Raw genomic sequence first — 115343 nt, 5'->3', positions numbered from 1 at the left:
GCACAAGGTCGTGTAATATTCGGCGTTTACGGCCGTGTAGTCGTTGGTATTGAGCAAAGCGGGCCGTTTCTCTAAATAATACCTGAACTCTTGTTTGGCGGCCGAATAATTTGATTTTTCGAATAGCTCTACGCCATTACGATAATGTACGTCGGCCTCGGTGTATCCGAGGGTATTTTGGGCATTTACCCGGATAAATAAAAAGAAACAAATGGAGAGTGGAAGAACGCTGCGTCTTAAAAGCATGATGAGGGAATTAGGTTTCTTCAGTTACGCAATACTAATAAGTTATTCTGATAATTTTGCCAAAGAACGAAAAACCACGCGTAAAACGTATACAATAGCCTTTTTATATACCAGCGTTGGGGGCAAAAAAAAACCTAGTTTGGGTCGAAAATGAGTCGTTTTTCACCCACGTAGCGCAGGGGCAATTTCTCCGTCTTGATTTACAAGAAAAGACCCTACTCACCACTATTTAATGCTCACGAAAAATCCGCCACCAACCAATTAGTGTTACATAAATCAACCTTCCTAAGGACGTCAACTCTAGCGGGGAGGAATCCCTTCTGCTTCATAAAATGCGTGAAATGAATTTCAGGCCACAAATTTCAATAAAAACTTGTTTTTTTAGATGAGAGGCTGTATTTTTGCGCTCCTTTTGTAGAAATCAAGACAATATATATTTTACAATAAACCAATGGCAAATCATAAGTCAGCATTAAAGAGAATTCGGGCCAACGAAACAAAACGCCTTAGAAACCGTTACCAACACAAAACAACCCGTACCATGGTTCGCAAACTGCGCGATACTAAAGACCAGGTTGTGGCATCAGAACTTTACAAAACGGTGTCATCTATGTTGGATAAATTAGCGAAGAAAAACATCATTCATAAAAACAAAGCAGGTAACCTCAAATCGAAGTTAGCAAGATACGTAAATGGTCTTGCAGCCACTGCTTAGTTCTTTTTTGTTTTATAAAAACCTTCAAAGCGAGTAGTTTTGAAGGTTTTTTTGTATTTATGCAAAATTAACTATTGAATCAAATCGTTGTATAACCTGAAACCACTGTAAAATTCCATGAAAAACTTGAGTGCAACATTGGGTATGGCATTGTTGAGTGTAACAACTGCCTTGGCCCAAAAACCCACCATTGAGTTTAATGCCCGCGGTATTGTAGCCCTATCTGATGGCGACATGGCCGCCTCGGCAAGTGTAGACGGCAAATTATTAAAACAAGTTGGCGTAAAAGATGCATTGACCGTTTATCCTCTCCCAATTAAACAGGGTCAGGAAGTGGGCTCATCGCCCGTTCCTAACTCCGCTTTTGGATGGACCCGCAACGCCACCATTACTTCGGATGGTCGATATGCGTACGTGATTGAATCTAGGGCCCAGACGACCGACAGTTTAAAAAGCGTAAAAAGTATTGCTGAGTTGCCCGCTGGTAGTACCATGTACATCGTAGACATCTCAAACTTGGCCAAACCTACGGCCCGTAAAGTACCCGTGGGTAAAAACCCAACGGCCGTTGATATGCTGGGCAGCAACCTGCTGATTACTTCGGAAGAAACCGGCAAAGAATTACGATTATTTGAAATCGGTGCGGGTGGTCTTCCTACCCGGAACGTGCCCATCGCGTTGAACCTCCAAAATGCCCGGGCAACGGACGTTACGTGGCACCCCGACGGCGAATTTGTGGCCATTACGGTAGAAGAGACCAAAGAAATCTGGCTTTTCAAAGCCAAGCGTAACGCGCAAAACAAAATTGCTACGTTTGAGCCCTTTGGTACCCCCGCAAAAATTACGGGAAAACCTGGCCCAGGCGCGTTTACGCCCGATGGTACCTTATTTATTGTTTCAGATTTGAAGGATGGCTCAGCTGCCAGCGAGTTGACAGCCATTCAGTTCAATACAACCGCCGAAGATCCAAAAACCGCTGAACATAAAGTTCTCGGTTCAACGGCCGTAGGAATCGGCGCTGAAAGCTTTAGCATCAGCCCCGACGGAACCACCATCGTAACAGCCAACAAGAATGCTTCGGCTCAACCTTGGGAAGGCAACGTTGGCAAAGCAACCCTTTCGTTGTTAACCTTGGCAAAAGACGGAAAAATGGCAAAAGTAGCCGATTACGACTTGGATGGCATTGCCCCTGAAAGTGTCATTTTTGATAAAACAGGCGACAATGTGGCCGTTTCGTTATACGAATATTTTGACTATGGCAATCGTAATGGTGGAATTGAGTTTTTTAAAGTCACCAAAGGTGGAACCCCAGCCCTGACCAAACAACTCGCCAAAATCAGCGCCCCTAAAGGTTGCTATACCGTAAAAATCATTCCTTAATTAAGGATATTACAACCCTAAAAGGGAAGTCGTTTCTTGATGAAGCGGCTTCCCTTTCTTATTTTTGCCCATTCTCATCCCCTTTTTCCATGACATTACAACAAATACAAGAAGCGACCGAATTTCTTCAGCAACAAACGCAACACTTTACGCCAACCACCGGAATCATCTTGGGTACGGGTTTGGGGGCTTTGGTACAAGATATTGACATTGAGTACAGTATTGACTACGAAAACATTCCCCATTTTCCCATCTCAACCGTCGAATCACACAAAGGGCGCTTACTCTTTGGAACGCTGGTTGGTAAAAAAGTAATTTGTATGCAGGGGCGCTTTCACTATTACGAAGGCTATTCAATGCAGCAAGTGACGTTTCCCATCAGGGTCATGAAATTTTTAGGAATCCAGCAATTAATCGTTTCAAATGCAGCGGGTGGACTCAATGAAAACTATCAGGTGAGCGACTTGATGATCATCAACGACCATATCAGCCTCTTCTTGCCTGAAAATCCGCTCATTGGCCCCAACCTTTCTACCCTCGGTGACCGCTTTCCCGACATGAGCGAACCTTACGAAACGACGTTGGTTGAGAAAGCACTCCAAATTGCCCAAGCCAACGGAATTCGGGCCCACGCAGGCGTGTATGCAAGTGTAACCGGTCCACAACTAGAAACCAAAGCCGAGTACCGGATGCTGCGATTATTGGGTGCAGATGCCGTGGGGATGAGCACCGTCCCAGAAGTGATTGTGGCCCGCCACATGGATTTGCCAGTGGTTGGTATTTCGGTCATTACGGATATGTGCATTCCTGAACAACTTGAAAAAGCTGAAATTCAGAAGATACTGGCCGCCGCTTACAAAGCAGAACCCCACATGACCTTCATCATCAAAGAATTGATTCACACCTGATATTTTACTATTTAAAAAACATATTTGTATTAAAAACGCCCAACCCGTTTTGACTTAAAAAACCTTTAAAGTCTCATTTTGAGACAATCAAAAGACATTGGTTTAATTTTTACGAATTTTTATCGTTTTTTTTGGTCACTTCTTGCATTTTTAAAAAATATCATTTTATCTTTACACCCAAGTTCGATATAAAAGGGACAAAAGAAAATTTAACAATACGTAATATTGAGAGAACGTTTTACTACAGTCATGAATTTAAGTGTGTCGAGATTTAGTACAGTAGTTATACTTATAGTAGTAGCTGCACTTTCTCGGATAGTACCCCATCCGTTCAATTTCACTCCTATTGGAGCGATTGCCCTATTTGGTGCTGCACAATTTAATCGCAAATTATTTGCATTCATGATTCCGGCAGCGGCTATGCTTTTAAGCGATGCCCTCCTTGGTAACCCATCTCTCCCTACCTACCTTTCTTTTGCACTTATTACCGTTTTTGGTTTAGTTTACTTGAAAAAAGTGACCATGAGCCGCCTGTTTGTTTCAAGTTTGGTGGCGTCCATCTCGTTCTTTTTAATTACAAACTTTTTTGTGTGGTTTGGAGGTAGCATGTATCCACAAACAGGACTGGGATTAATCGCCTGCTACTCCGCGGGATTGGCCTTTTACCAACAAACATTATTTGGTAACTTATTTTTGAACACAATCATGGGAGACTTATTTTATACTTCCTTGCTCTTTGGTTCATTTTATCAAATTAATAAAATTGCTTTCAAGCCCACCGTGGCATAAAAATATTTGTTTTCATGGCTGTTAATAGGTAGACAAATAGCTCCGATCTTCGGAGCTATTTTCTTTTACCTTGTAGCCCTCCCGAATGTAAAACTACAACGACATCTCCCTGGTTAAAAAAACCTTTTCGTACCAAGTCCACCACCCCATACATCATCTTTCCCGTATAAACCTGTTCTAAGGGTATGGTGGTTTTCTGCTCAAAGTCGTCGATGAACTGGTTAAGTTCTTCGGTTTCTTTTCCGTACCCCCCAAAATGATAGTCCGTAAAAATCTCCCACGTTTTGTTATGCAGCGGAACAAATGCCGCTAGGTGCGCTTCTACTTCGCGCTTTTTAATTTTCAAACTTGAAAAAACCAGTACTTTAGCCGATACGGCGGCCGATAGCAATCCAGCCGAAGTGCCGCCTGTACCAAAAGCCGAACAAAAATAATCAACGGGAGCAGCAAGTTGGGACTGAATCTCTTCTACCGCTTCACGTACTCCTTTTATTGCCAATTGATTGGAGCCGCCTTCGGGAAGAAAGTATGAATTGTCGCCAAATTGACTAATCAACAATTCTTTGTCACGGTACGCGGTCCGGCTGACAAATTGCAGGTGCATTCCGCAATGAGACGCAAATTGCAAGGTTTGGTTTGAGTCGGCATGAAGTTCATCGCCCCTGATAATTCCTAGCGTTTCGAAGCCCATGGCCTGACCCGCCGCCGCAACCGCCGCAATATGATTGGAATAGGCCCCACCAAAAGTTACAAGCCGCTTAAAGCCCAGTCTTTCTGCTTCCCGAAGGTTGTATTTTAGTTTACGCCACTTATTCCCCGATACGAATGGGTGCAGCAAATCATCCCTTTTCATGTAGACCCTAACCCCATGCTCGGTGAATAAAGGCAGTTGAACGATTTGAAGGGGAGATTGGGCGGCATTTTCCCAAAATCTATCTACTCTACTCACAATAACATTTGGTTTTATGTACATTTGTTTGTTTCAAACGCAAGTTTTAACACTTTTCACTCATCCTAATACAATCATGAAAAAAATATTTTCAACCCTGTTATTTTTTGGGGTCATGCTCAATGTTTCGGCACAGGATACCCCTACCGCCGACGCCATCATTGATAAGTACCTTTCGGCCATTGGCGGCAAAGATGCCATCGCTAAAATCGAGGACCTGACCATCGGAACCGCCGCCGAAACCCAACGCGGCACCATGGAAGCTGAAATCAAGGTAAAGAAACCCAACAAATTCTCATCGGTCAGGTACATGATGGGTAACGAAATAATGCGTTCTACCAGCGATGGGGCAAAGGTCGAAACCGTGTCGGGATTTGGCGGCAATACAAACAATCGGGTAGCCGAGGGCAAAGATGCCATCGCCCAGATTTTACAAAATGTTCCATTTCCTGAATTGCTTTATGCAGAATACGGCATTATAAAAACAGTTGCTGGCAAAGAAGCCGTAAATGGCAAAGACGCGTGGAAAGTAGACTTTGAAATTCCTGAAGGAAGAAAATGGAGCGAATTCTTTGACGTTGAAAGTGGCTTAAAAGTAAAAAGAATGGCCAATATGGAAGGAATGAGAGGCGGTGGCCAACGCCCGCAAGGACAACCAGGCGGCGGGCCAGGAACTGGACAGGGACAAGCGCCTGGCGGTCAAGACGGGCAACGACCTGGGGGCGGGCAGCGCGGTATGGGCGGCGGCATGATGAATGTTACATTCAGTAATTACAAAGAAATTAAGGATGGCAACGGGGTAAAAATTCCGTACACCCGCGAACAAGGCAACGGGCAATTCTCGTCAAAAGAGGAAGTGCAATCCGTGAAAATCAACAAAGGCATCAAAGAAAGCAATTTTGTAATCAAATAAGCCTTATCAAAAACGAAAGGGCGCTGGATTCAGGAAAATACATTCCGAATTCCAGCGCCCTCTTTTTATTTTCGATTTCCTACTCTTTCTTAAAATGCAGGGTATTGATTCGGTAGTCTTTTTTGGTAACTCTCATCAGAATATATACCTGAAATTTATTCCCATTGACGGCTTGATAAGTTGCGGTGCAATAACGCACTGTTGAAGCCGTACCTTGAAAACCATACTTAAAGTCCTTTGGGGGATATTTTTTAAAGAAATTTTTCAGAATTAGCTCCGCCTGAGCCTCACCAACTCGACGGAAATCCACTCGTTCGGCATCAATCACTAATTCTAGGTTATGCTCGAAGTGATCCGCCAACGTATGAGCATTCCCCGTTTTGATGGAACCTTTGATCAACTCGGCAATTTCGGCCTCTCGGTTCCCGATTGACGTAAATCCACACATTGCACCTCCAATTAGTAGTACCAAAAATATATTTCTGAAAATTTTCATAATGAATGAGCCATTTGAGTTTGATTTCAAGTAGTAGTTGGCTAAAATTGTGCCAAACTCAAATTCAATCTCAAAAAAAGCATCAACGCAAAATGTCCATGCATAAAACAATCCTTTCGTCCGACCAAACGCTCCAAAAAATCAAACGCATTGCTTTTGAGATTTATGAAAAAAATTTCGAGGAAGAAAGCGTAGTATTAGCAGGGATTAAGGGAGAAGGATACGAAATGGCGCGGTTGTTGGAAATTTTCTTAAAAGAAATATCCCAATTGAAGGTTCATCTTATGCAAATCGACCTCAACAAAGACGATCCGCACACCAGCCCCGTTCAGTTTGATTTAGATAAACAACTCCTGAGCAGAAAAGTCATCATTGTGGTCGACGATGTACTGAATACAGGGCGCACACTGGCTTACAGCCTTTCGCCCTTTCTTGGGGTATCTTTAAAACGCTTGCAAGTAGCCGTGATGGTCAATCGCGCGCATCATTCATTCCCGATTTTTGCCGATTACGTGGGCTATGCACTGAGTACCACCCTAAACGAACACATACAGGTTAAGCTCACCGGCGATGAAATCGGGGTTTATTTGAGCTAACTTTCCATTCACTTTCGGGCATTTTTTCCATTACCCGAAAGTGATGATACATTTTTAATGCCTGAATTTTAGACCATTCGCACCTATTCACAGACAATGGCCGTGCCATTGGCGCTGACCATAAGCATAGAACCGTTGCCGCCAATGGTCTGAAAATCAAGGTCTACCCCGATGATGGCATTGGCCCCCAGCCGTTGCGCCTGGTCAATCATTTCTTTGAGGGCAATGCTTTTGGCTTCACGCAGGCCTTGCTCATAAGCACCCGAGCGCCCCCCCACAATGTCACTTATTCCTGCAAAAAAATCTTTAACAAGATTCGCGCCAATTATGGCTTCTCCGTTGACCAAACCAATGTACTTGGTGATTGTTTTTCCTTCAATGTTGTTGGTAGTAGTAATGAGCATCGATGTAACGTAGAATGGTTATTTGTTGATGCAATATACGTCATATTGAAAGACTGTTACGATAGAAAACAGGAACAACGGTCTTTGTACCTTACTAGCGCATTAAATTATCCATGAACATGCATGGATAATACCCTTATTCGGCCGATTTGATAAACGACTGCACCAATTGAAGGTACTCATCGATTTGCTTTTGTTTATGAGCTTGCGTCCAACCCAATTCCTGCGCCATCAGGTTTGCCACTACGGGCACGGCCTCTTGGGTTGCTTCCCAATCCATGATTTCGAGACGCATCCGCCGCGCCAGTACATCGCGTAGCGTACAAGCCATTTCTTCCCGAACCTGATAAATCACTTCGGCCTGAATGAAAGGGAATTTTTCTACCAAACGCTGCGACCATACGATATTTTCCTGCGTCAGTCGGGCTACTTTGTGGGCCCGGCTACCATATTTTCGGATCAAATGTTTGGCAATGTCTTTGGCCAAGCGGTAGACTGTTTGAATAATCTTCCAGTCCTCAAAAGCAAAGTCCTCTCCACCCACCAGAACGTGGTCGGCCGTTAGACACGGACGCTGGGCCCCGAGCAATTCACCAGCCTTATCGATGGTTTCTTTGGCCATGTACCGATAGGTCGTCCATTTACCACCCAACAGACTCAGCAGATTGGAAGATTCGTCGTATTCTACTTCATGGTCGCGTACGAGTTTTTTGGTAGAATCGGATTCCGACGCCGCCAACAACGGACGCAAACCGCCGAAACCCGCTTTAACCTGACTCTTATCGGGGCGCTTGGCCAAATATGGTGCCAATGTATCCAACAAAAATTCTACTTCTTTTTCTTCCAACACGGGTTCGTTCTCCAATTGAGTATAGTCGGTATCGGTTGTTCCCAGCAATAATTGACCTTCAAATGGAATGGCAAACACCACCCGACCATCGCTGGTCTTGGGAATCAGCATAGCATCGTCACTTTTCAAGACTTCATACGGCAACACAACGTGGACGCCCTTACTGGGACGAATCCGACGAGAAAGCGTAGGATTGGCTTTCAGACGAATATGGTCCGCCATGGCCCCCGTACAATTGATAAAAAGTTTGGCTTTAATCGAAAAGGACGGCTCAACGCCATTCTCTAGTGTTGAAGATACCACGGCTCCTTCCAATTTACCGCTATTATCTTTCTCAAAATCAATCAATTGCAAATGATTAGCAACCGCAACACCCGCCTCCGCCGCCGCGTGGGCAAGGCCCAGGCAATAACGGGCATCATCAAGCTGACCGTCGAAGTAAAGAACCGCACTGTGGAGTTTTTTGGCGTCCAACGAAGGCATCCGCAGCATGGTTTCTTTTTTGCTCAACCACCTGCTTTTGGGCAAGGAATCGCCTTTGGCAAAAAAATCATACATCCGCAAACCAATGCTAAAATAGAGTCCTTCCCACCAACTAAACACGGGCGTCAACAAAGGCAGAGGTCGGGCAAGATGCGGGGCATTTTGTAACACAATCTGCCGCTCTTCCAACCCGTGACGCACTTGCTTCAACTGGGCAAAGTCAAGGTTTTTAAAGGCTTGCTCCAAATACCGCACGCCGCCGTGAATCAATTTCGTTGATTTTGAGGAAGTTTCCGCCGCAAAATCGTTTTTTTCAATCAAGGCAACTTTGAATCCCCGCAGAGCAGCATCCAGCGCACAACCCGCTCCACTGGCCCCTCCACCAATGATACAAATATCAAACGTTTCTTTTTGCAGTCGTTGAAGGTCTTGGGTACGGTTCATGGAATTGGTAGTAAATAATGGAAAGCCAAATGATAATGTAAATAAGTATATGCGATAAAACTAAGCGACAACCCCTACGCCATCGGTAATGGTAACGACGTAGGTGCCCAAACTTCGTTGGTATTGGTTGGCATAAGCGAGCGACATTGATTCGATAAAACGGTCTACGGCTTCGGTTTTTACGATTGAAATCGTACAACCGCCAAAACCACCACCCATCAATCGTGACCCAAGCACATCTTCAACGGGCAATTGATGTGCCTGTTGTACCAAGAAATCCAATTCGTCACAACTCACCTCGTAGTCTTTGCTTAGGCCTTCGTGGGTAGCGTACATTTTTTGACCAAAGGCCGCCAAATCACCCTTTTGTAGGTCTTCACAGGCCGCCACCACCCGCTCTATCTCAGCCGTGACGTAGCGGCAGCGGCGGTAAACATTGTCGGGCATCACGGCCCGATGGTTTTCGACCTGCGCCAAGGTTACATCGCGGAGGCTTTCAATGGTGGGGTAAAATTCTTTTAAAATCGCCACGCCTTCTTCACATTCAAGGCGGCGGGTATTGTAGGCTGACTCGGCCAAGGTGTGTTTTACGCCCGAATTACAGAGTACTATTTTGTAATGAGACAAATCGAACGGAAAATATTCAAAACTCAAATCACGGCAATCGAGACGGATAACCGCATTTTCTTGACCGTGAATTGAGGCAAACATATCCATAATGCCGCATTGTAGCCCCGCAAAATTGTGCTCTGCACGTTGGGCAGTCAGCGCCAACTCCAAACTCGGAACATTAAGCGCAAACATTTTACTCAACGCAAAGCCCATCCCACTCTCCACCGCTGCCGATGATGAAAGCCCCGCCCCGTTGGGCACATCGCCGCCAAAGGCCACTTCAAAGCCTTTGTCAATGACGTGGCCGTTTGCGCCTAGCTCGCTGACCATTCCAATCAGATAGTTGGCCCAGCTTTTCGAAGATTTAAGCGGTTTATCGACCGCGAACTCGTACGCATCATCCAAATCGGCCGCGTAGAGTTTGCACAGGCGGTCGGTACGGGGAGCAATGGCAAAATAAATGGCCTTGTCAATCGCTGCGGGCAGTACAAACCCGTTGTTGTAATCGGTATGTTCGCCAATCAAATTGATACGGCCAGGGGCACGAACAATAAACGAGGGCTTTTTACCAAAAACGTGCACAAATGCGTCGGCAATCTTATCGGGGTAGGTATTCACGGGCACAACGATGATTTATGGGAGACAGTTGAGGCCACAAAAATAGAAAGTTTGACGGGGGTTTTACAATTTTTTACAGGATTGTTGCCAAAAACCCATAAAAGGCTTACTTTTGCGGTCAGATTTAAAAACGGTCCCATAGCTCAGTTGGATAGAGCAACAGATTTCTAATCTGTCGGTCTTTGGTTCGAGTCCAAATGGGATCACTTATCTGACTCGATACGATTCATTACGATTTAAAAAGTGCCTTTAATTGACTTTAAAGGCACTTTTTGTATATTTACGTATCGCCACGCGTCGCCACGAATCGGAAAATGTTACAGAGAATGTTACAGAGATTGTTACAAAAATTCCACCGATATGGATAAAGTAACCTTTCACTACACCCTTGACAGCTACGTAAAAGCAGACGGAACCCAAAGCATTCTTCTGCGTATTACTCAAAACAGGAAACATAAGTATATTGATATCGGCTATTCGGTTAAAGCCGCCGAATGGAATAAAGAAAAAAAAGAGGTCAGAAAAAGCCACCGGCTTTCCGCAGAAATTACCATGGTCATGGAGGCTAAACTCATTGAAGCCAGGCAAACCTACCTTAAATCCAAAACTCAGGATCTTCCCATTACCTCAAAAGAAATCAAGCGAACACTGAAGCGTGAGCTCGTGGGTGACAGTTTCCTGGACTATGCGGACAACTATATTAAGAATCTGGCAAACGGCGGCACCATTCTCAGCCGCGAGAGCATGCTCAATAAACTAAAGGAGCATCTGGGCAAAAGCCGCGACGGCCGTCAGAATGATCTGTTGTTTCCGGAGATTACCTATAAGTTTCTGAAGAACTACGAACGGTACCTGAAAAAAATCGGCAACGGGGTTAATACCATCAACGGCAACATTAAGTTTTTAAAAACCGTGTATAAGGATGCCATTAATTCCAAGCATTACCGCACCATGGACAACCCTTGGCTCGAATACAATCCCCTGCCAAAGGAAAAATCACAACGTACCAGGCTGAAGGCTTTTCAGATCGAAGACATTGAAAACTACGAAACGAAGCCTGGCTCAAGGAGGCATGATGCCAAAAACATGTTTCTGTTTGCGTTTTACCTTCAGGGAATGCGGGTAAAGGATGTTCTGCAACTGAAATGGAAACAAATCAACAAAAACTACCTTTATTATAAGGCCTCAAAAAGTAAAAAAGCGCGTCCCCGTAAAATCATTTCAAAAGCCCTGGCTATTCTGGAGTATTATCGGCAGGAACGTACCCCTTCCGATGATCATGTTTTTCCTTTCATGAAAGGCATTGACGAAAAAGCCTATCCTCCTACGAAGTTTGTCAAAATCATAGACACCAAGAATTCTCAGATCAGAAACGAGCTGATGTTTATAGCCGGCGACTTGGGAATGGAGAAACTGTCTATGCACGTGGCACGGCATACCTGGGCAAACATTGCCCGCAAAATCACGGGTGATGTGCATGTGGTTTCCGATTCACTGGATCACAGTTCCATCTCTGTGACAGAAGGGTATTTCGGAGCAGCTGAACCAGAGGAAAATGATGATTTAGTATTTAAGGTTTTTGGAGAATAAATTCTATAAATACAAAAACTCAGAATCAGGCCCTCTAGTGTTTATAGACTATTTGGAGCTATAAATTTCTGACAGATCTTTAATTAATTCAGCTTTTATAATATATCCTAAATTATTAGGAATTTTAATCGTTACTGGTGGATTCAAACCTCTTAAATTAAAGGAGCCATTTACACTTGCCATTGGCCCTGAATGAAGTATTCCTCCAAGATATAATCTTTGCGCACCTACAATTAATTGACCAGTTTCTTTGTTCAAGTATGGCTTGGTTATATATATAAAAACGGGGGATCCACTTGACCCATGAAAACAAGCTGCGTCAATTAAGAACTCTTTCTTACCCTTATAATTAATCTTTGGGTCTGATGCCGTTATACCTTTTCTTATGATGGGTCGGTTATTGACATCATCCCTGATAGAAGAGGGATATCCGATCATTATTATCTCTTCCATTGCGTCAAACTCTTTTATAGTTTCTCCAGTAGGGACTATATCATCTGTCAAATAACTAAAAAAAGGAGGAGCTAATAATTTCGATATTGCCTGTCTGGAATCAATAGCGCATAAATCAACATTTGGATCAGGATGATAAATTATTTTATCTTTTAAATCTGTTATGGTAACATCTACCGAATGAGTATCAATAGCATTTCCTTCATCATCTTCAGCCCTCAAAACAAACTGTAACAAAGCAGCATTTGCAACCGCATGTTTATTAGTGATAAGAAAAATTGACTTTTCCCGATCTTCATTGTCGAGCGCAAAAAAGAATCCTGTCGATGCACTTTTTTGGCCACCATGCTGGGTTGTAATGATCTGTGCAGTAGAATAGATGATTTGTTCAATTGAAGAGAGTTTTTTCATTGGTAAGTGTTTGTTTTAAAGATAATGTTTCTTAACTACTTTAATTTTCATAAAATTTATTCGTGATCCATCCAAACGTAAGTTCCTCCTGTTCTCCGTGGCTGTACAAACAAACGAGTGTTTCATTGTACAGAAAATGTATACTCATCCATGTAAAAAAAAGTACACCTAAAAGCCCGTATTTTGTACAGAAAACCTGTATACCAATCTAAGTCAAAAAAAACTGTACAGATAGACCAATAAAACTGTACTTTTCTACAATCTCCAAAGCAGTTCACCAGGGTTAAAGATTGTGGCGAAGTTTTGGTTTTGGTCGTAGCGTTTGCGAAGGCGAAGGTATTTTTTGCGAAGGCGCTCGTCGGGGAATTCTTTCTCGAAAATGTCGTACTTAGATCTGAAATCTACAATGCAATCCTGAATCATATCTTCTGCCCGAAAACCGTGGTGATAGACGATGTTCATCATCAACTCGGCATACATCAGGTTAAGCACAAAACGATTGAAGTAGACCATTTTTTGCACAGGAATATAAGTGCCCATTTGGCTTACGTACCAAATGGGCATTCCAAATCGAAACTCATAGGTAAGCACTTCGGCACGCTCCTTAAACCAAACCGTTTCAATGTCTACGCGGTTGGTGGTGTTTTTGGGAGCAAGGGCATTTACGATCCACGAGCCCAGCGGGTGTTTTACGTTTACAACGTATTGGCCCGGATGGGTATGCGTTAGGTATTTGCCTACAGCCGGCTCTACCATCAGGCTAAGCTGAACGGTTGGCGGGTTACTCTTTTTCAAAAAGGTCAGGTTTAATTTTAGCCTGTTATGGCTCTAAATCAATTGGTAATTCGGGCAATTCAATATTGTTACCTTCCTGTTTAAGTCGATCTTCGTAGACCTGAAATGATTGCCTAGCTTTGGCATCAATCACATCTTTTATTTTTTGCAATTCTTCAATTTTCCGCGCAAGCTTATGAGACTGCAAACAGGCCACAGTAAAATCGTAAAGAATTTCCTCCTTTGTCTTCATTGTATATAACGTAGTTTTACCTACAATAATACAAAAAAATTAGGCCTTCGTGCTGTTACGGGCATAATCTAGTAATTCCTGTGCATCTTCCAGTCGTCGGGTGCTCCATGGTTTTTCGGCAAATTTCTCAACGGCTGCGGTGTTGCGCTGAGTCTCGGCAATGAGCACGCTTATTAGCTCAAAGAGCACGTCATTCCCTGCGGATCCCTGGGCGTTTTTCATGTCTGCGTTTTTTGAAAAATCAAACCCACTGGTCCTGAGGGTTTCGGCCATGGCGGCGAAGTTGGCAAAGACGGGGTTTTGAAGCATGGCGTTGCTGAATACATACTCACGCTTTTTCTTTTCGCCACCTACCCAAGATCGGGGGCCGAGGTTAAAAAGCGTCGGCCGATCCACATACCCCTGAGGGGTTCCGCTATTATCAAGGTACAGGCTCAGCAAGTCTGTAGATCCCCCCGACTCACGACCAGGCATTCGTTGTATGTTAGGTTTCTCTAGGTTATCCGATTTAGTAAGTACTTGTTTTGCTTTGGCAATATTAGCCAAAACCACCCCGATACCAGCCGTAATTTTGAGTGCAGCATCGAGGGGCGTGGCACTGGTCAGTGCTCCCTTGGCCACCATGCTACTGATAGCTGAAGCTGTATCAGCGCCAATCTGAATCAGGGTGGCAATTTTCTTAAACTCGGCAAATTCGGTTTCGTTGGAAGCGGCTATTTCAAAGAAGCTTGCATAGATATTGCCGATGTTTTCCATCAACTGGCCTTGCTGCTCAATTTCATTAAGGCGTTTCTTGTTGGCTTTATCGTTGGCCTCGGTATAATACTTGTCTTCGATGGCGGCTCGTGCCTGCCAATACGCCTCCCAAAGTGGCAATGTTTCCTGAGCAGTAAGACCTACCTCCTCAGCTTGAGCCAGCAGGGTTTGGAATCTTTTGTCGGCCGCTCCCAATTCGCGTTGCTGTTCGGTAGCGGCATACTCATCCACGGCCATGATGGCCGCGCTCCGTTTTTCGGCCAATTCCGTGGCTTTCTTATCAGCTTCAGCAATTTGCTCCTGGTATTTCTCATTGGATTTTTTCAGCTGCTCTTCGTACTTCTTGGCTTGGTCGCCACCCACCCGCAGTAGTTCAGCGTCTTCGAGTTTGTTGAGCTCAGTTATGTACTCCATGTTGCCCTTAGCCATTTCCCTCAGGCGGTCGTACTTGAATTTTACCGTTTGGAGCTCGCGCTCGTTTGCCGTTTTGGCATCCAGTACTACATCCTCTCTAAGCTTGCGCAACTCTTCCTTGAGTTGTTTGAACTCATCAACTTCTTTCTTTTCTTTGGGAGTTCCGCCATCCCCTTCAAAAGAGCCACCAACCGCAGGGGTCACCACGGGAGCATTGGCCGTAGGTGATGTTTTCTTACCAGTATAGTATTTGTCATAGCCCGAAAGACCGTTGATGGTTCGGTTGATTTCAACCCGTTCCTTCTTTATTTTTTCAAGTTTTTGGAGCAATCGTTTTTGGTCGGCATCGGTTTTTTCAACAACGGCGGTAATTTCCTGGCCATAACTGTTAATGCCAAAAGTCCGCGTAACCTTGGAAGAGTTTAGGTCTTTTATGGTTTGATAGTAGGCCTGAGTATTGTTGTTACGCTGTTGTTCAAGTTCATTAATGCCCTCTTTGTTGAGATAGCGCATCATGGCCTTATGGTCTTCGATGGCATTACGGGCCTTAATGTTATTGATGTCAATGGCTCGACCGTAAGAATCCCAAGCCGTCACGGCCGACGGCATAATCTGCGCCACCTGCTGCACTACCTGATTGAGCTCTCCCTGAACATCTTTTCCTGAAGCTGCTTGCAAAGCCAGGCTTTCGTACTTGTTTAGGAGCGGAGTTAGGTTTTTGTCAAGGCTGTTTACTTTGCTTTTTTGAGCTTCAATTTTTTCACTTAGCTTATCAAATTCCGAAGTAACGCCCAACAAATCCCCCGAAATCCGGATGATCATTTCGCCCAATGGTTTGAAGGCGCTAGAAACAAACCCTTCCACCTTTCGGGTTACTTTCTCCCAAATGGCGGCACTGTTGTTGTTCTTGATGTTATATTCGGTAAGAATACTTTGCCCATTTTCAAACTCACGATTGGCAATAGCCTGCTGCTCCCTCACGCGGGTGATGTTATTGGCCAGCGCTCCGATCACCGCCGCCCCTTCCGTTCCGTCGATGCCGAGCGTTTTGAAGGTCTTGGCCAGGTTACCCAATCCACCTTCTGATTGTTTGGCTCTTTCCACTACACGAAGCAAGGCCTCGTTGGCGTTGGTGTTAAGCAGATGGGTAAAGTCTTTCACGCTCATACCCGCTACTTTCGAGAAATAAGGAATATCCTTACCCAACGAAATAAGCATTTTGCCGATGTTGGTGGCGGCGAGTTCGGTACTCTGGCCTTGCTCGTCCATCACGGCGGCCAAGCCCATCACTTCAGAAATGCTGATTCTGGCGGCGGGGGCAATACCAGCTAGGCGCGTCGTGAAATTGACAATGTATTCTTCAGAAGCGGCACTGTTTCCGCCCAATTCGTTGATTACTGAACCTACTTTGATGAAACTATCTTCAATCCCAAACTGACGCTTGAGGTCAAAAATCGTAATAAGCTTCCCTAATTTGTTGATTGCCTCCTCAGCGCTCCCGCCCAAGTCCTCCTTGAGTGCAACGTTGATTACATCAGCACCCCGAACAAACCCCTCTGCTCCTTTCTCGGTATCTTCACCCAATTTCCCTGCCATTGCTGCAAGGTCACGGAGTTCTTGGGTACTGGATCGGGTATCAATATCTTTTATTTCATCAAACAACTCCTCTACCTGCTGCTCGGCCAACTTGGTAGTTTTCTGAACATTGGCCACGGTATCCGAGTATTCGGCCGCTTTCTGCGTGAATTTCGGCAACGCTGTCGCAATCATGGTACCGATGGCCGTGAAGATATTACCGCCCAATGTACCGAGGGCAATCTGTCCCATGTTGGATTTGAACTTTCCCCACCAGCCATCATTTACCTTCAGCTCGGCGTTGAATTCCGACATTACACCTCGGAGCTTAATCAATTCTTTCTGAAGCTTGGCGTACTCCTCAGGGTTGGCCGCCTTCGACATATTGCGCAGCAGCTTCTCCGTTTCAAAAGTTGCCTTCTGAATATCTTTGATTGATTTCTCGGCGGCGCGGCCATTGATAACTAGATCTACAATGGCCTGTTCTTTTCTTACTGCCATAATTAAACTATAGGTTAATTCCCACGGTAAACGTGAGCTGATTTTCTATGAATTGCACCATTCCCATACCGTATCTTTTTACCAGTACTTCACTCAATCGGTGCTGATTGAAGCCTTTGGTTTTGGAATACCAGCGCGTCGGCTTCCGCGCAGGAGCATCGCCAATGCGTCGGCCATAACGACTACGGCCATACTGCTGGTCTGTGAAGTCTGTCCCCTTTCCTACACCCATATCATTGAAACGACCGTGAAGCGGGAATTTAAAACGGGCCACGCTCAAGCCCGAAACATTTTGAATTAAGCTTGTTTCCCATTCTTTTTTTAGGGCGTACGTGCGAAGCCGAATCCTTGATGCTTCATAAAATTCGGAGGTCAAAATTCGAGTGCCTCGGGTACGATACACTTTTGCATTAATCTGCCTTTGCCAATCTTTCACGGCGTATTTCTGAAAGAATTGAAGCGTGGCTTTAAGATTAATTCGTTGATTGATATCTAGGTCTTTGTATTCCATAGCATTGTTATATGATTCGATACCCTGCCCCTGGCAATAACTGAAAGCTGCTACGCACGATGTAGTATTCGTCAGGATAAGCCACCCAAAACTGTGGATCATCGCTCTTCCAAAATGCCTGTGGAATATCCAACGTCGTTTCAAACTGCCCTGCTGGCACTACCACCGAGCCAAAGGCTTCCTTTTCTGCCCTTGCATCCAGAGCATCATCGTATCCAGTTGTTTTGTACTGATAAAACAGTGTAAGCGGAATGTTGCTCGTAGCCACCAATACCGCTTCTCGGGAGGTGAAAAGCTGAAATTTCACAACAAACAGCCCAACCGTAGCAGGGTATAAGCCCTCGGCATCAATCGGCACAAAAACGATTCTCACCCAAACCGCCCCGGTCGGAATCTTGGGCACATAATCGGCCGATGGGGGTAGGAGCGGATACAAAACCGCTTCGGCCAGTACCTTGCCTTCGATGCTGGGGAGTTGATAGGTAATGCGTGAAATCAGGTACGGCAAATGCACCATTGAGGCGCTGCCTACGCCAATTTTTTGCCATAGCCTGAGTCGGGAAACAACCCCCAACTTTAGGAAGAATTTGAGCGTGATACGCTTAGAAAAAACCTTAAACTCATGAAACGGCCTCACAAAACGGTGGAACAAGCTATCGGGTTCGTCGGGCTGGAGGCTCATGGCGCCGCATCGTGCCTGGTTCATGTTGCGGCTCAAGCTGCTACCGAAGGGGTACAAAGTGCCCGACGAATCGGGCTGCATTCCATAATAGCTAAGCAGCTTGGGCGTGCCCGCCTTGGGTGGAAAAGACACATCGTACATACCCATCTCTGCGTAGGCCGAATTGAGCGACACGCCCCGACGCCGCGCAATCGGCACCAACCAACGGCTACCTTTTGAGCCGAGGGCTTCCAGTACTGCTCCGAGTGGTGAGGGCCTTTTTACGGCCGTCATGGGCAGGGTGCCGAGGGTGAGGCTGATGGAATCTTCAGCGGTACCGATTTCAAAATCGGGTATGGGTGGCAATTCTTTCTCGTAACCATCGCCCGTATCGCGCGGAAATTGGATGGCCACGCCCGTCTGGCTGATGGGGTCCGATACGTAGCCTTTCAAGAGGTTGGGCGAAAAATCAAAAGATTCGGCCGCAGCGGATTGATCTACAAAAGCATGAAAATTAACTACGCCGCGCGTTTGGTCAAAATACACACCCACGCCCATATCGTCGCGCAAAAGCTTGAAAAAATCACTGATTTTCATTGGCCACACATGAAAACGCGCAAAAGCCGTGAAGCTCGCCCAAAGTCCTGAAGTATCCATGGCCACTTCGTTGTACATCACCAAAGATTTCACCTCAGGCAGTTCCAGCCAAGGGCCTTCGGCCGTGAAGCCCAGGTACGAACATACCTCCCTGATTACCCACGTGAGGTAAAAAAACGGCACAATCGGCCTTCCAATGGTGCTGACGGTATCGGGCACAAACTTGCTCACAAACAAGGTTTCCCAGCTGTTAATGTATTTCTGGTGGTTATAGGCGGGGTTTTCATAAGTTGGATCACAAAACTCCTCGTTGAGTACGGGAAAAAACACGAATGGCCATGGATTTGTCAGTGGATCTACGGTGCGGAGCATGGCATCGGGTAGGTCGGCATGGGTGCCACACAGCACATAGCTGCTATTGTAGACTGCATCGTAGATGAATTTTGATTTGAGCTTGGCGGCTACCTCGCCACCATCAAAAAACAAAATGCCATCGCCGTCCTGGTTATTGACCCGAAAACGCAGTACTGCCGCGCCCATCGGCAGGCCATTCACGCTGAGCGTAACCGAAATTCCCGAAAAACCACCCGCTTCAGGGCGGTGCTTATGCCCCAAAAAAGATTCGTTGCCAGTAATGGGAAACCGAAAAGGCAGCGTGTAGCTACCCGGCAAAGAATCATCTTCGCTCAGGAGCCATGAATTGATTTCGTTTTCGATGGTGGTATCTTTATACAGATTAAGCAGCTGGCCACGCTCGTTTTGAATTTCGATCATTGTCCCTTTTTTCAACGAAGAAAATGCACAAACGGCCACGACGAAGGGACACGATAACGCCCAACTTGACGTTATTTAGTCTGTTGTATTACCCAAACCTAAGTTTAACCCAAACCTTAACACTTAATGAAAAAGTTATTAAGCATTGCCTTGGGCATTTTCTGCCTATGCGCTACTCTCACGGCCGAAGCACAATTCCGAAATCGCAACGACCTAAAATTTCTCAACGCCGTAACGGGCAAAGACACCAACACGATCTACACCACGGCCGTCGACAATGCCGACCTTAGTCTGGGTGGAATTTACGTCGATGGTATTACCGTTACTGGCACCACCGACCGCACCAGCGGCACGCTAGCGGCAGCGGTCAAATTCCAAAAGCGCCTAAATAGCTCGGCAGGTTGGACCGACATTCCCTCTGCTACCTACTCCGTCACCAACGCCGCCACCCAATCCTTCACCATTGAATTACCTGCGGGGTATTACACCGACATTCGAGCGGTGATTACGGGCACAACGGGCCTAAGTACGACTAAAATTTGGGCAGGGCCTTACGTCATACGACGATGACAGAATTTTAGACAACGAAAAACCCGCAGGGCAAGGCTCTGCGGGTTTCTTTTTAGTTCACAAAAAAATAATTAATGTCCAATGAGCAGCATGGCCGCCGCCGCAGCTGCGGCACCGAGCGCGGCACATACCCAGCCCGCCACTCCCTGATTTTTTTCGTAATCCTGCACCTTGGTCTGAAGACCCTGATTGGTGCTCTCCAGGGCGCTGATGCGCTCACCGCGCTGATCAACCCGAAATTCCAACAACGATATATCTTGAAGGGCTTTTCCGTATCGGTCCTCCAGATCATCGACGTACATTTTGGCGGCCAATATCTGCGCTTTCGATAGGCAGGTATCGGGCAAAGCCGCCGCGTGCCTATCAATCATCTGCCTTCCTGCCCGATCGATCTCAGCCCTTACGCTGAAGCTCTGCGCCTGGCTACTTAAGAAAATCAGGCTTAACAGGCCTGCGAGTATCATTTTCATAGGTATGGTTTCGGTTAAGTGCTTTTTCAATTCTTTTTTCGCATTCGATTGCAGCCTGATTGCGCAGGCTATCCACAATCCTACCCCTAAATTCATACTGGGTTTTGTAGTCGAGGTAGCGGCCTTTATTGTGGCTGCACTCATTCACCGCCACCAACAGGAGCCCGCCCAAAACGATATTAATACACAAGGAAATCAGGGTAGCTTTCATTTTTCGTGTTGGATTTTAAGGGTTACTTTCTCGCCTCGTTCTAAGGCAGGGAAAACCAAATTTTCAATTATTTCGCAGGCCTTCCCACTTCTCCAACCCGTTTCGGTGCCGTCGAGCGTGGTCACTGGAGCAATGCACCCACGAAGCTGACGCACATAATTAGCCTCATGGATTAGACACAGTTCGCGCGGGTAAGTGCCTTTAAGAATGAGGTGCCAACCATGTTTTTTCGAATAGCGTTTGGCAAGTTCATACTCAGCCTCAGGCAAGCACGAAATGCCTTCTTGGTTGTCTTTCCAAGGCAACTCCAACGAAAACGAAAGTTGCTTTCCTTCATACAGGATTTTGCCCGTCGTGGAGTTAGGGTGGTAGGTTCGGTTAAGGATGAGTTGCATTTTCAATGTATTTTTCGATTCGACCACGGGCTAAATAACCAAGTGCAAACAGAATAATTTCTTTGTTTTGGGTGGCAAAATCAAAGATGAGTCGTAGAGCTTCCTTGTCAAATTTGCTAATGTGAGTAAGCAGGTAAATGGTAGCAAAAACACCACAGAATGTATACCCAGTGGTAATGATCACCGCCAACACATTAAAAGTGCTAACCTTCCCCTTGAGGAGGTTTTCGATCCTGATTGACATTTTTTTTTGGTTTTAGGTTTTGCGTGTAGAAGTACTGAGCGAATTTTTTCCAGGAACCCGCATGGTGCATATCCACTCGGCGTTTGGTAATCCAGAGCTGATTGACTACGAAAAACAAGCCACCCACAACGGCGACAGTTCTGGCAAGAATATCTCCCATTATAAAGGTTAGAATAAGGTACAAAGGACTGCCGTCCGAGTAGTGAGCAATTGTTTTCATGTACTTGAGATTTTCTCCAATATTAGCCATCAGCTGACTCTATTGATAGTACATCAATCAGCCAATTACTTTAAGTTTATGTAAGAAAAATTTGGGGTTTATTTTCTCCAAGCTCCGTTTGCGTAACTCCATAATCCAAGGCTGGTAAAAGTCCCGTTGGTCGTATTCACAATTACGATTTGCCCTTCCGCTGGGATATATCCCGAAGCTGTGGCAGCACTTACAGGGGTGAGGACCATTGTGCCGTTGACGTCTAGTTTCGCTGCGGGCGTAGCTGTGCCGATACCTACGCGGCCGTTGGGGTCAATACGCATCCGTTCCGTACTGCCATTTGTAGCGAAATACATACTGCCCCCGCCAGCACCAATATATGAGTTATAAGTGGCGTTGTCTGTGAAATTAATTGTTGCATCGGCATTAGTGGCGTTGGAGGCTACGCGAGCAATTAAGTTAGAAAAAGGCGTTGTAGAAGTTAGCGGGGTTTGAACATCCAGCCTACCAATAGGGTTACTAGTACCAATGCCAACCTTTCCAGCTGGGTCTATCACCAGCCGCATAAAACCTGCGGTTCCGTCGTAGACAAAAAACTTATTTGCAACCCCAAATGTCGTTTCACTTCCTCCCCCTACGCCCGTTTGGAACTTTTGCGCGGTGCCCTTATAGATTGTCTGCGCGTAGCCAGTGGTCGAAGTCTGTTCAATAAAAAATGGGTCAGGTAGGCTTGATACCAGATGCAAAGTTCCAAGAGGTGATGTTGTACCAACACCAACACTTCCAGAGCCCGGAACAAAAGAAATGTTTCCTGCTCCAGTTGTCTTAATCATATCACGCGCATAGACATTGTCGTATAGAAAAAAGGTATTGTCTGTTTGAAGCCCAAGCGACTGCTTCAATGTTCCATTTTCAGAAAATCCTATATATCCCTGCTGGCTTGTGGTAGATGTGTTAATTCTAACAATCTCTGCGCTAGGGGATTTGATTTCTAATTTTGTAGTTGGCGTTATCGTTCCAACACCAACACTTCCATCGTTGGTTGCAAGGAAAGTATTGTTTTTAGTTCGCGTCCAGCCGGTTACGTCTAGCTTATATCCGTCGTAGGCTGCCGTCCCTACGACAAGCCCACCTGTAACGGCTGCTACATACGTATTAGAATCGCTTCGCATCGTCCCCCCTACGTCGAGGGTGTACGTGGGCGTTGTACGGCGAATGCCGACGCGTCTCAGCGTATCGACGAAAATGCCAGCAGTGTTTCCAAAATTGTCGTTTCCTGAGCTGATTACTACGCCTTTTTTCCCGCGCAGGTACATGTATGGATCATCCATATTCCAATCACCTACACTTCCTCCCGTAATATTTGGAACCGAGCCTGTTGGGTTCATCCAGTTTCCGAAGGTAATTCCCGCCAAATTCCAGTTTTCGTCTCCACCAATTTGAGCACCTTCTATGTCATGCCTCATCCAAGACTTAATTGTTCTAACCTTAGCATCCCCGTTGACATGTAACTGCACTTCTGGATTACTAGTATTTATTCCAATTTTCCCGTTAGCTTGAAATATAGTACTTGCATATAGTGAGTTATTTGAACCATACATTGTGATATAGTTACTAGAATAAGGACCAGGATTTCCACTATTTATTTTGATGTTTAAAATTGGGTCGAGCTGCGCCTTAGTGTAGTAAGAGGCATTTCCGAAGTTGATGGCTCCCGCATATCGCGCCCGTTTCCACCGCCAATTTTTTTGCGTGTTCACAATAATATCAGCACTGGCTAGGGACGAATCATCGTTTTTATCGTAGACAAATAGCCCTACGCTATCTCCTTCAATCACCAAGCAAGTGGTACATTGGGGAGGTTTTTGTGTGGTTAACTCCGAACGAGTATACACCCCGTTCATTTTTTGCGCCAAGAGCGAGAAAGGCAATAAGAATAATAGAATCAGTAATTTTTTCATTGTTACTATCGGTATAAAAAGTGAGAGGTTCGTCCGTTTCTTAGTTTCAAATCAACAGTTCGCCCTGATGGCAGCGTGGCAATGATGCGCTCCGCACCCTCCTCCTCCGTAAACTGAAGCGGTGAGCGGTAACCATTAAAATAATATATCCACCATCGGTCGCCGATTTCTGCGCCGATGCACAGGCCCTTCTTTTTGTCGGCTAGTTGGAGCACGGTGATTTGCCCGTAGTTGTTGCGCTTATGCCGGGTGATTACGTGTTTGCCTAAAGTGCCCGATACCGCCCCTACGTTTTCGGTTACCATCGCGGTGCCAGGCTTATCGCGGTAGGTAGTGGTATAGTCGAGGTGCATAGGATGCGCCCCCGCCGCCCTAAATTCCTCCATGATTTGTACCATCGTAAGATTGTCGATGGCAATATCCTGCACCGATGTAGGCCGAAATGGATGCTTTGGTGCGGTCGTTTCTACTGGCCGATTAGGCATGGGCCTACCCGCAGGGGATTTCCAGCTGTAACGCTTTTCGGTAGCGTCAAAAGACTCTAAAAAGGCATTGCGGGTCAGAACCTTGGCATCTTTCGACATGGCGTAGCGGTCGCCGTCCCATAACATCCAGCCGTTGGCCACTACGTGCGACATAAACGACACAAACGAAATCGTCCAAGTGGGCGTTACGTGGTGGTCTTTAAGGGCAAAATAGTCACCTTCACCCGAGTCAGGTCGCTCCAACACCCACGGCGACATCCTACCGGGCGTGTCGGTCGGTAGCGTCACCGATTCCGACCAGGTACTCATAAACGCAATCGTTTTTTCAATGCCAGCCATCATTTTGCGCTGCATTTCGTTCATATACGACAGCGCCACATGCGACTCATCTGGCTCGTTCATGCCGTTATAGCACATGGTTGGCAGGTTAAGCGAATTTTGCAGACCGTAGGCAAAAAAATCAAAGTCCTGCGAGGTATCTTTGGCACCAGTTTGGTAATTATGCACAATCTTTTTTCTGGCACCCGCCTGAGATTTTAGCCCATTTACAAAATAAGGGTCGAGTGGAGCCGATTCGTACCCGCCAATATTCATGTTAAATTTACCCGGTGTGATGCTGTTCTGCCAGCCCATGTACCCGCCAAAAACGTTGTGGTTAGCAGGGATGGGGTTTCCCAAACGGTCCATAAAACCCCGGTAAAACTGTCTCATTACTTTGTAGTAGGCGTTGGGCGGTATCACGCTCCCGCCATCACAAAACTCATCCGTAAAGACCGAAAAACGGGTGTAATTTCCCGCGACGGCATAACCCGCAGCATAAGCCTCGGCATCGTTAGGGATGGCGTATATTTTGGGTACCGGAGGCACCACACTGTAATCCATGCCGTACTCAATGGTATCACTCCGTGAGCCAAAAATATTGGCAAGTTCAGTCCAGGCGTATTCATCCTTGGTGCTACCACCACCACCGCCGTAAAGGTGGGTTAAGCCTTTGGCTTTGGTTCCCGACCAGCCAATCGAATCAAGATACCATACAATCCCCGCGATGTGCCAAGGGGCTAGCGTCAACGAAGGAAAGTTATTCCCGTCGTAGTTGGAGTACCACGTTCCCCGAATATCGGGGTTAAGTTTCTTTTCAGAATAGGTTGTTATATGTGCCATATTATTCAGGAACAATGGTTGACCAAGGTGAAGGAATATCATTAACCCAAGCGCGCGCTCTGGCCTCGATGGTTTTGCCCACAAACAGACTGTTCGTAACCACCTGGGTATAATTCCATGTATTATTGTTGTTGGCTTGCTGGCTAAGAAGCGGCGTAGAATTACTCAAGGTCAGCGTACCTGTATTGTTGAGCGTATACCAAGCAGAAGTACCCACTTCACGGAAGTTGATTTCAAAGAAATCGGTCTTACCTGTATTGGTATCGGCAACTTTTACGTCGATTGTATTAGAATTATATCTAACTACATCAATCACGGGCGCATTAGGTATCGTATAATCAACCCCGATAAACTGCGGATTGCCGTTGGCATTTCGGTAGTTATTAAATGCCGCTACCATCAAGTTGTGGCCGCTTACGGGGCTTTGTGTCCAAGCCGTTTTCAAGCTAAACACATTCTCGGTTGGGTTAACCGTTGGAGTTGCCAGTGCTCGTGTACGATAATCCGTTCCCAGGCGGGTACCCATGTCAATAATGTAATTAAGCACCTTGCTAAAGTCGTCATCCGCGTACACAAACCCTACCAACCAAGCACCATTGTTCATGCTGCGCTTTATTGCGGCAGTCATTGCGGCTGGCTCGGTCAGATTGTCCTTAACAAAGTATTCGACGGAATAAAAACGATTTGTACCTTTCTGCTTCCGCGTGTACATGATTATATCATGAAAATCTCGCAGCTCAGGACTCCAGTTAGAATCATGATTACCACGCATTCCCCGAAAACCAGCCGTATACCGATTGTAGCCCATGGTATTGCCTTTAAGCTGATAGCCGTCATTGATCCAACTACCTACGTTCCATTGCCCATCTTCCCAACCTGCCATTTCGCCCAGCATCACTTGCCCCATTTCATACATCTGCTCGGTGCGGTTGACGTACTCCACGTAGTTAGGATATGAAATCGTGGTAGAATCAGGAAAAATCTGCCCCTCTTGGTTGTTGTTAGTCGCGAACTCCCATATGAGTATCTTACCAGTATTCCAGTAGTTATTGTACTGCGCCCTAAATGCCGCGCAAAAACGACGAAACAAAAGCCAGGGCGGAGTACTGTAATTATCAATCTTCAAGCCCATGATTGAGCCTACAGAATTTTTGTCAAAGTAGCTTCCCCACGCAGCAGTAAGGTCGGGCGTATCGGCATTGGCGGCCAAAGTAGTCAGCGAATAATCGCTCATGTCAGGAAACAACCGAACAATTAGCTTAAGGCCCTTGGTGTTGCACACGTAGTTGATAATGTCGCTGATTTTCGACCAGTCCCACGTAAGGCTGTCCGCATTAAACGCCCCTGCCGACACGTAGTTATTCCACACTTTGTAGGGCGAAAATGAAAGTTGAATCGCCTTAAAACCCGCCGCCACATGAGCATCGGCCATCTGCTTTATTTGCGTAGTTCGCCAATTTGTATAACTCATTGTGTACAAATTGATAAGAAACGAGTAGGCCGTATTCTGAATACCTGTTCTGTCGTTAGGCTGTGGGTCTTCAGGGCCATCATCATCAGGGCCACCAATAACGCTCTCATCAAATGTGCGAACAACGTTTTGGGCGCAGTACTGCACATAAGAAGGCGTACCACCCGTGATATTGCTCAACCAAGCACTCGACATCCACTTTTGATACACAGGGTATACGCCTTTGTTGAGGCGTAGCTTTCTGAACATCAGGTAAGCATAATCAGGCAAGGCCACACCCCTAAAGGCTTTCGGGCTGCCATCATCGTTGAGTAGCAATTCGGGCCGATCTTCGCACAAGTAGAAATTATGAAAAGAGGCGTTGTCGGTTTCCGCCTTGGCGTCGTACCAAAGGCCAGTAGTGGGGTCTTTCACCACCTCAAAGGCCTCCATGTACATCACATCTGGAAACTGATTCTGAACAGGCCCCGCCGTTTCTTGCGCTCCTGCCCACTCCGAAAGCACATCATCTTTCTCGACGATAATTTCAACCCTTATGAGCTTATTAGAAAAAAAGTCATTGGCGAGCACCAGCGTTCTTAAAGTACCCTCAAAAGGGTACGAACGAAAATCCATGTCGGCCGCATTATCCGAAAGGCCCGACGAGCTATTGAGGTATTTCCAGGCGGTTGTGTTCACCTGCTGAAACCGAAATCCATAGGTTTCGGTGGATCCAGAATTATTATCCTGAAAACCAATCGTAAGCTGAGTAGGGTTAACCAATGAGCGACTAATCAGCACAGGTGCGGCATTTTTGGGCCGTTCACTCGCCAAGGGCGTCGACGCACTTGCGCGGTTGGACAGCTCGCTGTAAATGCCGTTTTTCTTACTCCTTATTTCAAAAAAGAACGTCAGGCCAGAAGTCAAGCCGTTGACATCGACCGTACGAGCTGTACCAGTGGCCGTGATGTTGTCAAGAATTGGCAGTGCACTGGTACTATCCAAGCCCCCAAAAACCTCGTAGTTATCAGGATCCGCCGTAAGCGTCCATGACAATCGAATACTATCAGCATCCAACGCCGCCACCGTCAGCACGGGAATGGCCAGCGGAGCAATGTTTTCCGCAATGAGCCAAGTCGTTGGTACCACCGTATCGGTAGCGCCGTTTTGGTAGCCCAAACGCGCGTAAGTATCATCGTTATTTTGGAGATACTCAATCAAAATCGGTACCTCTTCGTTGGCCGCAATCGTCCTTGTAAACACTAGCGTCCTTAGAGCATCCGACTCGAAAGAATTCACCACCAATACCCCGCCAAAATAGATGCGCGTGCGGGCATTTGTACCGAAGCTAAACTGATAGCTACCCGATACTGGAGGTTTGATTTTGCCCGACCAGCGTACAATAAAAGCGCCCGTTGTCACCGCTGCACCCGCAGGAGCATCGTTGGTTACGTCGAAATTAATGGTATTGTCGGTACGAGCCGTAGCCGCCGCACCCAGCGCCCGGATATTAACCGTGTCGTAATAATTAGCGTGCAGCCCTGAGGTAATTACCGGCTCACTAAGCGTAGTAGCGTTGGCATTAGCCCACGCGCTATTGTCAGTGCTGTTGGAAGCCCTAACACGGTAGTGATAGTTAACGCCAGGAAGCAAGCCCACTTTGTCTTGATAGTCCGTTACGTTAGCATTAACAGTGGCGATTTTCACCGCGTCGGTAAAATCTGCGTAGATGCTACGCTGCAATTCCTGCACCGCCTCATTGGTGGCATTATCCACCCACGAAAGATTAATTTGTGAAGTAGAAATCGCCGTGGCCGTAAGTCCAGTTGGTGCATTGGGCGCGGTAATGGTGGTCGCCGCAGGCTCGACCGTCAGGAACAATATGCGCTGTTCGCGCCGCTCCATGCCCGCAATCGTCCAGATGAAATCTAGCGAAATCATCACCACGCCCGCACTGGTGGGTGTACCTGAAATCGTAAGGTTTGCCCCCGAACCGCCAACGATGGCGCCCGAAAACCCCATCCAACGGCCTGATGCTACCGCCGCAATCCGCTTATTTTCGGCCCCGCGTGGGTAAATCAGCGAAATATCCTCAATCACGGTAGTGTAAGCAACGCCCTCTTTTGCGTTTACGAGCGCCACCGTAGTGGTGTAAGCATCCGTCAGGTCAGCCGCCACGGGCACACCGCCCGCGCCCAAAACAATCGCATCAACTGGTAAGGCGCTCTGAAAAAGACCAACGTCCAGTTTATTGGCCAGTGATACTGCCAGACCCTTCACTTCCGAAATTTCAGGGAACCACTCAGCCAATTTGTACTCCAACAGGATAGTCCTAATTTCCGATTTTACGTAGTGGCGATCATCGTGATTATGCCCTTTGAGGGCATATAGGAGTAGCGTATTTTCAAGCCTTTCAATCGTGCAAAAAATATCCGTATCAATCCGCCACGTGGTCATGGCCTGCCCCGCTCCTGGAATGGTAGCGTAGGCAAAATTTGTCTCACCATCGGTAAAATCGAAAGCCTGAAAGTGTACAATACCATCGTAATAGCTCACCTTCAAAAACCCAGGGCCCTTGAGGTTTTGGGGGCCATCGCTAATGGCATCCCAATCAGGAACGTAAAAAATATAAGTGCCGTTGATGGAAGCAAAAGGCTGACCATTGTCAGGCACGGGAACTCCCGAAATAATCGTATCGCGCGGAAGCAAGCCTTTGAATTTTTCGCCTGGCTTGATGGCAAACTGGGCCATGCCCATAAATTTACCGCCCTTCATAAATCCCGTTATCCCAAGCTGCTCTCCCTCTTCATTGTACTGCTCCACGGGCAGCGTGGGCAAATACTCCCAACCACCAGGATTATTATCATCATCAATCTGCCACTCACCGTTAATCTTGCGCAGCTCGGCCGTAAACTGGTTATCGTCTACGAAAACCAGAATTTCATCAGAACCATTGGTTCTTTTCTCAATATTGCCATGGGGAATACACTCACTCGGCGGATAATCAAACCCATCCCAAGAGTCTTCATCAATGCGCCAAATCCCAATCTTGGGAAGCTCCAAAAGGTTGATAGGGGGTGTGAGCACGCCCCGATTCAGATAAGCATCCAGATCCTCATCAAAAACTTTTTCAAAGCTTCTTTCTTTCTGCCCCTTTTTATCTTCCGAAACAACAATGATTTTATTGGCCATGGCTATTCGTCCTCCGCTCTTAAAAGCTCCTGATCTATGTCTAAAATGTATTGCGTACTTGAAATCGCCCGGGCTACGGGCTGCATCACGAATCCTGAATCAGCATCAGGACCCACGTTAGAAACCCCACCTGGCACAGTCCAGGAAAGAAATAATCTTTCTCCCGTGGTTAGGCCCGTTTGCATGGCGTTTACGCCGAAAAGTTTTGGTACCAGGCTTTCGCCAGCCGCCACGCTCGTAGTGGCAAATGCGTGCGCTATCGTACTCAGCGAGTTGGCCAACGCGGGCCGAACCTTTGGTATGCCGCCATCGTCCCAAATATTAATTAGCATCCCCGCCGTGATGGCAGCCGAAGCAAGGACCAACTCGCCTTCAGGAATGATGAAAGGAGCCGCCGTAACCGTTATCTTGAGGGAAGAAACCTTATGCAAAAAACCGCCGTTGTTGACGCCAAAAAACACAAAAAACTGCCCGATGGCCGTGGGTATCCAGTTGATCACAACGTGCGTATCGGTGAAAGTAATGACGCAGCGCTCAGGGCAACCCAACACCACAAAATCGGCATCCTCCTCATTGGCCAGCTTGAAAGTAGTCTTGAGTAGCGAGTAAGAAAACGCCGAAAACAACGTGGCCACCTGCGGCGTAAGCACCGAGGGCGTATCGATGGCGGGGCCAACTTCGGTTTTGGTCAGGTAGAGGCTAAGGTCAATCTCCTCAGGCGCGGGCTCTTCAGGATCTACTGGGTTGATTTCTTCCAAGGCCGCCGTCACCCACTCAGTGAAATCAATCCAGACTTTGTTGCCGTTGAGCACTTTCCCTTCAGGAACCGCAACAGGCGGCTCTATGATGGGTTCTCTTTCGGCCAATCCCGCAAATACCGCACCCGCCGAAATAGGGTTGGTGCTCCCTTCGGTCGGAGCAGACTCCACCTCAAAAGGGAGTTCAGCTGGCGGTGTATACACTACACTACCACCAGGCGTAAAACCAGCAGGGGGTTGATATTCTGTCATTGGTCGTAAGATTCGTTCTCGAATGCGTATTGGTACTGAAAATCATGCTTAAACTGGTTTTGTCCGTCGGCTCCTTCATCCAAATCGCGCCCCTTGATGGATATGGGCAAACACACCCCCGCATCCCACCGAAACTTGTAAGGACTGTTGAAAAAATCGCGTAAAAAGCGCAGTTGTTCGGAGCCGTAGAAGCTCGTCGACACCGTGAAAGTATCGACCATTACGCTACCCACGTCGGACACATTGGCGTCGTTGGTCGTGTAAGTGGCGGGTATCGGTTGTTGAATTTGCTGATTGGTCCAGCCTACGCCATAGCTGCTTTTGCCATAGGCCAAAAAGCTATCCCATCCACCGACAGAGTTGAGGTACACGAAGTACTGCTTGTGCTCACGGTAGGCATAATCCATCACGTAGCGAACCTCTTCCGTTACGGGGTCGCCGTCGCCTAGCAAGCGTACATAATATGATTTGATACCCTTGGTAATATCAACTGTATGCAGGCCCAGGGCCGTGATCCAAACGGGTATGGAAACGCACTCATTCACATCCAGAGCGCCCGCATCACGCGTAACTGTCACGATTTCATCGTCAGCGTATTCAATCCTGATCTGAACCTCAAGCTCGGCAATATCGGCCCGTGTGTTAAGGAAATTAAGCCATTGGGGTTCATCCACCTGAAGGTATCGGAGCGTGGGGCCCAAGCGCAAAAAATGATCATCGGCCTCCGTCAACCCCTGCACCCATTCTTCGGGGGTTTTGGATAGTCCCTGCCGAAATCCCGTGCCGCCAAAATGAACATAGGCCTCAGGGTGGGTTTCTTGGGGCTGAAGCGCAAAGGTATCGCCGTAGCCTTCGGCCGTACGGAGGCGGTATTTTTTCAGGCTTTTGGTGTGTTTCCACGGAACGGTAATGCTCCAAAAAGGTGGAAAATCAGGCTTGAGCTCAGGGTGCAGCAGTTCGGCAATGTTGAGCTTGATTTGGGTGCCACGGTAGGGAATCCGCTCGGCGTAGATATTTTCAAAAACGGTGAGAGCGGGATTGTATACCTGAAGCTCCACGGCTAAGGCCAAATTCTTTTTCTTCTCTGCCACGCTACCAGCGGTCACCACGCTAATCTCGATATTGGTGTAGATGGTTGGCACCATGTTGTAAGCAGGGCCTTTTGCTTTGCCCACAAAAACAATCCGCGGATTGAGGGGATCGACGGGCACCGACATAGTAAAATCCCGATTCAGGTAGAAATTTGCCTGAAAGTAGGGGAGCATGGCCTGAGCATGGGCAAGGTCGCCCGCTCCAGAGGGTATATTATTGCCCGTAGAAGGAAAACTCGGGCCTGTACAAACAAACTCCTGCGTAACGCTGCCGTACTTAATCGTAATTCGTCGGTTGAAAAAGATGGTACCAGAAAGCACAATCTTGTTGACGGCAGCGCCGCCTTCGGTCGCAAAAATGCTATCGGTCTGAAAAGTGGCAAATACCCGATTTTTCGAGAATGCAACATCAGGAAGTGGGGTGACTAGAATCGTGGCCATGTACGAAACTAGTCACCGTATGTGCGCGCGCGTAGGACATCACAACTCCCAGTGAGCGGCATTATAAGAAAAATCACTCCCAAAAACCCGGATGTTAATATCGTACCGATAGCCGTACACATTGTTGGCTACTGGCCCAGCCCAATTACCATTGTAGTTTCTTAGCAATTGCAACTTAAACTCACAGGGTACGCCTAAGTTTTTGGTGTCAGAGTCTTTCTGTAACCGCGCAATGACCCGATCAGCTAACGGCTTGCAGGTTTCGTAGATTACATCGGCAATGTTGTAAACATCGTCGCGGGCGGGTATGTACGCAATCACCGACAGCCCAAATTGCAAGGTTTCCACGATGCCCGTTTGGTTGTTATAATCAACGTTATTGTCGGGGTACTCCAGCATCAGCGCAGGATACACCGCCCTGTTTTTCATGGCGTTGATCAGCACGTCAGAGTCGGCTATCGAAGGACCAAACAGAAAATTGCTCTGATGGGCGGCGGGTGCTCCCAAGCCAATCAGCTGAGTGGCATAGCCCGCAAGATGCGTAGTAACGGCTATAGTAGGGGTCATTTTTTGGAATGTTTGCGACGCATGGCGTCAATTTCAGCCTTTAGGGCCTGGTCGTCTTTCACCTTCAGATTCAGACTGGCCAGCACTTCATGCAGATTAAGTTTTTTGAAGGTCTCAAGCTCAGTCGGCTGATGGTTCACGAATCGGTAGGCCATATCTAGCCAGGTAAACGAGCTACGCGCTGCGCCCGCATTGGGGTCGGAATCTGAAAAAAGCGCGGGGTATAACTTCGGGAGCAATGCCTTGCAACCCAAGTAATTTAGGTGAATGGCCACCTTCGAGGCCTTATCTATTTTTTCAATCTTTTTGGTTCGTTCTTCTACGCTGTGGCGGTTGAATGCTTCGCGCACATCTCCGTGTAGGTTTTTGTCTCGTTTTTTGGGGCGGTACAGGATCGCCACGAACTGATCCAGAAAGTGCGTATTGTTATCCTTTTTGAATTTCTCAATCATGCTTTCGGCGTACATAAACTCCTCAAAAACCAAGTTTTTGAGCTTATCAGCAGGCCCATAGAGTGCCTGCATGGGTAGGTATTTATTTTCGATGATGTGGGCTATCTCCAGCTTCGGAATCATCCATTTAGTTGGCAAATCCTTGTATTCCAACAGGTGATCAAACGCCGCCATCACCTGCGCGGATTGGACATGCGATAATCTGCGATAATCCTCCTTCGAGATATTGGAGCAGATAAGCGGCAACATATACCGAGCGGCGGGGTTTTCGACGCTCATCAAAATGGCCCTGACGGCAGGCAAAAACTGTTGCTCGTTCATTTCCGACCATTTTTCAACGCCCCAAGCGGTTTTTTGGATAGGAGGATTTCCCGCCAATTTATATTGAATTGAAAACATAACAGGATGGTTATTTGGTTAAGCTAAAATAATCTTAGAGCCAGGCTTGCGGAGCGTGGCGGTATTGGCTTCGAGCGTTGGCAATGGCTCGTAGCCAGCGGGCTTGATTTGCTCAAGCTTCGCTCGCAAGCGCTCAAGAGCGTTTTCGCCTTCGCTTTTGTAGGCGCTCAGTAGCTCCGTGTCTATTTTTTGCGGTTGCAGGCAGGTGGTAAAGCGGCCGTTTTCCATGATGTGAAAACCAAGATTCATCCCATACGCGGCCGAGAGCTTGGCCAGCGCTTCCTGTGCTAATTCCAACAGGGCCAAATCGTTGCCAGCGGGGGCCGTCATCGCCCTAATTGTGTTATAATAATCACCCATCAGCGGCGCTATCTGATGCCGCTCCACGTGGCTCATAGCCGTGTTGAGCATCTGGAAAGTCAGCGACGACCGGTAGAGCTCCACGTATTTTGAGAAATCTTCGCTTTTTTTGATGAGCAAGCCCATAAGGCGCGTGCGGGTTGGGGCCTGGTGCCAGAAGTTAAAAGCGGTATAATTTGCCTCGACCACACCATCCGCAGGAGCGGCGGCATTTTCCTCCAGATACTCAAGGAGCATATCCAGCGCGTCCATGGCATCCGATAGCGAATACTTCCTAAGCTCGTCGATTTCTTCCTTTGTGAGTCGCCACATATCGGCCGTTTTGGCCTGATAGATACCAGCATCATCAATCTGAGTTCCGCCAGGTATGATGTAGAGCCATACCGCAAATTTTGCGGCGGCACTCTGCGCCAACGCCATCAAATCCTGATAGGGCCCCGCAGCTGCGTTTGTCACCAAATGCGCGTATAGCTTTTGGCCAATAAACGACTTGAGGTATTTGTTTTCGGCCGTAAAAATCTGCGGTCTGATGGATCCAATCGAAAGATTTTGCCCCACGGTCACGTACTCACGGAGTTGGGCGGTAGTGGTGATCAGCGGCATTATTTGTCGTTTTTAGGGGGTTCTTGGGCTTTTTCTTGGGGCTGTTGCTTCGGATTCAGCTTCTCCAAATCAGGATATTTGAACACAAAATCAAAGCGCGGGTATTTTTTCGTCCAGCCGTCAAAACGCGCTTTGAAGCGGAGCGGCTCCAGTATAATATCGTTGAAAGGCTTCATCGTTACGATGTAGCTTTGCAGGGCTTGCACCTTATCAGAGCCACCGTTTCGGGTGCCTGATTCTTTTGAAGAATAACCAATCAGGGCAGGATCTAGCGCAAGCGCTGCGAGCAGCTGTACCGTGCCGTCGATATTGTCTTGGTTGTGCGTACCGTCGGCGGTTTTGTCTTCGATCTGCGTGATTTCCCACTTTTCGGCCTCGCGTTGATCCACGCTTGAGCTGCCGTATTCGGTCACAAACGCGGCTCCCGCGTTGTCTTTTGAAGAAAGAATTTCCTCCAGTGCTACCAGATAACTTTCCTTCAGACGACGACGGCCCTCATGGTCGGCATCTTTCCAGGCTTTTCCAAACCAGCGTTCCCAGTGCATCATCGGCAATTGCACATGGAAAGACGGCTTGATTTTGTTTTTCATGATCTGGTTTTTGACCTCAGGGATTTGGGCCAAAAACTCTAGGTATTTCGACTGACGGATACCATCCCAAAAAGCAGTCTGGTAGAAAACCGCCCCGGGCGAAGGATAAGAAGCGGGATAAGCAAGCTTGAAGTTTCGGGAGTCTTCGCGCACGGCCTCCTCAACGTCCCAGGCGTAGGGATCAATGGCAGGAATGGGCGTGGTATACTTATGGGTGCGGTCGGCGTGTGGCCAGTTGGCATTGTGCAGCAGTTCGGTGCATATCCCTTTTTCGTTTTGCGCGGCCCAGCGGCAAAACATCGCCTCATTGGGCGATACCAACGCCACCGATTTACGGTCTTTGGCAATCACAATTTCAGGGAAAATATTCTGAAACCAGTACAAATCAGAAGCCGACTCCAGCATATAACGCTTATGGTACCGGCTATCGAGATACTCCCAAATGGCGGCATCCTTCACCAATTTGTGAATTTCTTCGCCATTGTCGTCATAGTCCTTCATCACGGGCAAAATCGTTGCTCCTGCCAGCATATTGGCGTGAAACATGATGGCACGCGGAATGATGGGGTTTTTGTAACTAGCATCCCTGATATTTTTGGGGAAATTGTTATCTACGCCCCAATACACCACGTCCTGGCTGTTGTTGTTGAACAAACGATCCACCACGCCCATGGTCGGCTTTGCGCCGGGGATATCGCTTGCTCGGGGCGTAACAAGCATCTTACGATCAGAAAGGTAGTAGGCACTTTGGCCCAGCTCGATGACAGACATATCTAGGAAATTTCAAGGTCGTTTACGTATTCAATCAGATCCAGATGCACGCGGAAATGTTGCAAGGTCTGCTCATCGTAGAAATTCACCCAATTTTGGCCTTTTCGGTAATGTTTTTCAGGATCAGCTACCCGTTGGCCACTCATTTCCTGCGGGCTTGGTTTGCCAGTGAGCCGGGCGGCAAGCAGCGTAATACGCTTTCCACCCGTACCCCGATTTCGGTCGGCCGTGCAGAAAACGAGCTTAATCATCCGGTATTCATTGGGCCTTCCAGGCTTACGAATGTGCAGCTGAAGGGCTTCTCTCAGTGTAATCATATCCGAAAGTAATCCCCTTAACGCGCGCGCAATGGGACACTTGCAGGCCTGAGAAAAAAGTCGTATTTTTACATCAGCACGTTCATCGTGTTAAAATTTGTTGAATTGATCAAAAACCCGTGGGAGGCATGCACCGACGGGTTTTTTTATGGCTAAAAAACGCAGAAACGGGCCGTTTTTGACGGTAAGGTAGTTTTGTCCCAAAACATCAGCGCTTTGGGAATGAGGAGTCAAAATGGGGCCGCGTGTTGTGAGTGTGTTGGCTTTTTGGAGCCAACTTACTGCAACACACCGCTTCGCAGCTGAGCATTGAGCGGCGGAAGTACTACTTACTAATCCTATGCGAGCGGGGGCGGGCGTGTCGAGCGGGGTTCTTTGCTACTTTCTTAGAGTGCGAACGGCAAGAAAGTAGTCACAACGCAAAAATCCCTATCGTTACGGGCGAACCTGCAACGATAGGGAAGTAAAAAAGATGCGTTACTACTTAGATTTTAGGCAGTTCAAACTCTGCAATTTGGCTTTTAACAAATTCAATTTTTGCTTCAATATCGTCGGTAATGCAATTAATTACCTCCTTTATAACTGCAATATTTGAAGTTTTAAATTCTATGCCCGAATAGCCGGAATCCTTAATAACCAAAACAGGCTGTTTGTTTAAATTCTCTTCACTCTCCAATTTAAACGACTCTAGGAGTTTTTTTGTCCCTTCAAACCGATTCAAATTATTCTCTAACTGCTCCGCTCGTTTGATGGCGTTTCGTTTTTGCGTGAAGTCCATCGGCAATGTGGGCGTATCTTTCAGTTTAGAGGTTTTAGTTTTTTTAGGTTCTGGCTCGACCACTTTTTTCGCTTCTGGTTCGCTCGGTTTTGATGGGCCAATATGTACAAAAGTGGCTTTAGCTTCTGCAATTGCCTTTAATTCGTCGGGGATATTGATATTTTGTGACATGATTTTAAAATTTGAGAGTTAAGATTGATTTGATTCGTAATTATGAATGTGGTAAATCTGAACGCTTTTGGATTCAATTTCCCAAGGGAAAACAACCGCGCGAATTTTTCCAACCCAACCGGGCATAGCGGGCCACTCCTGCCCAACATTGAAAAACTGAATTTTCAAAAGTTCATACGTGTATTGAATTCGCCCGGTGCGCTCTTGCTCATACTCAAGGACTACCGCCATTTTTAAAGGGTGCTTTTTTAGCTCCTTGATTGCTTCCATTCTCTGCCCTTCCACAGAAAACAGGGGGGTTATTTGATATGACATGATAAAAACGGGTTTTAGTTAGCGGTCATAAATTCAAAAGCCTTTTGTGCGGCTGTTGAAGCCTCCCAAACCATCTTTTTATCATTTCGTAACTCTTTCAGCCAACCTGCAATGTAGGCGTGCGCATTGGTTTCCATCTTGGGCGTACTGATTCCAATCGTATTACACGCAAAACAGGTCGTAATTTCTGCTATTAATTCCTCCTTACTGTAAGTTTCAGAACCAAAAGGAGCATAAGCAGTAAGCGTGTCCCGGTTGAGCCGTGACGGGTGGCCAGTAGCATGGGCGAGTTCATGAAAAAGAGTAGCGTAAAAATCCTCCGAAGTGTGAAACTGGCCGATAGTGGGCATTACTATAAAATCCTCAGCCTTTTGATAATAGGCGCGGTTTTGCTCAATCTCCGTAATTTTTGGCTTTTGCGGAATCCCCTGTAAAAACGCTTCACAGGCTTCTATCCGGTTGTTATTATGGACAATCCCGTTAGGTTTTACGGGCAATCCTTCCACGTCCGACATGTTAAAAACAGCCCAAGCACGAAGGTATTTTACCACCTTGCATTTTTCCTTTTCGCTTTTAGGTAGGTTTTTGTACTCCTGTTCCCTAATACGCTTTTGATTTCGGTAGATAAGCAAGTCAGTAAAATAAACCGTTTCGGATTTACTACCCTTGCGGATTTTTCCCCCGGCTTTCACCACTTGGTCAAACGTTCCAAAATAAGGGGTTTTGAAATCGGCATAGTTTAACATCAGGGCATTGATTCCCCGGTAAACGTGGCCGCTAAAGTGGTTTTGAGCAGGAACGCCAAAACTCCAGGGCTTTTGCCATGGCACAGTTCCGGCCTCTAGGGCACAAATGATTTTGTCCGTAACCTCCTGATAGAGGTCACGAGTTGCACGTGAATTGTTCATTTTTTTAAATGTTAAAATTTGTTGTTTATTACTGTAAATGCTTGATTTACAGTAACTAAGATACTAAAAAATACAATACCGTCAAAGTGATTTTTGTACTTTTTTCAAACTTAAACGCCTTTTTTTCAGGCGGTTAAATGAAAAAAGTATCAAAAATCCCCTTTCCCTAACGGAGTTAACCCCGCCGCGCACTGAGTAGAAATGCAATTGCAAATTTTCAAAAAGGCGGTTTTGGCCTCCGCGCTGGGTCGGGGGCAAGATGGGGCATAGGGTCAGGCTATCGCCTGCCTAACGCATAGGCATCGGGGGCAATGTTGTACTGTTTGAAGTGGTCAAGGTTCGCACCAAAGTATAGTACGTCGGCTGAGTCGCCTAGGTGGGGTGCTTCTAACTGGTCAATGTCCTTTTTCTTTTCCGCGCTCTTATCCTTTTCAAAAGGGTCAGATTTAGCCCCGGGCTTAATGGCTGTATTCTGCATAGAGTTGCGCAATTGCTCCGTGTTATATTTATTGAAACGGGGCAATAATACCTTATCATCATCCCCTGATAAACCCAAACTCCACAATTCAGCACGTGTAGTATACGATGGTGTATGACCTATATAACGCTCCGTAACATCCCATCCTTTTGCATCAAACCTATCAATTAGGATAGCCTTGGGGTCTTTATCTACGGGGTTGTCCTGATAGTGCGTATGGTCATAATAGAAGATGATTTCCTTTTTGGAGAAGTGTCTGTAATAAGTATCGAAGTTATCCACTAAGTCCCTTACGCGCTCTGGGTTCTTAACATAGAAGTTCTTCAGGAAGTTAAAGTAACGCGCCTCTGGCTGGCCTACCGTCAAACAGTTGAAACTACCACCAAAGTCAGGGGCTACACATAGGGGTTTCTTATAATTTAGGTCATTGTCTTTTCGGCAATCCGTAAAATTGCCCTTACCGTATTGGTCATCGCTTAGACTGGTAATGATACCATAGTTATAGGCAGTATAAAAATGGCGTTCGGCCAAATCGGGATAAAAAGCATTTTCAACCGTGGCGGGGCGTATGTTAAGGATTGCCCGGTTAAACTCCGCAGGAGTAAGCTGCTTTCGCATACGCCTGATATAGTCCTCACCAAGCACGTGAATGTTTTCAAGGGTAGAGGCTTCCGAAAAGTATAATAAGTCCTTACGCAGCTTAAAAAGCTCGTTTTTGTAGAATTTCAACGATGCTTGTTCGCTTTGGGTATATCGGCCACGTGCCTGTGCCGATACTTCAATTTTGTACACTTGCACCTGAATGGCCTTAATGAGCTCCACGGCCTCCGTGTCCATTTTCTTTTCCTCCTCAATGAGCCATTTCGACTCTGGAGTGTTGGGCATATCGGTCGTATAGCACGTGCTGTGATGCAAATGAGAGCCCTTAAAATAGCGCTCATTGCCCCGGTTGGTCGGGATTAGTTCATCCTGAAGCTTTTGGTTGTTAAGATACCGCGCCTCATCACCAATGATGCCATCGACTGAAAGCCCTGAAGAACTCGCGGGCCTGTCCTGGCTTACAAGACGCATGACGGACACTTCCTTTTTGTTGGCCCTAATGAAGATACAATGCTCCATGGTTTCAGGCATGATGTAGGGCATTTTAAGGCCAAAATCCTTGTTTGGCGGCCTTCTAACCCAAAAATCAATATCGCGCTGCATCCCAAGTTCCTGCCAATGCTTAATCATGGGGGGCAGTGTTCTATCCAGCAATTGCATGTAGGTATTAGCCACGTTGACAAACGAACAGCGTGGCATTTGCTGCGCCATATCTAATGCTCTGACCGAAAGCCTGCCTTCAGATTTTCCAGTACCGCGCCCCCAAATATCGCGTTCGTCCTTGGCGTCGATGGCACGGGCCAACTGCTGAGGCTTATTGTAGTGAACGTTAACGCTGTTGTTTTGGGGGCTGTTCATTATTTAAGATCATTTCAAAACTAACATCTTCGATTTCACGGCGACGCTCTTCCTCTTTCTTCTGCCCAAAAGCCTTGAGCATCTTGGCCAATCGGTCTTCAGGAATATCGTCTACGCCCAAAATAGAAGGCTGAAACACCTGCTTGATTTCAACCACCACCGGAACGGGCATTTGCATTTCAGGCTCAGCCAATCCCATCACTTTCATCAGGAGCTCTTCCACCTTGGCGGCTACGGCTTCGGCTTTAATGCTTCCATCGGCTTTTAGGCGTTTGTACTGCTTTTTGAGGCGCTCAATCATCATTATTTTTTCAAACTCCTTTTGGACTGGTTCCATGGAGGCAAAAAAACGCTTGGTATTCTTCAGATCAATGTAGGCTTGCTTTTCGCTTAACTCATATTCCATTTTGATTGCCAGAATCACCTCACGGTCGGTATCGTTTTCGTTTTGTAAGAGCCATTCTCTAATCCAACGCCACCGGCTCAGCTGCGCCTTTTGCTTTCCTGATAGCTCAAGTTTGCCCGTGGGGTCGTGGTAATACCGATAGATATCATCGAAATCATCGTAGAAACGCCTTGCCACAATCTCGGCATGGGTTTCCCCGGTCGCCAACGACTGTTCGATGTGTTGCTCCAGGGCGTTATCTTTATGGGTCTTTGCCATCAGCAATTTTCTATTTTAGAATCCCTGATATACTTTTTCACCTGCTCTACGGCGGGCGTACTACCTTGCTTGGCGAGGGTGATGGTGGTTTTGCGTACTTCGGCTTCTGTCATCAATCTTCCCTTCAGATAAGCCTGCATGAAAGCATGGCTCGGAGATTTGGCCCAATGCCTGGCTTTTTGTTTGTCGATGCCGATGATTACGGCTACATCATCGACCGAAAAAAGCAGACGGCCGTACTCGGTAACTTGGTCCAATATCTCTTTTGAAAGTTCTTCCATTAGTCGAAAGGGTGTCCTTTTTCAATCTCCTTCATTATCCAATCCTTGGTAAATTCGGCAGCTTTTGGGTGGGTTAGCAGTACACCCGCCTCGATGCGGGGGTTGGTTGTAAAGTTGGCACTGCTGACCACCGTCACATTCCAGGAATCATTTTCAACCACAAAAGCCTTGGCATGGCAGGCGCTCAGGCGGCACGTGGCCGCTTGGTGCCTCACAAAACTCAGCACTTTGGGGTTACGAATACGCACGCGCACGTCAAACAAAAAATGAAGCTCTTGAATGATTCCCTCGTGCAAACGCCTGGCTATTTGGGTGGCGGGGTCTTCGGTCATGCTCCAAGTCGCTGAGATTACCTTTGCAGGCCCGGTCTTATCCAGAATCCAAAACAACAAATCGTGCATACTCCACAGTCCCGCACTGGCGTAGAGTGTGATATAATTGGCCTTGAGTTCGGGCATTACCTCCTGAAGGGTTTGGGCTTTTTTCGACAAAAAAGATTCAATTCCCTCGATGGGTAGCTCCATCGCGGTCGCTTTCTGCACTTTGGGTACGCCCCAATCTTCAATTTCGTCGGGTTTAAACAACATGGCCGTGGTGTTTTTTGATGGTTTCGGTGAGTTCCAGTTGCGCTTTTTCTTCCTGCAACGCCTTGAGTTTTTCCGTTAGCCTCTTTCTTTTCTCAGGAAGAATCGCCACCTCGGCCGCTTTGGCCGTTCGGCTGATATAAGTTCTAAGGTTAAGATACCGCCGCAAAATCATTTCGTCGCTCTCGGTTTCAGCGGGCGGCTCCCAGAGCATCCCGTTGTTTTCGTAGAATTCGATTTGGCCATAGATCCGATCCAACTCATCGCCAATATCCAGCACCCGAAACGCCCGTATGCGTCGCTGCTCCTCGTCGTTCAGAACCCTAATCTGCGCCTTGAGTGCGGCGCGTTCATTCATCAGGCCGCTGGCCTGTCGCCTTAGCTCTGCTACGGAAGAGGGCTCATTACTTACCTGCTCCTGGGCGGTGGCCTTCAGTCGGTCGCGCTCGGCCGTCAGGGTTTCGGTGAGCTTCCTTGCGTTGAATGAATTCTGCCCGCGCAGCATTGCCTTATAGAGCACCGTCTCTCCGATGCACTCCCTAAAGAGCCTAAGGCCTGTTATATAATTCTGATCGGATAGCCAAGCATCCAGCCGAGCCACCGTTTCAAGGCGTTTTTCGTAGGACATTCGTTATAGTACTTTTTTGTAACTTCTTTATTTTGTACCACGTTTTTCGAAAAATGTACAAACAAAAAAATCGGGACAGCTGCCCCGATTTTTCATTACTCACCATCCTCGTACTATTTCGCTGGGGCAATCCGCACAAATCGCTTACCTGCCTCGTAGAGTTTTTTCAGGTCTTCCTGAGTGGCTTTGGCAAGGTCGACCTCCACGCCGTTGATTTTCATCATGATGGAGCCTTTCTTGTATATGCCTTCTCCATCGTGGGCCTTGAGGCCAACAACTTCATAGATCGGTTCGGGTGCTTTGGGTGTCGGCTCGCCGCCGACGACGATTGCTTTATCTGTGGCCATGTCCTTAATCGGTTATGGTTGAAAAATTACGTTTCTTCGGTGAGCTGCACCGTACCAGTATAATGCACCTCAAACTTCTGAGTGCTGCGCACTTCGAAGTTGTACATATCGCCGTCGCCTTCTGGCGTACCGCCGTCGTTGGTGCCCTTAAGAGCAGCCTTGTGCTTAAAGCTTCCGATCAAATCATAACGACCCGCTGGGGTGCTGTTGCGCTTTACCAAAAACACATACGGTGTATGGTTGTCGGCCAAGTTGTTGAGCACGTGGCCAAGCAGGTTATTGCCAGGAATACCAAAGGTGAATAGTGCTCCCTTTGCGCCCCCGTTGCCTGCTCCTTCGTAAGAAACTTTTCCTGAATTTTTGTGGAGCTGAATCTTACGCCAGCACTTGCCAACCTTAAACACAGGGTCGGTAGTCACCGTAAATTTCAACGCCACACTTGGATTGGAAAGGGGCGGCTCGGGTATGCTCTCAAAATCCGACAATAAGGCGTAGTATGCCTCATCTTCGGTGCCGCCCATGTTGGGATTACAGGGGTCGGCATTTTCTACAATATCAAGTACTTCACACATTGTCGTGAGGTGGGTTTAGGTGGGTTGGGTGATTACTTTTTGACCAGATAGCCCGCTTTCGACTCTACCAAGCGTCTGACCAAATCTTGGTCCCGAAGGTCCTCCAGTTCATACGTTTTGGGGTCGCCTTTGAGCCTAAACTTACGGGCTGTTACCAGATAGGTTTCACCTTCAAATTTCACCGTTGGAGGGCCAGGGATTTTCAGCCCATCATTGTCCTGCGCGCTGATTTGCTCCTGTAGCTCTTCGATAAGCTCTTCCTGCTCCTCGTTAGCCTTCTTGAGTTCGTTGATGAAGGCGTCCTTTCGGTCAAGGAGCGCTTTGGCCGCTTTGGCATCGTTGACCGATTGCACCGAAAGCAGTTGATACTTTGCGTCCAACTCGGCCAGGTCTTTTTTGATTAGTTCCAGTTCTTGCTCAGGGGTGAGCGTTACTGGGGTTTCGTTTGCTTTTCCCATGGTTGAAAAATTTGGTAGCCTGCCTGAGCAGGCTACCGGGCGGGTTAGGTAGGTTTAGGAAAAAAATTATTCTTGGTCGTTACAGAAGACGATCTCAGGCAGGATAAAACCAATGCCCATGTACCAGTCGGTAAGGAGCTTGATCACACGCTCAAAAGGCTGCATGTCCAAATCACGGAAAGGATTGGCCTTATTCATCATCATCACCGCGTTTTCCTTCGGAGTGAAGAAAATACGGTTGCAGGCGTTGCCATTGGCTTTCAAGTTCATCGAAGGCAATCCCTTGATGGATTGATTGGTGAACTCAATCTTGGTGCTTCCTCCCTTGTTGGTGTTGGAGCTGGCCCGGTCGCCGTACTTAGCGGCATGGCCGCGCAGGTAGCGGCGTTCCAAGTCTTCAGAGAGATAGCCCGTCATGTCCTTGCGCCAGTAGGCCTTGTGGATCTGGTCCACGAGCTCCTCCATGTAAGTCACAAAGTCGGCATCATTTTCGGGGATAGCACCCATGGTGATAGGCACTGTGCGCCCAGCCGTGATATGACCATTCAAAATGGTTTGAATCCCATCCATTGAAGTTTTGATAGGGCCCGCAGTTCCTGGAGTAGGAGCCGTGGCTACGCCCAAACCAATCTCGTTGAGCTCAATATCTTCCCCGATTTTCGGAAACCATTTGTTTTCCAAAAACCAACGAATAAACGGCCATTCAGACCTCTTCACTTCCGAGCCCGCCAAAAAACCAAGCCACGAAGGCATCAGGTCATCAGGAGAGAGCTCATCATCCACTTTCATGTGGTGCTGCACAATCTGCACCGGCTCAAAGGTAAGGTTACCTACGCGCGGCGTAAAGCCTTTCTGGAAGGGCTGAACCAACGAGCCAACGGTACTTTTTGCAGCCTTGTAGATGGTATCGCGCGTGATCATCAGGCTAAAAACCTGCATCGTCACAAATTCGCGCATAGCTACCGCGTAAAGGTCACCAGTGCCCTGGCCTTGGTTTTGATAGTATTCACCGTATTCGGTGACCACATCGGTAAGGACAATATTCATTTTTTAAGAAAAAGATTAAGGTGGGTTTAGGAATAAATTTGGGCTCAAGGCTATTACAACCCTAAGGCAGCGGCGGCTTGGTTCATCGAATTTTTGGCCGTCTTTTCGGAAAAGGTTTTCTTATCCTCGCCTTCGACTTTCTTCTCGCTGGCTTCCTTCGTCGGCTCTGCTCCAGGCTGGCCGCCCAAGGCTGTTACCTTGGCCTGCAATCCATCGCGTTCGGTGGTCAGGGTGGTCACCTTTCCTTCAAGCTCAGTGATTTTGGCGTTGGCGGTGGCAAGGGATTGGATAGCGGTATCACGCTCGGTGGTAAGGCTCGTCACCTTTCCTTCCAAAGTGGTCACTTGGGCTTGTGCCTGCTCGGCTACAGTGCCTAGAGCCGTGATGGCGGCGTCGCGCGCGGATCCATCGCTGTTTTCTTCTGTCGATGCACCCTTAATGAAGGCCATCGCGCGGTTAATTAAGCTCATGTCTGCTTTTTGATTTTTATGGGTAGTGAAAGAAAAACTCTTTTTGGAGCTGGTTTTGCCACGGTCCAACACCTCCGAAACTGCCTGTTCGGTGTTGGAAAATCCGTCAATCAAACCGATTTTTTGGGCTTCTTTAGCGTAAAAAATGCCGCCTTTGTAGGGGTCAACTTCTTTCGTAGCCTTGATTTTGCCACCACGGGCGGCCTTTACATCAGCAAGAAAAAATGAATTGAAAGTTGTAAGGTCCTTCCTGATCAGGCTGTCATCCTTCTTTTTGAAGAGCTCCCGCCATGGCAAGTTTTTCTCAGTACTTTGGTCAGCATAGATTTCATGGATTTTCAGGCCCATTTTCTCGTAGAATGCGTCCCAATCGGCATACATCGCGTAGGTACCGATGCTTCCAATCCAATCTGAATCCTGGGTGGCATAGATGGCTTTTGAGGCCGCTGTATAATAGTAGCCTGCACTTGCATTCAGACCATCAACCAGCGTTATAACACTTTTGGGGGCTTGCGCCACCATTTTATAGACCTCCTGCGTTCCTGAAGCTTGCCCGCCTGGGGTATCCACTGCGAGTATGATGCCCGCTATTTTTTCGTTGGCATACAGACTGGCCAGCAGGCTTGCATAGTCTTTGCTGCCTACCGAATACCAACTGCTGTATTTGGTGATAACCTGACGGATATGTACAATGGCCACCGTTTCAGAGGGAAGATTTTCGCCCGAATTTTGCGCCGCCAAAACGCCGTCTTGCATGGCCATCAGGCTCAGCATAGGTTTTTTGACGGGCTTTTCTGTATTGCCCGAAGCCGAGCGAACGGCATCCAGTTCCTCCAGATGTGCAATTGCCCAACGGGGATCTATTAACCAGTCTCCCGACATGAGGCCCAGCAGATTACTTTCCAAGCGTTTGTCCATACTCCAAACTTACACGGCTAACGCGCACGCACACAGGACAGAATTAGCGTGCGTCGATCAGTCCAGGGCGTAGAAAACTACCCGTAAACTCAATCATGAAGCCCACCCGCGTATCGGGCGTTGTCGAAGAATAAGAGCGCTTGGTCATCTTGAGGGTTTCGCGGGGGTTGCCTATTAGCCGCCAACGGCCCTCGTAATCCATGGCCCGTACCAGGTAATAATACAGCGACATTTTCTCCAGTAGCTCCAGCGTGGCCAAGGAGTCATCAGGATAGAATCCCCCCACCGTAATATCGTAGAGAGCTCCGTTTTGGGTTTCGCGAAATTCCTCATTGTAGAAGTTGGTCTTATCCATCATCTCCACCGTAAACCACCGCCAACCAGCTTTCAGGGTAAGGGGCCCCGTAAAGTTCAACCCTGAAGGAACGCCCATGGAAGCGATGGCCGCGCGGGGAATGAACTGCATCTGTACAATGCCGCCAAGCCCCCGCACGCAGGGGTCATAAGTCAGCAACAAATCATTCAACATTGCCTTTTTTCCACAAAAAGGCAAAAAAAAACGCGCCCTGGAGGGACGCGCTTTTATAAGAAATTCACTTATTCAAGTATAATGATTATTTATTATCCACAAATTCGGTCCCCTTCAGTTGTATTTCAATGATAAGCAGTAAAATAAACAAACATCTAACAACAGCTAAAACAGTAAGTATCAAACCATAGACTGTAAAATACATAAAAACTTTCGGTGAAAAGTTGAGATAAACTATCTCCAGTAAACTAAAATAAAAAAATGTAAACACACATACAAAAGATGACCAATAAAAGACTCTTACTAACCTCTTATAATGCCTGCTGTTGAACAAAATTTCCAGTGCGGATATAGGGTACGAATCTTCTTTAGCTTTAAGGTTATCTTTAAGTGTTAAAATAATAGTTAAGGCTGCTATCACAAATCCACCAATCGAAATTGAAGAGGACACCAGTTCATTAAGAAGGTTACCGAGGGTATCTACACCTAATAAAAAATAACACTTAACATATTTTATAATCAACTCGTTAACCCCAACAAATACTCCCATAAAAGCACTATCGTATATAAAGGGGAGCTTTATATACGCGTCTAACGGAGCAATTAGTGTCTTGGGAATTTTCATAGTGATTTGGCATTAAATTCATTTTCAATCTTTTCAAACATATCTAAACTAACAATTGAACGACTTTGAGGGCGCATTTGCACATTAACATAACTTTTTATTTTATCTGATATAAAATCAAAGTATTCAAGCCGATAGTTTTTATCAATATCTTCCGCTTTAACAGTAAATTCATCAAAAATTGACTTACTTGATTCCTTGTTCCTGTAAAAAAAGCTAAGCCATGTCTTTACTTTGCCCGTAATTTCAGGAGTATCAGTTCTTTTTTGATAATCAAATTTGATAAAAAGTTCAACATACTCACTTTCACCAACCTCCAAAGCAGCGTTGGCAGCACTAAAAAGTTCTGGACTTACTTCTTGAACCCTTCTAACATTATCTTTATGTACTTTCATAGTAAGGCTGGAACACCTATTAATTCTATCGAAAAAAGTACCTATATCATCCTGCACAATAGGTTTATATTGTAAAATACAGTCAAACTCTAATTTCTTTAAAAAATGGTCAACATACCATTTAAGCTCATTTATTTTTGCACCAAACTGATTAAATTCCATCGCAATGGTTACTGATTTTTTTGTATATTTAATCATAAAATGCGTAGATTCTACAACGCCATCATCTTCTCCTTTAACTATATCTTTAACTATATCTTCCGCTACATCCATAAGTTCAGGGAAAGAATCCATCCTGATTCGAAGTAATTTACCTTGTATTATATTTTGATTAGTCCGAAAAGTGACCTCCCTTGTACAAGACAAATATCCAGGGCCACTAAGAAATCTTTCCCGTGCTCTTTGTGTATTCAGTTCAATAATATGCCTGAAAATTTCATGGATAAGAATGTCTACTGTTTTTATAGGACTAGGAGATAATTCTAATTCATAATAATGAATGGTTCTTTTTGTATATTCCATAATGGGCAAAGGGGAGATAATTGATGTAATAAAGATTCAGCTGGTAAATAAAGTATAGTTATTCATCATTTAAGTAGAACCTATGAAATAATTATCAAACGGTAGTACATGTAACCGTTCAGCCCTGTCCATAGAGTTTGGAGATAGCAGAAAATCGTTAAGCTATGCCTATTTAAGGCAATAAGGCAAAAAAACACGCTTTGTGAGAGCGTGTATATATATTTCAATAAATATTATTAAACAAATCCTATGCAACTCTGAAAAGCTTTCTACCTTCAAATTCATAATAAGTACGATAGTCATCAGAGCTTAAAGAAAGCAATATTGATAAATCTTCATTAGTGAAATTAAATTCATTTTTATGGATTTCTATTACCTCTTTCAGTAAAGTCGGTTGTTCTTTGGGAAAGTCTAACTCTTCTGGCTCTCGGGTACGGAAAGGGACCATTTGTTGCCATAAATATTTTTCTTCATTTGAAGTAAGCATTTCGAGATTATGAGCTCTCATAATCATAGAGGCCATTGATACTTTCCAGTATCTTTTCATATTAGCTAGTACTTTCAAATTAAGTTTGGCAAAGCTTCTTCTAAACTCAATTTCAGGAAACAGAAATTCGTTAGCAAATCTAAAAGCTTCCTTTTCCAAATCTCGGAAATTATCGGGTAGTTTGGTAAAATGCAAAATCAGATGGCCAAGCTCATGAGCTACTGTAAGCCTTTGTCTATCAGCAGAAAATCCTGAGTTAACAAAAATAACAGGTTGACCTTTGGATGTAAATAAACTCACACCATCAATAGCTTCAGTTCCAAAATCAACTTGGATTACAAAAATACCATTATCTTCAATCAATTCAGTTAGGTTCTCAATCCTACCTTTCGGCACCTTCCAAACCTCCCTTAAATACATTGCAGCATGTTCTGGGCTTCCATTTTTTTCAACATCCCAATTAATCAGATTGGGTTCAACTAACTCTACTCGTTTTAAAAGACGCTCAATATTTATTCTCAAAATATTTATTGTAGCTTCAAACTTGCTTTGTATTTTCCCTGGAATTTTAGCCTTCTTACGATAATAAATCATACTTATAGGATAAATATCATCCTTTTGTGAGAAAAAAGAAAGAGGATAATTAAGTATCTCTGATAGCTTAAAAGCGTATTCATCAGAAAAATAAATATCCTCATTCTCTAATTTTGAAACTGTACCCTGTGCAACATTCATTAAGCGGCACAGTTCAATTTGCGTCAATCCACGTGATTCACGGGCAAGTTGTATCATCTTTGGATTGTAAACAAAGGATGCCATGGCTAATCGTTTGTACCTGTTTTATCATCTGAATTATCTTTCCTTGGTCTTGCGCGACCTGTCTTCTTCGGTTGAATATCTGCTTGACTTCCACCGTCTTTTGCAGAATCTCCGAAAATAGAAAATTGCTTAAATTCCTGCCTCATATCTTTTTGCCAAAGAACTGTTTCACCCCTTCTGCAAACAAGAGGAACATTGACTAGGCCCATCCACGCCTTATCTGGGATATATCCAGCATAAAATAAAGTCAAATCATCAGGAAATGCAGTTAGTTTCTCCTGCCATTTGAACTTTACAGCTTGGCGTGTATCTATATGAGATATAGCGAGTTTTTTTGTCATTTTTTTAAATCTGATCAGAATTTTATTCTGGATAATAAGAAAAAAAATACCGCCGGATTCGCCGTATTTAACTGAAGAATCGTCTGAGAACTCTTCCGCAATACGAGCACGAATAAAATCATGGACCATTGAGCAAATCGTACGTGCTTTAAAATCCAAATGTTGGATGTTACCACCCTTGAGAGAGACAACATCTTTGTAATCATTGAACGCTTTCTCAATCGCAACGACCAATCGTTGGTAATACTGAGAAGCTATTGATTCTTTTTCATCGTCCGGCAAAATATTGCGCATACTTTATTTTGGTTTAATTTAGAATTAGCGTGTAGCAAAGGTAGCAAAAATTTTCTTTTTCTTAATTTTTTATTCCTTTTTTTTCTTTTTTTTAAAAAAATATTCCTACAAGCATATTCAAAAGCGTATTTAGCTTAACTAAGTTTTTAATCATTTAACAAATATCCACGATTTACAAGTCCTTTATGCAAGCCCCCCACCACACTCTGCAATAATGGATGTATACTTACTAACTGCATCTCCCGCAGGAGCAGCAGTGCCACTCCCATAGGTATTTTCACCGTCCGCGCTGATTTGGCACTTCCGTGCTCAATGCGGATGCTTGCCGCCCCAAAACTCTTATCCAACCAGTCGAAAAGAACAAAGTGAGCCGCTGGTGCCTGAGCCTTGAGGGCTAAGGCATTGCGGCCGATGTCGATGAGAAACTCACGAAGGAGCATAGCTTCGGTTGGGTATAATTTAAGGTTAATGGGCTCCATTACGTATTCCAAAATTCAGTAATGATGGGTGAAATACGGTCATTGTGTTGCACTTCCGTTCTCTGATAGTCAACCTGCGGATCCTCGGTCTGCATCAGGGTTAAATTGTAGCGCGCCCTTTGCCAATCCGCAAGCAGCCCGTCACGCTTATCAATCAAATCATCCAGTGCTTTATCCCAGCGATTTTGTTCATACTCAAAATCGGCCACTTCACAGGCGATGAATTTAATCTTTTCACTGCTGTGCAAGTGAATTTCGAGATAAAGGGTTGCAGCCCTCCCCTGCTTTATGCTCATAGGCGGTCCAATAGCCACAATATCCATTAAGTCCAGGGTGTGGCCCGTGAAGATTGTATTAAGAGTCATGATTTTGTTTTGATTAAGTTGATCTGAAGAAATAGACTAATATAGAAAATGTCCGTTCGTCACTAGCTGTGCAATTCTATTGTCGGCCGACAAAGTTGAACTCCTACTTACATCGTGTATCGAGGCTTCCAATACATTGCCGACATGCTTCTTGAGGTAGGCCTTAAAATGCGCTTCCCAGTACTGAGGCGTGTAGCCTTTCAATCGCTTGAGTTTATAGACATACTGGTTATCAAACATCCTAATGGGCGGATCATTGGGTTGTTGATTCGCAAACCGAATTACGACCGCACGAGTGGCGTAGAATTGTTGAGCTTTGCGCTTGTCTTCTGAGAGTTGCATAGTAAGAGAGTTTTTGGTTAATAATATTCTCCCATTTCCATCCACGGCTCCACATACACTACTTGTGCAGCTTTGTCGGCCGCTTTTTGGGCACGTATGGTGAGTCGTTGGGGTCTGGCAGGGGCAAATTTTCGGGCTTTTTGGGATAGGTATTGCTGGCAGAATCTCTCTTCTACCTCTTTTCCGTAGGTTTTTGCCCAGTTTTGGTAGTAGACAAAAAGCTGCAACTCGTTCTTCTCCATCACTTTGGGGCGAGGTTTACCCGCTGCGAGTTTTTCAAAATCTATTCGGGCTTGATTCAGTAGGTATTCTACCCTATTTTGGCGCTTTCGAAGCTTATCTTTGGCCAGCCACAGGGCCGTTACGGCAAATCCGAAGTTGTTTTTTGGGTCAAAATACCCCATTTTTTTACCGCGCTGGAAGGGATAATCGGGGTGTCTTTGAGCGTTTTTATCAAACCAAGCCTTGGCCATTTCCACCCGTTCGCTGAGCTCAACAGCGTAGTCTTTCCAGGCTTTCTCCGATTGTGTGGTTGTAAAACGACCAAAAAGATGGTCGTAAAGCTCCAAAACAGCCATGTGATTTTCCTCATTTGACCACTCATGCCGGCTATAAAGTGAGGTTCTGATTACCAGCCAAAGGTTAAGCACAATCTCCTTCAGGGCTTTAGGTAGCCGATTAAAGCTCTTAAACAGCTTTTCGTACTCGGCCGCGCCCCGCCCCCCTCCTCTTGTCTCCGTGGCCCACAAAGCCTGCTTGGTCGGGGCGTTGCCTTCGAAGGCAGGGTTGTGCGGATCCTTGTTGTCTCCGTGATTTTGTTTCGGTGTTTGTCCACAATCAACCTTACTTATTGTAGTTGATTGTTGTTTAAGTGATATATCTAAAGGCGGCAAATTTTGCCGTACTGAAGATTTTAAAGCCGTTTTTTGGGCTTTTTGGGCAGGTTTCGACTTTGCTCGCTCCACCCCACCAAACAGAATTTCAGGACTTATCCACACCTTAAAATCGTTGTGACGCCCGCAAAATTGGTAGTTATCCACAAGGCCCACCTGGCGCAGCTTTCTGATATGGTCATAGACGCTCCGATGGGAGCGGCTAAGGCGCTCGGCGAGCTCCACCCGGTTGGTCGAAATGTACACGTCAGCGGGGCTAGGAATCTCCTTGGTGGTGAGATTCGCAGCCGCCCAGGCTTCCACGTACCGACGTATCAAGTGCATCCCAGTCGTTTTGACAGAGCCCTTGATCGTGCCTACCTTCCTGAAGGTCGAAACTTCTTCGACAGTGCCATTAGGTAAGTGTCTGGTGGTCTTTTTCTCAACTACTGGGCACTGTTCGTTGTACTCATCCACGCGCCGACACCAAAGCGTAACGGCATCGTGATAATTGATTTGCGGCTTAATGTCCATTTTTTTTAAGCAATAAAATTCCATGCGACTCGCAGAGCGGGCGTTACCCCGCTTTGCGGCCACTCAACTGACGGCTGGCGTCCTTGTTGTGGCGGGAGTCGGACTCGAACCGACGACCTCCGGGTTATGAGCCCGGCGAGCTACCACTGCTCTACCCCGCGATTCCGGTTATCTCGTTCTCCTAAACCCCTAACCGGCTTTGTCTATAATCCACTATTGTTTACATATGATAATACGATTCCTGCCCCCGTTGGGGGAACCTCCGACAGAGTACAGTTTCCCTTACCCACGCGGAGGGTATCCGCGTGGTTGGGGGTTGGTGCCCTTGGCAGGGCGATCTTCGTTGACGGCCAACTACCTGAATCCTTCGCTCAGGGCGCAACTGCACAGGTCCGACTTAGCATTTCCAAGAGTTTACCACAACTCAGGGGGTTTGGTCACGCATGACCTGCCCATTGGGGGATTTCCTCGGACTCATCCCCCCTGAAACCCACAGTGCAGCTGCCTTTACAGCCTTTTTGATACGGGTTGCTCTTCGGAGCGGAGTCGAACCGCCCAAATACTACTTTTCGAAAAGTATTTTGCCGGGCACTCATCCCTGCACAAAGCGGCAGGGCGAGTGTCACCGTCCTAAACCCTCTACTTTGATGAGCGCCCGACAGTCAGTTATTTACCACGTCCGCGAAAGAGCGGAGCCAACGCCAAAAATGCGATCACTATTATCCCTATCTCAAGTAGATGTTGCATGTATCAGCTAATTTTCTACCTTATATATATACCCGCAATTACAGCGCATTAATCTTTCACGTGAAGGTCCAGCGCCATGTAGCTATCCAGCGCCGCTTCGTATTGCTGACGCAGGAATGCTCGGTACAGGGCACCGCCCATGAGGTACTTTTTCCAACGCGGAGCATTATCATAATGCCAAATTTTTACACTCCAGTAGCCCATACGACCAAGGGCCGAATTGAGCCGTACGATGATGGTCTGCGCCCATACAGTATGCGCGGAAACTTGCTTCATATCAGGATTGGTTTTTAGTGGCGGCTTCTACTGCTTTTTTGGCTTCAAACACCCGCATCGTGGGCGTAATAGCAATGTATCTGGGCTCGGGCACAAAGGCAGCCCCATACCAAACCCGCGATTGTCGCACATGAATAAAGCCTTTTAGCTCTGGCTCCAGTCGGGGCATACCATCAGCGTTTTTTACCTCGGTGAGCTCTACCAGCAAGTAAAACTCGTGGTTGATTTCGGATTTAAACCAGTGCTTCATAATTCATCCCCTCCTTTCTTGCAGGTGCGCTTATGGCCACTGAGGGCCTGAGAGGTGCCAAAACGGCGGCCACAACTGCACTCAAATTGCGGTTTGAGAGTTACTTGGGCTTTAGGTGCAAAATACATCTGAAGAAACTGCGCCATGGTCATGCCAACGGCATCCAAATGGTTGCCCAGGATTCGGGTCATGGTACGGTTTAGATGAGCATCACCTGGGTACTTCATCATCTCTTCCATGCAATTGCGGGCCTCTTCCAGCCTGCGCGTAAGGCGATTATTGATGGGTATGAGATTGCTCATAGCTGTTTTTAGATTTTGAGTTTTTCCAACACAGTTTCAAAAACCGCCGAAAATCGCGATAGAGGTCTCCCAACAAATAGCAGGCAGTGATGAGCAGCACAATGAGCAGGCTAAAAGCGATAAACTGTAAGGTGAAGATCATGCGATACGACGTTTTGAACCAGATTCAATGTCCTGAAGCTTTTCGTAATGAGTAACTTTCCCAAAACGGATTTTATAGGCCCGAAGCAGGGCTTTTCGCTCATGCTTAATGAGTTTACCTTCCGAAAAGAAGGGTAGCCAGCCTTCCTTTCGCCAGTTACGTAGAGTAGTGAGTCCTACTTTTAAAACTGCGGCGGCCTCCTCCTCGGTCAAAATATCATCTTCTCGCAAGGCCGCGCGCAGTTGTTTCATTTCCTCAAACATGGCCTGCATGAGGTCAATGTCTTCGGAGGGTATGGCCAGAGTAGCGGTAAGCTGTGTCATGACTGTTTCTGTTTCGCCTGTAGGGCCGCATTACGTTGATTCAGAATCTGGGCTCTAACGGCATTGAGGTGATCCTCCAAAATGAATTCGAAGTTTGCACTTTCCACACAGCTGGAATTGTAATTGACATTAACCGTTACATCAATGCCTTCCAATTTTCCCATGTTTAATAGGGTGACAAAGGTTGCTTTAATCATGACTGTGGTAAGGTTTCGGATTTAGTGAACCAATCGGGTTGCTCTTTTTGAATTTTAGGAATCCAAATTTCCAATGCCGCCAATAAATCAGGGTCATCGGTTCTACCCAAGACTCCCATTGTCAATAGAGAGCCCCCCTCGGCAGAATCAAACTCTGGATATGCTACAAGAAAAGCGCTTCTCCAACCCCATAGACCTTTTACAACCGATAAAAGCTCTTTTATTCTTTCCTTCCGAAATATGCGCGCTTGCCGTCCAGGCCTGATTTTTCCTTGTGTATCCATGACAAAAACCGTTTGTTAGGAAATGTCTTGACACACCCCCTAATTTTCTCTATTTTCGATGATAATATTCAATGAAATATTTCATTAACAAATATCATTACAAATATTCCAATAACAAAAGAATATTCCTAATAACAAAAGGAATATTTTCTACTAATAATACTATTTAGAATAATTCTAATTTCATTAAATGGATAATAACACAATCGGAGATCGGGTAAGAAGCTTGAGAGGTCGAAAAACCTTAGCAGAGTTTGCCGAAAATCTAGGAGTTGGGGGTTCTCAAATATCGGCCATCGAAACAGGCCGAAGCAAAATGTCTTTCGAGTTGGCTGAGCGCATTTGTGATTTATACAATTGTACTATGGATTGGTTAATTAGAGGGGTTGGCACAAGGGAAGTTTCCGCTGAGCCAAAAGTTCAGGAAGCGGATAATGAATTTATTAAAATAAGAAAAGATGATTTGATTTTGCTACAGCAACAAGCTTTAAGAAACAAAGACGAACAGATTAATCAACTCCTAAAGCAGGTAGAATCGGCAAAAAATATTGAAGGTGTTGTTGACTAGGCCCAACTAAACGTAATTTTAAAATATACCTAAATACAAAAATATACCTAAAAATACTACCTAAACGAACCAAAAAGTTATCAAACGGTATCTAAACATATACCCATTAGTATTTTATATAAAATCATACTAACAGTTATATAGTTAAAGCCATTGACTCTTATCTTAAGAAAAAAAATAAGGAAGTTATCTCGCAACAAATTATGTTGAATCTACCGTTTGATAACTTTTCGATATTTGATGCGTAGTTTGGATAAGTATTTCACTTACTTCATGAGTTTGCTAAATCGACTTTAACAAACTCATTACTAGAATTTTAATTCGTTATTACCTATACTTCAACCTTATGAATACTGAGCTTGTACAAATTTTATACAGTACTGAAGAACTACGTAGTTGGAAAATCAAGCATATAGCCGAGATATACCATAAAGGCTTAAAGGAATTTAAAAGAATTACTGCTGATGAACGGTACATACTTGACAGTAAGGTGGAGGCCTATGTGGAAAAGCTTACTGAAAGATGGAACATTGTCAGTACAAAACAAAAGTTACTATCAACCAAAGAAGCTAACATATTAGAAGCTGAAATCAGGACTAAAGATGCTGTCAATAATTTAAAAAGGATTGAAAACCTACTAAAGTATACCCTAAATATCAATGACGCTGTAGACTGGGAACAAATAAAGGATAATTCAGAGTTTAAAAAGCCTCACCCCAAACATGAGCTAAAGGCACAATTAGCTAAAGTAAAAGCCCCTGATGAGCCCATTTATCAAACAAACTTTCCACGGATACCTATTGTAGAATCATTTAGCCCTCAGCTCACCTTTCTTGATAACCTCTTTAAATCTAGAAAAGAGAAGAAAATTCAAAAAGCAAATGAGCTTTTTGAGGCAGCAATGGTTCAGAGGAATATTGAATACCAACGGATTTCCGAAAAAAATGAGGCTTTAAAAAGAGACTATCAAAGAGCTTTAAACGCTTACAACTCAAAAGTTGAAACCCTAAAAAATGAATTTTCAAAAAAAACTATAGAGTGGGAAAAAGAAAAGGATGTATTCTATGAAATACAAAGCCTAAAAAATTCAAAAGTAGACATACTAAAAGAAAATTACTTTAAGGCTGACGAAGAGGCTATACATGAATACTGTGAGTTAGTGTTGAATAATTCTCAATATCCTGATGAGTTCCCCAAGTCTTTTGAATTGGACTACAATGGAGAAAATAAAATATTGATTGTTGAGTATACATTACCATCGATTGAAAACCTTCCTACTTTAAGTGAGGTAAAGTTTCTTCGTAATGAACTAAAGGAATACTTTATTTCCGAAACCCAGTTGCTGAAAATGTTTGATGTTACCATGTATAATATAACATTACGAACATTGCATGAACTCTTTGAAGCTGATGTTATCGGGGCAATTGAAGCTATATCATTTAACGGATGGGTAAATGCGATAAATAAAGCAACGGGTAAAGTTGAGAACAACTGTATTTTGTCAATCCAGGCGAAAAAATCTGAATTTCAACAAATCGACTTATCCCTGGTTGACCCGAAAGCATGTTTTAAAAACCTCAAAGGTGTGGGGAGCAGTAAGCTAAGCGGGCTTACTGCCGTTCAACCCATCATGCAAATTAATCGGAGCGATAAGAGATTCATCCATCACTATGATGTAGCCGGAAGTATAGATGACTCTACGAATTTAGCAGCAATGGATTGGGAAGACTTTGAACATTTAATACGGGAAATATTTTCTAAAGAGTTTAATTCAAATGGTGGAGAAGTAAAAGTTACTCAGGCCAGCAAAGATGGAGGCGTTGACGCAATCGCGTTTGATCCCGATCCAATCAGAGGCGGAAAAATTGTAATTCAGGCAAAAAGATATACAAACACTGTTGGAGTCTCCGCGGTCCGGGATCTTTATGGAACTGTAATGAATGAGGGAGCGACCAAAGGTATCCTAGTAACCACGGCTGACTATGGGCCTGATGCATATGATTTCGTAAAAGGAAAACCACTGACATTAATGAATGGTGCCAATCTTCTTTATTTACTTGAGAAGCATGGTCACAAAGCAAAGATTGATATTAAAGAAGCCAAAAAACTTTTAAAGTAATAATTTTTAAATGTATGGCAAAAACTCAAAGGAATTACGGAATGCTTGCTTCTTTAGATTGGAATTCAAATCTTTGGAAGGCCCCTTCTACCTTAAATGATCTCAATAATTCTGACTTTGGATTTGTTAATGAATTCGGCTTCACCTACACTTGCCTTAATTTTGGGCAGGATATTTTCCCTACAGACGCCGATGGTTTCTACTCAGGATTACTGCCTCACACATACTCAAGACCGGCTAATACTGAAAATTCAAAAGATGTTAAGATAGTATTTCTAAAATCAAAAAATTGGGAGGACGGCATTATCTACCTAATCGGCTTCTATGCATTTCCAATTTTAAAAAAAGGAAAGAAAAAATCCCCATTAATAGAAATATCTTATGATTTTGAAACTAATATCAAAGCTCTTCCAAAAGACATTCTTTTACTTGAAAATTATATAAACCTCTCAGCACACCCACAAATTCAGAAAGTTCTTCCCAAGGATAAGGAACAGGGTAAACAGGGTTTTAACTATCTAACAAAAAATAACGTTGAATTTATCCTAGATGAACTAAGTAGATTGAACCCTCAAAACACAAAATTAGCTTCAATTAAGTTTCGGATATTAAAAGCTTTGGGAAATGTTCCATAAATCAAATTGATCTCTTGACTAGAATAATTTACAATTATTCTGCAAGTCTTAAAGGATTTCTCCTTTGACTACTACAAACCAACTTATCACTAGCCTAAAACCATGACAAAAGTTAAAGAAGAAGAAATCCCTGCACCTCAAGAAACAAAAATATTTAACCAAGTTTGTGGCATCATCATGCCAATTGCTGAATTGGACGGCTGCTCTGAAAATCACTGGCTGGAGGTTAGAAGTATCTTGACTGAAGCTATAGAAGGTGCTGGTTTTAGGGCTAACTTAGTGAGCAATGCAGAAGATATTGGCGTAATTCAAAAGAGAATCATTGAAAATCTTTACAGTAACCCTATTGTTGTGTGTGATGTGAGCGCTAAAAATGCCAATGTAATGTTTGAGCTAGGGCTTCGTTTAGCCTTCGATAAGCCTACTATTATTGTAAAGGATGACAAAACAAACTATAGCTTTGATACTTCTCCTATTGAACACCTTACCTATCCAAGGGATTTGAGGTTTAGTAGAATTGTGGAATTCAAGCGACAATTAACCGATAAAATAGTTCAAACCATCAAAAAAGCAAATAATGACCCTGATTATAGCACTTTTTTAAAACATTTCGGAGCCTTCAAAGTACCTAAAATTGATACCCAAGAAGTTTCTAAAGACGATTACCTAATTGAACAGGTGAAAAATTTAACTGAATTAATACTAAATATCAACAAACCCATTCAGCAAATAGAAACAACAAAGGAAAGTGATAGGAATAGGGTTGGACAAATTATTATACATTGTGACCCTATTTCAAATGAATATTTTGAATTTATTGAGTTACTAAAAGGAATTTCAGGTTTAACAATCCATAGAATTTCAAATTCAGGTAACCAAAATACTATTTTGGTGAAATTTAAGGATATAGAAGATTTTAATGTAGCTCAAAGACTAGCAATAAAGTATTCAATTTAAAAGAATTGTTACACAGACGTTACACACAATTTTAAATTAAAATTATTAAATACCAGTTAATTAGCTACTTACATATGCTTTCTTGTAGTCCAAATGGAATCACTTTTCTGACTCGCTACGATTCATTTTGGCTTCGAATGTTACAGAGAAGTTACAGAGATATTTTTTCAAACTTACTTAATATACAGGTAATTAGATACTTATGAAGATAGTTTTGTAGTCCAAATGGGATCACATTTCTGACTCGTTACGATTCATTACGATTTAAAAAGTGCCTTTAAAATCAATTAAAGGCACTTTTTGTATATTTACGTATCGCCACGCGTCGCCACGAATCAGAAAATGTTACACAGAAAGTTACACAAATGGACAGTATAACCTTCTCCTATGTATTGCACAGTCATGTATTGGCTGACGGGACCCAAAAAATCCTTCTCCGTATTACTCAGAATCGTACCCATAAATATGTAGATATAGGTTATTCCATTAAAGCCGAAGAGTGGAACAAAGAAAAAAAGGAGGTAAGAAAAAGCCACCGGCTTTCCGCAGAAATCAAAATGGTCATGGATGCCAGGCTCATCGAAGCCAAACAAACCTATCTTAAATCCAAAAGCCAGGATCTACCAATTACCTCAAAAGAGATTAAGCGCACGTTGAAACGGGAGCTCGTCGGTGACAGTTTTCTGGACTATGCTGATAACTACATCAAGAATCTTGCAAACGGCGGCACTATCCTCAGCCGCGAAAGCATGATTAACAAACTCAAGGAGCATCTGGGCAAGAGCCGTGATGGGCGTCAGAATGATCTGCTGTTTCCAGAGGTCACTTATAAGTTTCTGAAGAACTACGAGCGGTACCTTAAAAAGCTCGGCAACGGGGTTAATACCTGTGCTGACCGCTAAGCTGGGGTAAAGCCTGAAATTTTCAATACCGATCAAGGCAGCCAATTTACCTCAAATGACTTTACTGAAGTATTGATTAAGAAAGAAATTTTGGTTTCAATGGATGGAAAAGGACGGGCTTTAGATAATGTTTTTGTTGAAAGATTTTGGAGAACCATTAACCGGGTGGCCGGAGCCAAACGAATACATTTATCTGCATGAATTTAATGACGGAAAAACTCTATTTGAAGGCCTCCTTGAATTTATACAATTCTATAACTTTGAGCGAAAGCATCAATCATTGCTTTATTTAACACCTAATCAAGTCTTCAATGAACGATTACCGATAACTAAAAATAGTACAAAATTGAACAAAATGTAGTACACTTATACATATTAGCTATTTTGTCCAGTTAATGGGGTACACCATAGCTTATCTTAAGAATTTTTGCCTGCGTTAATAAAAAGCAAAAATATAACGAAAATTATATGACTACTCTTGTTTAAATCATAGAAATCGGACCGCTGGAAATCTATTTAATCTGAATTGTTGATTACATTTGGGGAGAGAATTCAGATTGACAAACTTGAAATTAAATGCTGACACAGTTCAGTGAAAACTCTCGGATGAGGCAATTCAATTGGTCAGAATGGCCGCTTAGGCAGCTATTCTACATACGTTCGTACACCCAAACCAGACTACCCTGTTTAAATTCATGCAATCACATCTTTACTCAACGTGTTGTGTAGAACTCACTGTCTACAAAGAAACATTTCGCCCCAACCACTGGCTCCAACAAATGGCCAGTATTTTCTTTCTCATATTTTGGGTGATGCTGGGGCATGCACAAACACCTACCATCACCTCCTTTACGCCCGTTTCTGGTTCGATAGGTACATTGGTCACCATCACCGGTACCAACCTCAGCTCGCCTACTGTTCTCAGCATAGGAGGCGTTGTCGCCATTCCTGTTTCCAACAATGGCACTACCTTAGTAGCCATGGTCATGCCCGGTGCAAGTACTTCCTCAATTTCTGTGACCACCGCGGGGGGCACTGCCACTAGTGGCAGCAGTTTTACGGTAACGTCTACGCCTTTCCCCGGCACACAACAGGGAAACAAGTTGGTAGGAACGAGTAACTCAGGTGCTGCCCGGCAAGGTTATTCAGTTGCCCTTTCTGCCGATGGCAATACGGCGATTGTGGGGGGGGATACGGATAACAGCAATCAAGGTGCAGTATGGGTGTACACCCGCTCTGGCAGCACATGGACACAACAGGGAAGCAAGTTGGTAGGAACGGGTGGTTCAAATAATGCCCAACAAGGTGTTTCAGTTGCCCTTTCTGCCGATGGCAATACGGCCATGGTGGGGGGGTATACGGATAACAGCAATCAAGGTGCAGCATGGGTGTACACCCGCTCTGGCAGCACATGGACTCAACAGGGAAGCAAGTTGGTAGGAACGGGTGGTTCAAGTAATGCCCAACAAGGTGTTTCAGTTGCCCTTTCTGCCGATGGCAATACGGCCATGGTGGGGGGATATAGAGATAACGGTACCCAAGGAGCGGCATGGGTGTACACCCGCTCTGGCGGCACATGGACTCAACAAGGTAACAAGTTGGTAGGAACGGGTAGTTCAGGTGCTGCACAACAAGGTATTTCAGTTGCTCTTTCAGCCGATGGCAACACGGCTATTGTGGGGGGGAATGTGGATAACAGCTTTCAAGGTTCGGCATGGGTGTACACCCGCAGTGGTAGTACATGGACACAACAAGAAAGTAAGTTGGTTGGAACGGGTAGTTCAGGTGCTGCACAACAAGGTATTTCAGTTGCTCTTTCAGCCGATGGCAACACGGCTATTGTGGGGGGATATGGGGATAACAGCCTTCAAGGTGCAGCATGGGTTTACACCCGTAGTGGCGGGGCATGGACTCAACAAGGCAACAAGTTGGTAGGAACGGATAATACAGGTGCTGCCCTACAAGGTTGTTCAGTATCTCTCTCTGCCGATGGCAATAAAGCAATGGTGGGGGGATATGGGGATAACAGCTTTAAAGGTGCGGCATGGGCTTTCACCCGCTCTGGCAGCACATGGACACAACAGGGGAGTAAGTTAGTTGGAACGGGTAATACAGGTTCTGCCTACCAAGGTAATTCAGTTGCCCTTTCTGCCGATGGAAATACAGCTATCGTGGGGGGATTTCAGGATAACAGTGGTCAAGGTGCGGCATGGGTATTTATACCTCCTCCCACCATCACCTCCTTTACGCCTGTATCTGGTTCGGTAGGTACATTGGTCACCATCACCGGTACCAACCTCAGCACACCCACTGCCCTCAGCATAGGAGGTGTGGCTGCCATTCCTGTTTCCAACGATGGCACTACCCTAGTAGCGATGGTCATGCCTGGTGCACAAACTGGCTCAGTTTCTGTGACCACCGCAGGGGGTAGCGCCACCAGTGGCAGCAGTTTTACGGTAACGCCTACCCCTTACCCCAGCACACAACAGGGAAGTAAGTTGGTGGGAACGGGTGGTTCAGGTGCTGCCCGACAAGGTATTTCAGTTGCCCTTTCTGCCGATGGCAATACGGCCTTGGTAGGGGGAATTATCGATAACAGCGGTCAAGGCGCAGTATGGGTTTACACCCGCTCTGGTGGGGTATGGACACAACAAGGGAGCAAGTTGGTAGGAACGGGTGGTTCAAGTAATGCCCAACAAGGTTTTTCAGTTGCTATTTCTGCTGATGGCAATACGGCGATCGTGGGGGGAAATAACGATAACAGCGGTCGAGGGGCATCGTGGGTTTTCGCCCGCTCTGGCGGCACATGGACTCAACAGGGGAGCAAGTTGGTTGGTACGGGGGCGCAAAATGGCGACTATGGTGCCTCCCAAGGTAATTCAGTTGCCCTTTCTGCCGATGGTAATACGGCGATCGTGGGGGGAAAAGGGGATAACAGCAATCAAGGTGCGGCATGGGTTTACACCCGTAGTGGCGGGGCATGGACACAACAAGGCAATAAATTAGTAGGTACAGGTTCAGGTGCTGGCCGACAAGGTAATTCAGTTGCCCTTTCTGCCGATGGCAATACGGCCATCGTGGGGGGAGATGGGGATAACAGCAATAAAGGTGCGGCATGGGTTTACACCCGTAATGGCGGGGCATGGACACAACAAGGCAATAAATTAGTAGGTACAGGTTCAGGCTTACAATTACAAGGTTCTTCAGTTGCCCTTTCAGCCGATGGCAATACGGCGATCGTGGGGGGAATTTGGGATAACAGCAGTCAAGGTGCGGCATGGGTTTACACCCGTAGTGGCGGGGCATGGACACAACAAGGCAATAAATTAGTAGGAACGGGTGGTTCAGGTGCTGCCCAAGGTAGTTCAGTTGCCCTTTCAGCCGATGGCAATACGGCGATGGTGGGGGGATATGGGGATAACAGCAGTCAAGGTGCGGTATGGGTGTACACCCGCTCTGCCGGCACTTGGACACAACAGGGGAGCAAGATGGTAGGAACGGGTGGTTCAAATGATGCCCAACAAGGTTGGTCAGTTGCTCTTTCTGCCAATGGCAATACGGCGATGGTGGGGGGATTTGGGGATAACAGCCAACAAGGTGCGGCATGGGTGTTTGTACCTGCCCCGCCGTCTCCACCTACCCTCACCACCTTTACGCCCGCCTCTGGTTCGGTAGGTACATTAGTAACCATCACCGGCACCAACCTTAGCTCTTCTACTGCCCTCAGCATAGGAGGCGTGGCCGCTATTCCTGTTTCTAATAATGGCACGACCTTAGCAGCCATAGTCATGCCCGGGGCAACCACGGGTACGGTCTCTTTAACCACCGCAGGGGGTAGTGCCACCAGTGGCAGCAATTTTACGGTAACGCCTACGCCTTTCCCTAGCTCCCAACAGGGAAGCAAGTTGGAAGGAGCGGAGGCGGTTGGTGATAACTCCCAACAAGGTTGGTCAGTTGCTCTTTCTGCCGATGGCAATACGGCGATTGTGGGGGGATATAGGGATAACAGCCTTCAAGGTGCGGCATGGGTGTACACTCGTAGTGGCAGCACTTGGGCCCAACAAGGTAACAAGTTGGTTGGTACGGGTGCGGTTGGTGGTGCCCAACAAGGTTCTTCAGTGGCCCTTTCTGCCGATGGCAATACGGCCTTGGTAGGGGGAAATAACGATAACAGCGGTCAAGGCGCAGTATGGGTTTACACCCGCTCTGACGGCACTTGGACCCAACAGGGCGGCAAGTTGGTGGGAACGGGGGCGGTTGGTAGTAACGTCCAACAAGGTGAGTCTGTTGCCGTTTCTGCCGATGGCAATACGGTGATAGTGGGGGGATTGGGGGATAACAGCAACCAAGGGGCGGCATGGGTGTACACCCGCAGTGGCGGCACTTGGACACAACAAGGCAACAAGTTGGTTGGTACGGGTGCGGTTGGTGGTGCCCAACAAGGTTCTTCAGTGGCCCTTTCTGCCGATGGCAATACGGCGATGGTGGGGGGATGGACGGATAACGACAATAAAGGTGCGGCATGGGTGTACACCCGTAGTGGCGGCACTTGGACACAACGAGGCAACAAGTTAGTAGGAACGGGGGCGGTTGGCAGCTGGGTCTTCCAAGGTATTTCAGTAGCCCTTTCTGCCGATGGTAATACCGCGATGGTAGGGGGAAGAGGAGATAACAGCTTTCGAGGTGCGGCATGGGTGTTTATTACCCCACCCCCTACTATCACTGCCGCTGGCACGCTTACGGCTTTTACCACCTGTGCGGGTACAGCCTCGGCAGCACAGAGTTTTACCGTTAGTGGAGCAAATCTAACCGCAAACCTTGTGCTAACGGGCCCAACGGGATTTGAGGTTTCTACCGCATTAGGAAGTAGCTATGGAAGTAGCGTTTCTTTAACGCCAACTTCTGGTACAGTCAGCACCACTACAATTTATGTCCGTTTGGCTTCAACTGCAACCGGCTCTCCTTCGGGTAATGTGACCTGTACTTCCAGCGGGGCTACTACCCAAATCGTCGCAGCGACTGGAGTGGTATTTCAACTCTCTCAAACAGTGACAAGCAATATCACATCGGGAACGGTGGTCATTACGGCCAATCAAATCACGGCTACTAACCAAATCTCCAATGCCAATGTGACCTACAACGCAGGGCTATCGGTGACGCTGCTGCCAGGTTTTCAGGTCACAGGAAATACCTTCAAGGCACAGATTGGAGGTGGTTGTAATTGAGAGTTTGGACGGGCAATGGAATACGGAGAATGAAGAATGGGACACCCGGAAAATGTACAATGAAAACGGTAAACGGAACGGACATTTTTCGTAATTCTTCCAAAGTGGTGTTGTTAACCATGATAGACGAAACAGGGTCTTTGGTATCGACAAAAACAGCTCGGCCCAGGTTTCTTTACCAGTGTAAAATGATGCAAAAAGAGCCACCGAATGATGACAAAGTAGTCCAAGTGTGGATAAGTTCAGAGCGATAAAAATGGGAAGTTTGTAGGGAATAAAAACTCTTACAAACATGGCCAATAATCGCATCAGAATGAAACAACTTCATACACTCATTACCTACCTAGTAAGCGGCCGGAGCAAGCGATGGATAGCTCGCAGCTTAGGGATATCGCCTAAAACGGTAGACACCTATTTGGGATATTTGCATTCAGAAATAGGATCTGATCTAAGCGAGTTATTGATCTGGGATGAAGAGGCCCTTTTCCGTTTAGTTAAACGTCTGGACAGCCCGACCACTCATCAGGAATTAGAGTTGCTTTTTCCCCTTTACCAAAAAGAGTTTCAAAAGGTGTCGATAGCCTTTACCTGATGCAAAGCCACGCCCAAGGCGCTTTTCCCTTGTATTACTTTCCGCACAAAATCACTTATTGGTGGCCATCGCTACCCTCGAAGGCAACTACCAATGGGCCATGAAGTCGGCGCGGAAGGTGGCAGAAAACACCCACAAAAAATTGATGGCTGATCCCGCCTGGGCTACACTTCAGCATTACTATAGCGTTCCTTATCATGTGGCAATCAAATTTTCAAAATGGGATGAGCTACTCCGCATGTGTCAGTCCGACACCGTTCGGCTCAAATATCCGACCGCTATTCGTCACTACGCCCGGGGAATGGCTTTGGCTAGCAAACACCAACTGGTACAGGCGAAAACAGAACTCCAACAACTCGAAAAACAAATGGCTGACCCTGACATCGCCAAACTGACCATTAGTGGAATCAATCACATGACTGCCATCCTCAAAATAGCCCGTCAAGTCTTGAAAGCAGAAATTTTGGTGCAGGAAGGGCAACTTGCTTCGGCCATCAAAATGTTACGAGAAGCCGTCGTGATGGAAGATGCCTTGAATTATCAAGAACCCCCAGATTGGTTCTTTTCGGTTCGCCATCATTTGGGTGCGGCGCTTCTAAAAGCCAAAAGTTACGATGAGGCGGCAAACGTATATAATGATGATTTAGTGGTATTTCCGCGCAATGGTTGGGCGTTGGCGGGACTTCATGAGGCACAGATCAATATGGGAGCCGTTGAAGAGGCAAAAAAAACACGAACATTTTTGAATGATGCTTGGAAATGGGCTGATAAAGAATTGAAATCAAAAATGCTGAACGATTTTTAGACTTTATTAGGATTATACCTGAAATCAAATCAACATTTTTAAGTACCAAAAATCAGGCCTTAGACCACATAATTATATGATTATTAACAATCTAACATTGTAATTTTTCAAGCTAATTACCCATGCCTTTGTAAATTAAAGAACGGGATTGCTAAAATACCTCCCAGATAAATCCCGTCAGTTTTCGAAGCAAAAAATACGCTCATCAGAAATGAAAGAACCCGTATGGCATCGCCACACGGGTTTCTTTAATATACTCAACGTTATGAAAATAAAATAAATTATTTCACTTATTCAAATATAGTGAATTATACCTAAAATGTAAAAAAAATCTTTAACGAAATTTTTAGCTACTGCATTTTTACACCTATTTCGTTGATTTTCTAACGTATAGCGCCCTACCACTCGCATTATTTTATGCCTAATACATCTAGCCAAAAGTAAAATTTTTATAGTCCTTAAAGGACCATACTCCGTTAAAGTAGAATTGTAATTTCTCTACAAAATCGTCTTTCGTTTCCCATAACCAGCTTCGTATTCATGCAAAATCTCCCAAAGTTGAGCTTTATTATGCAGACGGGCAGGCAAAGATGCCCCAGCATTTGTATATACATTTAGGATATTGAAACATCCTTATAGATGACAGTTTTTTTACCAAAAAAATGCTGCGTAATAGGCAAGTAGTAATTACCTCACAAGAAAGAACCAAAAATAGATACCAAAAGTATATTTTATATACCAATAAGAAAATTCAAGCTACTAATGTTACTAATGCCCAATACATTTCGGTTGAATTACGGCCTATAGATTCCCCTAACAGCGCATATCCTATATTGAAAATTTTAAAATTAACTCGGTAACTCACTCACTTTCAGGTATAAATACACCTATATGACTATTTATCCACTTTTTGGCACAAAAATTGCCACTGTTTCAACAACCATTGCTTACAAAAGTATACTAAAGTTACCCCCTTATGAAAATAGCCTATTACCTAAATCAAGGAAGGCAAAAAAATCTATACTGCCAGATCATTGACGATACTGATAAAGTTTCCTTTTCACTGAATCAAACGATTATTGAGGAAGAATGGCATTCTTCAAAAGAAAGAAGCCCCCACACTGAGTCTTACTTTGTAATGCTCACTAACCTCAACAAATACCTGTTAACAAAGTACAGTGAATTGAAAAAAACCGAAAATCAGGGCGTACTTAAAATGCTAAAAACAAATGTCAAGACCCTTATTGACGTGAAGGGCATCGAAAGTATTTCTAATACAATGGGCAAAAAAGGACCAAACCAAACCGAGATTCCTCCAATCAGTCACTTTGAACTTGCCTTCCAACGCTATTCAGGACTGAAAAAAGGAGAATTCAGGACCATAGAAAAAGAAGACAAGGTATATTTTCGCACCAACGAAAATAGCATATACACGATTGATACCTACCCAGGACTTACCAATCGCTTGACTTCGTTAATTCAGAATCGTGCTTATCAACACCTCCGTAAAACAACTGACGAAAGCATTTGGAATGCCGTTTTTGAAGGAATAAAAGTCGACAAGCAAACCCTATTGGCCAAATTACAACAAGAATTAGAAATCTTTCGACAGCATTTACCCCATGAAGAGCGCTTAAAAATAGACCATTTAGCCCAGCAAAAATTTCTTGATAATTTTAGCTCATTCAAAACAAGTTATCAAGGGATAAAATCTTGTGCATCCTCGGCGTGTTCATTAGAGAGGCCCCTTTTATTTCCGCTGATTGTTTTAGCTCTGATGAATTACTCCAATCCCGCTATATTTTATGAACAATATTGCGCCATTGAATTTAGCGGAGAAGAATGGGAAGGAATTATAACAGATGAAAACGAGGGGGAACATCCAACGTTATTTTTTATAAAAACGGTTGATCTGTTTTAAATCTATCCGTTAAAAATGGTCCCTACAACTACCTAATCAGCCCTATCCCAAACCTACTTGTCATCTTAAACACCTAACTTATCGGCAATACTACTTCTGCCTGAATGAGGCTTTTGTTCAGGGCTTTGTGCTTTACATTGTTTTGAAATTTCTATTTTTACCCAGCCAAAGGGTGTGATTTATTGCGGTTTTGTCAATATCTTTATATGTATTTCGTATGTCTTTGACCCGATAACGTTTGATAAACCTCTACCATGAACCGCTTTAAAATCACAAGAAAGCTATTGCCCTACTTCGCCATTTTTTTTCTATTTAAAATCGCAAAAGCCCAAGAAATAAAACCCGTATTTGAAGGATACAAATTGATGCGAAGCGATGAAAATGAGGACTTTTGGCGAAAAAACAAGCCAACAAAACCCTTGTTATACCAATTAAAACTAATACCACTCAACCCTGCCCACAGCGTTAATTTTACGATTGGCGGCCAAATACGAACCCGTTATGAAGTTTTCCAAAACGATACATGGTCAGACAATCCTAAGCAAGACAAGGGTATCTACGGGCACCGACTTGCCCTTCATACGGGCTTACAATTAGGCAAACACTTGCGGGTTTTCGGCGAATTATACCACGGCTTTTACGGGCAAAAAGTTTTTTCTCAATACGAAAAACTAGACCTGCATCAAGCATTGGCCGAGTTTACGTTGCCGTTGGAAACCACCCAATTGAAGTTAATCGCTGGGCGGCAAGAATTCAACTGGGGTACGGGTCGGATAGTTTCCCTCCGCGAAGCGCTGAATATGCGCCGGAGTTTTGACGGAGCGAGAGTAATTTCGAAATCCCATAAATTAAAAATTGAGGGATTTTATGCACTAGAAGTCATCCCTCAATTCGACCCTTTCAACAATAGTTCTCGTCATGCGCCTAAGTTTTGGGGAGTAAATTTCGCTTTTGCGTTGCCCAAAAAACTGGGAAACTTAGAACTGTACTATTATGGTTATCAACGGATTAACGCCAAATTCCAAAATGCGGCTGGCCTTGAAACACGTCATTCACTGGCATTTAGGGCCTCCATTGAAAACGGCAAACACTTTAACCATAACTCGGGTATTATTTACCAGTTTGGCAGCATCGACAAGTCCGCCATCAGTGCGTGGTCGTTTCAATCCGACATGCATTATATATGGAGTGAAGCCCGCTACAAACCCAATCTAGGACTCAAATTGGAGTACGTAACGGGCGACAAAAATGCCTCCGATCAACAATTAAATACGTTTAACCCCATGTTTAACAACCCCTCCTATTTTGGTTTGTTGAACAAGATGACTTCTATGAATTTAAAAGGCATTCATCCTTCTTTTCAAATGAATCTCAAACCCACGTTGAGGGTTAAGGCTGAAGCCAATTTTTACTGGAGAGCAAACAAAAATGACGGACTGTATGCCCCGTCGTTGGCCAACATCAGAGCTGGAAAAAATACGCAGGATAGTTACATCGGTACGCAGTTGGGGGCTTCATTTGAATGGGATTTGAGTAAAAATGTTACTTTTTCCAACGAATTTGCCTATTATATAGCTGGTAAGTACCTCGAAGATAGCGGGGGTTCCGAAAATATAACTTACAACGTGACAACCCTAAATTTTAGATTTTAAACTCTTTGGAAAAATTTCGATGAAACCGTTCTTCCTCAATCCCCTTGCTACCGTTCATCAGCTTTATCAACAGTGGGAACGGCATTTCCCATTTCTAAAATTACGGATTTACTCCCCCTCCCATCAACTGATGGATGAAAATACTTCCCAAGTTTCTTTACAAGCGCTTTCATCAACTGCTGAGCATCAAACAGAACTCCAAGTTGACCCCAACATGAGCGTTCGTTTGTTTGTTGAAGCCTTCCAAAATACTTTCGGACTACGGGCGGAAGTGCTTCGTCATTCGGGTTATTCGTGGGATGAAACCGAGAATACCGACTTTTGGACATTAACGGAGCAAAACCAAAAGGGCAAAGAGCAATCTCAGATTTACCGCACAAAAGAATCCTAACGGAAGTTAAAACACACTAAACACCTAAAAATCAGCCCATAAGATAGGGTATAATGTCGTCATTAATTAACGTTTCGATGCTGTACTGGGTATCAACTTTGATTGAAAAGTCAACGTAGTCGGCTATTGAATACTCAATTTCAAAACGAGTGGAGACGTAATCACTGTTTCTTAAATCAGAAATGGTGGGTTCGGCCTCCCGTTTTTTCAGCCGTTCTCTGATTGTTTTCTCCGTAGCCATGGTTTGAATCACTACCAAACGAACCCCTTTTTGCTCACAAACCACTCGTAGCTGCTTCAAGTATTCTTTGTTACGATAGGTTGCATCCAAAATCACAGCCCCAAATTTGTCGGTTTCAGCTAAACCATTCTCTGCCAATTCTTGATAAACACCCTCGGTCACTTGTGCTTCGTATAAGTGTGCACGTTCAGCATCGGGCAAGCGTTCGTAAAGGTCGATGCCTGCCCGCTGTTTTCGTATTACATCCGAACTCAAAACCGAAAGGCCAAACTCGTTGGCGAGCGCAGTGGCCAACGTTGATTTTCCCGTAGCACCGCCCCCCATACATACAATCACCGTCGACATCGAACCCAAAACAGCGTACCGAAAAGCCAGTTGGAAATAGCGAACCGCTTTTTGTTGACTCTCTAGCCGTATCTCCAACGGCACTTCAAACTCTCTATATTTGATGGTATCGACCTTGCCCCGAACACAGGCCCTATAAATTTTGTAAAAATTCAACAACAAACTCACATCGTCTTTTTCCAACACCGCCAGCAGTTTATGGTGAAGATAAGCCGCCTGCGGATAGCAGTGCCGATATTCCAAATCCATCAAAAGAAAGGCCAAATCATTGAGCCAGTCGAGGCACCTCAACCGCTGACTAAATTCAATACAATCATAAACTGTCACGGTATTGTGCTCAATATGAACATGTTCTGAGCGTAAATCTCCGTGCCCTTCAATGATTTTACCCAGCTGTATACGCGCTTCCAAAATACCTTTATTACTTTCAATGAACTGAAACAAAGCCGTTTGAATCCATCGAGCCGCCAACGGACTCAGTGTTTGTCTGGTGGCATCGTTAAAATCAGACGTAATTTCCAGCATTGTTGTTTTAATGGATTCAATGCTTGCGAAGGCCGAAATTTCGGGTGAAGTAGGCGTATTTTGATAAAACGTAAGCAGGCGATTGGCCAATAAATCCATTTGGGACATGGGAAAATCAGGCGATTTTAGACGATTTATCAATAAATTTTCGTCAGAAAGCCCTCGCATTTTAATCACATATTCAACCACATCACCCTCCGCTTGAAAACTCAGTTTGTGCCCATCCCAATAAATGGGCAAAATTCCTAAATACAAATCCGTACTGAGCCGTTGGTTCAGTCGAATTTCTTCTTGACAATAAAATAAGCGTTTTTGGAGAGTGGAAAAATCCAGAAAGTTGAATAAAACACTTTTTTTTAATTTATACACAAACTGGCCCGTTAGGGATACTACCGAAATGTGGGTTTGAAGTATTGAGACCTCATCCGTAGGAGTGTCATAAGAAGTTTTGTCTGACAAAAACTTGATAAAATCAACAAGTGCAGGAACAGAAGCCATAATGCTTGCAAGGTTTGTTATAATTAAGGCATAAAAACCAACATTTTCCTAAACGCCTGAAAGCATTATAGGATTAGCAGCCACTAGCATAAGAAGTTTACAAGCCAAAATAGCGCATTTCTCTGAATATCAATCATTAACCTGAGTAATATCATGTTTAACCTGCCATCAAAAGTATAAATTTGTTGGTCTGAGATTGCAAAATAGCAATAAGAATGAGACATCTTTAATCCAATGAGCATGAAACCCAAGATAGTTTTCACCCAAATGTACTTTTGGGTTCTAATTTTATTTCTTGCGCATCCTATTGTACTTATTGCTCAAATCCCGTATTTAACCGCCGAAAACAGTCAAAGCGACATTTATCCCACCGGTACCCATTCTAACTTTCTCCCGAAATCTACGGCTCAGACGGCATCTTCAAACCCTCCAAGGGTGCGAATTGCTTATATTGTTCCATCCAATCGAACTCCTCAACCGAATTATAAGAAGAACCTTCAGTTTGCCATTGAAATGGCCCAAATGTGGTACCGAAATGCAATGAATCAGAATGGATTTGGACCAAAAACGTTTATCTACGAACCGGAAGAAGATTCTCCAAGGCCAAAAATACACCTCGTAAATGTACCCGAAACAGATAGCGTTTTAAGAGGTGCTGAAAACGATGGGTACGGATTATTTGACAGAACAAAAGCAGCAGCCAAAAATGCAGGTCTTAGCGTAGATGCTGACGGGGAGGTATGGATATTGATTCCAGAGACCCACGTACAAAGGCCTAGTGGGAGTTTTTATGGCACACTTGCCTTGGGCGGTGGAGGCGGAAGCGGCAATAACTCAGGCGTTGCTCAACTAGGAAGCACTGTCATTCCACTTTTTGACCCTCAAAGATTGATAGATGATACCCCCTACGCAGGACATATAATTCCCGAATTAGGACCTTATCCTTTGGTGCAAGACAGTTCGTTTGTTTGGTTTGAAGACCACACCTTCAGTACAATTGCCTCTTCCTATTTGGGAGCACTATGCCATGAAATGGGCCATGCTTTTGGCCTTAATCATGATGCACGACAAGATGCCAATTTTTTTGGGGGCCTGATGTACAATGGTTTAAGGGGAATCAGGGGCAGTTTTTTTCCGACACTTTTTCCCAACAACTACACCCGTTTAGAATACGGCTCTTCGCTACAATTAAACGTGAGCCATTATTTTAACCGAAATAAAAACATTACAACAGTTCCTACGCTCTATATCACCACAGGTACAGTCACTCCCATCAACGGACAATTAAATATTCAAATGGCCGCGTATGATATTGACACCCTCTCGTATGTTTTGTTGTACGATAAAAATGGTGAGGTGATTAATGAAGTGTCGGTCAACTATACTAGTATTGGACTCACTTTACAAACCCCTTACTACACCGCAGGCGTCAATAATGAATTTTATATTTCGGTGGGTGATAAACAAGGTAATCGAAAATTAAGTCCAAAATTCAACATCTTCGTCAACGCGGGCAGTAACCAAGCCCCCAAACCATTTTTAAAGATTTTGTATCCCAATGCTCCGTCTCAAGGCAATAGTACTGTTTTTAATAGCAAAGGTTCGGATGACTTCGAGAAAGGTACTTACACCACCGAATTTGATATAAACAACGACGGCACCTACGATACTCCTCCACTCACTGCCAACGAATATTCCCATGAGCTTACCCAAACGGGCCCCTACATGGCTCGAATCAGAGTAACTGACGCCGCAGGGGCTTTCTCGGTTTCAAGCCCAATCAGCGGAAATTTTGGCAATACATGCGGCGTTGATCCACCAAAAATCACTGGCAAAAATAAAGTGTGTCCTAGCTCTCCCGTACAACTCACCGTTTATGGTTGTTATGGTACATTGTTGTGGTCAAATGGCGAAACTACTTCTTCCATAGTCGTTACGCCAACTACCACAACGGTTTATAGCGTTAGTTGCAGTTATGGATGTTTGGCTCAAACAAGCCTGCCCTTCACGGTCGAAGTCACTCCCAATACTGTTACGTTATCAAATATCTCCACTCCAGGCCCTCAAATTGCTCCCCAAACACTAATTTCAACCCAGCAAATACTCGCGAGCACTACTGTATCTTACTTTGCTGGCAACAGTATCGAACTTTTGCCAGGATTTTATGGGGCCAATAGTAGCGTTTTTACCGCGCTGATAAAGGGTTGTAATACACCTTTGGCCAACAATGATTCTTTTAGTGCTGTACCAGGCTTCGCCCGAACATTGAACGTATTATCCAATGATTTTACTCCTGATGGCATACCCGTTTCAAATTTTTCGGAAGTATTACTACCCGACATCCTCGCACAACCCACAAAAGGCACGGTTACGATCAACCCCAACGGGACTTTCACTTATACGCCAAACGAAAACGCCAGCGGCACCGACTCCCTTGTCTATTCATTGTGCAATAAATTTGCACCGTCTTTTTGTGCCAATGCTCAGGTGAACATCGACTTAAACTACCTAAACCCCGTCGTCAACGCGGGTTTTGAAACGACAGTCACCTTCAATAATCCTCCTTGGCAAAAAGGTGGCTGGAAAACCTATCAGGCAGTATTTTCATGGCTATCTGGTCAGGGACGAAACGGCTCACATGGCATCAAGATTTATTCAGGACCTCCTGCTGGGCCCGTCGTAAGCAATGATGTGTTCGTATATCAGGCGGTAACATTGGCCCCCAATACCAACTATTCAGTACACGGCTGGGTAAAAACAGAAAATGTAACCACCAATTCCAATCCAAATGGAGTAGGTGCTTGCCTTAGCTTGATTATTGCGGGCAATAACTGGCCCCCGATAAGTAGCCATTTAAAAGGCACAAATGATTGGACTCGGCTATCGCTCTCGTTCAATTCGGGGGCAACAGGCACTGTTACCATTGCCTGCCGTCTGGGCTACGCCAATGCTGACTCTGAAGGCACTGCTTTCTTTGATGATTTGATCATCGTTCCTCAATTTCCATAAAAAAACAAAACCTACCAATGGGCCCGACGTAGTTTATCAGGATGTAAAATTTGGATACCACCAGAGGTTGACATCTCAATCAGCCCATCTTGCTTAAATTCACTTAAAGTCCGAATCAGCGACTCCGTAGCCGTACCCACCATGGCCGCCAAGTCATCACGCGAAAGCTGAATTGCTTTGGCAGAATCAAGGTTTTGCATACGCAGTAAAGTATCAGCTACTCGTCTACGTAGGGAGTTATACGCCATTAACAACAGTTGTTGTTCCCGCTGTTCTAGCTGGCAGGCCAATAATTTAACAAACAGTTCACTCACCTCGTGGTCGGACAGAAGCAATTGTTGAAATTCGGTTTTAGGGATATAAATTAATTCGGAATTTACCAACGCCACGGCCGAGTCCATGTAGTCACAACCCTCCAAAAGTGCAGTATAGCCCAAAAAGTCACCCGCATTGTAAATGCCTGTAATAAACTCTTTTCCATCGGCATTGGCCCGTATCGTTTTAACTTGGCCCGATTTGACATAAAACAACCGCACTGAATCATCACCTTCTAAATATACGTATTGCTTTTTTTGAACGGCATGAATTTTTCGTTCAGATAAAATACGTTGTAGATTCCCCTTTTTGGAAGATTTTTCTGAGACATTATTCGAAATTGTCAGCTCTGAAGCCTCATTGTTGGCCTTTAGATGAGATACTCGTTTTAGCCGGCTGTCGATGGCACTAAGCAACTCACTTTCTTCAAAGGGCTTCGTAATGTAATCATCTGCCCCCAAATCCATTCCTTTTCGAAAATCATTACGATCCGTTTTGGCGGTCAGAAATATAAAAGGCACACAGCAAAGTTTAGGATTAGTATTAAAAATTTGGAGCACTCCATAACCATCCAAAATGGGCATCATAACATCACAAATGACCAAATCTGGTTTATTTATCAACGACTTTTCTACCCCAATCTTCCCATTTTCGGCAGTTTGAACATTATATCCAACCATTTCCAAAATCTCAGCTGTATTTTCACGAATCCCTGGGTTGTCTTCAATTAAGAGAATAGTTTTCATGAGGTTAAGTTAATCATGGATTGTGTCACAATTCAGTACTTAAGATAAATTACCTGAGGAAACTCTAATTTATATACCGAATTAGAATCGCAATAAATATCCAAAACAGACATGCCAACTTTACTGACAAAAGTCAGTGTTCTAAAAATAAAGTGATACAAACGCCCCAAAAGGGACAAAATAGCATCCTTTACCTTTAATAGTCAACACTTTACAATACTTAACCCAAGTTAATCAACCTGTTTTATTTCTCGTCATTCAAGTATTCACATATTGACCTATTGGTATACATTAATTTTAGAAGATATGCTTTTGATGAGATGATCAGGAAGTAAAACGGCAGCGTATAGGCATTTTTCATTTTAATAAAAAACCTGCACGACATAGTCATGCAGGTTTGGAAGTATTACTCAACGTTATGAAATATGACATATATACGAATGATTTCCAATTTCAGATGTTGTTCTTCATTTTTTTAACCCCGCAACATCAAAAGCAACCAACTATTCACCACCTATTTTCATCAAAAGGTATTGAAAACAAGGTGCTAAAAAGCATATTTTAAACACACACTCAAATAGAGTCAATAAAATATGAAAATAATAATATTAAAGTAAATGGGTACATTTATTTGGCATTATCAAGACCTAAAAACCTTAAAACAATCAAAATAAGAGGGCTTATCATCAAAACTTAACCCTAACAATATCTTACCGAGAAGGATATTAAAAAAAAGAATACACTTGCAAAATGTCATATTAAACTGTAAATTTGTAATATATATTCCTGAACCGTTTTTATAGCACCCAAAAATATCCTTGACAGTATTTTAGAAATATCTTATTTCACCAAATTTCCAGAATAATAAATAAAGAGCAGCCTTGAGTAGTACGATAAATTGAAAGTATCGTTATAGCTATATACGTTCCTTAAATAAAAGTACCAATAACCTAACTCAACATTATGGAATCGCCCATTTTAACCCCTACTAAAGAGCAGAAATGCCCTTATTGTAAATCTGTGGCCATTGACCGACGAAGACGCCCTCTTTTTGTACGAAGTGTTTTGTTCTTTTTGCCCTTAAAATACTACCGATGCGATAGTTGCCAGCGGCGTTTCTATCTTTTTAATTGATGTTGGCCCACGCTCCTAGCCCATAAGTAATTCCCTCACGGGTCTTATGACGCAACCCATTGCATCATAAGACCCGTTAAATATCCACAATAAGTCCCTAAGGCATAGCCCAAAATTGAGAGCAAAACCCCAACAGGAGCCAATGAAGCATGAAAAGCCGCCGCCACTACAGGTGCTGAAGCTGCTCCACCAATATTAGCCTGTGAACCCACCGCCGTGAAGAAAAAAGGCGCTTTCACCAGCTTTGCCACGCTAAGCGTGATGATTATATGAACCGACATCCAAATAATACCCACTAAAAATAGCCCAGGATTTTCGGCTACCGCAAACAAATCCATTTTCATTCCGATGGTTGCGACCAAAAGATACAAAAACAGGGAGCCTATTTTTGAAGCCCCCGCAAATTCAAGTTTGCGAAGCGGCGTAAATGACAAAAGAATACCTATTAACGTAACAATTGAGACTATCCAGAAGAAAGTAGAAGTCAGGCTCAATTTTTCAAGTGAAGGATAGTTAGTTTTGATAAAAGGAGCAATAAAATCGGCCAAAAGGTGAGACAAACCCGTTGCACCGAATCCGACTGCCGCAATCAAGACGATATCGCGCAGGCTAAAAATCCGCTGAGAGGCTTTCTGTTCACTATCTAGCCGGTGTCTCAATTCATCAATGGCCGAAACATCCGCCTTAAAGGCCTGGTCGATGCGTGCCGAAAAACCAACTCCGTAAATCAATACCGCCATCCAGATTTCGGCCGTAATGACATCTACCGCAATGACCTGCGAGAACAAACGGTCGCTGGGCTGAAACACTTCTTTCAACGCCGTTTGATTGGCCCCTCCCCCAATCCAACTTCCAGCAATGGTGGCCAATCCGCGCCAAACCGCATTGGCGCCTTCACCTCCCACTATCTCTGGGTTTATGATTTTCACCAGCCCAACCGCCACAGGCCCACCCACCATAACTCCCAATGTTCCCGCCAGAAACACCATCAATGCCTTCGGGCCAAGTTTCATGACGGCCTTAAAATCCATTCCGAGCGTAAAATAAACCAAACAAGCGGGTAACAAGTACTGTGAAACCACAGGATAAAGTTTTGATTCTTCCCCTGATATTACCCCAAAGGTATTTAAAAGCCCTGGCACAAAATAACAGAGCAATAAGGGCGGTACAATTCCATAAAATTTTTGCCAGAAGGGATGTTTGAGCGAAGCGGTGTGAAAAATAAGTGCCAAAACTACAAAAAGAAGACCAAGCACTGCCGCGTCGGAATGGATCATGAGAATAAGAGGTTAGGAAAATGAAATGCAAAGCAAAGCAAACTTTTGCAGTCGTCCCAATCTCAGCGGTCTTTGTTGGGCACAAAAAAAACACACAGGCCTCAAAGTTGAGCCTGCGTGTCGCAATTACACTTCATCAACAAACTAAAAACCAAATAGTTTTATTTTTAGAGATTGTGTCAAAACGACACGTCACTTTATATTTTAAAAGGATAACAAGTGGAAATAGATATAATCCAACAAGCTATCCTTCAATACGATTCAGTCAGTTGGCACTGCCTGAGTTTGCTTGCTGTAGGAGGGGGATTCGAACCGCCCACGGTGCAGTTAGCCGCGATACAAAGTTTGGTGGTCTACCCCAGTCGACTAGAGTGCCGGCATTATATCGTGTTTGTCCTGTTGTCACCACCCCCGAGACAGGAGGGCATGGCTGCCAAGTTTCATCATCCTACAGTATAAAAGAACTTTACTTTTTGAATTTACTAACTAAGCGCTGCTTTTCAGTAAATTGACAATGCAAAATTAGTAGAGTTTCTTATTTTTTGCAAATTTTACATAAATATTTTTAAAAATTTTGATTTCTTTCAACAAAACGGCATTTTTGTTGAAAGAAATCAAAATTTATCACTTCATCATGGACAAAAATTTAGAAATTGATAAAATTGACGGAACCGACCTTAAAATTCTTGCAATTTTACTCGACGACGCCCATCTTCCATACACCGAAATAGGCAAGCGCGTACACGTATCTGGAGGCACCGTGCACGTGCGCATGAAAAAATTGGAGCAACTAGGCATTGTCAAAGGAGCACAACTTTTGGTAGACCAAACAAAGTTAGGCTGGGACATCAGCGCATTTTTAGGAATTTACCTTGATAAAAGCTCGATGTACGAAGACGTGGCTGTGCAGCTCGAAAAAATCCCAGAAGTAGTCAATATACACTATACAACAGGCATTTACAGTATCTTTGCCAAGATTGTTTGTCGAGATACCCAGCACCTTCGGCAGGTATTACACGATAAGATTCAAAAAGTCAGTGGTATTCAACGCACCGAAACGTTTATCTCTCTCGAAGAGCGCATTGCGCGCTCCATTCCGTTGGATGTATAAAATCAAATAGCCCAGTTAGTACATATTCTCTTCCTTTTCTTTAGTCTTCTGAACACTTCTCCGTCTCAGATGGTTAATTGTTGGTGCTGTAAGAAATCCGAGGCGGTTCTATTGGTAAAATACCAAAATTACGTAGTTTTTGATACATTTGCGTAATCCATTCTTCAATGCCTCATGCAATAGGCCTGTCCCATTATGTTGAAGAATGAAACAAAACTCCCCTTGGGATCGGGGCATCTGACATATATGAAATTAACGTTTTGGGGGGCTGCCCAACAAGTGACGGGCAGCATGTACCTCCTCGAATTAGATGATGATTATCGGATTTTGATTGATTGTGGTTCCGATTTTGAGAGCGGTGATCGTAAGCGTAACACCAAAGAAGCCAGCCCATTTCCCAATGCCTTGTTCCCGTTTGATGCCTCAGTCATCAATCTTGTATTGCTCACCCACGCCCACATTGACCATTCAGGAAATATCCCTAACCTGTACCGCGACGGATACGAAGGTCAAGTGCTTTGTACCGACCCTACCTATGGGTTAACGGCCATACTGCTGAAAGATGCCGCAATGCTTAATCAAAAGCGGCTAAACGAAATCAACAGTGCAGACAACCAAAAAAAATACCGAAAAGGGCGTAAGAAAAAAGAATTGCCCAAAGATTTATACTTGGAAAAACAAGTAAAAGACGCGCTCGAAAACTTCGTACCACTGGCGTTTAATCGCCGGTTCAAAGTCGCCGATCAGTGTTTTGTTACGTTTGTTCCAGCAGGGCATTTATTGGGTGCGGCTCATATCTTGATTGAAGTGTGGGAAAATGGCCAAAAGAAAACCATCGGTTTCTCAGGAGATATTGGTCGAAAAGGCTATCCTTTGTTAATTGACCCGGGCGTTCTTCCACCCGTAGACTACCTCGTGTGCGAGTCCACTTACGGAAATCGCGTGCATGAAAACCACCTCAGTCCCGAAGCCGCATTGGCCGATGTCATAAAGCGTACGTGCGTGGATATTCCCGGGCGGCTTATTATACCCTCCTTTAGTGTTGGTAGAACGCAGGCGTTGCTCTACACGCTCAACAAACTTTACAACGAACATAACCTCCCTCCCATCAAAGTTTTTGCCGATAGCCCCCTAGCTTTTGAGAGTTCGAGGGTGTATCAACGAAACATCCGGATGCTCAATCGGGAGGCCCGCGAGTTTCAGGAAGAGAACGAATCGCTGTTTGATTTTGAAAATTTAATTTACGTCGAAAAAACGGAAGTAAGCCGTAGTATTTCTAATCATGCCGAGCCTTGTATTATCATTTCATCTTCGGGAATGATACAGGGCGGACGGGTGGAATACCATGTAGCTCAGAACATTAGCAATCCTTACTGCACTATTTTGCTGATTGGATATTGCGCCGAAGGAACCCTTGGTTGGCGCCTGATGAATGGTCAAACCACGCTACGAATCCGTGGGAAAGACGAACAAGTATTGGCCAATATCGAAAAAATTGACGTATTTAGCGGTCACGGAGACCGCGACGACTTGGTCGAATTTGTCCAAAAGCAATCGCCCGACCACTTAAAAAGAGTATTCCTTGTTCACGGAGAAACGCCAAGTATGGAGGCGTTTAAGGAAACCCTAGAATCAGTCGGTTACAAAAACATTGAGATTCCCCAAAAGGGACAAACATTTGAATTGTAAGCAACTCTATGCCAACTTATTTAGATTTTGAAAAACCGGTGGCTGACCTTGAATCAAAGCTTATAGAGCTCAAAAAATTGGCCGAAACAACACAAGTAGATGTCTCGGAAGCGGTAGCCCGACTCGAAGACAGCATCATACAACTGCGGCAAGATACCGCCCACAACCTTACTCGGTGGCAACGGGTGCAACTTTCGCGCCACCCCGACCGACCGTATACGCTCGATTATATTGAGCTGATGTGTGAGGAATTTATTGAACTTCATGGCGACCGTACCGTCCGCGATGATCCTGCAATGGTGGGTGGATTCTGTAACATGGATGGTCAAACGGTGATGGTGATTGGTCAACAAAAAGGACGTAATACCAAGCAACGGCAACAGCGTAACTTCGGAATGGCGAATCCAGAAGGATACCGCAAAGCCCTACGGCTCATGTTGTTGGCCCAAAAATTCAATAAGCCTATTGTAACGTTGATTGATACCCCAGGTGCTTTTCCAGGACTCGAAGCTGAGGAGCGCGGACAGGGTGAAGCCATTGCGCGTAACCTCAAAGAAATGTTTATGCTCAAAGTGCCCGTGGTATGCGTCGTCATTGGCGAAGGTGCATCGGGTGGTGCGCTGGGCATTGCCATCGGTGACCGGGTATTGATGCTCGAAAACACGTGGTACTCGGTCATTTCGCCCGAAAACTGCTCTACCATTCTTTGGCGTAGCTGGAATTTTAAAGAACAAGCCGCCGAAGCCATGAAAATAACAGCCAAGGACATGCAAATGGCCCGTCTGGTCGATGGTATTGTGGAAGAGCCGCTTGGCGGTGCCCATTTGGACCATAAAACGATGGCCGAAACGCTCAAAAAAACTATTTTAGGGCATATTAAAGAACTCCAGCAATTAACACCCGAAGAACGCATCAACCAACGCATTGACAAGTTTTGCGCCATGGGCGTTTTCAGTGAGTAAGCAAGTACGCTTTATGATCAAGAATATTATTTTCGATTTAGGGGACGTTATCATTAACATTGATGTGCCAAGGGCTGCAAGTTCATTTGCGGCGTTAAGCAATCAATCGTTGGATAACGTCCACTCACTTATCCAACAAAACGACGTTTTTAAGAAATTCGAAACGGGCAATTTAACCCCTCTCGCCTTTCGCAGTTTTGTAAGGGATTTGTTTCAAACCCCCGAATGGACTGACGCCGAAATTGATACGGCTTGGAACTCCCTGTTGCTTGATATCCCCATTGAACGTATTCAAAAGATTCAGGAACTTGCTCAAAAGGGCTACCGATTGTTTCTATTGAGCAACACAAGCGCGATTCATATTGATGAGGTAAACGCTATTTTGCATCGTACGGCCGAAATAGAACATTTGAGCCATTTGTTCGAAAAACTGTTTCTCTCTTACGAAATGGGCATCATGAAACCCCATCATGACATCTACCGACAGGTTTTAAGCAACGCGGGTATCGAAGCCAACGAAACCCTTTTTCTGGACGACAACCTCGACAACATTCGCGCCGCGGCCGAATGCGGCATTCAAACCATCCACGTTCAAAAACCCACCTCCATCGTGGAATATCTGCGTGATTATTAATGCGTTGCCCCTTTCCCTTTTTAATAAAGCATTATGAAAAATCAACGCACTCTGTTCCTGCAAATTTCCCTTTTCATTGTTACACTGGCAACGACCTCGTTGTCGGGCGCGGAATGGATGTTTGGGCGGCCGTTTGATTTACCTTTTTTCAAAATTGAAAATCCGCTTGGGTGGTCTGAATTTTGGCAAGGATTTCGATTCTCTATTCCTTTTCTTGGTATTTTGACCGTGCACGAATTCGGGCATTATTTTGCTGCAAAACGCCATCATGTACGCGTCACCCTGCCCTATTATATCCCGCTCTGGCTTGGTTTTGGGCAAACCATCGGAACTTTGGGCGCATTTATTCGTATAAAAGAGTTTATTCGCTCCCGGGTAAAATACTTTGACATCGGCATTGCGGGCCCGTTGGCAGGTTTCGTGGTTGCGGTGGGGGTTTTATGGTATGGATTTGCCACCCTCCCAACGCTGGATTATATTTTCAAAATCCACCCCGAATACCAAAAATTTGGAATGGGTTTTGCCCGCGTGGTGTATGCCAATCAAAACATGACGGGCAACATCTTATTGGGTGACAACCTATTGTTTTCCTTCTTTAAAAACTACGTCGCTGACCCTACTCGTTTGCCTCCACCGCAAGAAATCATGCACTATCCGCTGATTCTGGCGGGATATTTGGCGCTGTTTTTTACTTCACTCAACCTCATCCCAATTGGTCAATTAGACGGCGGGCACGTGTTGTACGGACTCATTGGCGGCAAGAATTTCAAAATTGTTGCGCCAATCCTTTTCTTTGTTTTTATCACGTATGCGGGTTTAGGTTCGTACCGCCCCGACGAATTTGCCATTGCCGATGACGGCGCTTTTTGGCAAAAAATCGGTTCATTGGGCCTGTACATTCTCTTTCTACAAATCTGTTTCAGTCGCATTACCGACGAAAACCCGCTTACTAGCTGGATGTTGGCGTTGTTGTCGGTCGCCATTCAATTTGGCACTTCAATGCTCTTTCCCACTTGGGAAGGATATTCTGGATTTTTGGTTTTTGGGTTTTTATTGGGGCGTATTTTAGGCGTTCATCACCCTCCCACCGAAGATATTCTACCGTTAAATCGTACTCGTCAAATTTTAGGTTGGCTGACTTTACTTATCTTTGTGCTTTGTTTCAGTCCAAAGCCGTTTGTTATCATGTAAATTGGGGCTTAGCACAAAGCTTCCATAAGCTTATGGTCTATCGTCCAACGTCACATCAATGATTATTTCGCTCGCCCAACGCGCTACCCAAGCGCAAGAATATTATTTTTCAGTCAAACTCGCCGAAGTCCGTAAGCTCATCTCGGCGGGGCATGATGTTATTAATATGGGTATCGGTAACCCCGACCAATCGCCTTCTGAAGCCACCATCGAGGCCCTTCATCGTTCGGCTTTACAGGCAGGCAGTCACGGGTATCAATCTTATAAAGGAATTCCAGCCTTGCGCCAAGGAATTGCCCAGTGGTACCAAAGAATCTACGGGGTTACATTAGACCCCGAAACCGAGATTTTGCCTTTGATTGGCTCCAAAGAAGGCATCACTCACATCAGCATGACGTTTTTAGACGCAGGCGATGAGGTCTTGGTCCCCGAACTTGGCTATCCTGCCTACCGCGCCGTGAGTCAAATGGTGGGGGCCAAAGTCATCGAATACCCACTGCTCGAAGACCAAGGCTGGCAGCCCGATTGGGAAATCATGCATTCGCAGGTTGGCCCACAAACCAAACTGCTTTGGCTCAACTACCCGCACATGCCAACGGGTGCCCCGGCCACCCACGAATTGTTTGAAAATGCCGTAAGGTTTGCGCACCAACACAAAATACTGCTCTGTCACGACAACCCGTACAGTCTGATTCTCAATCAGAAACCTCCCATTAGCCTTCTTTCCATTGAAGGCGCTAAAGAAGTGGCCATTGAGCTCAATTCCATGTCCAAATCGCACAACATGGCGGGCTGGCGCGTGGGCTGGCTATCGGGCGCAAAAGCTTACATTGATGCGATATTAACCATCAAAAGCAACGTGGATTCGGGTATGTTTTTGGGAATTCAACAAGCCGCTGCCGCTGCCCTCCAAAATACCGACCAATGGCATCAAGCTCAAAACGAGCTCTACCGCAGTCGACTAGATGCCGCAAAAGCCTTTTTAGATGCCCTGAATTGTACCTATGACGAAAGCCAAGAAGGTATGTTTTTGTGGGCAAAACTACCCGAAACCATCGCCTCGGCCGAACAGTTAGTCGATGACTTGTTATACCAAAAATACATTTTTATTGCACCAGGCTTTATTTTCGGTCCTAAAGGTCAACGCTATATACGCTTGTCGCTGTGCATGTCGGCCGAACGAATCTGGCAGGCTGTTCAGCGCCTTAAAGCATAACTAACTCCGTTTGTTCCCCTTTTTCAAACGGTAATTGCCGTAATATCCGTTCTTCTTCCAACGCGTTGAAGAACTCAAATAGGCGTAGCCAGCTTTCGGTACTGTTGTCTAATCCGTTGCGGGCTCTAAATACTTCAAGTTGGTTACGCCAAAGGATTGTTTTCTGATGAAATGATTTCCTGAGAAACTCCTCCATCGTAGACTGATAAAGCCCGTTGTGGACATAGTAACGATAGGCATTGTGGTCCACTCTTTCTTCAGGAAAAAAGTTATAAAATTGTCGACCGCGATTGTTTTTGCTGTATTTAATGCACCTTAGCACTTCAAGCGGTCCATCAAAAACCACCTCGACAATCTCCTCGCGTTTACTATCAGGCAATACACTCGTTTTGAAACGTCGATTAAAATTTTGACGATTGTCCCAAAAAACAAACGATTCAACCTGCGAAGCATTAAACGCCTTTAGGGTACCGTTGGGCATTTTTAAGGATACCACCTCGACGTCAGCCGCAAATATAATCTCTCCTTCCAAGTGCTCTCCAGTGGTCAATACGACCTGTCCTTTGTACCAAGGTTCTTTCAATTGGGCATGTGTAGACAATACCATCCACCCCAAGCCTAGGCTTAGTAGAAATTTTTTCATGTTACTAATAATAATGTGGAGTATAAAATAAAACTATTTCAAGAATAGCTATTGTTTAGCCTTTACAAAAGCAAAAAATAGCCATACTTTATACCAAATATATAAACAAAATCAATACAAAAAATAGGTATATAAGCAATTTTCAATATATTATTTGTTTTAAATAACACATTCACCAAATAATTCAATTGTATTTTTTAAATACGCATTCTTTCCAAAAATTGTTGTCGATAAATAATGTTTATTCCTTCGCTCTGCCATAATTATTGATTTAATTTGTACAATAACTATCGAAAGGGACACATGCTTTGCTTTAACAGTAAAGTCAATATCAACTTTTTGAATTTTGGACTCGACTTTATGCGCTTTTTTTCGCGACTCTGCGTCGAAATCAATCGTTCAAAAAGGGACTTTCAAACAACTAATTTCTTTCAATGCCTTTTATTTTTTATTTACTTTGTGTTTAATTTTTCAAACCAATAATTTTTTAACAAAACCTACCTGCAAATGAGTACAATTCAATCGGTACATGCTCGGCAAATCCTTGATTCTCGCGGTAATCCCACTGTTGAAGTGGATGTTCGCACCGAAAATGGTTTCTTAGGCCGCGCGGCGGTTCCTTCAGGTGCTTCTACAGGCGTACACGAGGCTGTCGAACTCCGTGACGATGATAAAAGTGTATACCTGGGAAAAGGAGTTTTGAAAGCGGTTCAAAACGTCAATGAACTCATCTATCCCGAACTTTTGGGTCTTTCCATATATGAGCAGAATCTGATTGACAAAATCATGATTGAGCTTGACGGTACTACCAACAAAGGCAAATTAGGTGCAAATGCCATTTTGGGGGTTTCTTTGGCAGTAGCCAAGGCAGCGGCCCAAGAAGCAGGCATGTCGCTTTTCCGTTACATTGGCGGTGTAAATGCAAATACACTTCCTGTACCAATGATGAACATCATGAACGGTGGTGCTCACGCTGACAATGCTATTGATTTTCAGGAATTTATGGTTATGCCCGCCAAAGCTGAAAGCTTTTCGCAGGCATTGCGTATGGGAACCGAAGTATTCCACGCGCTCAAAGGCGTATTGAAATCAAAAGGATATTCAACCAACGTGGGAGATGAAGGTGGTTTTGCCCCCAATATCCAATCCAACGTAGAGGCCCTCGAAACCATTTTGATTGCCATCGAAAAAGCGGGTTACAAGCCCGGCGAGGATATGTTTATCGCCATGGATGCTGCCGTTTCTGAACTTTGGAACGAAGAAAAAGGACGCTACGTGTTCAAAAAATCAAGCAAAGAAGAGTTAACTTCTGCCCAAATGGCTGATTTCTGGACGGATTGGGTCAACAAATACCCCATCATTTCAATCGAAGACGGTATGGCCGAAGACGATTGGGCAGGTTGGAAGTTACATACCGACGCCATCGGCAAAAGATGCCAACTGGTAGGTGATGACTTGTTTGTAACCAACGTAAAACGTTTGCAAATGGGTATTGAGCAAGGTGTGGCCAATGCGGTCTTGGTAAAAGTTAACCAAATCGGTTCTTTGACCGAAACCATCGACACCGTCAACCTGGCCAAACGCAATAGCTACAAAAATATCATGTCGCATCGTTCGGGCGAAACTGAAGACAGCACCATTGCTGACTTGGCCGTTGCACTCAACACCGGACAAATCAAAACGGGTTCTGCGTCACGTTCTGACCGGATGGCCAAATACAACCAATTGCTTCGTATCGAAGAAGAATTGGGCGAAACGGCTTATTTCCCGGGATTGAAATTTTAATTTTCAACATCGCAAAGGGTGAATTCCGCAAGGATTCACCCTTTCTTTCTTTTCCCCTTTGCAAAACATGAATTTTTTGTCCCGCTTCCGGTTTCTCAAAAACTTTTACCTCGCCAGCGCCGTAGGACTGTTGGTTTGGTTACTTTTTTTTGAAATGAACAGTATTCCCGAACAAATCAAAAATTGGTGGAAATTACAGAAGTTGGAAGACCAAAAAGAGTATTATGTAGAGCAAATTGAGTTATTGAAAAAAGAACAAGCCACTACGCTGGGCAATGATAAACTCATGGAAAAATATGCCCGGGAAAAGTACTTCATGAAAAAAGACAGCGAAGATGTGTTTGTGCTTGTGGATGAAAAAGGGGAACCTTTTGAGAAGTAACAAATAAGGAGTGAGAAAACCGTAGGAAACAGCAAGTAGCATTTACATTTTTCACTACTCTATACTCACTACTCTGTACTGACTCCTACCTCTTATGATTAATGTTTTATTCGTTTGCCTCGGCAACATTTGCCGTTCTCCGCTTGCCGAAGGTGTATTCAAAGCACTAGTGGCTCAACAGGGCCTTACCGAAAAAATCAATTGCGATTCGGCAGGCACCCACGGCTACCACATCGGGGCCCTCCCCGACCGCCGCGCCCGACGTGTAGCTGCCGACTACGGAATTCAGCTCACGCATACTGCCCGTAAGTTATCCAGCGATGATTTTGCCAATTTTGACTACATCGTGGCCATGGATGAATCCAACCTCGAACATATACAAACCCAAAGCTATCGTTCTACGGGTTTTTATCTCGAAGAAGGCCGCATTTTTACTTACCGCAATTTTGACCATCAGGCCGACGAAAGCGGCGTTCCGGACCCTTATTACGAAGACATTGCCGCATTTGAAAATGTCTATCAAATCGTAACGCGTTGCGGAGAGCAATTTTTGGAGTACTTGATCAAAGAACATAAATTAGCCTAAAATTATAACCCACGACAATGAGTCAAAAAGTAATTTTAATCATCATGGACGGTTGGGGCATCGCTAAAAACGGTGAAGAAAACCGCTCAGCTGTCATCGCAGCAAATACGCCTTTTTACGACCGTATTCTCGAACAATATCCTCATAGTAAGCTGGAAGCCAGTGGCTTAGCAGTAGGTTTGCCCGATGGGCAAATGGGAAACTCGGAAGTAGGACACACCAACCTCGGCGCGGGTCGCGTGGTATATCAAGATTTAGTAAAAATCAATTTGGCCGTAGAAACGGGCACCTTGGCCCAAGAGCCCACGTTGGTGGAAGCGTTTACGTATGCCAAAAACAGCGGCAAAAAAGTGCATTTTATCGGTCTGGTCTCTGATGGTGGGGTTCACTCGCATATCAACCACCTGAAAGGCCTGTGTACCACCGCGCAAAATTTCGGACTGAGCGATGTCTATGTTCATGCCTTTACCGATGGACGTGATTGTGACCCCAAAAGCGGCCTCGGATTTTTGACTGATTTAGAACAGCATTTGGCCAAAACAACGGGGCAAATCGCCAGCGTAACGGGTCGTTTTTACGCCATGGATCGCGATAAACGCTGGGAACGTGTGGCAAAGGCCTACAACGCAATGGTTAAAGGAGTCGGTACTGCACAATGTACCGCCGACCATGTTTTGACTTCCGTACAGGAAGCCTACGATGCGGGTGTCACCGACGAATTTATCGAGCCCATCGTGGTCGTAAAAGAAGATGGCTCTCCCGTAGCAACCATCGACGAAGGCGATGTGGTGCTATGTTTCAACTTCCGTACCGACCGCGGACGTGAAATTACGGAAATGTTGACCCAGCAGGATTTTCCAGAACAAGGCACCCAAAAGTTGAATCTGTATTACCTGACATTAACCAATTACGACGACGCATTTGTGGGGGTAAAGGTCATTTATGACAAAGACAATTTAGAAAATACCCTCGGAGAAGTGGTGTCAAAAGCGGGAAAAACGCAGATTCGCATTGCCGAAACTGAAAAATACCCGCACGTTACATTTTTCTTTTCAGGAGGCCGAGAATTGCCTTTTGATGGTGAAAAAAGGCTTTTATGCCCGTCGCCAAAAGATGTAAAAACCTACGATTTAAAACCCGAAATGGCCGCGTTTGACATCCGTGACGCCATTATTCCCGAAATCGAAGCCGAAACGGCCGATTTTATTTGCCTCAACTTTGCCAATCCAGACATGGTGGGCCATACGGGCGTTTTTGAAGCAGTGGTAAATGCCTGCGAAACCGTTGATCAATGTACCGAGGCCGTTGCCACGGCGGGAATGGCCCACGGATATACATCAATCATTATTGCCGACCACGGAAACTCCGATTATATGCGCAATGACGACGGCACCCCTAATACCGCCCACAGTACCAATTTGGTTCCTTGCGTTTTTGTCGGGAATGAATACAAAGGCCAACCCAAAGATGGCAAACTGGCAGATATTGCCCCGACTATTTTGGCGTTGATGGAAATTCCTCAGCCCGCCGAAATGACGGGTGTGAGCTTGTTATAATTCCGTCTGGATTTTCATTAGAACTTTTTACGTGCTTCTTGGGTTAATTCCAAGAAGCATTTTTTGTATGAAGCACCTCCTATTATTCATTTTCAGCTTATTATTAATCACCAGCTGCACCAATCCAACAGATACGGCGTCGGTTCAGAATTACTTTAACCTCAAAGGGTTTATTGAAAACCAAATCACCGAATTGAACAAACGTAAGCCTTTGGTAAACAAAGAAATGGCTTTGGGTGACAAAAACGAAAATAAGCAAACCAATGAAATTGACTGGCGGCAAGAATTAGAATTGTTTACCCAAGCTGACCTTAATAAACAGGCCTACCAACTCAGCTATACCATTTCCCAACCTAGCTCGTCTACTTTCCTCTATACCTTAAAAAGTGGCGAGAAACTTCCCGTAAAATCATTAAAAATTGTTTTAGACGAAGTTTCTAAGCAGCCCAAACTGGTTGAGGCTTTATTACAGGAAGAAAATAGGTTATACGATTCCGAAAAGAAGCTCCAATTAACCTGTACGATGCGGCCCGAAGGTGTTTGGCTCATCAAGACTTACGAAATCAACGGATTTCAGCATTTAACCATCACCGATAAAAAGACTTTTTTGGTAAAAGGAACGATAAACTAGAAAACTCGAAAGTCCTACTCTTCTTTCTTCATCCAAATCATTTTTTCGGGTATATCCTGTTCGATTTCTTTACGGACCCATTCCACAATTTCTTCTACGCTCATTGAATCGTCGAACTTAATCGGTGCTTTGAACCGTATGCTTAGCGTCGTATTTCTTTTTTTAAAACGAAGTCCTTTTTTGTCAAACGCCCGGCGAAACCCATTGATAACCACGGGTACCACAATCGGTTGATTTTCCAACACCAAATGACCCGTTCCTTTACGAATGGGCGCATAAGGGCTCGTCGTTCCCTGCGGGAAGCTCACCACCCACCCGTGGTCCAGCGCCTGCGAAACCTTATTGGCAGCCGATGTATCACGCTCCCGCTTTACGTTTTGACCTTCAGCCCGCCACGAGCGTTCGACGGTCAGCGCCCCTCCCAAGCCAAACAACTTAGGCACAATCCCAGCTTTCATGGTTTCGCTCGCCGCCACGTAATAGCTCCGCGCCCGGGGCGCCAACAAATACAACGGAGGCACAATGGTACTCTTAAAACCCCATTTTACGCTTGAAAAAATGTGGTAAAACGAAATCACGTCCGCAAAATAAGTTTGGTGATTGGACAAAAACAGCACCCCGTTTTCAGGCAGGTCTTCGAGGTGTTCAATCCCTTCAATTTTGGTTTTGTTCACGACCGTAAAACGCCAATACGTAAACCAGCCGATAACGGAAATCATTATTCGTTTGATAAACAAAGAATTACCGAAGGGGTCGCGTTCGAGAAGGCCTAGAAAATCAAGCCATGCGAGCCATTTAGGAAGATAACTAAACCGAGTAAGGGGTCGGTTGGAGGTCATAGAGTACGGGGTTGGAATACTATCAACTACGTAAAAGTAATAGAACCCCGTAAATTTGCAAGTAAAAGCCTGTTTTGAGTATCAATTGCCGTAGAATAATTTTCCGTTCTTCTCGAAAATTATTCTACGGCAATGCAGCTACGCCAATTCAGCAATAGCATGTTTGACCAAAAAACGGTCAAGCAACTCGTTAAAACGCTCAGGATGTTCCATCATGGGCGCGTGGCAACATTTATCGATGAAGTATAATTCAGAATTGGAAATCAAGCGATTGAATTCATGGCCGACGTGAGGCGGCGTAATGGTATCATTCAGTCCCCAAACCAATAAGGTCGGCGCCTCGATTTTGTGTAATTCCTTGGCAACATTATTGCGCTGTGCCGACTTGGCGATTCCAACAATGCTCATGCATTTCGGAATGCTTGACGTAGTCTCAAATACTTCGTCAATCAGCTCTTTGGTGGCCACTTTGGGGTCGTAGAAAGTATACGCAACACGCTCAGAAATATACTCATAACTGCCGCGCTTTGGATACGAGCCCCCCATACCATTTTCAAACAAACCCGAACTACCCGTCAATACCAATCGTCTGACCTGCTCAGGATGCGTAAGTGTATAAAGAATGGCAATATGCCCTCCCAACGAGTTTCCGATGAGCGTCATGTCTTTCAATTCCTGCGAAGCCACAAATCCTTCCGTAAAAGTCACTAATGCCTCCAGACCCGCTTCACGGGGACTCATTTCATAAATGGGGAGCATCGGGATAATGATGCGGTAATCTTTTTTGAAATAATTAATGACGCCGTCCCAGTTGCTCAATGCACCAAACAAACCATGCAGCAGCAACAGCACCTCTCCCTGCCCTTCATCTATGTAGCGATAGCCATTAGATTCTTTTACCAAGTAGCTCATAATCAAGGAATAAGTTTCAAAAATATGGGATAAATCAAAGGGGAAATTAAAGTTTTCTTTTGTTTTCCCGACGACTTACACACAAATATAGTTAATTTAAAATCAACCTTTTTATGATATTTTCGTTAAACAGGGAATAATACCACACTTTCTAAACGAAAGTCAAATTTTACAACTATTTGTGTATAAAGCTTTTAAAGCAAATATTCTATCTGTATGCAAACATACTAAAATTGTACTTTTTTTATTCCAAAATCTTAAAAAATATTTTTTACTAGATAACTTACAGAAACATAGACTATTTAAGGGTTGATGTACATACTACATACAGCGATTACCTCCCCAAAGGGTACACTAGGAAAATAAAAAAGTGGCGGTGAAAACACCGCCACTTCAAAATCTTAAAATGAGATAAAAATTTATTTTGCCACCTCTTTGACATCAGGAAGCAGGTTTTTCTGTTTCAGAATACGCTCAAAAAGTCGAAGGTCGTGTTCTGAATTAAAAACAGAGTGCGGAAAATGTAAAAACTGACCGCGCGCCATCATTAAAATATACGCATCTTTGGTTCTATAAGCGCTCTTGATTTGCTCCCACTGCATAATTCCGCCTTCTTTTGGGTTGGTTTTAACCAAAATTTGACGGCTATCAATCTCATACAAGTACTTATCAAACAACTGCTTATATTGCTCTAACTGCGTAACGCCTGTGAATTGCACCCACCAAAAACCAACGTACAACAACGCACCTAAGATAATGACAATGTAAGCCCAAATGTTAGGATAAACACCCGTAATCCCCAAGATAGCATTCACTAAAAGTAAGCCTAAAGGTACAAGCGTCCACATTTTTTGTTGCTCCCACAATTGACCCATTGCAATGTTGACGTACTTCTTTTTATCCAACGCAAATTTTTTGGTCTTCACCGCCAACGGTGAAGTAGGCATTTGATAGACAGGCTGATGTTTGTTTACCGGAACTTTTGCCATCGATGTTTTTTTGTTAACTGATTATTAAATTGTGGTCGCCGTAGCAACGGTTCGCCGTAGCGACGGTTCGCCGTAGCAACGGTTCGCCGTAGCAACGGTTCGCCGTAGCAACGGTTCGCCGTTGTCACAGCTATTTGTCGTTTTTATTGCGAACTTTACTCCGTTGAAATAGATACCCTTTAAAATTGATTTTATTTAAATCAACGCACAAAATTAGAAAATAAAATGAAACCCATTGTCTTTTTATTGTTTGCAACCCTCACAACTATTCACGCCCAAACAGCCGCCGATTCGGTTGCACTCTTTAATGCAAAATGGGATATTCAAGAAATTGACAGGGGAATAAAATGGCGTAAAACGCATTTCAACGAAAAACAGCTTTTCAACGCCAATCAAAGCATTAATATTTTAGAAATACCCGTCAAAAGTCGAAAGCATCGTTGGGCCATCGTCACCGCCGATTCATTAGACAAAAAGAACAAAGCCCAGGGCCAATTACGCCCCACGAGTACCTTAGCCAAGGAAAACCAAGCCCTGCTTGCCATCAACGGCGGCTTTTTTGACGTAAAAAACGGTGGCTCGGTTGATTTTATAAAGGTGAATGGAAAGGTAGTGGATACCACCCGTTTGGGCATTGGCAACCAAGCCGCTTTTCATGGACAAGCCGCCATCGTCATCCACCGAAATCGATTACGTATCATCAAAGGGGCATCTACCGTAGGCTGGGAATATACACTTCCGTACCAAAATGTTATGCTGTCGGGGCCTTTATTGCGGTTGAACGGTACCAATGAAGTACTCCCTAAGAATGCCTTTAATGACAATCGCCATCCGCGAAGTTGCGCCTGCATTACCAACAAAAAAAAGGTGTTGCTGATTACAGTAGACGGCCGTTCGGCAGAATCTTACGGAATGAATTTGGCAGAACTTACTTTTTTGGCCCGTCAACTCGGCTGCCGCAATGCCCTCAACCTCGACGGTGGCGGCTCCACCACTTTATGGATTGAGGGCAAGGGCGTGGTAAACTATCCCAGCGACAACAAAAAGTTTGACCACGAAGGCGAACGAGCCGTCAGTAATGCGTTGGTGGTGAAGCGGAGGTGACCCGAAGAAGTAATTGAAAAAAATCTCAATACTCCATTTTTCTATTCACACTTACCGCTTAATAAGATTACTTGAAATAATAATTTATCAATAATAATTTATATTATTTTTATTAATATATTTATAGACTGGCTATTCTTCACCTGCAACATTTCCAATACTTCGTGGTCGAGCTACCTTAGTGTTCTAAGTTTAACTAATGGACGACGTATATAGTATTTAGGTTTCGGACCTACGAAATCTGGTTTTATAGTACTTTTTTGTTGATTCTTACGCTGTCTTTACCCGCTGTTAAAGAATACATTTTCTATTCACTTTACCTTACACTTAAATGATTATTTTCATGAAAAACTTAATTCTTCCTCTACTCACTTTTTTACTTCTCATCGGCTGCTCGAAAGATGAAGTAACTACCCAACAGTCCGCTCTAAATTCTGTGGAGACTGAACGAATACAGAACATAGGAAAGCCCATCTTCGATGATGTTACCAAAGCAATGGCGGAGTTTCAACAAATACTAATGGCGGAACGAGCCCGTCTCGCTAAAACGAACCGAGCCAAAAAATCCTGTACGAACAATCTTCAGGTTCCCGCAGATTTTGCTACTATTCAGGAGGCGGTAGACAATGCTTGCGACGGCGCAGTGATTACAGTAAAATCTGGTACCTACACCGAAGTTGTGGTGGTGGAAAAGCCGGGTATCAAGTTCAAAGCCAATGGGGACGTAACCCTGATTGGTGGGTTTGTGCTAAATGAAGGGGCTGATGATATTACTATACAGCAATTTACGATTGTGGTAGGAGCAGGTAATGTCCACGCCATAAACGCCAGAAATGTTACAGGGGGTAAAATCTTCCAGAATACCATTTCAGACCCAGCGCATAAAGGAGGTACAGCCGTTCGCTATTACAACGGTAGTGAGGTTACTGTGCATGGAAACAATATTTCCGGAACTGGTTGGGGGGTATTTTTTGGTAGCACAGGGGTTGACGGTAGTAGCCATAACAATACCATTTCAAATAATCATATTACTGGGATGACATTTGGAAGTGTTATTGGATTACAGGGAAACTGTGATAATAATTTCATCAATGAAAATACAATGGAAGACAATCCAACAGTTAGCAACGCGGGCGTCATGCTCTATTCTGGCGCAAATGTAAATGGGTATTGTGATAATAATGTTGTTAAAAATAACATAAGCTCTAACGGCTACTTGGGTGCCTGGGTTTTTAACAGTGGCACGAATAACAAAATAGGGCCATACAACACCTTTAATAACAATCAGACATATGGCTTCTACATCAGCGGGCCTGCAACAAGTAATACTATTTTTAATAACACTGCGCAGGGTAATGTATTTTGTGATATTGTCAATCTAGCCACGGATCTGTTAAGCAATACGTTTAAAAACAATACCGCTATTTGTACGCAAGGCTTGTAGTGTTCCGCTGATAGGAAACTTCTTTGTGATTTCAATGGCTATAAAATAAATCGCCCCGGAGGAGATACATCCTCCGGTGCGATTTTATGCTGATTCAGGTGATTTCTAAAAAAATCAGTTACTTCACCCGATTAAAAACAAACAAGTCAACAAATACCCATTTTCCGCCTTCCTGTTTGCCGCGTTGGATGACCAATTGGTTTTCGCTGCGTTTTTCGTAAATAATCCGCACCGAGCCGTCTTGTTTTTCAAAAAGCGCCTGACCCTTTTTGGCCTCTATAAAACTATAACGGTCAGAAATCTCTTTTTCTTCCAACGCAATGAGGCCAGGTTTGAAGTGTTTAACCAAGACGATGGGACCATTGGCGGTTTGTTCAAAAACCAACATTTCGTACATCGTGACTTTGTCTTCCTTCATCATCCGCATAAAACCCGTGAGATTGTCGCCCGCAGGAGCCGCCCAAAAGGCTTCAATCGGCCCGCCATTGAAGTTTCCTAACCAATGACCCTGCATAAAGGCCACGTCTTGTAAAGATGCCGTTTTTGATTGCGAATGGCCAGAAAATTGAAAAAGAGTTACCAAAATAAAAATGAAAGATTTGGTACGGATGCGTGTCAAAGAGATCATTTAAGTTATGTGACTTTTAGTAGTTAAATTGCCTCTATAAGACGGCCAACGCTAAAAATTACTTTTACCTTTACGGCAAACTACTGCCTTATGAATAAATCCTATTGTGCTTTCGTCTTTTTTATGGTGCTCTTTTCAGCCACCGTCCAAGCCCAGCAAGCCAAAGAAATCAGGCGTTTTCAATTGAAAGAAGTAAAACAGGGCGTAGCTGTGGATGCTGTTCATTTTTACGTTATCAACAACAGTTCCATTACCAAACATACCAAAACCGACGGGAAACAGGTAGCTTATTGGAAGGACACAACGGGGATATTCAAGCACCTCAACAGCGGTATCATTATAGGTAATAAACTCTACTGCGCCAACTCCAATTACCCCGACAAACCCATGGCGAGTTCCATTGAAATATTTGACGCGGCCACGCTCAATCACATAGATACCCACAGTTTTGGGTTGTTTCCGGGCTCGGCCACGTGGATTGATTTTCATCAGGGCCATTGGTGGGTGGCGTTTGCCAACTATTCTGATAAAAACATGGACAGCGGACGCGACAATCGGTGGACGACTTTGGTAAAATTCACGGCGCAATGGCAGCAAGTGGAGTCGTGGGCCTTTCCGCAAGAGGTCTTAACATCATTTGCCCCCAAAAGTACTTCGGGCGGCGCATGGGGAAAAGACGGACTGTTGTATTGTACGGGCCACGACAAGCCCGAAATGTACGTGCTTCAACTGCCCAAGCGGGGGCCTACTCTGCGCTATCTAAAGACCATCCCCACCATCAGCGAAGGACAAGCGTTTGCTTTTGACCAAAGTGCTAAAAATGCTGTTATATTTTATGGTATTACCCGAAATGACAATTATGTGGTGGTTTCGAAGATTGAATAATTTGTTACAGTCTTCCGAATTATTCATTCCAAGATTACAAACCATTTTGGAGATAACAATTGGAATAAATTCCTCTTTTTTTTATAATGTCTACTGGAGATGTAAGAAAAAACGATTAATGGATTATACAATCGTCAGCTCTTCCATAATCTTTCGCATTTCGGAGATGTTTTTCACCTCTGAACAAGTCACTAACAACCTGTTTTTGAGGTCTTTTAAAGAAAAACGTTTTGGATTTCGCTGAATGTGGCTAATGATATGGCCAAATTTATCGGACTGGAAGAAGGCGTCGTTGCCTGTTGTGAGAAAGTATCCCTTCAACGTATTATTTTTCAGCGTCAATTTTTCCATAAAAAGCGCTTCGGCCATCCACCTGATTCTCACCATCTCTATCAAACCTTTCACTTCCTCAGGGAGCGGACCGAAGCGGTCTGTAACCTCATCACCAAACGCACTTAACTCATCTTCACTACTGATGTTGTCCAGACGAGTATATAACGACAAACGTTCCGAAATATTTTTCACATAATAGTCCGGAATTAAAATTGCCAAGTCAGTTTCAATCTGGCAGTCGGTTCTGACCACCTCTGCAATCTCTCCCAAATCAAACAAATCTTTGAAGGTCGTTTGCTTCAACTCCTGCACAGCTTCGTCCAAAATCTTGTGGTACATCTCATAGCCAAGGTCATTGACAAAACCGCTTTGTTCGGCTCCCAAGAGGTTTCCCGCCCCGCGAATGTCCAAGTCGCGCATGGCTACTTTGAAACCGTCGCCAAGCTCCGAAAACTCCTCCAAGGTCTGCAAACGCTTGCGGGCGTCGGAGGTTAAATGGGATATTTGGGGGGTCAATAAATAACAAAAAGCTTTGCGATTGCTCCGCCCTACCCGACCGCGCATTTGGTGCAAATCCGACATTCCAAAATAATGCGCCGAATTGATAATGATGGTGTTGGCATTGGGAATATCAATCCCCGACTCTATGATATTAGTACTGACCAACACATCGTATTCGCCTTCAATAAACTTCATCATCACCTTTTCAAGCTTTTCGCCTTCCATCTGACCGTGTGCCACCCCGATACGGGCTTCGGGCACCAATCGCATGATAATATTACCGATGGTGTCAATGTCGTTTACTCGATTATGGACAAAAAACACCTGTCCGCCCCGATTCAACTCATAACTGACGGCATCCCGAATAAATACTTCATTAAAAACGTGAACTTCCGTCGTAACTGGTTGACGGTTGGGCGGTGGCGTACCAATCACCGACAAATCGCGCGCGCCCATGAGCGAGAAATGCAACGTACGCGGAATAGGCGTGGCGGTCAACGTCAGAACGTCAATATTAACCCGCATTTCCTTCAATCGGTCTTTTACTTTTACCCCAAATTTTTGTTCTTCATCAATCACCAGCAGCCCTAAGTCCTTGAATTTGATGTCTTTATTCACAATTCGGTGGGTACCAATCAAAATATCAATCCTCCCCGCTTCCACTTCTTTCAGTATTTCTTTGATTTGCTTGTCGGATTTGAATCGGTTGATATACTCGACCCGCGCTGGAAAATCGGCCAAACGCTCGCTGAACGTTTTGTAATGTTGCATCGCCAAAATCGTCGTGGGCACCAGTACGGCCACTTGTTTGCTATCGGTAACGGCCTTGAAAGCGGCCCGAATGGCGACTTCAGTTTTCCCGAAACCCACATCTCCGCACACCAAACGATCCATAGGATGCGGTTTTTCCATGTCGTCCTTTACATCCTGGGTTGATTTGGCTTGGTCGGGGGTATCTTCGTACAAAAACGACGATTCTAGTTCTGCCTGCAAGTAAGTATCGCGGGAGAACGCAAATCCGTTGGCCGAGCGACGTTTGGCATACAACGCAATCAATTCCTGCGCAATGTCTTTCAACTGGCGTTTTACCTTCGATTTTTTATTCTCCCATTCGGGCGAGCCCAGTTTGCTCATCGTAATGGCGGTGCCTTCTTTGCCCGTATATTTGGCAATTTTGTGCAAGCTATGGATGCTCACAAACAGGATGTCGTTGTCGCGGTAAATGAGCCGAATCGCCTCCTGCTCTCGACCGCCCACATCTACTTTTTCCATACCCGCAAATCGTCCGATACCATAGTCGACATGCGTAACATAATCGCCTGACTTTAAAGACTTTAACTCTTTCAACGTCAACGCTTTAGACTTACTAAACTTTTCTTTGACGTGGTATTTGTGAAACCTTACAAAGATTTGGTGATCAGTGTAACAGACGATTTTGAGTTGCTCATCAATAAACCCTTCGCGCAATGACACATTCATGGGTCTAAACCTCACGTAGGGGTCTAGCTCTTCAAAAATTCGCTCCAAACGCTCCAATTGCTTGGGCGACTCGGCCGCAATGATGTTGGTATAACCTTGGTGCTGCCGCTCCGACAAATCGTCAATAAGTCGTTTATAATCTTTGTTAAAAGAAGGCTGTGGCTTGGACGAATACAGAATTTTGGTCTCATTCCGTTGGCCGTTGGAGGGCCCAGATTCGTCTTCGCTTTTGGAGTTGGTATCTTTAAAATAAAAACGCTTTCCGAATTCGATCGTTTTAAATGTCTTAATCTGATTCAGAAAACCACGCCTAGTCTCAAAAATCTGATTGGGGTCGGCTACCATTTGAATGTCACCGCTTTTGACTGTTTCAAAGGCTTTTTCGGCTTTTTCGTAACATTCTTCAATCACTTCCAATGTCAACTCCACGTCCTTAAACCACAATAACGCGTTGTTAGGCAGAAAGTTAAGGAAAGACTCACGGGTTTCGAGCGTGAGTTTATTCTGAATATCGGGGATGATATTTACTTGGTTGACACTCTCCACTGAGAGCTGGGTTTCGGGATTAAAAGAACGAATGCTTTCCACCTCGTCGCCAAATAATTCAATCCGGTAAGGATACTCACTCGCGTACGAAAACACGTCAATAATTCCCCCACGCACCGAAAACTGCCCCGCTTCGTACACAAAATCTGTAATCTCGAAGTCATAGCCCAATAAAAATTCGCGCAAAAACTGCGCATCCAACCGCTCGCCCACTTTCACCGAAAAGGTATTGGACAACAACGAACGTTTGTTGATTACTTTTTCAAACAATGCTTCTGGATAGGTCACAATCACCAATTCTTGCGGCGCTGTCACGTTGAGTTTATTCAGAATTTCAGCCCGCATCAAAACATTTGCATTCTCAATTTCTTCGTAGTGATACGGTCGTTTGTAAGAAGTGGGATAATACAGCACTTCACGCCCCAACAGATTTTGCAGGTCATTTTGAAAGTAGGAGGCTTCTTCGCGGTCGCTGGCCACCAACAAGCACAGCCTTGGCAGGTGTTGATATACTACCGCTGGCAACACCGCATCTAAGCTCCCCGCCAAACCTTTGACCTGAACGTGGGGTTGTTTACCAGAAATCTGATTGATAATCATCTGAACGAGGGCATCGTCCGAATATAATTTAAGAAAGTCTTGAGTTGAAAGCATTTATGTACTGAAGCGCGAAGGGTTGAGCCGCGCAGTTAATTGTTAAGTGGCAACTTTATATTACTAATAATCAGTTAGTTAAGAGACTTTTTTTGCAGCAAACGATGCTTAAAATTTCCGCCAAATAGACAAACACCATCAAACAGCAAAAGGCCGACGAGGGGTTTTCTCTCATCGGCTCTTTAGTTATAACAAATGTAAAACAAAAAAGATTTAAAAAAATCAGAAAGCAAATCGCAGGCCGCCCGTCACATTGAGAACGCCAACGTGCTGCTCAATATCAACAAGCTGATTGACAGTAGGAAAACCCGCCGTGGTGATTTGATTACTAACGTTTCTAAAAGTTGTGCTGATTAAAGTAGCATCGGTATTAACCACCATCGAAAGGCCACCAATGAGGCCAATATTAAGCGTTGCACCTGCCCCATACGCCCAATCAGCCGAGTTTTGCGTTTGGGTACTTACCGTTATATTGTATTTTTGGTAGGACCCTGTAGTCACAAACATTGGGCTGTTGACCACGGCGTAACCCACCAGCAAGCGCCCTTCCAAGCCCAATCTTCGCCCCCCCAATCGCAGAGAAGGGCCAATCATGGCACTCGTGGCGTTCCAACCTTCGGTAGATTCAACCACGGGATTTTCTACTCCATAGTTTGCTGAGGCAATCAATTTTATTCCTTCCTCGCGGGTTCGGTTTTGATTGTATGAAAAACGGGTAGCCAACCCCAATCGGCGGGTGGGATAATATGCCAACACCAACTGAGCACCGATTCCATCGTCGGCAAGCTCACCTCCTCTTGTTCTTCCAAAGACTTTGGTAGCCAACTCGCGCACAGAAAGGCTTTTGCCCCCCGCAATATTTATCGAAAATCGGTCGTAATCCTGCGCCTGGGCAGCCCCCATTGCCAACCCTGATATAACAATTACTAATCCCCAAAAACGAACCATACTTGATTTTAAATTTTGTAATTCAACGATAGCATTTTGCGTTAATTGTGCCGATACACACTTAAAACGACTTTTTCTTTTGACGAAAGTACTTAAGAAAAGCCACTTTTTATTTCCCGCAAGTTGCTTTTTTTAAAATTAAAGTACTATTAAAATTTAACGCTTTTGGGTTTTTAAAGTTCACTTTTTCATCAGTTACTTCAATATCCCCGTAGCCTTCCACCCAATTATCGCCTTGTTTGAGAAATACTATTTGCCGAATTGAGTTTGTACCTTCTGAATTAAAGATATAATTAACGAGTAGGGTATCTCCCCTTACCTCCCCCTCAATGGTGCCTTGATTGAGGTCTTTTTCATACAATTTATAAGCCAAATCACCGCTTACCTTATTGCCCAGCCGAAGCAAGTTCATCTGAATGGTATCTTTTTTACTGGTATACATATAACAGTTTGAAGTCATCTCAACCCCTTCATTATTAGCCGCCGTGCCTTCACTGCCTTGGGTCGTGCAAGCTACTAAAACGCTGAGCGTTAATAAACTTAAAATATCTAAGGTTTTCATGTTTGAATAAATAATTTACTTTTATAAAACGGCCTTACCAGAATCAAAAAAAACTCTTTTAACCTATGGGTTATTTTTGAACCGATAGAAGCACCTAATTAGATTTACTTTAAAAAGCATTAAAACTTCATGCCGGGGTATGGTCAAGCAGTTACTTAGAAAGCATATTGGGGTTATATGGGGAAATAACTGGGAGGCTTGCCACTATTGATATTTTTGAGTAATATATCCAAACCCATTTTTTAACGTTCTATTTTCAAAACATGCTATGAATCCAACCGTTGAACAAAAACAAACCCTATTTCCCGCCGTGGCAGCCGCAATATTTAACGAGCAGGGAGAGATTCTGCTTCAAAGGCGAAGAGATGTCGGCCAATGGGGTGTTATATCGGGACATGTTGAATTTGGCGAAACAGTCGAAAGTGCCATTCTTCGAGAAATCAGGGAAGAAACAAATAGAGAAGCACACATCAAACGCTTAATTGGCGTTTATTCAGCTCCCGCGTCTCAAACGTACCATTATCCTGACAGGTCAATCCAATACGTGACGACTTACTTTGAAGCCCAATTGACGGAAATGATAAGTAAAGACTATTCAAGAGAGGAGACTTTAGAACTCCAATTTTTCAAAACTGACCAACTGCCAGATAACCTTGCCCTAATGAATCCGTATTGGTTGCGAGATGCCCTGAGTCAAACAAGTCAGGTTTTTATTCGCTAAAACAACGAAGCAGTCCCTTAAAATTAAGAGACTGCTTCGTGCAAGTTTATTTATCACGGTAGGCTTCTTTTTCAATCGGCCATTAACAAATACCGAGGGTGAGTTTCGGTGGCGCGTAAAGCAGGATTCAAAAAGGGCAATGTTAACCCCGTTACGTGGAAATTTTGGACCTTGTGCACTTCCTTAAACCGAAGTCCCGCCTTATTTAGCGATTTCAAGCCTTGCTCGTCGGTGTAAATAAGGGTACTTTTAGGCTTAAAATGCTGTTTTACTTCGTTTAGAGAGCGTAAAACGGGCGTAGTACGTTGGGTATAATAATCCAAGGCACTGTGAAAAATATTGTATTCATCGGCAGGTGCCAATTCATAAATATAAAAGTCCGAAACATTTGCGGAGTAATCTTCTGCTACTTTCTGCCCTATCACCGACCCAGCCTGATATTTCAATATACTTGGGTAAAAATGGGCGTTCATCAGCAGATTGATGCCAAGGCCCGTCAGAAATGGAGCAAAAACCAATTGAGAAAAGCCAGGCCGCTTACCACTGTATAGGCGCACAATCAGAACAAAAAACAAAACCGCGACAGTCAACAAAGGGATATTTTGCAGTGGAAACGCCCAAAAACAAAGTCCAACGATGGCAATAAGCATCACACACGAAGTCACGATTAACCCAATGCGGGTCCAACTAAAAGACGAGGCTTCGGGATGCTCAATGAGTTTATCCAAAAAACGGGCGGTCATTACGGCCGCCAACGGAAATACCACAAATGTATAATGCGGCAATTGGTATTGAGCCGTAGAGAGTGCCATAAATGGCAAAACAAAACCTCCTACCGAAATCGCTTCGTCGGCCACAGGAAGCAAAAATCGTTGTTTGATGATGTCCCGTACCCTCGTCACAAGGCCAGGTATAAATGCCAGAACCCACGGCAAAAAACTCCACAGAAAATTATGCGATTGAAAAAAAAGGCCGGGGCTGTTGTCCCACTCGCTCTCGCCCGTAATCCGTCCAAAACTTTGTTCCCAAAAATAGAAATAAAGTCCATCTGAACCGTACTGACGATAAAGCCCGATGCAATATGGCAATAAAACCAACCCGATAATTGGTAGCCCAAGCAGCCAACGCCAATCAAAGAGCTGTTTCCACTGTCGTTTTAAGATAAAATCAACGAAAAAAGCGGCTCCAATCACAATCAAACTGATGGGCCCTTTGGCCAACATTGCCAGTCCAGCAAAGACAAAACCAATTACAAAGTTTTTCCAATTTCGGCTTTTAACGTATTCAGCTACTTGCCAAATAGAAACCATGACGCAATTGGTGAGCAACGTATCGCAGCGTACATCATGGTTCATCAGAAAGAATGCCTGACAGCTTCCCATCACCAACGCAGCAATATAAGCCGTACGCTCCGAATAGTACAATTTACAAAACCGATACAGGGCGTACATGCCCAATAGCGTGGAGAGAATCGGAATCAGTCGATAAGAAAAATTTGAGATGCCAATCACTTTAAATACAAGGGCCGAAAGCCAAAAAAGCAACGGCGGCTTGTCCAGATAATAATCTTTTCCCCGAAATTGAACTTCTAAAAACTGACCATTATCGGCCATTTCGCGGCCAATAGAGGCATATTGGGCCGCATCAATATCCATAATATCAATCTTTACGGCTCCGATAATATAGACCACAATGAGTCCTAAAAAGGGCAAATACTTATTATTCCAACGCATAAAGTGGGTTTAAACGGCAACGCATTGCCGATCATGACTAATGTTCAAATCTATTTTGGTACCTTATTTAAAGGCTTGAATCCCCGTAATTTCGTGTCCTAAAATCAACAAATGTATGTCGTGTGTGCCTTCGTAGGTAATAACCGACTCAAGGTTCATCATGTGACGCATAATGGGATAGTCGCCCGTGATGCCCATTCCTCCGAGCATTTGTCGGGCTTCGCGCGCAATGTGCAGTGCCATGTCGACATTGTTACGTTTGGCCATTGAAATCTGGGCGGTGGTGGCTTTCCCGTCGTTTTTGAGGGTTCCTAGTCGCCAAGTCAATAGTTGCGCTTTGGTGATTTCGGTCAACATTTCGGCCAACTTTTTCTGTTGCAATTGAAACCCTGCAATGGGTCGGCCAAATTGTTCACGTTCTAATGAATACTTCAATGCCGTTTCATAGCAGTCAATAGCCGCGCCAATAGCGCCCCATGCGATGCCGTAGCGGGCATTGTCGAGGCAGCCAAGCGGCCCACGTAAGCCTTCAATGTTGGGCAAAATATTTTCTTTGGGCACCCTCACATTATCAAATACCAGTTCTCCCGTAACACTCGCTCGCAGCGACCATTTATTATGAATTTCGGGTGCTGAAAAGCCTTCCATTCCCTTTTCTACAATCAATCCGCGAATCCGTCCCTGTTCGTTTTTGGCCCATACTACCGCAATATCGGCCACGGGGGAGTTAGTAATCCACAATTTTGAACCATTCAACACGACGTAGTCGCCTGCATCCTTAAAGGAGGTCAACATTCCTCCTGGATTTGAGCCATGATTGGGCTCTGTAAGGCCAAAACAACCCACCATTTCACCTGAAGCCAATTTGGGCAGGTATTTCTGGCGCTGTTCTTCCGAGCCGTACGCATAAATTGGCCACATCACGAGCGAACTTTGCACCGATACGGTTGAGCGCATTCCCGAATCACATCGTTCGATTTCTTGAGTCATTAAACCATACGAAATATAATCAAGTCCACCACCGCCGTATTCAATCGGCAGGGTTGGGCCAAAGGCGCCGATTTCGGCAAACTTTTGAATCAAATGAGCAGGAAACTCCGCCTTCTGGGCATACTCTTCGATGATGGGCCGCACATCGCGGTTAATCATTTGCTGAACCGCGTCCCGAACCATCTTATGCTCTTCGGTCAGCAAGTCATCTAGTTGATAAAAATCGGTTTGTCGTGTCGATGTTGATAAAGTAGTACTCATGATTTTTGGACAGTAAATCGGTAAATGTTATTACGTAGGTACGATGCCCAAAATTACCACAAAATCTGCCTAATTTCACAAAATTCGTCGAAACCTGTAACCAAAGTCATATTCAAAACGTTATGAAATTGTAACTTTAGCTACCACCGATTACCGCACAAACATCGTGGAAACGTTTTTGTTGATTTTTTTACTGATTCCTTACCTTGTACTTCGGTATTATCTTACCGACCACGATACGCCTGCCGAAAAAGAGCGAAAACGCTTAGCCGAAGGTATTGAATTATACAACAACGGAGAATATACCAAAGCACACGATTATTTTAACCAAAAAATTAAGGAGTACCGCAAATCAGCCATCGCTTACGCCTATCGTGGTCAGTGTAACCTCAAAGAACAAAATATCTACTCTGCCCTCTATGATTTTGCCGAAGCCCTGAGTTTTGATAATACGCTGTCAGAAGTGCATTTGCAAAAAGGAATGGCCCATTATCAATTGCTAGAATACGAAACCGCTTTTTTATCGTTCGATAAAGCCGTTTGGTTTTCGCGCGGAGAAGAACCACAAGCGCTCCGTTGGCGAGCCCTTGCTCGTATGAAATTACATCAGCTTTCGCAAGCCGAAAAGGACTTGTCCAAAGCCGTTGAACTCGGTGATGAAAATGCGGCCTACGTACTTAGTCTGCCCCCCTTCCGTCGCAAAGTGATTCTTTAATTGCTCAACTTTTTTTCAAAAGTTTGCGTTAAAGGATGGCGAACCCTAAGGTTTATCATCAGTAATCATTTAAAACATGTTAGAAGTAACCTCAGACAATAAGCTTAAACGCCTCATCGTGGTAGGCGACCGCGTTCTGATTAAACCCAAAAATCCCGTAGACCAAACGCCAACGGGGTTGTATCTCCCTCCTACCGTTACCGAAAAAGAACAAGTACAGACCGGGTATGTCATTAAAGTAGGGCCTGGATTTCCGATTCCTGCCCCTACCGAAGACGAGCCTTGGAAAGAAACTGAGGAAAAGGTAAAATACATGCCGCTGCAAGCGCAGGAAGGCGATGTGGCCATATATCTGCAACGCAACGCCATCGACGTCATGTACGGAGACGAGAAATACGTCATCGTTCCTCAATCAGCCATCCTGATGCTCGAACGCATCGAAGATTTGTTCAATTAGAATGGGGCAACAAAAAAATTCCCTGCGTTGATTTTGATAAAATCAACGCAGGGAATTACTATTTTGATGAATATGGGGATGTAATTTTTATCTTCCGCTTTCTTGAGGGCCACCACCACGGGGGTCATAGCCAGAAGCAAAGAGGGGATATTGATCAAAAATAGACCGAACTACGTTTCGGTAGTAGCTGTTGGCAGCATTGGGGTTTTTGAAAATACCCGCGGCATAACCTCTCCAAACCACCTGATCGGTGTCGGCGTCTATCAGAGAAATAATAATCGTCCCTTTGTCTAATGAGTAGCGAATCGGCTCGTATTTAAAAGAATCATCTTCTGTATCAACCCAGTTTTTGATAACGGGCTGCATGTATCCCTGATAGCGTAAGTTGTCGTAGAAAATTCCGTAGTTTACCAGAAGCGTGGGCTTGCTTGTGCTGAGGCGATAACCGCGTGCCTGCATTTGTCGGTGGATGGCATTGTATACTTCAGTACATACGTTACCCGTATCACGTTCACATTCCAAAAAGGCGTATGTGCTGTAGGCTTTAAAGTTAGTTTCATAACTGTAATCGTGCTCCACAAAAATTCGACGATTGGTATTGCAACCCGCCGCCCACACAACGACGCACACAAAAGGTAAAAGTTTAGCAAGCTTCATGATGGATGTTAGAGTTTGGTGTTATACCATTTTTGTTTGGATAAAAATACGAAATTTTCTACAAAAGCAAATTATTTATTGTAAATCTTAGCAATTATAAATTATCCTACGTAATACGCGATGGCCTGCTGAATTTCACTAGGTGTTACTTTAATATCAAACCCACAACTCCCCACACCAGTCAACAATGAAAAACGCAGCTCCCCACCTTTGTTCTTTTTATCCTGCTGCGCCAACTGAATCACCGTAGCCACATCCGACATTTGCAACGCTACTTTGCCGTATACCGAGAATATAAACTCCTCAATCTGTTCTAATGTTTGTAAATCAATCATTTTTTTTCGGTACGCCACGTAAGCCTCCATTACCATACCCGCCGCAATAGCTTCTCCGTGCAGTAGACGTTCTTTGGGGGGCTTGTTGAGAAAATAAGTTTCTACCGCGTGCCCAATGGTATGACCAAAATTCAAAATCTTGCGTAAGCCTTTCTCCGTTGGATCTTCGGCCACCACTTTTTTCTTGATTTCTACAGAATGCGCAATCAGGTCGGGCCAACTCTGTTCCTCAAAATCTTTTTTGCGAATTTCTTCCCACTTAGCCGCATCGGCAATCAAACAGTGCTTCACAATCTCGGCAAATCCAGACCTTAGTTCGATATACGATAAGGATTGCAAAAAGGATGCGTCGATTAAAACATTTTTTGGTTGGGTAAAAACGCCCAAGTGGTTTTTAAATCCCTGAAAGTCTATTCCTAGCTTCCCGCCAACACTGGCATCCACCTGAGAAAGCAGGGTGGTAGGAATCTGCACAAAATCAATTCCCCGTTTATAGGTAGCCGCACAAAACCCGCCCATGTCACCGATTACGCCGCCACCGAGATTAAAAACGACCGCGTGTCGGTCAAGTTCCAAGCGCGTCATCTCACTCCATATTTGTTCGCAGGTGGTTAGGTTTTTATGTTGTTCACCCGCTGGAACAACGATGAGATGGTGCTTTGGCAAATACGGTTTTAGGCGAGGATAACAGTGTTTACGGGTGTTGACATCGGCAATGACCACATATTTCGAATACTCTTTGGTCGCTAAAAAAGCCGCGAGCCCTTCCTGAATTGGAGCGATGGTTACAGACATACGTGCGTGTTAAATTAGAAATTCAAATGTAAAACTTTTACGGTAAAAACGTGCTTAGGATATTCTTTGAGGTTTTTCCAAACTGGTTTTTTGACATAAAAACCAGTTTGGAAAGCTATATTTAACAAACAATCCCGCACTGTACAGCGCGGGATTGTTTGTTACGGTTAATGTACTATTTGAAACAAAATCAAGCGCCAAACGTGGCAATACCGCTCTGTATTTCGGTTTTGAAATAGGTCACAAAGTCTTCCAACTTCATGGAGCCCATATCAGGATGGCCTTTGCGACGTACAGAGATGGTTCCTTCGGCCTGTTCTTTGTCGCCCACAATCAACATGTAAGGCAATTTATGAACTTCCGCATCGCGGATTTTACGGCCAATTTTTTCGTCACGGTGGTCAACATACCCGCGTACGTCGGCTTCCTGCAATTGAAGAAATATGTCATTGGCGTAATCCATATACTTTTCGGAGATTGGCAATACCGCAATTTGGTCGGGCGAAAGCCACAAGGGGAAATTACCCGCGGTGTTCTCAATCAATATCGCAATGAAGCGCTCCAATGAACCAAACGGCGCGCGGTGAATCATCACGGGGCGGTGTTTGGTACCATCGCTACCCATGTATTCAAGGTCAAAGCGTTGCGGCAGTTGGTAATCCACCTGAATCGTACCCAATTGCCACTTACGGCCCAAGGCATCCCGAACCATAAAATCGAGTTTGGGGCCATAAAAGGCGGCTTCTCCTAGTTCGGTAACGGTATTTAACCCCTTTTCGGCCGAGGCTTCAATAATCGCCGATTCGGCGCGGTTCCAGTCTTCGTCTGTTCCGAAATATTTCTCGGGTTTTGCGGGGTCACGGAGCGATATTTGCGCACTGTAATTCTCAAATCCCAACGACCGAAACACATACTGAACTAAATCAATAACGCGTTTGAATTCGTCTTTCACTTGGTCGTTACGGCAGAAAATGTGGGCGTCGTCCTGCGTAAAACCACGTACCCGGGTCAGCCCATGAAGCTCTCCGCTTTGTTCGTAACGGTACACGGTGCCAAATTCGGCCAAACGCAACGGCAATTCACGATACGACCGTGGACGTGCTTTGTAGATTTCGCAGTGATGAGGGCAATTCATGGGTTTAAGCATAAACTCCTCCCCTTCTTCGGGGGTATGAATCGGCTGGAAGGAATCTTTACCGTATTTTTCCCAGTGTCCTGAGGTTACGTACAATTGTTTGCTACCGATGTGGGGCGTCACTACGGGTGAATACCCCGCGCGCACCTGCGCCCTGCGCAAAAAGCTTTCGAGGCGTTCGCGCAACAAAGCGCCTTTTGGCAGCCAAAGCGGCAAACCAGCGCCTACTTTTTCAGAAAAAGTAAACAATTCCAGTTCTTTGCCGAGCTTGCGGTGGTCGCGACGTTTTGCTTCTTCCAGTACGTGCAAATAGTCGTCCAGTTCTTTCTGTTTTGGAAACGTCACGGCATATACCCGCGTGAGCATGGGGCGTTTTTCGTCACCGCGCCAGTAGGCTCCTGCCACATTCATAATTTTGATGGCCTTAATAAATCCTGTATTGGGGATGTGCGGCCCTCGGCATAAGTCCGTAAAATTACCCTGCGAATAAAACGTAATTTGACCATCTTCTAGTCCATCAATCAGTTCAAGCTTGTATTCATCCGCTTTTTGGGTAAAATATTCAATGGCATCGGCTTTACTCACCGACGTTCGCTTGTACTCGCTCTTCTGTCGCGCAAGCTCAAGCATTTTATCTTCTACTTTTTTAAAATCTTCCTGCGAAAAAGGCTTACCACCCAAATCAATATCGTAATAAAAACCTGTCTCGATGGCAGGTCCGATGCCAAATTTTGTACCAGGGTACAACGCTTCAATGGCTTCGGCCAATAAGTGCGCGGAGGAATGCCAAAAAGTAGCTTTTCCATCGGTATCGTTCCAAGTCAAGAGTTGAAGGTTGGCATCCGTATCAATGGGTCGGGTGGCATCCCACACCTGTCCATTGACTTTAGCCGCCAATACATTTCGCGCTAGTCCTTCGCTGATACTCAGCGCAATGTCCATACTTGACGAGCCTTGAGGGTACTCGCGCACACTGCCATCAGGTAGGGTGATTTTAATGTTACTCATGTTAATTAGTTATGTTTAGTCACGCTTCATCAACATCTGCTATTACAAACTAGCATGAATCGTTGATAAATTTTCTGCAAAAATGGTTGTTTTAAACGTTACTGCCAACTATTGCCTGATTTTCAAGCTTCGAACGGTATCACTTTTCGTTTTCAATTCAAGTCGAGGAGTTAGAATATTGACCTGAACCCTTTCACGGTCGGGAGCAATTGGAGAAACATCCTTCTCATTATCAGCATCAGAAGCTATTTCGGGAGAAGCCGGCGGTAGGGTACCGTAGGTGTCAAGGTAATATTTTCGCTGTTGCGCCCGGTAAAGACGCCCGCGCGAACGCCAATCAGCCGCATCTATCTGCGTAGCCCGCGAATATTGTTCAATGGCCCCTTCGATGTTCCCATGTTTGTCGTAAGCACTTCCCAGCAAAAAATTAATCTGCGGATATTTGGGGTTATAGCGCAAAACTTTCTCAAAGCTTTTAATGGCCAAAGGTAAACTGTTCCACTTTAAATAAATAGTACCTGCCTGAAAATCAGCCGCGTAATTGGTCGAGTCAAATTTAATAGCCGCCCGATACGCAATCAGCGCGCTGTCTAGCCGTTTTTGACTGTGGTACATTACCCCGCGCGAATAATAAAGCATCGACTCTTTGGGAAAATAACGCAAGCCCTGGTCGTTAATGTCTTTTGCCTGAATATAATCGTGCAAACGGGTATGGATGTTGGTCAGCTCCACATATGCAGGCACAAAGCGCGGTTTTAATTCCACTGCCCGCTGCATCAGCGCAATCCCCGACAGGGTATCTCCCTGACGAGCATCCAAAAGTCCATTATAAAAATAGGCTTCGCCTTCGTAAGGAGCCATTTGCAAGGCTTTCGATAAATACAACTTTGCCTGACGGTATTGCTTTTTTTGTTGGGTCAAATCTCCCAGTAAAATATACAACTCGGGCGTATCTTGTTGCAACACTTCTGCCTGCCGTGCCGCCGCCAGCGCTTCATCATAACGCTTAATCTGCCGCAAAATTCGAGCTTTAGTCAGCAGAAAAAGCCCATTACTGGGGCTGATTTCAAGGGCGTCATTTATGTCCGTCAAAGCCGCAGGGAAATCCTTAAGGACGATATACAACTCGGCTCTTTTGTGGTAATTTAAAGCGTTACGCGGACTACGCCGAATGATGGCACTCAGGTACTCAACGCCGACTTCCGCCCGTTTAAGAGCATCGTCGGAGGGGAGCGGAGGAATACGGGTGCTCTGACGTTCGTCGCTGCTGCACCCGCCCAGCCATATTGCCAGACAAATACTTACTATATACGTTAGGGCTTTCAAGTTGCTCTGTACTGTTATTGATGTTTTTAAAAAAATCATTTTATTGCTTCAAAAACACCTGACAATGAATGCATTATTAAAATCAGCAAGTTACAACGGCACATCATCCTGACCGTTGACTCACTCATTGATGCAAAGTACGGGAAAGTTTTGGGGAAATGCACGATTAACCACCGCTTAAACGGAAGCGAAACGATAAAATATACCCAAGGGAAGTTTGCGTTGTTTATGGTCGGCAAGGTAGAGTTCACCGCATTGGGCATTCGTCATTTTACCAAATCGGTCCAGTACCAAATTTTCGGCCATCAAAGCCGAAAAACCCAACGAGTACAAATTCAAAATGAATACATGGTGAACAGGGTCCAACAACTCAGCACAGGATTTGAGTAGCTCATTCAACTGTTCTTCAAGAATCCACTTTTCACCCGCAGGCCCACGGCCATAAGCAGGTGGGTCGAGAATGATGCAATTGTATTTTTTCCCACGACGCACTTCACGCTGAACAAATTTGAAAGCATCTTCCACCATCCATCGGATATTGTCGGCTTCGCTTGCTTCCATATTCTCCCGCGCCCACGTGACAACTGGTTTAATTGAATCCACGTGTGTTACATCGGCCCCTGCTTGTCGGGCTGCCACCGACGCTGCCCCTGTGTACGCAAAAAGATTTAAAACGGAGGGTTTCTCAATGGGCAGCGCGCGGAGTTTTTGGTCTAAATAATCCCAGTTAACGGCCTGCTCAGGGAAAATCCCCACGTGCTTGAAGGAAGTAAGCGAGCATTTTAGGCGCAACGACAGCCCCGCATGTCGGTAGTTTATCCACCATTTTTCGGCCATCCCTTTCGTCAATTGCCACTCGCCGCGTTCGGTAGCCTGCTTATCACGCACAAAAGTAGCATGGGCCTTTTTTTTCCAATCAGCGTCGGAAAGAGATTTATCCCAAATAGCCTGAGGCTCAGGACGCGCAAGTATATAGTCACCAAATCGTTCTAATTTTTCGAAATTACCGCTATCAATCAGTTCGTAATCTTGCCAGTGGAGAGGAGTGAGAAGTTGCATTTGTACGTTAAGGCGAAAGTCAACCGCTGGTACATTCAGGAAAAACCTAATTGACCAGCGATTGACCCTCTATCCTATGTTATTAAAAAGATATTTTATTCAGATAAAAAACATTTCGGCGACCATCATCACCCGTAATCCGCTGATAGCCAAACGCCAAGTAATAATTATCAAACCAGTACAGCACTTCGTCGGTGTTGGTTTGACGCACCTTATCACTGGCATCAACGGTCATAATCGGAATCGGCTGTCGGTCAT

General features: G+C 44.8%; 113 protein-coding genes and 2 tRNA genes (2 of these 115 cut by a window edge). 40 read left to right on the top strand and 75 right to left on the bottom strand.

The window, feature by feature from the left end:
- On the bottom strand, positions 1 to 246 hold the start of the coding sequence (locus tag GVN20_RS05870; RefSeq protein WP_166557448.1) for a tetratricopeptide repeat protein. Its footprint begins 2772 nt before the window's first position; 246 of the gene's 3018 nt are visible here — the first part of the coding sequence; its start codon is at positions 244 to 246; its stop codon lies off the left edge, out of view.
- Positions 247 to 697: 451 nt separating this feature from the next.
- Between GVN20_RS05870 and rpsT the strand changes: the two genes are divergently transcribed.
- The 4 genes from rpsT (at position 698) to GVN20_RS05850 (ending at position 4038) form a co-directional block, all read left to right on the top strand.
- Positions 698 to 961: a 30S ribosomal protein S20 gene (gene rpsT, locus GVN20_RS05865; RefSeq protein WP_114065675.1), complete on the top strand. Its 264-nt coding sequence runs from the start codon at positions 698 to 700 to the stop codon at positions 959 to 961.
- 117 nt (positions 962 to 1078) lie between these two features.
- Complete coding sequence (locus tag GVN20_RS05860; RefSeq protein WP_166557447.1) at positions 1079 to 2341, top strand: WD40 repeat domain-containing protein; 1263 nt, start codon at positions 1079 to 1081, stop codon at positions 2339 to 2341.
- Positions 2342 to 2430: 89 nt separating this feature from the next.
- Positions 2431 to 3249: a purine-nucleoside phosphorylase gene (locus tag GVN20_RS05855; protein WP_166557446.1), complete on the top strand. Its 819-nt coding sequence runs from the start codon at positions 2431 to 2433 to the stop codon at positions 3247 to 3249.
- Positions 3250 to 3498: 249 nt separating this feature from the next.
- Positions 3499 to 4038 (top strand): DUF6580 family putative transport protein, encoded by a 540-nt coding sequence (locus tag GVN20_RS05850; protein WP_166557445.1) that lies wholly within the window; start codon positions 3499 to 3501, stop codon positions 4036 to 4038.
- Between the two features lie 55 nt (positions 4039 to 4093).
- On the opposite strand, the gene GVN20_RS05845 is transcribed toward GVN20_RS05850, so the two are convergent.
- Entirely contained in the window at positions 4094 to 4987 is an 894-nt protein-coding gene (locus GVN20_RS05845; protein WP_310586810.1) for a pyridoxal-phosphate dependent enzyme, read from the bottom strand.
- A 76-nt stretch (positions 4988 to 5063) separates the two neighbouring features.
- Here GVN20_RS05845 and GVN20_RS05840 point away from each other — a divergent pair, with 76 nt between their 5' ends.
- On the top strand, positions 5064 to 5900 hold the full coding sequence (locus tag GVN20_RS05840; RefSeq protein ID WP_166557443.1) for a hypothetical protein: 837 nt from the start codon (positions 5064 to 5066) through the stop codon (positions 5898 to 5900).
- Between the two features lie 79 nt (positions 5901 to 5979).
- On the opposite strand, the gene GVN20_RS05835 is transcribed toward GVN20_RS05840, so the two are convergent.
- Positions 5980 to 6396 (bottom strand): DUF4783 domain-containing protein, encoded by a 417-nt coding sequence (locus tag GVN20_RS05835; RefSeq protein ID WP_166557442.1) that lies wholly within the window; start codon positions 6394 to 6396, stop codon positions 5980 to 5982.
- 98 nt (positions 6397 to 6494) lie between these two features.
- Between GVN20_RS05835 and GVN20_RS05830 the strand changes: the two genes are divergently transcribed.
- Positions 6495 to 6992, top strand: a complete 498-nt coding sequence (locus GVN20_RS05830) for a phosphoribosyltransferase family protein (RefSeq protein WP_206023210.1) — start codon at positions 6495 to 6497, stop codon at positions 6990 to 6992.
- An 83-nt stretch (positions 6993 to 7075) separates the two neighbouring features.
- On the opposite strand, the gene GVN20_RS05825 is transcribed toward GVN20_RS05830, so the two are convergent.
- The 3 genes from GVN20_RS05825 to galK form a co-directional block, all read right to left on the bottom strand.
- Positions 7076 to 7396 (bottom strand): heavy metal-binding domain-containing protein, encoded by a 321-nt coding sequence (locus tag GVN20_RS05825; protein WP_114065682.1) that lies wholly within the window; start codon positions 7394 to 7396, stop codon positions 7076 to 7078.
- A gap of 136 nt (positions 7397 to 7532) precedes the next feature.
- Positions 7533 to 9173 carry a glycerol-3-phosphate dehydrogenase/oxidase gene (locus tag GVN20_RS05820; protein ID WP_166557440.1) on the bottom strand — a complete coding sequence of 547 codons (1641 nt, stop codon included), beginning with the start codon at positions 9171 to 9173 and terminating at the stop codon, positions 7533 to 7535.
- A 60-nt stretch (positions 9174 to 9233) separates the two neighbouring features.
- Positions 9234 to 10403: a galactokinase gene (gene galK, locus GVN20_RS05815; RefSeq protein WP_310586809.1), complete on the bottom strand. Its 1170-nt coding sequence runs from the start codon at positions 10401 to 10403 to the stop codon at positions 9234 to 9236.
- Between the two features lie 132 nt (positions 10404 to 10535).
- Here galK and GVN20_RS05810 point away from each other — a divergent pair.
- Together GVN20_RS05810 and GVN20_RS05805 are read left to right on the top strand one after the other, a co-directional pair.
- Positions 10536 to 10609 (top strand) — tRNA-Arg (locus GVN20_RS05810).
- A 154-nt stretch (positions 10610 to 10763) separates the two neighbouring features.
- Positions 10764 to 11993 carry a site-specific integrase gene (locus GVN20_RS05805; RefSeq protein WP_166557438.1) on the top strand — a complete coding sequence of 410 codons (1230 nt, stop codon included), beginning with the start codon at positions 10764 to 10766 and terminating at the stop codon, positions 11991 to 11993.
- 48 nt (positions 11994 to 12041) lie between these two features.
- Here GVN20_RS05805 and GVN20_RS05800 read toward each other — a convergent pair whose 3' ends face one another.
- From GVN20_RS05800 to GVN20_RS05775, 6 genes are all read right to left on the bottom strand, one after another.
- On the bottom strand, positions 12042 to 12857 hold the full coding sequence (locus GVN20_RS05800; RefSeq protein WP_166557437.1) for a serine protease: 816 nt from the start codon (positions 12855 to 12857) through the stop codon (positions 12042 to 12044).
- A gap of 255 nt (positions 12858 to 13112) precedes the next feature.
- Entirely contained in the window at positions 13113 to 13652 is a 540-nt protein-coding gene (locus GVN20_RS05795) for a hypothetical protein (RefSeq protein WP_166557436.1), read from the bottom strand.
- Between the two features lie 25 nt (positions 13653 to 13677).
- A complete protein-coding gene (locus GVN20_RS05790) occupies positions 13678 to 13884 on the bottom strand; it encodes a hypothetical protein (RefSeq protein ID WP_166557435.1) in 207 nt (68 codons plus the stop codon).
- Positions 13885 to 13923: 39 nt separating this feature from the next.
- A complete protein-coding gene (locus GVN20_RS05785; RefSeq protein ID WP_166557434.1) occupies positions 13924 to 17130 on the bottom strand; it encodes a phage tail tape measure protein in 3207 nt (1068 codons plus the stop codon).
- A gap of 7 nt (positions 17131 to 17137) precedes the next feature.
- Entirely contained in the window at positions 17138 to 17641 is a 504-nt protein-coding gene (locus GVN20_RS05780) for a hypothetical protein (protein ID WP_166557433.1), read from the bottom strand.
- Between the two features lie 7 nt (positions 17642 to 17648).
- Complete coding sequence (locus GVN20_RS05775) at positions 17649 to 19673, bottom strand: hypothetical protein (protein ID WP_166557432.1); 2025 nt, start codon at positions 19671 to 19673, stop codon at positions 17649 to 17651.
- Positions 19674 to 19799: 126 nt separating this feature from the next.
- Here GVN20_RS05775 and GVN20_RS05770 point away from each other — a divergent pair, with 126 nt between their 5' ends.
- The gene (locus tag GVN20_RS05770) at positions 19800 to 20243 is read left to right on the top strand and encodes a hypothetical protein (RefSeq protein ID WP_166557431.1); all 444 of its coding nucleotides are present in this window, start codon (positions 19800 to 19802) and stop codon (positions 20241 to 20243) included.
- Positions 20244 to 20314: 71 nt separating this feature from the next.
- Here GVN20_RS05770 and GVN20_RS05765 read toward each other — a convergent pair whose 3' ends face one another.
- From GVN20_RS05765 to GVN20_RS05750, 4 genes are read right to left on the bottom strand one after another with little or no spacing between them, the layout of a single operon-like run.
- The gene (locus tag GVN20_RS05765) at positions 20315 to 20614 is read right to left on the bottom strand and encodes a hypothetical protein (RefSeq protein ID WP_166557430.1); all 300 of its coding nucleotides are present in this window, start codon (positions 20612 to 20614) and stop codon (positions 20315 to 20317) included.
- A gap of 52 nt (positions 20615 to 20666) precedes the next feature.
- Positions 20667 to 20924 carry a hypothetical protein gene (locus tag GVN20_RS05760; protein WP_166557429.1) on the bottom strand — a complete coding sequence of 86 codons (258 nt, stop codon included), beginning with the start codon at positions 20922 to 20924 and terminating at the stop codon, positions 20667 to 20669.
- Positions 20921 to 21319, bottom strand: coding sequence for a DUF5675 family protein (locus GVN20_RS05755; protein WP_166557428.1), 399 nt, complete (start codon positions 21317 to 21319; stop codon positions 20921 to 20923). The genes GVN20_RS05760 and GVN20_RS05755 overlap by 4 nt, the downstream gene beginning before the upstream one ends.
- On the bottom strand, positions 21303 to 21563 hold the full coding sequence (locus GVN20_RS05750; protein WP_166557427.1) for a hypothetical protein: 261 nt from the start codon (positions 21561 to 21563) through the stop codon (positions 21303 to 21305). The genes GVN20_RS05755 and GVN20_RS05750 overlap by 17 nt, the downstream gene beginning before the upstream one ends.
- A 19-nt stretch (positions 21564 to 21582) precedes the next feature.
- Here GVN20_RS05750 and GVN20_RS05745 point away from each other — a divergent pair, with 19 nt between their 5' ends.
- The gene (locus GVN20_RS05745) at positions 21583 to 21735 is read left to right on the top strand and encodes a hypothetical protein (RefSeq protein WP_166557426.1); all 153 of its coding nucleotides are present in this window, start codon (positions 21583 to 21585) and stop codon (positions 21733 to 21735) included.
- Positions 21736 to 21881: 146 nt separating this feature from the next.
- Here GVN20_RS05745 and GVN20_RS05740 read toward each other — a convergent pair whose 3' ends face one another.
- The 40 genes from GVN20_RS05740 to GVN20_RS05545 all read right to left on the bottom strand — a co-directional run bounded on the left by GVN20_RS05740 (position 21882) and on the right by GVN20_RS05545 (position 55826).
- Positions 21882 to 23735, bottom strand: coding sequence for a hypothetical protein (locus GVN20_RS05740; RefSeq protein WP_166557425.1), 1854 nt, complete (start codon positions 23733 to 23735; stop codon positions 21882 to 21884).
- A 5-nt stretch (positions 23736 to 23740) separates the two neighbouring features.
- Positions 23741 to 25381: a hypothetical protein gene (locus GVN20_RS05735; RefSeq protein WP_166557424.1), complete on the bottom strand. Its 1641-nt coding sequence runs from the start codon at positions 25379 to 25381 to the stop codon at positions 23741 to 23743.
- Position 25382: 1 nt separating this feature from the next.
- Positions 25383 to 30023, bottom strand: coding sequence for a PA14 domain-containing protein (locus GVN20_RS05730; RefSeq protein WP_166557423.1), 4641 nt, complete (start codon positions 30021 to 30023; stop codon positions 25383 to 25385).
- 2 nt (positions 30024 to 30025) lie between these two features.
- Positions 30026 to 31033, bottom strand: a complete 1008-nt coding sequence (locus GVN20_RS05725) for a hypothetical protein (protein WP_166557422.1) — start codon at positions 31031 to 31033, stop codon at positions 30026 to 30028.
- Entirely contained in the window at positions 31030 to 32565 is a 1536-nt protein-coding gene (locus GVN20_RS05720) for a hypothetical protein (RefSeq protein ID WP_166557421.1), read from the bottom strand. Before GVN20_RS05720 ends, GVN20_RS05725 begins: the two co-directional genes overlap by 4 nt.
- 39 nt (positions 32566 to 32604) lie before the next feature.
- Positions 32605 to 33132, bottom strand: a complete 528-nt coding sequence (locus GVN20_RS05715; RefSeq protein WP_166557420.1) for a hypothetical protein — start codon at positions 33130 to 33132, stop codon at positions 32605 to 32607.
- Complete coding sequence (locus GVN20_RS05710; protein WP_166557419.1) at positions 33129 to 33983, bottom strand: hypothetical protein; 855 nt, start codon at positions 33981 to 33983, stop codon at positions 33129 to 33131. The genes GVN20_RS05715 and GVN20_RS05710 overlap by 4 nt, the downstream gene beginning before the upstream one ends.
- Positions 33984 to 34001: 18 nt before the next feature.
- Complete coding sequence (locus tag GVN20_RS05705; RefSeq protein ID WP_166557418.1) at positions 34002 to 34946, bottom strand: DUF6712 family protein; 945 nt, start codon at positions 34944 to 34946, stop codon at positions 34002 to 34004.
- Positions 34946 to 36307 carry a hypothetical protein gene (locus GVN20_RS05700; protein WP_166557417.1) on the bottom strand — a complete coding sequence of 454 codons (1362 nt, stop codon included), beginning with the start codon at positions 36305 to 36307 and terminating at the stop codon, positions 34946 to 34948. Before GVN20_RS05700 ends, GVN20_RS05705 begins: the two co-directional genes overlap by 1 nt.
- Before the next feature lie 2 nt (positions 36308 to 36309).
- Positions 36310 to 36624, bottom strand: a complete 315-nt coding sequence (locus GVN20_RS05695) for a hypothetical protein (protein ID WP_166557416.1) — start codon at positions 36622 to 36624, stop codon at positions 36310 to 36312.
- Positions 36625 to 37108: 484 nt separating this feature from the next.
- Positions 37109 to 37573 (bottom strand): hypothetical protein, encoded by a 465-nt coding sequence (locus GVN20_RS05690; protein WP_166557415.1) that lies wholly within the window; start codon positions 37571 to 37573, stop codon positions 37109 to 37111.
- An 18-nt stretch (positions 37574 to 37591) separates the two neighbouring features.
- Positions 37592 to 37888 carry a hypothetical protein gene (locus tag GVN20_RS05685; RefSeq protein WP_166557414.1) on the bottom strand — a complete coding sequence of 99 codons (297 nt, stop codon included), beginning with the start codon at positions 37886 to 37888 and terminating at the stop codon, positions 37592 to 37594.
- Positions 37889 to 37902: 14 nt separating this feature from the next.
- The gene (locus GVN20_RS05680) at positions 37903 to 38796 is read right to left on the bottom strand and encodes an ArdC family protein (RefSeq protein WP_166557413.1); all 894 of its coding nucleotides are present in this window, start codon (positions 38794 to 38796) and stop codon (positions 37903 to 37905) included.
- Positions 38797 to 39073: 277 nt separating this feature from the next.
- The gene (locus GVN20_RS05675; RefSeq protein ID WP_166557412.1) at positions 39074 to 40732 is read right to left on the bottom strand and encodes a hypothetical protein; all 1659 of its coding nucleotides are present in this window, start codon (positions 40730 to 40732) and stop codon (positions 39074 to 39076) included.
- Positions 40704 to 41396: a hypothetical protein gene (locus tag GVN20_RS05670; RefSeq protein ID WP_166557411.1), complete on the bottom strand. Its 693-nt coding sequence runs from the start codon at positions 41394 to 41396 to the stop codon at positions 40704 to 40706. The genes GVN20_RS05675 and GVN20_RS05670 overlap by 29 nt, the downstream gene beginning before the upstream one ends.
- Positions 41396 to 41677: a hypothetical protein gene (locus GVN20_RS05665; protein ID WP_166557410.1), complete on the bottom strand. Its 282-nt coding sequence runs from the start codon at positions 41675 to 41677 to the stop codon at positions 41396 to 41398. The genes GVN20_RS05670 and GVN20_RS05665 overlap by 1 nt, the downstream gene beginning before the upstream one ends.
- Positions 41677 to 42264 carry a hypothetical protein gene (locus tag GVN20_RS05660; RefSeq protein WP_166557409.1) on the bottom strand — a complete coding sequence of 196 codons (588 nt, stop codon included), beginning with the start codon at positions 42262 to 42264 and terminating at the stop codon, positions 41677 to 41679. Before GVN20_RS05660 ends, GVN20_RS05665 begins: the two co-directional genes overlap by 1 nt.
- Positions 42254 to 42889, bottom strand: a complete 636-nt coding sequence (locus tag GVN20_RS05655) for a hypothetical protein (RefSeq protein WP_166557408.1) — start codon at positions 42887 to 42889, stop codon at positions 42254 to 42256. The genes GVN20_RS05660 and GVN20_RS05655 overlap by 11 nt, the downstream gene beginning before the upstream one ends.
- 113 nt (positions 42890 to 43002) lie before the next feature.
- Positions 43003 to 43236 carry a hypothetical protein gene (locus tag GVN20_RS05650; protein WP_166557407.1) on the bottom strand — a complete coding sequence of 78 codons (234 nt, stop codon included), beginning with the start codon at positions 43234 to 43236 and terminating at the stop codon, positions 43003 to 43005.
- 26 nt (positions 43237 to 43262) lie between these two features.
- Entirely contained in the window at positions 43263 to 43808 is a 546-nt protein-coding gene (locus tag GVN20_RS05645) for a hypothetical protein (protein ID WP_166557406.1), read from the bottom strand.
- Between the two features lie 32 nt (positions 43809 to 43840).
- A complete protein-coding gene (locus tag GVN20_RS05640; protein ID WP_166557405.1) occupies positions 43841 to 44266 on the bottom strand; it encodes a hypothetical protein in 426 nt (141 codons plus the stop codon).
- A 66-nt stretch (positions 44267 to 44332) separates the two neighbouring features.
- Positions 44333 to 45313: a hypothetical protein gene (locus GVN20_RS05635; protein WP_166557404.1), complete on the bottom strand. Its 981-nt coding sequence runs from the start codon at positions 45311 to 45313 to the stop codon at positions 44333 to 44335.
- 53 nt (positions 45314 to 45366) lie between these two features.
- Positions 45367 to 46701 (bottom strand): S49 family peptidase, encoded by a 1335-nt coding sequence (locus GVN20_RS05630; RefSeq protein ID WP_166557403.1) that lies wholly within the window; start codon positions 46699 to 46701, stop codon positions 45367 to 45369.
- Positions 46702 to 46744: 43 nt separating this feature from the next.
- Positions 46745 to 47230 carry a hypothetical protein gene (locus tag GVN20_RS05625; RefSeq protein WP_166557402.1) on the bottom strand — a complete coding sequence of 162 codons (486 nt, stop codon included), beginning with the start codon at positions 47228 to 47230 and terminating at the stop codon, positions 46745 to 46747.
- Between the two features lie 85 nt (positions 47231 to 47315).
- Positions 47316 to 47855, bottom strand: coding sequence for a hypothetical protein (locus tag GVN20_RS05620; protein ID WP_166557401.1), 540 nt, complete (start codon positions 47853 to 47855; stop codon positions 47316 to 47318).
- Entirely contained in the window at positions 47852 to 48772 is a 921-nt protein-coding gene (locus GVN20_RS05615) for a hypothetical protein (protein ID WP_166557400.1), read from the bottom strand. The genes GVN20_RS05620 and GVN20_RS05615 overlap by 4 nt, the downstream gene beginning before the upstream one ends.
- 247 nt (positions 48773 to 49019) lie before the next feature.
- Positions 49020 to 50078 (bottom strand): XRE family transcriptional regulator, encoded by a 1059-nt coding sequence (locus tag GVN20_RS05610; protein ID WP_166557399.1) that lies wholly within the window; start codon positions 50076 to 50078, stop codon positions 49020 to 49022.
- A gap of 2 nt (positions 50079 to 50080) precedes the next feature.
- The gene (locus GVN20_RS05605; RefSeq protein ID WP_166557398.1) at positions 50081 to 50713 is read right to left on the bottom strand and encodes a hypothetical protein; all 633 of its coding nucleotides are present in this window, start codon (positions 50711 to 50713) and stop codon (positions 50081 to 50083) included.
- Between the two features lie 146 nt (positions 50714 to 50859).
- Positions 50860 to 51204 carry a hypothetical protein gene (locus GVN20_RS05600; protein ID WP_206023209.1) on the bottom strand — a complete coding sequence of 115 codons (345 nt, stop codon included), beginning with the start codon at positions 51202 to 51204 and terminating at the stop codon, positions 50860 to 50862.
- Positions 51192 to 51557 (bottom strand): hypothetical protein, encoded by a 366-nt coding sequence (locus tag GVN20_RS05595; protein WP_166557396.1) that lies wholly within the window; start codon positions 51555 to 51557, stop codon positions 51192 to 51194. Before GVN20_RS05595 ends, GVN20_RS05600 begins: the two co-directional genes overlap by 13 nt.
- A 36-nt stretch (positions 51558 to 51593) precedes the next feature.
- A complete protein-coding gene (locus tag GVN20_RS05590) occupies positions 51594 to 51899 on the bottom strand; it encodes a hypothetical protein (RefSeq protein WP_166557395.1) in 306 nt (101 codons plus the stop codon).
- 17 nt (positions 51900 to 51916) lie between these two features.
- Positions 51917 to 53305, bottom strand: a complete 1389-nt coding sequence (locus GVN20_RS05585; protein ID WP_166557394.1) for a helix-turn-helix domain-containing protein — start codon at positions 53303 to 53305, stop codon at positions 51917 to 51919.
- An 89-nt stretch (positions 53306 to 53394) separates the two neighbouring features.
- Positions 53395 to 53466 (bottom strand) — tRNA-Met (locus GVN20_RS05580).
- 634 nt (positions 53467 to 54100) lie between these two features.
- Positions 54101 to 54328, bottom strand: coding sequence for a hypothetical protein (locus GVN20_RS05575; protein WP_166557393.1), 228 nt, complete (start codon positions 54326 to 54328; stop codon positions 54101 to 54103).
- Position 54329: 1 nt separating this feature from the next.
- A complete protein-coding gene (locus tag GVN20_RS05570; protein ID WP_166557392.1) occupies positions 54330 to 54578 on the bottom strand; it encodes a hypothetical protein in 249 nt (82 codons plus the stop codon).
- Positions 54575 to 54880 (bottom strand): C2H2-type zinc finger protein, encoded by a 306-nt coding sequence (locus tag GVN20_RS05565; protein ID WP_166557391.1) that lies wholly within the window; start codon positions 54878 to 54880, stop codon positions 54575 to 54577. The genes GVN20_RS05570 and GVN20_RS05565 overlap by 4 nt, the downstream gene beginning before the upstream one ends.
- Positions 54855 to 55022, bottom strand: coding sequence for a hypothetical protein (locus GVN20_RS05560; RefSeq protein ID WP_166557390.1), 168 nt, complete (start codon positions 55020 to 55022; stop codon positions 54855 to 54857). The genes GVN20_RS05565 and GVN20_RS05560 overlap by 26 nt, the downstream gene beginning before the upstream one ends.
- The gene (locus GVN20_RS05555) at positions 55019 to 55345 is read right to left on the bottom strand and encodes a helix-turn-helix domain-containing protein (protein WP_166557389.1); all 327 of its coding nucleotides are present in this window, start codon (positions 55343 to 55345) and stop codon (positions 55019 to 55021) included. Before GVN20_RS05555 ends, GVN20_RS05560 begins: the two co-directional genes overlap by 4 nt.
- Positions 55342 to 55542 carry a hypothetical protein gene (locus GVN20_RS05550; protein ID WP_166557388.1) on the bottom strand — a complete coding sequence of 67 codons (201 nt, stop codon included), beginning with the start codon at positions 55540 to 55542 and terminating at the stop codon, positions 55342 to 55344. Before GVN20_RS05550 ends, GVN20_RS05555 begins: the two co-directional genes overlap by 4 nt.
- Entirely contained in the window at positions 55539 to 55826 is a 288-nt protein-coding gene (locus GVN20_RS05545) for a hypothetical protein (protein ID WP_166557387.1), read from the bottom strand. The genes GVN20_RS05550 and GVN20_RS05545 overlap by 4 nt, the downstream gene beginning before the upstream one ends.
- 190 nt (positions 55827 to 56016) lie before the next feature.
- On the opposite strand from GVN20_RS05545, the gene GVN20_RS05540 reads away from it, so the two are divergent.
- The 12 genes from GVN20_RS05540 to GVN20_RS05485 all read left to right on the top strand — a co-directional run bounded on the left by GVN20_RS05540 (position 56017) and on the right by GVN20_RS05485 (position 71593).
- On the top strand, positions 56017 to 56394 hold the full coding sequence (locus GVN20_RS05540) for a helix-turn-helix domain-containing protein (protein ID WP_166557386.1): 378 nt from the start codon (positions 56017 to 56019) through the stop codon (positions 56392 to 56394).
- Positions 56395 to 56740: 346 nt separating this feature from the next.
- Entirely contained in the window at positions 56741 to 58513 is a 1773-nt protein-coding gene (locus GVN20_RS05535; protein WP_166557385.1) for a restriction endonuclease, read from the top strand.
- A gap of 14 nt (positions 58514 to 58527) precedes the next feature.
- A complete protein-coding gene (locus GVN20_RS05530) occupies positions 58528 to 59148 on the top strand; it encodes a hypothetical protein (RefSeq protein WP_166557384.1) in 621 nt (206 codons plus the stop codon).
- A gap of 102 nt (positions 59149 to 59250) precedes the next feature.
- Positions 59251 to 60105 carry a hypothetical protein gene (locus tag GVN20_RS05525; RefSeq protein WP_206023208.1) on the top strand — a complete coding sequence of 285 codons (855 nt, stop codon included), beginning with the start codon at positions 59251 to 59253 and terminating at the stop codon, positions 60103 to 60105.
- 365 nt (positions 60106 to 60470) lie between these two features.
- Positions 60471 to 61007 (top strand): phage integrase SAM-like domain-containing protein, encoded by a 537-nt coding sequence (locus GVN20_RS05520; protein WP_166557383.1) that lies wholly within the window; start codon positions 60471 to 60473, stop codon positions 61005 to 61007.
- A 127-nt stretch (positions 61008 to 61134) separates the two neighbouring features.
- On the top strand, positions 61135 to 61368 hold the full coding sequence (locus GVN20_RS30095) for an IS3 family transposase (protein ID WP_409033835.1): 234 nt from the start codon (positions 61135 to 61137) through the stop codon (positions 61366 to 61368).
- A gap of 334 nt (positions 61369 to 61702) precedes the next feature.
- The gene (locus GVN20_RS05510) at positions 61703 to 66232 is read left to right on the top strand and encodes an IPT/TIG domain-containing protein (RefSeq protein ID WP_166557382.1); all 4530 of its coding nucleotides are present in this window, start codon (positions 61703 to 61705) and stop codon (positions 66230 to 66232) included.
- A 292-nt stretch (positions 66233 to 66524) separates the two neighbouring features.
- A complete protein-coding gene (locus GVN20_RS05505; RefSeq protein ID WP_166557381.1) occupies positions 66525 to 66824 on the top strand; it encodes a hypothetical protein in 300 nt (99 codons plus the stop codon).
- A gap of 61 nt (positions 66825 to 66885) precedes the next feature.
- Positions 66886 to 67629: a M48 family metallopeptidase gene (locus GVN20_RS05500; RefSeq protein ID WP_166557380.1), complete on the top strand. Its 744-nt coding sequence runs from the start codon at positions 66886 to 66888 to the stop codon at positions 67627 to 67629.
- Positions 67630 to 68605: 976 nt separating this feature from the next.
- The gene (locus GVN20_RS05495; RefSeq protein WP_206023207.1) at positions 68606 to 69550 is read left to right on the top strand and encodes a hypothetical protein; all 945 of its coding nucleotides are present in this window, start codon (positions 68606 to 68608) and stop codon (positions 69548 to 69550) included.
- Between the two features lie 254 nt (positions 69551 to 69804).
- Positions 69805 to 71202 (top strand): alginate export family protein, encoded by a 1398-nt coding sequence (locus GVN20_RS05490; protein ID WP_166557378.1) that lies wholly within the window; start codon positions 69805 to 69807, stop codon positions 71200 to 71202.
- Between the two features lie 19 nt (positions 71203 to 71221).
- Complete coding sequence (locus GVN20_RS05485) at positions 71222 to 71593, top strand: hypothetical protein (protein ID WP_166557377.1); 372 nt, start codon at positions 71222 to 71224, stop codon at positions 71591 to 71593.
- A 31-nt stretch (positions 71594 to 71624) separates the two neighbouring features.
- Here the strand turns inward: GVN20_RS05485 and GVN20_RS05480 are convergent, their stop codons facing one another.
- A complete protein-coding gene (locus GVN20_RS05480; protein ID WP_166557376.1) occupies positions 71625 to 73202 on the bottom strand; it encodes an AAA family ATPase in 1578 nt (525 codons plus the stop codon).
- Between the two features lie 240 nt (positions 73203 to 73442).
- On the opposite strand from GVN20_RS05480, the gene GVN20_RS05475 reads away from it, so the two are divergent.
- Positions 73443 to 76211 (top strand): 3-coathanger stack domain-containing protein, encoded by a 2769-nt coding sequence (locus tag GVN20_RS05475; RefSeq protein ID WP_166557375.1) that lies wholly within the window; start codon positions 73443 to 73445, stop codon positions 76209 to 76211.
- A gap of 11 nt (positions 76212 to 76222) precedes the next feature.
- On the opposite strand, the gene GVN20_RS05470 is transcribed toward GVN20_RS05475, so the two are convergent.
- Positions 76223 to 77272, bottom strand: a complete 1050-nt coding sequence (locus GVN20_RS05470) for a response regulator (RefSeq protein WP_166557374.1) — start codon at positions 77270 to 77272, stop codon at positions 76223 to 76225.
- A 1178-nt stretch (positions 77273 to 78450) separates the two neighbouring features.
- Positions 78451 to 79683 (bottom strand): DUF819 domain-containing protein, encoded by a 1233-nt coding sequence (locus GVN20_RS05465; RefSeq protein WP_166557373.1) that lies wholly within the window; start codon positions 79681 to 79683, stop codon positions 78451 to 78453.
- A 634-nt stretch (positions 79684 to 80317) separates the two neighbouring features.
- Here GVN20_RS05465 and GVN20_RS05460 point away from each other — a divergent pair.
- The 6 genes from GVN20_RS05460 (at position 80318) to GVN20_RS05435 (ending at position 86486) form a co-directional block, all read left to right on the top strand.
- Entirely contained in the window at positions 80318 to 80794 is a 477-nt protein-coding gene (locus GVN20_RS05460; protein WP_114070137.1) for an Lrp/AsnC ligand binding domain-containing protein, read from the top strand.
- Positions 80795 to 81040: 246 nt separating this feature from the next.
- Complete coding sequence (locus tag GVN20_RS05455; RefSeq protein ID WP_166557372.1) at positions 81041 to 82483, top strand: MBL fold metallo-hydrolase RNA specificity domain-containing protein; 1443 nt, start codon at positions 81041 to 81043, stop codon at positions 82481 to 82483.
- Between the two features lie 8 nt (positions 82484 to 82491).
- Positions 82492 to 83445 (top strand): acetyl-CoA carboxylase carboxyltransferase subunit alpha, encoded by a 954-nt coding sequence (locus GVN20_RS05450; protein ID WP_166557371.1) that lies wholly within the window; start codon positions 82492 to 82494, stop codon positions 83443 to 83445.
- Between the two features lie 13 nt (positions 83446 to 83458).
- The gene (locus GVN20_RS05445) at positions 83459 to 84079 is read left to right on the top strand and encodes an HAD family phosphatase (RefSeq protein WP_166557370.1); all 621 of its coding nucleotides are present in this window, start codon (positions 83459 to 83461) and stop codon (positions 84077 to 84079) included.
- Positions 84080 to 84112: 33 nt separating this feature from the next.
- Entirely contained in the window at positions 84113 to 85270 is a 1158-nt protein-coding gene (locus tag GVN20_RS05440; RefSeq protein WP_166557369.1) for a site-2 protease family protein, read from the top strand.
- A 58-nt stretch (positions 85271 to 85328) separates the two neighbouring features.
- Positions 85329 to 86486: a pyridoxal phosphate-dependent aminotransferase gene (locus GVN20_RS05435; protein ID WP_166557368.1), complete on the top strand. Its 1158-nt coding sequence runs from the start codon at positions 85329 to 85331 to the stop codon at positions 86484 to 86486.
- On the opposite strand, the gene GVN20_RS05430 is transcribed toward GVN20_RS05435, so the two are convergent.
- Positions 86476 to 87129, bottom strand: coding sequence for a hypothetical protein (locus GVN20_RS05430; protein ID WP_166557367.1), 654 nt, complete (start codon positions 87127 to 87129; stop codon positions 86476 to 86478). The genes GVN20_RS05435 and GVN20_RS05430 overlap by 11 nt on opposite strands.
- A gap of 507 nt (positions 87130 to 87636) precedes the next feature.
- On the opposite strand from GVN20_RS05430, the gene eno reads away from it, so the two are divergent.
- From eno to GVN20_RS05405, 5 genes are all read left to right on the top strand, one after another.
- Complete coding sequence (eno, locus tag GVN20_RS05425; protein WP_114065697.1) at positions 87637 to 88914, top strand: phosphopyruvate hydratase; 1278 nt, start codon at positions 87637 to 87639, stop codon at positions 88912 to 88914.
- Positions 88915 to 88981: 67 nt separating this feature from the next.
- Positions 88982 to 89296 (top strand): septum formation initiator family protein, encoded by a 315-nt coding sequence (locus GVN20_RS05420; protein ID WP_166557366.1) that lies wholly within the window; start codon positions 88982 to 88984, stop codon positions 89294 to 89296.
- Between the two features lie 94 nt (positions 89297 to 89390).
- Positions 89391 to 89882 carry a low molecular weight protein-tyrosine-phosphatase gene (locus GVN20_RS05415; protein WP_166557365.1) on the top strand — a complete coding sequence of 164 codons (492 nt, stop codon included), beginning with the start codon at positions 89391 to 89393 and terminating at the stop codon, positions 89880 to 89882.
- A gap of 17 nt (positions 89883 to 89899) precedes the next feature.
- The gene (gene gpmI, locus GVN20_RS05410) at positions 89900 to 91438 is read left to right on the top strand and encodes a 2,3-bisphosphoglycerate-independent phosphoglycerate mutase (RefSeq protein ID WP_166557364.1); all 1539 of its coding nucleotides are present in this window, start codon (positions 89900 to 89902) and stop codon (positions 91436 to 91438) included.
- Positions 91439 to 91505: 67 nt separating this feature from the next.
- The gene (locus GVN20_RS05405; protein ID WP_166557363.1) at positions 91506 to 92069 is read left to right on the top strand and encodes a hypothetical protein; all 564 of its coding nucleotides are present in this window, start codon (positions 91506 to 91508) and stop codon (positions 92067 to 92069) included.
- Positions 92070 to 92083: 14 nt separating this feature from the next.
- On the opposite strand, the gene GVN20_RS05400 is transcribed toward GVN20_RS05405, so the two are convergent.
- The 3 genes from GVN20_RS05400 to GVN20_RS05390 form a co-directional block, all read right to left on the bottom strand.
- Positions 92084 to 92908, bottom strand: a complete 825-nt coding sequence (locus tag GVN20_RS05400; RefSeq protein ID WP_114065702.1) for a 1-acyl-sn-glycerol-3-phosphate acyltransferase — start codon at positions 92906 to 92908, stop codon at positions 92084 to 92086.
- 138 nt (positions 92909 to 93046) lie between these two features.
- Positions 93047 to 93820, bottom strand: a complete 774-nt coding sequence (locus GVN20_RS05395) for an alpha/beta fold hydrolase (RefSeq protein WP_166557362.1) — start codon at positions 93818 to 93820, stop codon at positions 93047 to 93049.
- 419 nt (positions 93821 to 94239) lie between these two features.
- Positions 94240 to 94809 carry a YcxB family protein gene (locus tag GVN20_RS05390; RefSeq protein WP_199563288.1) on the bottom strand — a complete coding sequence of 190 codons (570 nt, stop codon included), beginning with the start codon at positions 94807 to 94809 and terminating at the stop codon, positions 94240 to 94242.
- Positions 94810 to 95034: 225 nt separating this feature from the next.
- Between GVN20_RS05390 and GVN20_RS05385 the strand changes: the two genes are divergently transcribed.
- Positions 95035 to 95913, top strand: a complete 879-nt coding sequence (locus GVN20_RS05385) for a phosphodiester glycosidase family protein (protein ID WP_166557361.1) — start codon at positions 95035 to 95037, stop codon at positions 95911 to 95913.
- A gap of 343 nt (positions 95914 to 96256) precedes the next feature.
- Entirely contained in the window at positions 96257 to 97357 is a 1101-nt protein-coding gene (locus GVN20_RS05380) for a nitrous oxide reductase family maturation protein NosD (RefSeq protein ID WP_166557360.1), read from the top strand.
- Between the two features lie 118 nt (positions 97358 to 97475).
- Here the strand turns inward: GVN20_RS05380 and GVN20_RS05375 are convergent, their stop codons facing one another.
- Entirely contained in the window at positions 97476 to 97985 is a 510-nt protein-coding gene (locus GVN20_RS05375) for a DUF6265 family protein (protein ID WP_229598981.1), read from the bottom strand.
- Positions 97986 to 98075: 90 nt separating this feature from the next.
- On the opposite strand from GVN20_RS05375, the gene GVN20_RS05370 reads away from it, so the two are divergent.
- Positions 98076 to 98870 (top strand): hypothetical protein, encoded by a 795-nt coding sequence (locus GVN20_RS05370; protein ID WP_166557359.1) that lies wholly within the window; start codon positions 98076 to 98078, stop codon positions 98868 to 98870.
- A gap of 123 nt (positions 98871 to 98993) precedes the next feature.
- Here the strand turns inward: GVN20_RS05370 and mfd are convergent, their stop codons facing one another.
- The 3 genes from mfd to GVN20_RS05355 all read right to left on the bottom strand — a co-directional run bounded on the left by mfd (position 98994) and on the right by GVN20_RS05355 (position 103893).
- Positions 98994 to 102383, bottom strand: a complete 3390-nt coding sequence (mfd, locus tag GVN20_RS05365) for a transcription-repair coupling factor (protein WP_166557358.1) — start codon at positions 102381 to 102383, stop codon at positions 98994 to 98996.
- Between the two features lie 222 nt (positions 102384 to 102605).
- Positions 102606 to 103331, bottom strand: coding sequence for a hypothetical protein (locus GVN20_RS05360; RefSeq protein ID WP_166557357.1), 726 nt, complete (start codon positions 103329 to 103331; stop codon positions 102606 to 102608).
- Positions 103332 to 103440: 109 nt separating this feature from the next.
- Positions 103441 to 103893 carry a hypothetical protein gene (locus GVN20_RS05355; RefSeq protein WP_166557356.1) on the bottom strand — a complete coding sequence of 151 codons (453 nt, stop codon included), beginning with the start codon at positions 103891 to 103893 and terminating at the stop codon, positions 103441 to 103443.
- A 268-nt stretch (positions 103894 to 104161) separates the two neighbouring features.
- Between GVN20_RS05355 and GVN20_RS05350 the strand changes: the two genes are divergently transcribed.
- Complete coding sequence (locus GVN20_RS05350; RefSeq protein WP_166557355.1) at positions 104162 to 104614, top strand: NUDIX domain-containing protein; 453 nt, start codon at positions 104162 to 104164, stop codon at positions 104612 to 104614.
- 71 nt (positions 104615 to 104685) lie between these two features.
- Here GVN20_RS05350 and GVN20_RS05345 read toward each other — a convergent pair whose 3' ends face one another.
- Together GVN20_RS05345 and GVN20_RS05340 are read right to left on the bottom strand one after the other, a co-directional pair.
- A complete protein-coding gene (locus GVN20_RS05345; protein WP_166557354.1) occupies positions 104686 to 106347 on the bottom strand; it encodes a glycosyltransferase family 39 protein in 1662 nt (553 codons plus the stop codon).
- 63 nt (positions 106348 to 106410) lie between these two features.
- Positions 106411 to 107598: an acyl-CoA dehydrogenase family protein gene (locus tag GVN20_RS05340; protein ID WP_166557353.1), complete on the bottom strand. Its 1188-nt coding sequence runs from the start codon at positions 107596 to 107598 to the stop codon at positions 106411 to 106413.
- 166 nt (positions 107599 to 107764) lie between these two features.
- Between GVN20_RS05340 and GVN20_RS05335 the strand changes: the two genes are divergently transcribed.
- Together GVN20_RS05335 and GVN20_RS05330 are read left to right on the top strand one after the other, a co-directional pair.
- Complete coding sequence (locus GVN20_RS05335) at positions 107765 to 108313, top strand: hypothetical protein (RefSeq protein WP_166557352.1); 549 nt, start codon at positions 107765 to 107767, stop codon at positions 108311 to 108313.
- A 76-nt stretch (positions 108314 to 108389) separates the two neighbouring features.
- Positions 108390 to 108770: a co-chaperone GroES family protein gene (locus GVN20_RS05330; RefSeq protein ID WP_114065725.1), complete on the top strand. Its 381-nt coding sequence runs from the start codon at positions 108390 to 108392 to the stop codon at positions 108768 to 108770.
- Positions 108771 to 108857: 87 nt separating this feature from the next.
- Here GVN20_RS05330 and GVN20_RS05325 read toward each other — a convergent pair whose 3' ends face one another.
- From GVN20_RS05325 to GVN20_RS05300, 6 genes are all read right to left on the bottom strand, one after another.
- Positions 108858 to 109427, bottom strand: a complete 570-nt coding sequence (locus tag GVN20_RS05325) for a DUF4136 domain-containing protein (RefSeq protein ID WP_114065726.1) — start codon at positions 109425 to 109427, stop codon at positions 108858 to 108860.
- A 101-nt stretch (positions 109428 to 109528) separates the two neighbouring features.
- On the bottom strand, positions 109529 to 110557 hold the full coding sequence (gene aroB, locus GVN20_RS05320) for a 3-dehydroquinate synthase (RefSeq protein ID WP_166557351.1): 1029 nt from the start codon (positions 110555 to 110557) through the stop codon (positions 109529 to 109531).
- A 190-nt stretch (positions 110558 to 110747) separates the two neighbouring features.
- Entirely contained in the window at positions 110748 to 112700 is a 1953-nt protein-coding gene (thrS, locus tag GVN20_RS05315; RefSeq protein WP_166557350.1) for a threonine--tRNA ligase, read from the bottom strand.
- A gap of 108 nt (positions 112701 to 112808) precedes the next feature.
- Positions 112809 to 114026, bottom strand: coding sequence for a tetratricopeptide repeat protein (locus GVN20_RS05310; protein WP_166557349.1), 1218 nt, complete (start codon positions 114024 to 114026; stop codon positions 112809 to 112811).
- Positions 114027 to 114203: 177 nt separating this feature from the next.
- On the bottom strand, positions 114204 to 115085 hold the full coding sequence (locus GVN20_RS05305; RefSeq protein WP_166557348.1) for a class I SAM-dependent methyltransferase: 882 nt from the start codon (positions 115083 to 115085) through the stop codon (positions 114204 to 114206).
- 82 nt (positions 115086 to 115167) lie between these two features.
- Positions 115168 to 115343: the 3' portion of a hypothetical protein gene (locus GVN20_RS05300; RefSeq protein WP_166557347.1), read on the bottom strand. Its footprint extends 1492 nt past the window's final position; 176 of the gene's 1668 nt are visible here — the last part of the coding sequence; its start codon lies off the right edge, out of view — the gene reads right to left on this strand; it ends in the stop codon at positions 115168 to 115170.

Source organism: Runella sp. CRIBMP, from assembly GCF_009905605.1.
Classification (GTDB): domain Bacteria; phylum Bacteroidota; class Bacteroidia; order Cytophagales; family Spirosomataceae; genus Runella.
Note: the sequence above shows the minus strand (reverse complement) of the source record. Positions and strands in the feature narration are given on the sequence as shown.

Excerpts from the sequence above, each read along its gene's own strand:
- rpsT (WP_114065675.1), top strand. The coding sequence starts at position 698 with ATGGCAAATCATAAGTCAGCATTAAAGAGAATTCGGGCCAACGAAACA.
- GVN20_RS05860 (WP_166557447.1), top strand. The coding sequence starts at position 1,079 with ATGAAAAACTTGAGTGCAACATTGGGTATGGCATTGTTGAGTGTAACA.
- GVN20_RS05855 (WP_166557446.1), top strand. The coding sequence starts at position 2,431 with ATGACATTACAACAAATACAAGAAGCGACCGAATTTCTTCAGCAACAA.
- GVN20_RS05850 (WP_166557445.1), top strand. The coding sequence starts at position 3,499 with ATGAATTTAAGTGTGTCGAGATTTAGTACAGTAGTTATACTTATAGTA.
- GVN20_RS05840 (WP_166557443.1), top strand. The coding sequence starts at position 5,064 with ATGAAAAAAATATTTTCAACCCTGTTATTTTTTGGGGTCATGCTCAAT.
- GVN20_RS05835 (WP_166557442.1), bottom strand. The coding sequence starts at position 6,396 with ATGAAAATTTTCAGAAATATATTTTTGGTACTACTAATTGGAGGTGCA.
- GVN20_RS05830 (WP_206023210.1), top strand. The coding sequence starts at position 6,495 with ATGCATAAAACAATCCTTTCGTCCGACCAAACGCTCCAAAAAATCAAA.
- GVN20_RS05825 (WP_114065682.1), bottom strand. The coding sequence starts at position 7,396 with ATGCTCATTACTACTACCAACAACATTGAAGGAAAAACAATCACCAAG.
- GVN20_RS05820 (WP_166557440.1), bottom strand. The coding sequence starts at position 9,173 with ATGAACCGTACCCAAGACCTTCAACGACTGCAAAAAGAAACGTTTGAT.
- GVN20_RS05805 (WP_166557438.1), top strand. The coding sequence starts at position 10,764 with ATGGATAAAGTAACCTTTCACTACACCCTTGACAGCTACGTAAAAGCA.
- GVN20_RS05800 (WP_166557437.1), bottom strand. The coding sequence starts at position 12,857 with ATGAAAAAACTCTCTTCAATTGAACAAATCATCTATTCTACTGCACAG.
- GVN20_RS05790 (WP_166557435.1), bottom strand. The coding sequence starts at position 13,884 with ATGAAGACAAAGGAGGAAATTCTTTACGATTTTACTGTGGCCTGTTTG.
- GVN20_RS05785 (WP_166557434.1), bottom strand. The coding sequence starts at position 17,130 with ATGGCAGTAAGAAAAGAACAGGCCATTGTAGATCTAGTTATCAATGGC.
- GVN20_RS05780 (WP_166557433.1), bottom strand. The coding sequence starts at position 17,641 with ATGGAATACAAAGACCTAGATATCAATCAACGAATTAATCTTAAAGCC.
- GVN20_RS05775 (WP_166557432.1), bottom strand. The coding sequence starts at position 19,673 with ATGATCGAAATTCAAAACGAGCGTGGCCAGCTGCTTAATCTGTATAAA.
- GVN20_RS05770 (WP_166557431.1), top strand. The coding sequence starts at position 19,800 with ATGAAAAAGTTATTAAGCATTGCCTTGGGCATTTTCTGCCTATGCGCT.
- GVN20_RS05765 (WP_166557430.1), bottom strand. The coding sequence starts at position 20,614 with ATGATTGATAGGCACGCGGCGGCTTTGCCCGATACCTGCCTATCGAAA.
- GVN20_RS05760 (WP_166557429.1), bottom strand. The coding sequence starts at position 20,924 with ATGAAAGCTACCCTGATTTCCTTGTGTATTAATATCGTTTTGGGCGGG.
- GVN20_RS05755 (WP_166557428.1), bottom strand. The coding sequence starts at position 21,319 with ATGCAACTCATCCTTAACCGAACCTACCACCCTAACTCCACGACGGGC.
- GVN20_RS05750 (WP_166557427.1), bottom strand. The coding sequence starts at position 21,563 with ATGTCAATCAGGATCGAAAACCTCCTCAAGGGGAAGGTTAGCACTTTT.
- GVN20_RS05740 (WP_166557425.1), bottom strand. The coding sequence starts at position 23,735 with ATGAAAAAATTACTGATTCTATTATTCTTATTGCCTTTCTCGCTCTTG.
- GVN20_RS05735 (WP_166557424.1), bottom strand. The coding sequence starts at position 25,381 with ATGGCACATATAACAACCTATTCTGAAAAGAAACTTAACCCCGATATT.
- GVN20_RS05730 (WP_166557423.1), bottom strand. The coding sequence starts at position 30,023 with ATGGCCAATAAAATCATTGTTGTTTCGGAAGATAAAAAGGGGCAGAAA.
- GVN20_RS05725 (WP_166557422.1), bottom strand. The coding sequence starts at position 31,033 with ATGACAGAATATCAACCCCCTGCTGGTTTTACGCCTGGTGGTAGTGTA.
- GVN20_RS05720 (WP_166557421.1), bottom strand. The coding sequence starts at position 32,565 with ATGGCCACGATTCTAGTCACCCCACTTCCTGATGTTGCATTCTCGAAA.
- GVN20_RS05715 (WP_166557420.1), bottom strand. The coding sequence starts at position 33,132 with ATGACCCCTACTATAGCCGTTACTACGCATCTTGCGGGCTATGCCACT.
- GVN20_RS05710 (WP_166557419.1), bottom strand. The coding sequence starts at position 33,983 with ATGTTTTCAATTCAATATAAATTGGCGGGAAATCCTCCTATCCAAAAA.
- GVN20_RS05705 (WP_166557418.1), bottom strand. The coding sequence starts at position 34,946 with ATGCCGCTGATCACCACTACCGCCCAACTCCGTGAGTACGTGACCGTG.
- GVN20_RS05700 (WP_166557417.1), bottom strand. The coding sequence starts at position 36,307 with ATGTCTGTCATCGAGCTGGGCCAAAGTGCCTACTACCTTTCTGATCGT.
- GVN20_RS05695 (WP_166557416.1), bottom strand. The coding sequence starts at position 36,624 with ATGATTACACTGAGAGAAGCCCTTCAGCTGCACATTCGTAAGCCTGGA.
- GVN20_RS05690 (WP_166557415.1), bottom strand. The coding sequence starts at position 37,573 with ATGTCACAAAATATCAATATCCCCGACGAATTAAAGGCAATTGCAGAA.
- GVN20_RS05685 (WP_166557414.1), bottom strand. The coding sequence starts at position 37,888 with ATGTCATATCAAATAACCCCCCTGTTTTCTGTGGAAGGGCAGAGAATG.
- GVN20_RS05680 (WP_166557413.1), bottom strand. The coding sequence starts at position 38,796 with ATGAACAATTCACGTGCAACTCGTGACCTCTATCAGGAGGTTACGGAC.
- GVN20_RS05675 (WP_166557412.1), bottom strand. The coding sequence starts at position 40,732 with ATGAACAGCCCCCAAAACAACAGCGTTAACGTTCACTACAATAAGCCT.
- GVN20_RS05670 (WP_166557411.1), bottom strand. The coding sequence starts at position 41,396 with ATGGCAAAGACCCATAAAGATAACGCCCTGGAGCAACACATCGAACAG.
- GVN20_RS05665 (WP_166557410.1), bottom strand. The coding sequence starts at position 41,677 with ATGGAAGAACTTTCAAAAGAGATATTGGACCAAGTTACCGAGTACGGC.
- GVN20_RS05660 (WP_166557409.1), bottom strand. The coding sequence starts at position 42,264 with ATGTTGTTTAAACCCGACGAAATTGAAGATTGGGGCGTACCCAAAGTG.
- GVN20_RS05655 (WP_166557408.1), bottom strand. The coding sequence starts at position 42,889 with ATGTCCTACGAAAAACGCCTTGAAACGGTGGCTCGGCTGGATGCTTGG.
- GVN20_RS05650 (WP_166557407.1), bottom strand. The coding sequence starts at position 43,236 with ATGGCCACAGATAAAGCAATCGTCGTCGGCGGCGAGCCGACACCCAAA.
- GVN20_RS05645 (WP_166557406.1), bottom strand. The coding sequence starts at position 43,808 with ATGTGTGAAGTACTTGATATTGTAGAAAATGCCGACCCCTGTAATCCC.
- GVN20_RS05640 (WP_166557405.1), bottom strand. The coding sequence starts at position 44,266 with ATGGGAAAAGCAAACGAAACCCCAGTAACGCTCACCCCTGAGCAAGAA.
- GVN20_RS05635 (WP_166557404.1), bottom strand. The coding sequence starts at position 45,313 with ATGAATATTGTCCTTACCGATGTGGTCACCGAATACGGTGAATACTAT.
- GVN20_RS05630 (WP_166557403.1), bottom strand. The coding sequence starts at position 46,701 with ATGGACAAACGCTTGGAAAGTAATCTGCTGGGCCTCATGTCGGGAGAC.
- GVN20_RS05625 (WP_166557402.1), bottom strand. The coding sequence starts at position 47,230 with ATGTTGAATGATTTGTTGCTGACTTATGACCCCTGCGTGCGGGGGCTT.
- GVN20_RS05620 (WP_166557401.1), bottom strand. The coding sequence starts at position 47,855 with ATGAAAATTCCCAAGACACTAATTGCTCCGTTAGACGCGTATATAAAG.
- GVN20_RS05615 (WP_166557400.1), bottom strand. The coding sequence starts at position 48,772 with ATGGAATATACAAAAAGAACCATTCATTATTATGAATTAGAATTATCT.
- GVN20_RS05610 (WP_166557399.1), bottom strand. The coding sequence starts at position 50,078 with ATGGCATCCTTTGTTTACAATCCAAAGATGATACAACTTGCCCGTGAA.
- GVN20_RS05605 (WP_166557398.1), bottom strand. The coding sequence starts at position 50,713 with ATGCGCAATATTTTGCCGGACGATGAAAAAGAATCAATAGCTTCTCAG.
- GVN20_RS05595 (WP_166557396.1), bottom strand. The coding sequence starts at position 51,557 with ATGACTCTTAATACAATCTTCACGGGCCACACCCTGGACTTAATGGAT.
- GVN20_RS05590 (WP_166557395.1), bottom strand. The coding sequence starts at position 51,899 with ATGCAACTCTCAGAAGACAAGCGCAAAGCTCAACAATTCTACGCCACT.
- GVN20_RS05585 (WP_166557394.1), bottom strand. The coding sequence starts at position 53,305 with ATGGACATTAAGCCGCAAATCAATTATCACGATGCCGTTACGCTTTGG.
- GVN20_RS05575 (WP_166557393.1), bottom strand. The coding sequence starts at position 54,328 with ATGAAGCAAGTTTCCGCGCATACTGTATGGGCGCAGACCATCATCGTA.
- GVN20_RS05570 (WP_166557392.1), bottom strand. The coding sequence starts at position 54,578 with ATGAAGCACTGGTTTAAATCCGAAATCAACCACGAGTTTTACTTGCTG.
- GVN20_RS05565 (WP_166557391.1), bottom strand. The coding sequence starts at position 54,880 with ATGAGCAATCTCATACCCATCAATAATCGCCTTACGCGCAGGCTGGAA.
- GVN20_RS05560 (WP_166557390.1), bottom strand. The coding sequence starts at position 55,022 with ATGATCTTCACCTTACAGTTTATCGCTTTTAGCCTGCTCATTGTGCTG.
- GVN20_RS05555 (WP_166557389.1), bottom strand. The coding sequence starts at position 55,345 with ATGACACAGCTTACCGCTACTCTGGCCATACCCTCCGAAGACATTGAC.
- GVN20_RS05550 (WP_166557388.1), bottom strand. The coding sequence starts at position 55,542 with ATGATTAAAGCAACCTTTGTCACCCTATTAAACATGGGAAAATTGGAA.
- GVN20_RS05545 (WP_166557387.1), bottom strand. The coding sequence starts at position 55,826 with ATGGATACACAAGGAAAAATCAGGCCTGGACGGCAAGCGCGCATATTT.
- GVN20_RS05540 (WP_166557386.1), top strand. The coding sequence starts at position 56,017 with ATGGATAATAACACAATCGGAGATCGGGTAAGAAGCTTGAGAGGTCGA.
- GVN20_RS05535 (WP_166557385.1), top strand. The coding sequence starts at position 56,741 with ATGAATACTGAGCTTGTACAAATTTTATACAGTACTGAAGAACTACGT.
- GVN20_RS05530 (WP_166557384.1), top strand. The coding sequence starts at position 58,528 with ATGGCAAAAACTCAAAGGAATTACGGAATGCTTGCTTCTTTAGATTGG.
- GVN20_RS05525 (WP_206023208.1), top strand. The coding sequence starts at position 59,251 with ATGACAAAAGTTAAAGAAGAAGAAATCCCTGCACCTCAAGAAACAAAA.
- GVN20_RS05520 (WP_166557383.1), top strand. The coding sequence starts at position 60,471 with ATGGACAGTATAACCTTCTCCTATGTATTGCACAGTCATGTATTGGCT.
- GVN20_RS30095 (WP_409033835.1), top strand. The coding sequence starts at position 61,135 with ATGTTTTTGTTGAAAGATTTTGGAGAACCATTAACCGGGTGGCCGGAG.
- GVN20_RS05510 (WP_166557382.1), top strand. The coding sequence starts at position 61,703 with ATGCAATCACATCTTTACTCAACGTGTTGTGTAGAACTCACTGTCTAC.
- GVN20_RS05505 (WP_166557381.1), top strand. The coding sequence starts at position 66,525 with ATGGCCAATAATCGCATCAGAATGAAACAACTTCATACACTCATTACC.
- GVN20_RS05495 (WP_206023207.1), top strand. The coding sequence starts at position 68,606 with ATGAAAATAGCCTATTACCTAAATCAAGGAAGGCAAAAAAATCTATAC.
- GVN20_RS05490 (WP_166557378.1), top strand. The coding sequence starts at position 69,805 with ATGAACCGCTTTAAAATCACAAGAAAGCTATTGCCCTACTTCGCCATT.
- GVN20_RS05485 (WP_166557377.1), top strand. The coding sequence starts at position 71,222 with ATGAAACCGTTCTTCCTCAATCCCCTTGCTACCGTTCATCAGCTTTAT.
- GVN20_RS05480 (WP_166557376.1), bottom strand. The coding sequence starts at position 73,202 with ATGGCTTCTGTTCCTGCACTTGTTGATTTTATCAAGTTTTTGTCAGAC.
- GVN20_RS05475 (WP_166557375.1), top strand. The coding sequence starts at position 73,443 with ATGAAACCCAAGATAGTTTTCACCCAAATGTACTTTTGGGTTCTAATT.
- GVN20_RS05470 (WP_166557374.1), bottom strand. The coding sequence starts at position 77,272 with ATGAAAACTATTCTCTTAATTGAAGACAACCCAGGGATTCGTGAAAAT.
- GVN20_RS05465 (WP_166557373.1), bottom strand. The coding sequence starts at position 79,683 with ATGATCCATTCCGACGCGGCAGTGCTTGGTCTTCTTTTTGTAGTTTTG.
- GVN20_RS05460 (WP_114070137.1), top strand. The coding sequence starts at position 80,318 with ATGGACAAAAATTTAGAAATTGATAAAATTGACGGAACCGACCTTAAA.
- GVN20_RS05455 (WP_166557372.1), top strand. The coding sequence starts at position 81,041 with ATGAAATTAACGTTTTGGGGGGCTGCCCAACAAGTGACGGGCAGCATG.
- GVN20_RS05450 (WP_166557371.1), top strand. The coding sequence starts at position 82,492 with ATGCCAACTTATTTAGATTTTGAAAAACCGGTGGCTGACCTTGAATCA.
- GVN20_RS05445 (WP_166557370.1), top strand. The coding sequence starts at position 83,459 with ATGATCAAGAATATTATTTTCGATTTAGGGGACGTTATCATTAACATT.
- GVN20_RS05440 (WP_166557369.1), top strand. The coding sequence starts at position 84,113 with ATGAAAAATCAACGCACTCTGTTCCTGCAAATTTCCCTTTTCATTGTT.
- GVN20_RS05435 (WP_166557368.1), top strand. The coding sequence starts at position 85,329 with ATGATTATTTCGCTCGCCCAACGCGCTACCCAAGCGCAAGAATATTAT.
- GVN20_RS05430 (WP_166557367.1), bottom strand. The coding sequence starts at position 87,129 with ATGAAAAAATTTCTACTAAGCCTAGGCTTGGGGTGGATGGTATTGTCT.
- eno (WP_114065697.1), top strand. The coding sequence starts at position 87,637 with ATGAGTACAATTCAATCGGTACATGCTCGGCAAATCCTTGATTCTCGC.
- GVN20_RS05420 (WP_166557366.1), top strand. The coding sequence starts at position 88,982 with ATGAATTTTTTGTCCCGCTTCCGGTTTCTCAAAAACTTTTACCTCGCC.
- GVN20_RS05415 (WP_166557365.1), top strand. The coding sequence starts at position 89,391 with ATGATTAATGTTTTATTCGTTTGCCTCGGCAACATTTGCCGTTCTCCG.
- gpmI (WP_166557364.1), top strand. The coding sequence starts at position 89,900 with ATGAGTCAAAAAGTAATTTTAATCATCATGGACGGTTGGGGCATCGCT.
- GVN20_RS05405 (WP_166557363.1), top strand. The coding sequence starts at position 91,506 with ATGAAGCACCTCCTATTATTCATTTTCAGCTTATTATTAATCACCAGC.
- GVN20_RS05400 (WP_114065702.1), bottom strand. The coding sequence starts at position 92,908 with ATGACCTCCAACCGACCCCTTACTCGGTTTAGTTATCTTCCTAAATGG.
- GVN20_RS05395 (WP_166557362.1), bottom strand. The coding sequence starts at position 93,820 with ATGAGCTACTTGGTAAAAGAATCTAATGGCTATCGCTACATAGATGAA.
- GVN20_RS05390 (WP_199563288.1), bottom strand. The coding sequence starts at position 94,809 with ATGGCAAAAGTTCCGGTAAACAAACATCAGCCTGTCTATCAAATGCCT.
- GVN20_RS05385 (WP_166557361.1), top strand. The coding sequence starts at position 95,035 with ATGAAACCCATTGTCTTTTTATTGTTTGCAACCCTCACAACTATTCAC.
- GVN20_RS05380 (WP_166557360.1), top strand. The coding sequence starts at position 96,257 with ATGAAAAACTTAATTCTTCCTCTACTCACTTTTTTACTTCTCATCGGC.
- GVN20_RS05375 (WP_229598981.1), bottom strand. The coding sequence starts at position 97,985 with ATGATCTCTTTGACACGCATCCGTACCAAATCTTTCATTTTTATTTTG.
- GVN20_RS05370 (WP_166557359.1), top strand. The coding sequence starts at position 98,076 with ATGAATAAATCCTATTGTGCTTTCGTCTTTTTTATGGTGCTCTTTTCA.
- mfd (WP_166557358.1), bottom strand. The coding sequence starts at position 102,383 with ATGCTTTCAACTCAAGACTTTCTTAAATTATATTCGGACGATGCCCTC.
- GVN20_RS05360 (WP_166557357.1), bottom strand. The coding sequence starts at position 103,331 with ATGGTTCGTTTTTGGGGATTAGTAATTGTTATATCAGGGTTGGCAATG.
- GVN20_RS05355 (WP_166557356.1), bottom strand. The coding sequence starts at position 103,893 with ATGAAAACCTTAGATATTTTAAGTTTATTAACGCTCAGCGTTTTAGTA.
- GVN20_RS05350 (WP_166557355.1), top strand. The coding sequence starts at position 104,162 with ATGAATCCAACCGTTGAACAAAAACAAACCCTATTTCCCGCCGTGGCA.
- GVN20_RS05345 (WP_166557354.1), bottom strand. The coding sequence starts at position 106,347 with ATGCGTTGGAATAATAAGTATTTGCCCTTTTTAGGACTCATTGTGGTC.
- GVN20_RS05340 (WP_166557353.1), bottom strand. The coding sequence starts at position 107,598 with ATGAGTACTACTTTATCAACATCGACACGACAAACCGATTTTTATCAA.
- GVN20_RS05330 (WP_114065725.1), top strand. The coding sequence starts at position 108,390 with ATGTTAGAAGTAACCTCAGACAATAAGCTTAAACGCCTCATCGTGGTA.
- GVN20_RS05325 (WP_114065726.1), bottom strand. The coding sequence starts at position 109,427 with ATGAAGCTTGCTAAACTTTTACCTTTTGTGTGCGTCGTTGTGTGGGCG.
- aroB (WP_166557351.1), bottom strand. The coding sequence starts at position 110,557 with ATGTCTGTAACCATCGCTCCAATTCAGGAAGGGCTCGCGGCTTTTTTA.
- thrS (WP_166557350.1), bottom strand. The coding sequence starts at position 112,700 with ATGAGTAACATTAAAATCACCCTACCTGATGGCAGTGTGCGCGAGTAC.
- GVN20_RS05305 (WP_166557348.1), bottom strand. The coding sequence starts at position 115,085 with ATGCAACTTCTCACTCCTCTCCACTGGCAAGATTACGAACTGATTGAT.